The 114,072-nt window shown below is 64.6% G+C and carries 105 protein-coding genes (2 of these 105 cut by a window edge); 62 read left to right on the forward strand and 43 right to left on the reverse strand.

Annotated features, from left to right (window positions below):
• Nucleotides 1-447 carry the final stretch of a gamma-glutamyltransferase family protein gene (locus tag JQ586_RS05120; RefSeq protein WP_212393397.1) on the forward strand. The gene continues 1,146 nt to the left of window position 1, outside the view, so the window shows 447 of its 1,593 coding nt (coding positions 1,147-1,593); its start codon lies off the left edge, out of view; its stop codon occupies nt 445-447.
• 58 nt (nt 448-505) lie between these two features.
• On the opposite strand, the gene JQ586_RS05125 is transcribed toward JQ586_RS05120, so the two are convergent.
• The 3 genes from JQ586_RS05125 to JQ586_RS05135 all read right to left on the reverse strand — a co-directional run bounded on the left by JQ586_RS05125 (nt 506) and on the right by JQ586_RS05135 (nt 3,592).
• Complete coding sequence (locus JQ586_RS05125; RefSeq protein ID WP_212393398.1) at nt 506-1,240, reverse strand: TetR/AcrR family transcriptional regulator; 735 nt, start codon at nt 1,238-1,240, stop codon at nt 506-508.
• 134 nt (nt 1,241-1,374) lie between these two features.
• The gene (locus JQ586_RS05130) at nt 1,375-2,586 is read right to left on the reverse strand and encodes an amidohydrolase family protein (RefSeq protein ID WP_212393399.1); all 1,212 of its coding nucleotides are present in this window, start codon (nt 2,584-2,586) and stop codon (nt 1,375-1,377) included.
• A gap of 19 nt (nt 2,587-2,605) precedes the next feature.
• Nucleotides 2,606-3,592, reverse strand: a complete 987-nt coding sequence (locus JQ586_RS05135; RefSeq protein WP_249147281.1) for a polysaccharide deacetylase family protein — start codon at nt 3,590-3,592, stop codon at nt 2,606-2,608.
• Nucleotides 3,593-3,811: 219 nt separating this feature from the next.
• On the opposite strand from JQ586_RS05135, the gene JQ586_RS05140 reads away from it, so the two are divergent.
• The 15 genes from JQ586_RS05140 to JQ586_RS05210 all read left to right on the forward strand — a co-directional run bounded on the left by JQ586_RS05140 (nt 3,812) and on the right by JQ586_RS05210 (nt 22,071).
• Nucleotides 3,812-4,936, forward strand: a complete 1,125-nt coding sequence (locus tag JQ586_RS05140; RefSeq protein ID WP_212393591.1) for an ABC transporter substrate-binding protein — start codon at nt 3,812-3,814, stop codon at nt 4,934-4,936.
• Nucleotides 4,937-4,975: 39 nt separating this feature from the next.
• Nucleotides 4,976-5,851 carry a branched-chain amino acid ABC transporter permease gene (locus tag JQ586_RS05145; protein ID WP_212393400.1) on the forward strand — a complete coding sequence of 292 codons (876 nt, stop codon included), beginning with the start codon at nt 4,976-4,978 and terminating at the stop codon, nt 5,849-5,851.
• Nucleotides 5,848-8,379, forward strand: coding sequence for a branched-chain amino acid ABC transporter ATP-binding protein/permease (locus tag JQ586_RS05150; RefSeq protein ID WP_212393401.1), 2,532 nt, complete (start codon nt 5,848-5,850; stop codon nt 8,377-8,379). Before JQ586_RS05145 ends, JQ586_RS05150 begins: the two co-directional genes overlap by 4 nt.
• Nucleotides 8,380-8,400: 21 nt before the next feature.
• Nucleotides 8,401-9,342, forward strand: a complete 942-nt coding sequence (locus JQ586_RS05155; protein ID WP_212393402.1) for a DUF2877 domain-containing protein — start codon at nt 8,401-8,403, stop codon at nt 9,340-9,342.
• 183 nt (nt 9,343-9,525) lie between these two features.
• Entirely contained in the window at nt 9,526-9,714 is a 189-nt protein-coding gene (locus tag JQ586_RS05160; protein ID WP_212393403.1) for a hypothetical protein, read from the forward strand.
• 10 nt (nt 9,715-9,724) lie between these two features.
• Entirely contained in the window at nt 9,725-10,975 is a 1,251-nt protein-coding gene (locus JQ586_RS05165; protein ID WP_212393404.1) for a DUF1116 domain-containing protein, read from the forward strand.
• Nucleotides 10,972-12,483 (forward strand): acyl-CoA synthetase FdrA, encoded by a 1,512-nt coding sequence (gene fdrA / locus JQ586_RS05170; RefSeq protein ID WP_212393405.1) that lies wholly within the window; start codon nt 10,972-10,974, stop codon nt 12,481-12,483. The genes JQ586_RS05165 and fdrA (JQ586_RS05170) overlap by 4 nt, the downstream gene beginning before the upstream one ends.
• 37 nt (nt 12,484-12,520) lie before the next feature.
• Nucleotides 12,521-13,447, forward strand: coding sequence for a carbamate kinase (arcC, locus tag JQ586_RS05175; protein ID WP_312016928.1), 927 nt, complete (start codon nt 12,521-12,523; stop codon nt 13,445-13,447).
• 39 nt (nt 13,448-13,486) lie between these two features.
• On the forward strand, nt 13,487-15,055 hold the full coding sequence (gene fdrA / locus JQ586_RS05180) for an acyl-CoA synthetase FdrA (RefSeq protein WP_212393407.1): 1,569 nt from the start codon (nt 13,487-13,489) through the stop codon (nt 15,053-15,055).
• A 19-nt stretch (nt 15,056-15,074) separates the two neighbouring features.
• Complete coding sequence (locus tag JQ586_RS05185; protein WP_212393408.1) at nt 15,075-16,523, forward strand: DUF1116 domain-containing protein; 1,449 nt, start codon at nt 15,075-15,077, stop codon at nt 16,521-16,523.
• 114 nt (nt 16,524-16,637) lie between these two features.
• The gene (locus JQ586_RS05190; protein ID WP_212393409.1) at nt 16,638-17,627 is read left to right on the forward strand and encodes a BMP family protein; all 990 of its coding nucleotides are present in this window, start codon (nt 16,638-16,640) and stop codon (nt 17,625-17,627) included.
• A gap of 2 nt (nt 17,628-17,629) precedes the next feature.
• Nucleotides 17,630-19,186, forward strand: coding sequence for an ABC transporter ATP-binding protein (locus JQ586_RS05195; protein WP_312016929.1), 1,557 nt, complete (start codon nt 17,630-17,632; stop codon nt 19,184-19,186).
• 13 nt (nt 19,187-19,199) lie between these two features.
• Nucleotides 19,200-20,288 carry an ABC transporter permease gene (locus tag JQ586_RS05200; protein ID WP_212393411.1) on the forward strand — a complete coding sequence of 363 codons (1,089 nt, stop codon included), beginning with the start codon at nt 19,200-19,202 and terminating at the stop codon, nt 20,286-20,288.
• Nucleotides 20,285-21,208, forward strand: coding sequence for an ABC transporter permease (locus JQ586_RS05205; protein ID WP_212393412.1), 924 nt, complete (start codon nt 20,285-20,287; stop codon nt 21,206-21,208). The genes JQ586_RS05200 and JQ586_RS05205 overlap by 4 nt, the downstream gene beginning before the upstream one ends.
• A gap of 41 nt (nt 21,209-21,249) precedes the next feature.
• Nucleotides 21,250-22,071: a cysteine hydrolase family protein gene (locus tag JQ586_RS05210; RefSeq protein WP_249147282.1), complete on the forward strand. Its 822-nt coding sequence runs from the start codon at nt 21,250-21,252 to the stop codon at nt 22,069-22,071.
• A 276-nt stretch (nt 22,072-22,347) separates the two neighbouring features.
• On the opposite strand, the gene JQ586_RS05215 is transcribed toward JQ586_RS05210, so the two are convergent.
• The 6 genes from JQ586_RS05215 to JQ586_RS05240 form a co-directional block, all read right to left on the reverse strand.
• Nucleotides 22,348-23,682 carry an MFS transporter gene (locus JQ586_RS05215; protein ID WP_212393413.1) on the reverse strand — a complete coding sequence of 445 codons (1,335 nt, stop codon included), beginning with the start codon at nt 23,680-23,682 and terminating at the stop codon, nt 22,348-22,350.
• An 88-nt stretch (nt 23,683-23,770) separates the two neighbouring features.
• Entirely contained in the window at nt 23,771-25,714 is a 1,944-nt protein-coding gene (locus JQ586_RS05220) for an aconitate hydratase (protein ID WP_212393414.1), read from the reverse strand.
• Between the two features lie 307 nt (nt 25,715-26,021).
• Complete coding sequence (locus JQ586_RS05225; protein WP_212393415.1) at nt 26,022-27,248, reverse strand: ABC transporter substrate-binding protein; 1,227 nt, start codon at nt 27,246-27,248, stop codon at nt 26,022-26,024.
• Between the two features lie 133 nt (nt 27,249-27,381).
• Nucleotides 27,382-28,032: a TlpA family protein disulfide reductase gene (locus JQ586_RS05230; RefSeq protein WP_249147285.1), complete on the reverse strand. Its 651-nt coding sequence runs from the start codon at nt 28,030-28,032 to the stop codon at nt 27,382-27,384.
• Complete coding sequence (locus JQ586_RS05235) at nt 28,019-28,486, reverse strand: hypothetical protein (RefSeq protein WP_409410961.1); 468 nt, start codon at nt 28,484-28,486, stop codon at nt 28,019-28,021. Before JQ586_RS05235 ends, JQ586_RS05230 begins: the two co-directional genes overlap by 14 nt.
• Before the next feature lie 36 nt (nt 28,487-28,522).
• The gene (locus JQ586_RS05240; protein WP_249147286.1) at nt 28,523-28,948 is read right to left on the reverse strand and encodes a DoxX family protein; all 426 of its coding nucleotides are present in this window, start codon (nt 28,946-28,948) and stop codon (nt 28,523-28,525) included.
• Nucleotides 28,949-29,048: 100 nt separating this feature from the next.
• Here JQ586_RS05240 and JQ586_RS05245 point away from each other — a divergent pair, with 100 nt between their 5' ends.
• Nucleotides 29,049-29,936: a LysR family transcriptional regulator gene (locus JQ586_RS05245; RefSeq protein WP_212393418.1), complete on the forward strand. Its 888-nt coding sequence runs from the start codon at nt 29,049-29,051 to the stop codon at nt 29,934-29,936.
• 30 nt (nt 29,937-29,966) lie between these two features.
• Here the strand turns inward: JQ586_RS05245 and JQ586_RS05250 are convergent, their stop codons facing one another.
• Entirely contained in the window at nt 29,967-31,496 is a 1,530-nt protein-coding gene (locus tag JQ586_RS05250) for an aldehyde dehydrogenase family protein (RefSeq protein WP_249147342.1), read from the reverse strand.
• A gap of 198 nt (nt 31,497-31,694) precedes the next feature.
• On the opposite strand from JQ586_RS05250, the gene JQ586_RS05255 reads away from it, so the two are divergent.
• The 3 genes from JQ586_RS05255 to JQ586_RS05265 all read left to right on the forward strand — a co-directional run bounded on the left by JQ586_RS05255 (nt 31,695) and on the right by JQ586_RS05265 (nt 34,371).
• A complete protein-coding gene (locus tag JQ586_RS05255; protein ID WP_212393419.1) occupies nt 31,695-32,135 on the forward strand; it encodes an Lrp/AsnC family transcriptional regulator in 441 nt (146 codons plus the stop codon).
• Between the two features lie 184 nt (nt 32,136-32,319).
• The gene (locus JQ586_RS05260; protein ID WP_212393420.1) at nt 32,320-33,450 is read left to right on the forward strand and encodes a saccharopine dehydrogenase family protein; all 1,131 of its coding nucleotides are present in this window, start codon (nt 32,320-32,322) and stop codon (nt 33,448-33,450) included.
• A 63-nt stretch (nt 33,451-33,513) separates the two neighbouring features.
• On the forward strand, nt 33,514-34,371 hold the full coding sequence (locus tag JQ586_RS05265) for a transporter substrate-binding domain-containing protein (RefSeq protein ID WP_212393421.1): 858 nt from the start codon (nt 33,514-33,516) through the stop codon (nt 34,369-34,371).
• A gap of 16 nt (nt 34,372-34,387) precedes the next feature.
• Here the strand turns inward: JQ586_RS05265 and JQ586_RS05270 are convergent, their stop codons facing one another.
• The 5 genes from JQ586_RS05270 to JQ586_RS05290 all read right to left on the reverse strand — a co-directional run bounded on the left by JQ586_RS05270 (nt 34,388) and on the right by JQ586_RS05290 (nt 39,614).
• Nucleotides 34,388-35,563: a PepSY domain-containing protein gene (locus JQ586_RS05270; protein ID WP_212393595.1), complete on the reverse strand. Its 1,176-nt coding sequence runs from the start codon at nt 35,561-35,563 to the stop codon at nt 34,388-34,390.
• A 307-nt stretch (nt 35,564-35,870) separates the two neighbouring features.
• Entirely contained in the window at nt 35,871-36,104 is a 234-nt protein-coding gene (locus JQ586_RS05275) for a hypothetical protein (protein WP_212393422.1), read from the reverse strand.
• A gap of 204 nt (nt 36,105-36,308) precedes the next feature.
• Nucleotides 36,309-37,226, reverse strand: coding sequence for an acyl-CoA thioesterase domain-containing protein (locus JQ586_RS05280; RefSeq protein WP_212393423.1), 918 nt, complete (start codon nt 37,224-37,226; stop codon nt 36,309-36,311).
• A complete protein-coding gene (locus tag JQ586_RS05285) occupies nt 37,223-38,338 on the reverse strand; it encodes a hypothetical protein (protein ID WP_212393424.1) in 1,116 nt (371 codons plus the stop codon). Before JQ586_RS05285 ends, JQ586_RS05280 begins: the two co-directional genes overlap by 4 nt.
• Nucleotides 38,339-38,390: 52 nt before the next feature.
• Entirely contained in the window at nt 38,391-39,614 is a 1,224-nt protein-coding gene (locus JQ586_RS05290) for an ABC transporter substrate-binding protein (RefSeq protein ID WP_212393425.1), read from the reverse strand.
• A 198-nt stretch (nt 39,615-39,812) separates the two neighbouring features.
• On the opposite strand from JQ586_RS05290, the gene JQ586_RS05295 reads away from it, so the two are divergent.
• The 11 genes from JQ586_RS05295 (at nt 39,813) to hisC (ending at nt 50,232) form a co-directional block, all read left to right on the forward strand.
• Nucleotides 39,813-41,366: a long-chain fatty acid--CoA ligase gene (locus tag JQ586_RS05295; RefSeq protein WP_212393426.1), complete on the forward strand. Its 1,554-nt coding sequence runs from the start codon at nt 39,813-39,815 to the stop codon at nt 41,364-41,366.
• Nucleotides 41,366-42,436 (forward strand): phosphotransferase family protein, encoded by a 1,071-nt coding sequence (locus JQ586_RS05300; RefSeq protein WP_212393427.1) that lies wholly within the window; start codon nt 41,366-41,368, stop codon nt 42,434-42,436. The genes JQ586_RS05295 and JQ586_RS05300 overlap by 1 nt, the downstream gene beginning before the upstream one ends.
• A complete protein-coding gene (locus JQ586_RS05305) occupies nt 42,433-42,942 on the forward strand; it encodes a hypothetical protein (RefSeq protein ID WP_212393428.1) in 510 nt (169 codons plus the stop codon). The genes JQ586_RS05300 and JQ586_RS05305 overlap by 4 nt, the downstream gene beginning before the upstream one ends.
• 169 nt (nt 42,943-43,111) lie before the next feature.
• Complete coding sequence (locus tag JQ586_RS05310) at nt 43,112-44,371, forward strand: Rieske 2Fe-2S domain-containing protein (protein WP_212393429.1); 1,260 nt, start codon at nt 43,112-43,114, stop codon at nt 44,369-44,371.
• Nucleotides 44,371-44,865, forward strand: a complete 495-nt coding sequence (locus JQ586_RS05315) for an aromatic-ring-hydroxylating dioxygenase subunit beta (protein WP_212393430.1) — start codon at nt 44,371-44,373, stop codon at nt 44,863-44,865. The genes JQ586_RS05310 and JQ586_RS05315 overlap by 1 nt, the downstream gene beginning before the upstream one ends.
• A 12-nt stretch (nt 44,866-44,877) precedes the next feature.
• Complete coding sequence (locus JQ586_RS05320; protein WP_212393431.1) at nt 44,878-45,672, forward strand: enoyl-CoA hydratase/isomerase family protein; 795 nt, start codon at nt 44,878-44,880, stop codon at nt 45,670-45,672.
• 3 nt (nt 45,673-45,675) lie between these two features.
• A complete protein-coding gene (locus tag JQ586_RS05325) occupies nt 45,676-46,428 on the forward strand; it encodes an SDR family NAD(P)-dependent oxidoreductase (RefSeq protein ID WP_212393432.1) in 753 nt (250 codons plus the stop codon).
• Between the two features lies 1 nt (nt 46,429).
• A complete protein-coding gene (locus tag JQ586_RS05330; protein WP_212393433.1) occupies nt 46,430-47,365 on the forward strand; it encodes an alpha/beta hydrolase in 936 nt (311 codons plus the stop codon).
• Nucleotides 47,362-48,555 (forward strand): acyl-CoA dehydrogenase family protein, encoded by a 1,194-nt coding sequence (locus JQ586_RS05335; RefSeq protein ID WP_212393434.1) that lies wholly within the window; start codon nt 47,362-47,364, stop codon nt 48,553-48,555. Before JQ586_RS05330 ends, JQ586_RS05335 begins: the two co-directional genes overlap by 4 nt.
• 182 nt (nt 48,556-48,737) lie before the next feature.
• Nucleotides 48,738-49,100 (forward strand): GNAT family N-acetyltransferase, encoded by a 363-nt coding sequence (locus JQ586_RS05340; RefSeq protein ID WP_212393435.1) that lies wholly within the window; start codon nt 48,738-48,740, stop codon nt 49,098-49,100.
• A 79-nt stretch (nt 49,101-49,179) separates the two neighbouring features.
• On the forward strand, nt 49,180-50,232 hold the full coding sequence (gene hisC, locus JQ586_RS05345; protein ID WP_212393436.1) for a histidinol-phosphate transaminase: 1,053 nt from the start codon (nt 49,180-49,182) through the stop codon (nt 50,230-50,232).
• Here the strand turns inward: hisC and JQ586_RS05350 are convergent, their stop codons facing one another.
• Genes JQ586_RS05350 through JQ586_RS05385 form a run of 8 tightly spaced genes read right to left on the reverse strand, consistent with a single transcriptional unit; the run spans nt 50,233 to nt 59,026 of the window.
• The gene (locus JQ586_RS05350) at nt 50,233-50,982 is read right to left on the reverse strand and encodes an NAD(P)H-dependent oxidoreductase (protein ID WP_212393437.1); all 750 of its coding nucleotides are present in this window, start codon (nt 50,980-50,982) and stop codon (nt 50,233-50,235) included.
• A 7-nt stretch (nt 50,983-50,989) separates the two neighbouring features.
• Nucleotides 50,990-52,162: an ABC transporter substrate-binding protein gene (locus JQ586_RS05355; protein ID WP_212393438.1), complete on the reverse strand. Its 1,173-nt coding sequence runs from the start codon at nt 52,160-52,162 to the stop codon at nt 50,990-50,992.
• A gap of 30 nt (nt 52,163-52,192) precedes the next feature.
• Nucleotides 52,193-53,239: a branched-chain amino acid ABC transporter permease gene (locus JQ586_RS05360; protein ID WP_212393439.1), complete on the reverse strand. Its 1,047-nt coding sequence runs from the start codon at nt 53,237-53,239 to the stop codon at nt 52,193-52,195.
• Nucleotides 53,239-54,111, reverse strand: a complete 873-nt coding sequence (locus JQ586_RS05365; protein ID WP_212393440.1) for a branched-chain amino acid ABC transporter permease — start codon at nt 54,109-54,111, stop codon at nt 53,239-53,241. The genes JQ586_RS05360 and JQ586_RS05365 overlap by 1 nt, the downstream gene beginning before the upstream one ends.
• 1 nt (nt 54,112) lies before the next feature.
• Nucleotides 54,113-56,047 (reverse strand): long-chain fatty acid--CoA ligase, encoded by a 1,935-nt coding sequence (locus tag JQ586_RS05370; RefSeq protein ID WP_212393441.1) that lies wholly within the window; start codon nt 56,045-56,047, stop codon nt 54,113-54,115.
• Nucleotides 56,047-56,853: an ABC transporter ATP-binding protein gene (locus tag JQ586_RS05375; protein ID WP_212393442.1), complete on the reverse strand. Its 807-nt coding sequence runs from the start codon at nt 56,851-56,853 to the stop codon at nt 56,047-56,049. The genes JQ586_RS05370 and JQ586_RS05375 overlap by 1 nt, the downstream gene beginning before the upstream one ends.
• Complete coding sequence (locus tag JQ586_RS05380) at nt 56,850-57,707, reverse strand: ABC transporter ATP-binding protein (RefSeq protein WP_212393443.1); 858 nt, start codon at nt 57,705-57,707, stop codon at nt 56,850-56,852. Before JQ586_RS05380 ends, JQ586_RS05375 begins: the two co-directional genes overlap by 4 nt.
• A 5-nt stretch (nt 57,708-57,712) precedes the next feature.
• A complete protein-coding gene (locus JQ586_RS05385; protein ID WP_312016931.1) occupies nt 57,713-59,026 on the reverse strand; it encodes an FAD-dependent oxidoreductase in 1,314 nt (437 codons plus the stop codon).
• 240 nt (nt 59,027-59,266) lie between these two features.
• Here JQ586_RS05385 and JQ586_RS05390 point away from each other — a divergent pair, with 240 nt between their 5' ends.
• The 5 genes from JQ586_RS05390 to JQ586_RS05410 all read left to right on the forward strand — a co-directional run bounded on the left by JQ586_RS05390 (nt 59,267) and on the right by JQ586_RS05410 (nt 64,660).
• Nucleotides 59,267-59,902, forward strand: coding sequence for a TetR/AcrR family transcriptional regulator (locus JQ586_RS05390; protein WP_212393444.1), 636 nt, complete (start codon nt 59,267-59,269; stop codon nt 59,900-59,902).
• A 154-nt stretch (nt 59,903-60,056) separates the two neighbouring features.
• Nucleotides 60,057-60,545 (forward strand): YkgB family protein, encoded by a 489-nt coding sequence (locus JQ586_RS05395; RefSeq protein WP_212393445.1) that lies wholly within the window; start codon nt 60,057-60,059, stop codon nt 60,543-60,545.
• Nucleotides 60,546-60,701: 156 nt separating this feature from the next.
• Entirely contained in the window at nt 60,702-62,924 is a 2,223-nt protein-coding gene (locus tag JQ586_RS05400) for a fused MFS/spermidine synthase (protein WP_212393446.1), read from the forward strand.
• A gap of 159 nt (nt 62,925-63,083) precedes the next feature.
• Nucleotides 63,084-64,214 carry a serine hydrolase gene (locus tag JQ586_RS05405; protein WP_249147287.1) on the forward strand — a complete coding sequence of 377 codons (1,131 nt, stop codon included), beginning with the start codon at nt 63,084-63,086 and terminating at the stop codon, nt 64,212-64,214.
• Nucleotides 64,215-64,342: 128 nt separating this feature from the next.
• On the forward strand, nt 64,343-64,660 hold the full coding sequence (locus tag JQ586_RS05410) for a hypothetical protein (protein WP_212393447.1): 318 nt from the start codon (nt 64,343-64,345) through the stop codon (nt 64,658-64,660).
• Between the two features lie 5 nt (nt 64,661-64,665).
• Here the strand turns inward: JQ586_RS05410 and glgA are convergent, their stop codons facing one another.
• Together glgA and glgC are read right to left on the reverse strand one after the other, a co-directional pair.
• Entirely contained in the window at nt 64,666-66,129 is a 1,464-nt protein-coding gene (gene glgA, locus JQ586_RS05415; RefSeq protein ID WP_212393448.1) for a glycogen synthase GlgA, read from the reverse strand.
• Nucleotides 66,126-67,388: a glucose-1-phosphate adenylyltransferase gene (glgC, locus tag JQ586_RS05420; RefSeq protein WP_212393449.1), complete on the reverse strand. Its 1,263-nt coding sequence runs from the start codon at nt 67,386-67,388 to the stop codon at nt 66,126-66,128. The genes glgA and glgC overlap by 4 nt, the downstream gene beginning before the upstream one ends.
• A 265-nt stretch (nt 67,389-67,653) precedes the next feature.
• Between glgC and JQ586_RS05425 the strand changes: the two genes are divergently transcribed.
• Nucleotides 67,654-68,886, forward strand: a complete 1,233-nt coding sequence (locus tag JQ586_RS05425; RefSeq protein WP_212393450.1) for a rhodanese-like domain-containing protein — start codon at nt 67,654-67,656, stop codon at nt 68,884-68,886.
• Nucleotides 68,887-68,986: 100 nt separating this feature from the next.
• Here the strand turns inward: JQ586_RS05425 and JQ586_RS05430 are convergent, their stop codons facing one another.
• The 6 genes from JQ586_RS05430 to JQ586_RS05455 form a co-directional block, all read right to left on the reverse strand.
• The gene (locus JQ586_RS05430; protein ID WP_212393451.1) at nt 68,987-69,994 is read right to left on the reverse strand and encodes a hypothetical protein; all 1,008 of its coding nucleotides are present in this window, start codon (nt 69,992-69,994) and stop codon (nt 68,987-68,989) included.
• A 272-nt stretch (nt 69,995-70,266) separates the two neighbouring features.
• Nucleotides 70,267-70,920: a TadE/TadG family type IV pilus assembly protein gene (locus JQ586_RS05435; protein ID WP_212393452.1), complete on the reverse strand. Its 654-nt coding sequence runs from the start codon at nt 70,918-70,920 to the stop codon at nt 70,267-70,269.
• Nucleotides 70,921-70,930: 10 nt separating this feature from the next.
• A complete protein-coding gene (locus JQ586_RS05440) occupies nt 70,931-71,485 on the reverse strand; it encodes a TadE/TadG family type IV pilus assembly protein (protein ID WP_212393453.1) in 555 nt (184 codons plus the stop codon).
• 10 nt (nt 71,486-71,495) lie between these two features.
• The gene (locus JQ586_RS05445; protein ID WP_212393454.1) at nt 71,496-72,899 is read right to left on the reverse strand and encodes a pilus assembly protein TadG-related protein; all 1,404 of its coding nucleotides are present in this window, start codon (nt 72,897-72,899) and stop codon (nt 71,496-71,498) included.
• Between the two features lie 311 nt (nt 72,900-73,210).
• The gene (locus tag JQ586_RS05450; RefSeq protein WP_409410962.1) at nt 73,211-74,476 is read right to left on the reverse strand and encodes a serine hydrolase domain-containing protein; all 1,266 of its coding nucleotides are present in this window, start codon (nt 74,474-74,476) and stop codon (nt 73,211-73,213) included.
• 137 nt (nt 74,477-74,613) lie between these two features.
• Complete coding sequence (locus JQ586_RS05455) at nt 74,614-75,951, reverse strand: PLP-dependent aminotransferase family protein (protein ID WP_249147288.1); 1,338 nt, start codon at nt 75,949-75,951, stop codon at nt 74,614-74,616.
• Between the two features lie 120 nt (nt 75,952-76,071).
• Here JQ586_RS05455 and JQ586_RS05460 point away from each other — a divergent pair, with 120 nt between their 5' ends.
• Nucleotides 76,072-76,497 carry a DUF983 domain-containing protein gene (locus JQ586_RS05460; protein WP_212393456.1) on the forward strand — a complete coding sequence of 142 codons (426 nt, stop codon included), beginning with the start codon at nt 76,072-76,074 and terminating at the stop codon, nt 76,495-76,497.
• A 103-nt stretch (nt 76,498-76,600) separates the two neighbouring features.
• Here JQ586_RS05460 and JQ586_RS05465 read toward each other — a convergent pair whose 3' ends face one another.
• Nucleotides 76,601-77,800, reverse strand: a complete 1,200-nt coding sequence (locus tag JQ586_RS05465) for a multidrug effflux MFS transporter (RefSeq protein ID WP_249147347.1) — start codon at nt 77,798-77,800, stop codon at nt 76,601-76,603.
• 301 nt (nt 77,801-78,101) lie between these two features.
• Here JQ586_RS05465 and JQ586_RS05470 point away from each other — a divergent pair, with 301 nt between their 5' ends.
• Nucleotides 78,102-79,436 carry an MFS transporter gene (locus JQ586_RS05470; RefSeq protein ID WP_212393458.1) on the forward strand — a complete coding sequence of 445 codons (1,335 nt, stop codon included), beginning with the start codon at nt 78,102-78,104 and terminating at the stop codon, nt 79,434-79,436.
• A 218-nt stretch (nt 79,437-79,654) separates the two neighbouring features.
• Here JQ586_RS05470 and JQ586_RS05475 read toward each other — a convergent pair whose 3' ends face one another.
• The 3 genes from JQ586_RS05475 to JQ586_RS05485 are packed head-to-tail and all read right to left on the reverse strand — an operon-like array spanning nt 79,655 to nt 82,985.
• Nucleotides 79,655-80,890, reverse strand: a complete 1,236-nt coding sequence (locus tag JQ586_RS05475) for an ABC transporter permease (protein WP_212393459.1) — start codon at nt 80,888-80,890, stop codon at nt 79,655-79,657.
• Nucleotides 80,887-81,618 (reverse strand): ABC transporter ATP-binding protein, encoded by a 732-nt coding sequence (locus JQ586_RS05480; protein WP_212393460.1) that lies wholly within the window; start codon nt 81,616-81,618, stop codon nt 80,887-80,889. The genes JQ586_RS05475 and JQ586_RS05480 overlap by 4 nt, the downstream gene beginning before the upstream one ends.
• A 14-nt stretch (nt 81,619-81,632) precedes the next feature.
• Nucleotides 81,633-82,985, reverse strand: a complete 1,353-nt coding sequence (locus JQ586_RS05485; RefSeq protein WP_212393461.1) for an efflux RND transporter periplasmic adaptor subunit — start codon at nt 82,983-82,985, stop codon at nt 81,633-81,635.
• 974 nt (nt 82,986-83,959) lie between these two features.
• Here JQ586_RS05485 and JQ586_RS05490 point away from each other — a divergent pair.
• Nucleotides 83,960-85,231 (forward strand): tetratricopeptide repeat protein, encoded by a 1,272-nt coding sequence (locus tag JQ586_RS05490; RefSeq protein ID WP_212393462.1) that lies wholly within the window; start codon nt 83,960-83,962, stop codon nt 85,229-85,231.
• 28 nt (nt 85,232-85,259) lie between these two features.
• On the opposite strand, the gene JQ586_RS05495 is transcribed toward JQ586_RS05490, so the two are convergent.
• The 4 genes from JQ586_RS05495 to JQ586_RS05510 form a co-directional block, all read right to left on the reverse strand.
• A complete protein-coding gene (locus tag JQ586_RS05495; RefSeq protein WP_212393463.1) occupies nt 85,260-85,895 on the reverse strand; it encodes an aspartate/glutamate racemase family protein in 636 nt (211 codons plus the stop codon).
• 66 nt (nt 85,896-85,961) lie between these two features.
• Nucleotides 85,962-86,972 carry an amino acid ABC transporter substrate-binding protein gene (locus JQ586_RS05500; RefSeq protein ID WP_212393464.1) on the reverse strand — a complete coding sequence of 337 codons (1,011 nt, stop codon included), beginning with the start codon at nt 86,970-86,972 and terminating at the stop codon, nt 85,962-85,964.
• 15 nt (nt 86,973-86,987) lie between these two features.
• On the reverse strand, nt 86,988-88,337 hold the full coding sequence (locus tag JQ586_RS05505) for an aspartate aminotransferase family protein (RefSeq protein ID WP_212393465.1): 1,350 nt from the start codon (nt 88,335-88,337) through the stop codon (nt 86,988-86,990).
• A 5-nt stretch (nt 88,338-88,342) separates the two neighbouring features.
• Nucleotides 88,343-89,218, reverse strand: a complete 876-nt coding sequence (locus JQ586_RS05510) for a MurR/RpiR family transcriptional regulator (RefSeq protein WP_212393466.1) — start codon at nt 89,216-89,218, stop codon at nt 88,343-88,345.
• Between the two features lie 81 nt (nt 89,219-89,299).
• Here JQ586_RS05510 and JQ586_RS05515 point away from each other — a divergent pair, with 81 nt between their 5' ends.
• From JQ586_RS05515 to hemC, 13 genes are all read left to right on the forward strand, one after another.
• Nucleotides 89,300-90,487 (forward strand): ABC transporter permease subunit, encoded by a 1,188-nt coding sequence (locus JQ586_RS05515; RefSeq protein ID WP_212393467.1) that lies wholly within the window; start codon nt 89,300-89,302, stop codon nt 90,485-90,487.
• Nucleotide 90,488: 1 nt separating this feature from the next.
• Nucleotides 90,489-91,610, forward strand: coding sequence for an amino acid ABC transporter permease (locus JQ586_RS05520; RefSeq protein WP_212393468.1), 1,122 nt, complete (start codon nt 90,489-90,491; stop codon nt 91,608-91,610).
• A 128-nt stretch (nt 91,611-91,738) separates the two neighbouring features.
• Nucleotides 91,739-92,533 carry a FadR/GntR family transcriptional regulator gene (locus JQ586_RS05525; protein WP_212393469.1) on the forward strand — a complete coding sequence of 265 codons (795 nt, stop codon included), beginning with the start codon at nt 91,739-91,741 and terminating at the stop codon, nt 92,531-92,533.
• Nucleotides 92,534-92,558: 25 nt separating this feature from the next.
• The gene (locus JQ586_RS05530; protein ID WP_212393470.1) at nt 92,559-93,977 is read left to right on the forward strand and encodes an amidase family protein; all 1,419 of its coding nucleotides are present in this window, start codon (nt 92,559-92,561) and stop codon (nt 93,975-93,977) included.
• A 51-nt stretch (nt 93,978-94,028) separates the two neighbouring features.
• Nucleotides 94,029-95,462, forward strand: a complete 1,434-nt coding sequence (locus JQ586_RS05535; protein ID WP_212393471.1) for an amidase family protein — start codon at nt 94,029-94,031, stop codon at nt 95,460-95,462.
• Between the two features lie 740 nt (nt 95,463-96,202).
• Complete coding sequence (locus tag JQ586_RS05540; protein WP_212393472.1) at nt 96,203-96,952, forward strand: hypothetical protein; 750 nt, start codon at nt 96,203-96,205, stop codon at nt 96,950-96,952.
• A 106-nt stretch (nt 96,953-97,058) separates the two neighbouring features.
• Entirely contained in the window at nt 97,059-98,651 is a 1,593-nt protein-coding gene (locus tag JQ586_RS05545; RefSeq protein ID WP_212393473.1) for a flavin monoamine oxidase family protein, read from the forward strand.
• Entirely contained in the window at nt 98,648-99,058 is a 411-nt protein-coding gene (locus JQ586_RS05550; protein WP_249147289.1) for a cytochrome c, read from the forward strand. The genes JQ586_RS05545 and JQ586_RS05550 overlap by 4 nt, the downstream gene beginning before the upstream one ends.
• Before the next feature lie 21 nt (nt 99,059-99,079).
• Nucleotides 99,080-99,571 (forward strand): Rid family hydrolase, encoded by a 492-nt coding sequence (locus JQ586_RS05555; RefSeq protein ID WP_212393474.1) that lies wholly within the window; start codon nt 99,080-99,082, stop codon nt 99,569-99,571.
• Between the two features lie 144 nt (nt 99,572-99,715).
• Nucleotides 99,716-101,098: a M20/M25/M40 family metallo-hydrolase gene (locus tag JQ586_RS05560; RefSeq protein ID WP_249147290.1), complete on the forward strand. Its 1,383-nt coding sequence runs from the start codon at nt 99,716-99,718 to the stop codon at nt 101,096-101,098.
• Nucleotides 101,098-101,910, forward strand: coding sequence for an aspartate dehydrogenase (locus tag JQ586_RS05565; RefSeq protein WP_409334477.1), 813 nt, complete (start codon nt 101,098-101,100; stop codon nt 101,908-101,910). The genes JQ586_RS05560 and JQ586_RS05565 overlap by 1 nt, the downstream gene beginning before the upstream one ends.
• 4 nt (nt 101,911-101,914) lie before the next feature.
• Nucleotides 101,915-102,535: a bifunctional nicotinamidase/pyrazinamidase gene (gene pncA / locus JQ586_RS05570; RefSeq protein ID WP_212393477.1), complete on the forward strand. Its 621-nt coding sequence runs from the start codon at nt 101,915-101,917 to the stop codon at nt 102,533-102,535.
• A gap of 87 nt (nt 102,536-102,622) precedes the next feature.
• The gene (hemC, locus tag JQ586_RS05575) at nt 102,623-103,609 is read left to right on the forward strand and encodes a hydroxymethylbilane synthase (protein WP_212393478.1); all 987 of its coding nucleotides are present in this window, start codon (nt 102,623-102,625) and stop codon (nt 103,607-103,609) included.
• Nucleotides 103,610-103,612: 3 nt separating this feature from the next.
• On the opposite strand, the gene JQ586_RS05580 is transcribed toward hemC, so the two are convergent.
• From JQ586_RS05580 to JQ586_RS05590, 3 genes are read right to left on the reverse strand one after another with little or no spacing between them, the layout of a single operon-like run.
• A complete protein-coding gene (locus JQ586_RS05580; protein ID WP_212393479.1) occupies nt 103,613-104,302 on the reverse strand; it encodes a DUF1045 domain-containing protein in 690 nt (229 codons plus the stop codon).
• A gap of 21 nt (nt 104,303-104,323) precedes the next feature.
• A complete protein-coding gene (locus JQ586_RS05585) occupies nt 104,324-105,496 on the reverse strand; it encodes an alpha-D-ribose 1-methylphosphonate 5-triphosphate diphosphatase (RefSeq protein ID WP_212393480.1) in 1,173 nt (390 codons plus the stop codon).
• A complete protein-coding gene (locus JQ586_RS05590) occupies nt 105,493-106,152 on the reverse strand; it encodes a chloramphenicol acetyltransferase (RefSeq protein ID WP_212393481.1) in 660 nt (219 codons plus the stop codon). Before JQ586_RS05590 ends, JQ586_RS05585 begins: the two co-directional genes overlap by 4 nt.
• A 191-nt stretch (nt 106,153-106,343) precedes the next feature.
• Between JQ586_RS05590 and phnC the strand changes: the two genes are divergently transcribed.
• The 4 genes from phnC (at nt 106,344) to phnE (JQ586_RS05610) (ending at nt 109,977) form a co-directional block, all read left to right on the forward strand.
• A complete protein-coding gene (phnC, locus tag JQ586_RS05595; protein WP_212393482.1) occupies nt 106,344-107,159 on the forward strand; it encodes a phosphonate ABC transporter ATP-binding protein in 816 nt (271 codons plus the stop codon).
• Between the two features lie 77 nt (nt 107,160-107,236).
• Nucleotides 107,237-108,166 carry a phosphonate ABC transporter substrate-binding protein gene (gene phnD / locus JQ586_RS05600; RefSeq protein WP_212393483.1) on the forward strand — a complete coding sequence of 310 codons (930 nt, stop codon included), beginning with the start codon at nt 107,237-107,239 and terminating at the stop codon, nt 108,164-108,166.
• Nucleotides 108,167-108,247: 81 nt separating this feature from the next.
• A complete protein-coding gene (phnE, locus tag JQ586_RS05605; RefSeq protein ID WP_212393484.1) occupies nt 108,248-109,132 on the forward strand; it encodes a phosphonate ABC transporter, permease protein PhnE in 885 nt (294 codons plus the stop codon).
• Nucleotides 109,129-109,977: a phosphonate ABC transporter, permease protein PhnE gene (gene phnE / locus JQ586_RS05610; protein WP_212393485.1), complete on the forward strand. Its 849-nt coding sequence runs from the start codon at nt 109,129-109,131 to the stop codon at nt 109,975-109,977. The genes phnE (JQ586_RS05605) and phnE (JQ586_RS05610) overlap by 4 nt, the downstream gene beginning before the upstream one ends.
• Nucleotides 109,978-110,018: 41 nt before the next feature.
• On the opposite strand, the gene phnF is transcribed toward phnE (JQ586_RS05610), so the two are convergent.
• A complete protein-coding gene (gene phnF, locus JQ586_RS05615; RefSeq protein WP_212393486.1) occupies nt 110,019-110,744 on the reverse strand; it encodes a phosphonate metabolism transcriptional regulator PhnF in 726 nt (241 codons plus the stop codon).
• A gap of 105 nt (nt 110,745-110,849) precedes the next feature.
• Between phnF and phnG the strand changes: the two genes are divergently transcribed.
• The 5 genes in view from phnG to phnK are tightly spaced (at most 4 nt apart) and all read left to right on the forward strand, a layout consistent with a single transcriptional unit that may run on beyond the window.
• Nucleotides 110,850-111,311: a phosphonate C-P lyase system protein PhnG gene (gene phnG, locus JQ586_RS05620; protein ID WP_212393487.1), complete on the forward strand. Its 462-nt coding sequence runs from the start codon at nt 110,850-110,852 to the stop codon at nt 111,309-111,311.
• A 4-nt stretch (nt 111,312-111,315) separates the two neighbouring features.
• Entirely contained in the window at nt 111,316-111,924 is a 609-nt protein-coding gene (phnH, locus tag JQ586_RS05625; protein ID WP_212393488.1) for a phosphonate C-P lyase system protein PhnH, read from the forward strand.
• Between the two features lie 3 nt (nt 111,925-111,927).
• Nucleotides 111,928-113,031 (forward strand): carbon-phosphorus lyase complex subunit PhnI, encoded by a 1,104-nt coding sequence (locus JQ586_RS05630; protein WP_212393489.1) that lies wholly within the window; start codon nt 111,928-111,930, stop codon nt 113,029-113,031.
• Nucleotides 113,028-113,912 (forward strand): alpha-D-ribose 1-methylphosphonate 5-phosphate C-P-lyase PhnJ, encoded by an 885-nt coding sequence (locus JQ586_RS05635; RefSeq protein ID WP_212393490.1) that lies wholly within the window; start codon nt 113,028-113,030, stop codon nt 113,910-113,912. The genes JQ586_RS05630 and JQ586_RS05635 overlap by 4 nt, the downstream gene beginning before the upstream one ends.
• A protein-coding gene (gene phnK, locus JQ586_RS05640) for a phosphonate C-P lyase system protein PhnK (protein WP_212393491.1) crosses the window boundary here: on the forward strand, nt 113,905-114,072 show its start. It continues 630 nt past the right edge of the window; the window shows 168 of its 798 coding nt (coding positions 1-168); its start codon is at nt 113,905-113,907; the stop codon falls past the right edge of the window. The genes JQ586_RS05635 and phnK overlap by 8 nt, the downstream gene beginning before the upstream one ends.

Here is a 114,072-nt window from a genome sequence, read left to right on the forward strand (position 1 = left end):
CGCGGAACGAGCTTTAGCCTTGGTGAGGCTGACACCAACAGGTTGGATCCGGGACGACTGCCGTTCCACACGATCCAGCCGGCGATGGCCGAACTCGGCGACGGGCGGCTGATGTCCTTTGGTACGATGGGCGGGGAGGGCCAGCCGCAAACCCAGGCTGCCGTCTTCACGCGTTACGCGCTGTATGGTCAGCAGTTGCAATCTGCGATCACGGCGCCGCGCTGGCTGCTGGGGCGCACCTGGGGCGAGGAAAACAACAACCTGAAGATCGAATCTCGTTTCGAGAAGAGCACGATCGACAGGTTGCGTGCGCGTGGCCATGATATCCAGGTGGCGGGTCCGTTCGAGGAGTTCATGGGACATGCAGGCGCGATCGTCTGGCACCCGGACGGCCTGCTGGAGGGGGCCAGCGATCCGCGCAGTGACGGCGCTGTCGCAGCGCGCTGAGCGGGGACAGGCCGTACGACCTGCAGGATGCTTGTCTGCAGGATACTTCCGTCGGCGGTTACCGAGCCGGTTTGCCTCTGCCGATTGCTCTCGATCCTGCGGCCCAGTGCTTCCGCTCTCCCTTGAGAGTGGTCAACCAGGTCAGGATCATATCTTGCGCATGCTCGTGGCGCAGTGCGAGCCAATCCGAATCGCCCAGGTCCTTGTCGAACATCGCGGAGAGCGTGTAGCGGTTGGAAACGTGGAAATAGCTCATGGCGGTGATCGAGACGTAGAGCTGAATTGGATCGACATCTCCGCGAAACAGACCTGCCGCCACGCCGCGACGAAGAACGTTCTCGATACTCGCGACGAGAGGCAACGTAAGCTCAGCGATCTTGCGTGACTTGCGCATGTTGCGCCCGCGCTGAAGGTTCTCGTTGTTGATCAGGGCGATATAGTTCTGGTGGTCGCCGAAGAACGTGAACGTGAAATTTATCAGCTCGCTCATCGCCGCGATCGGCTCCAGGTCATCCAGCTTGAGCTGCTGTTCGGCCGCGCGGATTTCCGAATAGACGTCCTCGAGGACCGCGACATAGAGTGCATTCTTGTCGCCGAAATATGCGTAGAGAAGGCGCATATTGGCCTTTGCTCGCTGCGCGATTGCCTCGACGCGGGCTCCGCCGAGGCCCTTGTGGCAGAACTCGAACGTCGCCGCTCGCAGGATCGCTTCCTTCGTGAGCGTGGAGTCTCTCGGGCGCCTTCCGCGAGCGGAGCTGCGGGACGGGGTGGTCTGTGCGGTTGTCTCGGTCACGGCGTCAACATTGCTTGGGCTTCAAATGTCCTGGCGGGGTCCAACCGGCGGAGCCGATCCTGGGCAAAGCAGCTTGGATTGAGATCGATATTGCGGGTGCTCGTCAAGGGGGATGCTGTTCAGCGTCTCCGGTTTCAGCTGGCGACCGCCATCGGCGTGCTCGCATTCGCGACCAGACGCCCCTTCTTGTAGACGTCGCGCGGCTTGGGGCGGGCGACCACGGCCTCCTGGACATTCACGGCATCGAGGACGACGAAATCTGCCGTGCCGCCGGCCCTAACGCCGTACTCCGCCAAGCCCAGCGCGCGTGCGGCGTTGGCCGTCACCATGTCAAAGGCCGCGGCCAATTGCTCATCGGTATTGAACCCGGATCGATAGCCGATCAGCATGGCGCGTTCGAGCAGGTCGCCGTCGCCGTAAGGCCACCACGAATCACGGATGTTGTCGTTGCCGGAGAAGACGTTGACGCCTGCGTCGCGCAGCAGCAACACCGGCGGAAACGGTCGTGCTCCCGGCGCGTTGGTGAGGATGGCAACGCCCGCCTCGGCAAGCCGGTGCGCGGTGCGCTGAACCTCGTCGCGCGTCACTTCGCCGAGTGCATAGGCGTGGCTGATCGCGACCTTGCCACCGAGGCCCGATGCCTTGGTCCGTCGCGCGATTTCCTCGATCTCCGAGATGCCCTGCTGGCCGCCATCATGCAGATGAATGTCGATCCCGACACCGTGCCGTTCGGCGATGCCGAACACGACGTCGAGATGACCGGTGACGTCACCATCATGACCCGCGGGGTCCAGTCCACCGACCAGGTCGGCGCCGGCACGAACGGCCTCATCGAGCAACTCGGCCGTTCCGGGCGATGTCAGAATGCCGCTTTGAGGAAACGCAACGATTTGGATTGAAACCCTGTTCCGGTGCGCTTCCCGTGCTGCCATGATCGGTTCAAAATGTCGCAGGCCGACCTCGGCATCCACGTCCACATGGCTGCGCATGTGTGTCGTGCCCTGCGAGACACAGAGATCGATCAGGGCCGCGGCCCGCACCTCGATGGGCTTGGCGCCGGCAAGGGCTTCCTTCTCGAACTTGACGCGTTCGCGCACGTTGAAGCCCCTGGTGCAGGGTCGATGCGGCTTCCAGTCGTCGCCAATAAAACACTTGTCCAGATGAATGTGGCCTTCGACCATGCCTGGCAACACCAGTCGCCCGCCGAGGTCGCGGGTTTCGCCGATTGCGCCGTAGCTTTCGGGGCTTGACGCGATCGCGACGATTCTTCCGTCGCGGACGGCGATTTCGACGATGCGTCCGTCAGCCAGTCGCGCGTTCCGAAGAAGTGTGTCGATTGGGGTCATTAGCGTGCCTCCGGTTCAATCATGCCGGTACAATGCCATCGGGTAAGGTACGTGAAAATGCCGAGATGCCGCCGGCAGTCGTAATCCAGATGTCGTCGCGCCTTGCGACGATCGCCTGCAGCGCGCGTCGCAGCGGCCGCAGCCGGTGCGGCTGCCCGACCAGATAGGGATGCAGCGCAATGCCCATAACGAGCGACTGTCCTGCTGACTGCTCCAGCATCTCATCGAATGTATCAGTGATCATCGTCGCGAACTGTTCGCCGTTGTCCTTCCGGCCGACGATCGAAGGGATGTCGTTCAGTTCCTGCGGATATGGGATCGACAGGATACGTCCACCATTGCGCGTCGTGAACCATACCGGCTGATCGTCCATGCACCAGTCGAGCAGGTATTGATAGCCGGCTTCGGCAAGGAGGTCCGGTGTAACCGGCGACTGGGAAATCCAGGGCCCCAGCCAACCGAGTGGTCGACGTCCCTCGGACCGCGCAATGATGTCCGTGGCCTCCTCGATCAATCGCCGTTCTTCCTCGGGCGCCAGCACGCCCTGACGCTCCGAGTTGGTCCGCCCATGGCCGACGATCTCGTCGCCGCGCGCGCGAAAGGCGTCCATGACTTCGGGACAGTAGTGGTAGATCGCGCTGTTCGCGAGCACGGAGACCGGTAGATCCAAATCGCCGAAGAGCCTGAGCAATCGCCAAACACCGACGCGGTTGCCGTAGTCGCGCCAGGCGTAGTTGAGGACATCCGGATGCGGGCCACCCGGGCACAGCTCCGCGCCCAAGCCCTCGCCGAACGCAAAGTGCTCCAGGTTGAGGCCGATGTAGACGGCCAGGCGCTTGCCGCCCGGCCAGAGGAAGTGCGGGCGGCGCGTGATTGCACTGTAGCGGTAGCGGTCGTGTGCGACGAGATCGAGCGTCGGACGCAATGCCGCGGTGCGAGTTGCATCGCCCGCAACGCCGCGCGAAGGGGGGGCCCGATCCCGCTGGGCCTCGTTCTCCCGTTGCATTGCAATCTCCGTTCGGGCGCAATCGCCGCTTGACATTCGCTGAATTGTGAAGAAAGTTTTTACTTCAGTCAAGGTCGCGTAGATGCGGCTTCGAATAAAGGGCGGCTGGAAGCAGCCGTTGGGAGCGGGAGGAGTGCAGAAATGAACGCTTGTATTACCTTTGCCGGCCTGCGCCGTGGCATCCTGTCGCACGGCGCACTCGCCGTTCTGTTTGGCTCGATGTCGCTGATCGGGGGCGCAAAGGCCGCCGAGCCGATCAAGATCGGGCTCGTCACGGCTCTATCGGGGCAGTCTGCGCGCGCCGGCGAAGCGCTTACGCGCGGTGCCACGATCGCAATCGAGGACATCAACGCCAAAGGCGGTGTGCTCGGCCGGCCGCTCGAACTCGTCCGCCGCGACGATGAAAGCAATCCGGCGAAAGGCCTGATTGCCGCACGCGAACTCATTCAACGCGAGAAGGTGACGGTGCTGCTCGGCGGTCTCGACACGCCGGTCGAGCTTGCGATCGTGCCATTCGTCAACAACGTCAAGGTGCCGTTCGTCGTGCCATGGGCAGCTGGCACCAAGATCACGCAGAACGGCGCTCCGTCCAACTACGTGTTTCGCGTCTCGGCGATGGACGACGAGGTCGACAAGGCGATCGTGGCCTTCGCGAGCAAAACATACGGAGCGAAGAAACCCGGTCTTATTCTCGTCAACAACCCGTGGGGCGAATCGAACGAGCATGGTCTGGGCGCTGCCATGAAGGCCGCCGGGATCGAGCCTGCGGGGGTCGAGAAGTTCGAGCCCAACGACGTCGACGTGGTGGCTCAACTGTCGCGGCTGAAGCAGGCAGGCGCCGATGTTCTGTTTCTCGTCGGCAACGTCGGTCCCGCATCGCAGGTGGTGAAGTCATTGGACCGCATGGGATGGACGCCACCAATCGTGTCTCATTGGGGACCGGCCGGTGGCCGCTTCACCGAGCTCGCCGGGCCGAATGCGAAGAACGTCATTTTCGTCCAGACCTACAGCTTCTTCGGTGACCTCTCGCCTGTCGGCAAGCGCGTGATGACTGAGCTTCAGGCCAAGTATCCGGACATCAAGGGCCCTGCAGATGTGACCCCGGCAGTGGGGTTCGCCAACGCCTATGACAGCGTCATGATGGTCGCCGGCGCGATCCAGAAGGCGGGCAGTACCGATCCCAGCGCCGTTCGCGACGGTTTCTATGCCATCGACCGCGTCGAAGGCCTGATCAAGACCTACGAAAAACCATTTGCCCAGACCCAGCACGACGCGTTGACCGCGCAAGACTACATCTGGGCCCGGTTCGAGGACAATCACATCCTGCCCTTCAGCAAGAACTGACGGGTCAATTGCCCAACAAACAGATCGGGATGGCCTGCGATGTCGTTTTTTTCGGCGATCATAACCGGAATGGCATTGGGGAGCATGTATGGCCTGCTCGCGCTCGGCTTTCATGTGACCTACGCGGTATCCGGCACCGTGAACTTCTCGCAGGGCAGCTCGATGACGCTCGGCGCCGTTGCCGGCTACTTCTTCCTCGTCGTGTGGGGTTGGCCTGGCGCGATCGGCATTCCCGCGGTCTTGCTGGTCTGCGCAGTTTACGGCGCTCTCATTGAGCGTTTCGCGGTTCGTCCGTTCGTACAACGTGGCTCGGACAATTGGCTGATGGCGACGGTTGCCGTGGGTGTCGTCGTCGACAACCTCATGCTGTTCGTCTTCGGAAAGGAGCCCCGCAGCTTTCCGTCCGTCCTTGCTGCAAAGCCGATCCAGATCGTCGAGGGAGCGGGGGTTTATCCCTTGCAGATCCTGATTCCAGCTGTCGGGGTGCTACTCGCGCTGGCGCTGCACCTGATCACGCGCCGGACGCGCCATGGCGTCGCGATGCTTGCGGTCGTGCAGAACCCCGGTGCCGCACGACTCATGGGCATCAATGTCGATGGTGCCATCGCTGCGAGTTACGCGGTATCGGCAATGCTGGCAGGGGTGGCCGCGCTCCTCATCGCTCCCCTTTTCAACGTCTCGTCCGAGATGGGCACGCTGTTCGGCATCAAGGCGTTCGCTGCGGCGATCATCGGCGGGCTGGCCAGCTCCTGGGGCGTCATGCTGGCAGGGCTGTGCCTTGGCCTGATCGAGGTGTTTGCGACGAATTATCTGGGCTCTGTCTACACCCAGATCATCACTTTCGCGTCCGTCATTCTGATCCTCGTCGTTGCGCCACACGGGCTACTGGGCCGAGCCGGAGTCAAGAAGGTATGACCGCACGCGCTTCCCTTCCTGTCGCTGTTGCGATACTCGCGGCCGTTCTGGGTTACGTCGCGATCGCCGACAGCTACGGGGTCTTTCTGGTCGCGACGATTTCGTTGACCGCGATCGCCTGTATCGGACTGAACGTGCTGCTCGGGCTCGCGGGCCAGATATCGCTCGGACACATCGGATTTATGGCCATCGGGGCGTACACGACCGTGCTTCTGATGGAGAAGGCGGGCTGGCCTTATCTTGCGGCCACCGGAGGGGCCATCGTGCTGGTCGGTATCATAGGCGGTTTGCTTGCCATGCCTGCCCTCCGCGTGCGGGGGCCGTACCTGGCGATGGTGACGATTGCTTTCGGTTTCATCGTTGAACATGTCACGATCGAGTGGCGTGACCTCACCGGCGGCGGCAACGGTCTGGTGTTGAGCGCGCCGCCCTCGATCTTCGGATACGCGCTGTCGGAGCGTTCGCTGGCGGTTGCCGGCGCCGGGTTGACCCTTGCCGGCCTTTTTATGTTCGATCGACTGAAGCGGAGCGGCTGGGGTTATGCGATGCGCGCCGCCCGCGATGCGGAAGTCGCCGCGCGCTCTATCGGCATCGATCTGGTACACATTCGTGCCGTAGCCTTCGTGATCTCGGCGGCAGCGATGGCATTGGCCGGCGCGCTGTTCGCGCCGTTGCAAGGCTATATCAGCCCGAGTTCGTTTCCGTTTCTGCAATCGGTGCTGCTGCTGTTCGGTGTGATGGTCGGCGGCGCCGGTTCGACGCTCGGTCCCGTGATCGGAGCCGCGCTCGTCGTGCTGCTGCCGGAACTGTTGTCTGATCTCGAGGAATATCGTCTCCTGGCATTTGGAGTGCTGCTCTTCGTCGTATTGCGCGTCGCGCCGTCCGGTATCGTCGGACTGATGGAGCAACTTGCGGCAAAATTCCTGCCGGCGCGGCATCCGCCGGCGGGTTCCGAGGTGGCGGCGGCGAGCGTCGCCACGGCCGGCCTTGAGACAAGGAATCCGGCTGCGCTGGACGTGACGGATCTTTCGGTTTCGTTCGGCGGTGTCCGTGCGGTTCAAAGCGTCTCGTTCACGGCGCGGCCCGGCGCCGTCACCAGCATCATCGGTCCCAATGGCGCCGGGAAAACCAGTGCGCTGAACCTGCTCTGCGGCTTCTATCGACCGAAATCGGGAACGGTGACGCTTGGCGATCAAGACGTGACGGGCATGACGTCGCATTTGCTTGCGCGGACCGGTGTGGCGCGAACATTCCAGACGACGCAACTGTTCGGTTCGCTCTCGATCCTCGAAAACATCCTTCTGGCCGAGAGAGCCGGACGGCTCGGCGGCATCGTGTCCGCACTGCGCAACGCGGCGACGGAAGACTTCGCGCGTTTCCTGATGCGCTTTGTCGGCGTCGATGGCGATCCGGCTCGACCGGCAGGCTCACTGTCACATGGCGAGAAGAGGCTGGTCGAAATTGCGCGTGCGCTGGCATTGCGGCCGCGGGTCCTGCTGCTCGACGAGCCCGCGGCGGGCCTCTCGAAGGGCGACAAGCAGCGCTTGACCGCGCTTCTGCGTCGCATCGCCGATGCCGGGATCAGCGTCATCATCGTCGAGCATGACATGCCGATGATCATGTCGCTCAGCGATCTCGTCGTTGTGCTCGATGCCGGCAAACGAATAGCGATCGGCGATGCGGCTGAAATCCGCAACGATCCGCTTGTCCGCAAGGCCTATCTCGGCGATTCCTCGGCTGGTGAACGAAACAAGGCGCCGCGACCTGCAAGGACCGGCGGCAGCGCGCTGGAAATCAGGGCGCTCGAATCGTCCTATGGCCTGTCGCGCGCCTTGAGCGGGATTGATCTCTCTGTCGCGTCCGGCGAGGCGGTCGCGGTGCTCGGCGCGAACGGTGCCGGGAAGACCACGTTGATGCGGTCGATCGCCGGCCTCGAACCGCCGCGGTCGACCGGTGAAGTCTGGCTCGCGGACATGCGTATCGACAGGATGCCGGCGCACGTGCGCGCGCGATCCGGCGTCGTGCTGGTGCCGGAAGGACGTCAGGTGTTTCCGGAGCTGACGGTGAAGCAAAATCTCCAGCTCGGCGCCTACGCGCGCAAGGGCTTCGATCTCGACGCCGAAATCGAGTCGATGTTCGTACGCTTCCCCCGATTGAAGGAACGAATCGGCCAGCGTGCAGGGCTTCTGTCCGGCGGGGAGCAGCAGATGCTGGCGGTCGCACGCGGCCTTCTCACCGGGCCGAAGGTATTCATGCTTGACGAGCCCTCGCTGGGCTTGGCGCCGCTGGTTGTCGATGAACTGTTCGCATCGATTGAACGGTTACGCAGTGAAGGGATGACCATCATCGTGGTCGATCAGATGGCGGGACATGCTCTCGCTCTGGCCGACCGGGCCTACCTACTGGAGACTGGCGCGATCCTGAAGAGCGGCCCTGCGGGCATTATCGCTGAAGATCCTCTGCTCGAGGCGGCGTATCTCGGGGGAGAAGCTGAAGCCGGACCGCATCTCGCGGCCCAGGTCTCCTGAAACGAAGCCCGGAGGAGGCGAATGGTCGTCGCAGGGCAGGGTGCCGACGGCATAGCGGCGGGCTTATCTGGCTCGCAAGACAATGGACGTGTCAACGTCGCGGCAGCGACCAGCATCGCCGTGGAGGTCGGGCTGCTCGCGGTGAAGGCGCTCCGTGCCCCTGCCGCGGGCCGGGTCGTCGCCGTGTTCGAACGCTCCTTCTACGCTGTTGTCGATGAGAACTGGATCTGTGTCGGACATACCGACATCGGCTCTGGGCCATTCAATCTGTTGGGCAACTTTCGGTGGTCGCAGCTTGCTGTCGGCGCCCCGGTTCGCTTTGCGGATCCGCTTCTGTGGGTTGCGGGGGAGCCGCTCGCGACGTTGGTCTCCACTCCGGTTTGGGCGCCGGGCGCGGCGCCGCGCTGGTCCCGCAACAGCCTGCGACGCGGTCTTCGCGCCGTCGATGAAATGTGGAAGGGCGATCTGACGGCGGGAGGCCTCGCAGTTTTGGGGGCAGCGCACCGGTCGAGCGAGCTGTCGGCTCTCGCTCGGGCGGCGGTACCGGGCTTCATTGCCCTGGAGCACGTTATCACGGGCGTGGCGGACGATGTCGATCATGAGACTGGCCTTGGGAGCTTGATCGGCCTCGGGCCGGGGCTCACTCCGTCCGGTGATGACCTGATCGGCGGCGCGCTCATCGCATTGGCTGCGCTCGGTCTTGCACAACGTCGTGATCTGCTGTGGCGCCACTGCAGCGCGTTGCTCCGCGATACCAACGATATCAGCCGAATCCACCTGCAAGCGGCGGCGCTCGGATACGGCGCGGCCGCATTGCACGCTGCCCTTCATGCGACGATGAGCGGTGATGTCGTGCGGCTTCATCAGACGATCAACGGGCTGACCGCGATCGGTCACACGTCTGGCCTTGATGCGTTCGCGGGATGCCTGATGGTCTTGCGGCACGTCATTCGAACGCCGTGATGCGCGGCGCCTGGCTGGAATTTCGAGTTCTCCCAGACTGCTCCGAACGATGTTCGGAGCGTTTTTTTATCATCGCTCTCCGCGTTGAACGACTCGCACAAATCGTGGAATTTCGCGCTTGACGAAGTAAGTGTTTTCTTATTTATTGGACGCAACGATAATCAACTGGTTAGGGCAGGAGACATGACGGATCAGAATGGACCGCAGTATCAGCGATTGCTGGCGGGCAAGGTCGAAGTCGTGAATGTCGGGCTGGAGGGGTTCGTGAAGGATCTCCACGACTGCGGCATCGGCGTCGTCCACGTTGACTGGAAGCCGTCGGCGGGCGGGGATCCCCAGATGGCCGCCCTGCTCGCAAAGCTTGGTGTGTGAGGGCGCGCCGATGAAGCTGATCGAAGACGCAAACCAACAGGCGCTGGCCCGCATCCTCGAGGGAGAGCCGAGGCTGATCGACATAGTTCCCGCCAGCCAGCTGATGAAGGGCTTGCGGGATCGGATGATCCTGCATGCGGGTCCGCCGATCACCTGGGAGAGAATGTGCGGGCCGATGCGCGGTGCCGTGGCCGGCGCGATCGTTTTCGAGGGCTGGGCGCAGGATCTCCGGTCTGCCACGGAGCTCGCGGCTAGCGGAGGAATCGAATTTCACCCGAACCATCACTTCGGTGCCGTCGGCCCGATGACCGGCATGACGACGAAGTCGATGCCGTTGTTCGTGGTCGAGAACGCTCGCTTTTCCAATCGGGCCTACTGCGCGATCAACGAGGGGTTGGGCAAGGTCATGCGCTTCGGCGGCAACGACGCGAGCGTGCTGAAGCGCCTCGCCTGGTTGCGCGATGTGTTCGGGCCGGTTCTGGGCAAGGCCATCCGCGCATCCGGCGGTGTCGACCTGAAATCGATTATCGCGCGCGGATTGTCGATGGGCGACGAGATGCACCAGCGCAATCTCGCCTGCTCGAGCATCTTCCTTCGCGAAATCGCGCCCTGGATGGCGCGGACCTCGGTCGACAATGCGACCCTTGCCGAATGTCTGGCGTTCATCGGGCAGAATGATCAGTTCTTCCTGAACATCGCCATGGCCATGGGCAAGGTGATGACTGATCCCGCCAACGGCATTCGCGGTTCGACGATCGTCACGACGATGTGCCGCAACGGGACCGATTTCGGCATCCGTGTAAGTGGATTGGGCGAGCGGTGGTTTACGGCTCCGGTCGAGATGCCGGAGGGGCTTTATTTCGCCGGATATTCCGAGAAGGACGCCAATCCCGACATGGGCGATTCCGCGATCGTCGAGACGATCGGCCTGGGCGGATTCGCGATGGCGGCGGCGCCGGCGGTCGCCGGTTTCATCGGCGCCGGTGCGCCGTCGGAAGCGGGCAACTTCACCCGCTCGATGGGCGAAATCACCGTCGCGCAGAACCCGGAGTGGAGCATTGCCGCGATGGACTTCGCGGGCGTGCCCACCGGCATCGACATCCGCCTGGTCGTTGATTCCGGAATCGTGCCCGTCATCAACACGGGGATCGCGCATCGCGAGCCCGGCATCGGTCAGGTCGGGGCAGGCGTGGTGAAGGCGCCGTTGGCCTGCTTCCAGCAAGCGGTGCGCGCCGTCGCGAGCGATTTGGGGGTGTCATGAAGGTCGTTGTGCTGAATGAAATCCGCAAGGGGTTCTACCTGGATTCGGTTGCCCTGATGCGGCTGTCCCGCGAGGTGGCAGCATGTCCCGGTGTGATCGAGGCCGCGCTGATGATGGGGACACCATCGAATGCGGCGATCATGCGTAATGCGGGCCTGCTGAATGAGGGGGCCGCCGTAAAGGGCAATGATCTCGTGATCGCAGTGAAGGCAGACACCGAACCTGCCGCGCGCGATGCGCTCGACGGCGCGATCAAATCACTCGAGAAACCCAAGAGCCAGGGAGAGGCGTCGGCCGCCTGGCGGCCGCACTCCATCTCCGCGGCAGTCAAGGTCCGGCCGGAGATCAATCTCGCATTGATCTCCGTGCCCGGCGATTTCGCAGCGGCCGAAGCCAGAAAGGCGCTCAATCGCGGCCTGCATGTTCTGATGTTCAGCGACAACGTCTCCCTCGAGGACGAGCTGTCGCTCAAGCTGCAGGCACGAGATGCCGGCCTGTTGATGATGGGGCCCGATTGCGGCACGGCCGTCATCGGCGGAGCGCCGCTGGCGTTCGCCAACAGGCTGCGGCGCGGCAAGATCGGGATAATCGGTGCGTCGGGTACCGGAACGCAGGAAGTCTCGTGCCTGGTTTCGGAAGCCGGCGAAGGCATCTCTCATGCAATAGGGGTGGGCGGGCGCGATCTGAAGAAGGATATCGGCGGCATCACGACATTGATGGCGATCGATGCATTCGATTCCGATCCGGAAACTGACCATGTCGTGCTGATTTCGAAGCCCCCGCATCCCGATGTCGCCACGACGGTCCTGAAGCGGATCGGGCAGAGCCGAAAGTCTTTCACCGTGTGCTTCATCGGAGCTTCCGACATGACCGTTCCGGCGAATGCGCGCTTTTCGCCGACGCTCAAGGGGGCCGCTGAACTGGCCCTCGGTGGCAAGCCGATCGGGGCGGAGTTCGATCCTGGTGCAGTCGCCTCACGCGTTGCGCGACGGCCTGCCGGCGGCGGGATCGAAGGCTTGTTTGCCGGCGGGACGCTGTGTGCCGAAGCCCAGGTCATTCTGACGGCCGCAGGCCGCGAGGTGACGTCGAATGCCGCAATCCCGGGTGTCAAGACGCTGTGCGCCGGGCGGGACCCGGGCCGAGACCGGCTGATCGATCTCGGCGATGACGAATACACGCGTGGCCGACCACACCCGATGATCGATCCGTCGGTACGAGATGACGCATTGCGTGCGGCACTCAGGAATCCCGCTCTCTCGGTCATCCTGCTCGATCTGGTGCTTGGCTACGGCGCGCATGCTGATCCGGCCGAGCATTTGACGCGGCTCGTCGCCGACCGTGGGCAGGATGCGCCGGTGCTGATCGCATCGGTCGTCGGTACCGAGCAGGATCCGCAGGTGCGTTCAGCGCAGGTCAGAAAACTCGAACTGGCCGGAATCGTCGTCGCGCCGTCCAACGCTCAGGCGTGCGAACTCGCAGTTGCCATCGCCAATACGGCCGGGAGGTAGGAAAATGCGTACACTCAACGATGTGCCGCGTCGCCTTGTGGTCGCGATCGGCGGCAATGCCGTTCATCCCGAAGACATAAGGGGTACTTCCCAGGAGCAAAAGTCGGTTGCGCAGATGACAGCAGAGGCGTTGTTGCCGCTTGCCCAACTCGACAACGAACTGGTCATCACGCACGGCAACGGTCCCGTCGTCGGCAAGATCATGATGCGCCAGTTGCTGACCATGAGCCGCATTCCGCCGATGGACATGGACATCTGCGTCGCGCACAGCCAGGGCGGCATCGGATATCTCCTGATGCAGGCGATCGAGAACGCCCTGCGCGAACAGGGCAACCAGAGGCACGTGGCGAGCCTGCTGACCCAGGTCGAGGTCGACAAGGACGACCCTGCCTTCAAGAACCCGACGAAGTTCGTCGGGCCGTTCTTCAAGGAGGATGAGGCCAGGAAGATCAGCGCCGAACTCAACTGGGCGATGCGCGAGGATTCGGGCAGGGGCTGGCGTCACGTCGTTCCGTCCCCGAAGCCGAAGCATGTCTGCGATATTTCGCTGGTCGACGCGTTGGTCAAGCGCGGAACGATTGTCATCGCCGGTGGCGGAGGCGGCGTTCCCGTCGTTCGTGATGAAAAGGGCGTGCGCACGGGCGTTCCGGCAGTCATCGACAAGGACCTGACGTCCGCCCATATTGCGAACGTCCTCGGCATCGAGGAACTGCTGATCCTTACCGCCGTGCCGCGCGTTGCAGTCAATTTTGGCAAGCCGAACCGGAAAGACCTGGACCAGGTCAGCCTCGAGGAAATCAAAGCCTATCATCGTGAGGGACACTTTCCCCCGGGAAGCATGGGTCCCAAGGTCGATGCTGCGATCCGCTTTCTGGAGGGAGGTGGAAAGCGCGCGATCATCAGCCACCTCGATTGCGCGATGGCTGCGCTGCGGGGGGAGACAGGAACGCACGTCGTTCATTAGCCGGCGACCGGCCTGACAGAACAGGGACACGACAAGAAAATGGCCATCCAACCCAGTGTGAAGGCGAACCTATACAAGGACTCCGTCTCGTTGATGCGAATCTCGCAGATCGCGATCGCACGGAGCGGCGTTCAGCGCGTCACGTTGTTGATGGGGACACGCAGCAACAAGGAATTCCTGCAACAGGCCGGGCTGATGAGCCCTGTACTCGAAAACGCGAAGCCGGGCGACATCATGATCGTCGTGCAGGACGATACCTCGGAAAAGCGCGAAGCCGCGGAACGGGAAATTCATTCGCTGATCGCCGGCGATGAGCCGAAGGCCGGCGCGACCGAATCTGCGATGGACGCGCCGCCACGATCGATCGCCGGCGGCATTGCGATCGCCGGTCATGCCGACCTGGCATTGATTTCGGTGCCGGGTCCCTACGCCGCGGCGGAAGCTCTGAAGGCCCTGCGCCGGGGCCTCAACGTGCTGCTGTTCAGCGACAATGTGACGATCGAGCAGGAGCAGGCCATCAAGCGCGTTGCCGCGCAGAAGGGGCTGCTGGTCATGGGTCCCGACTGCGGCACTGCGATCATCAACGGCGTTCCGCTTGGATTTGCCAACGTCGTTCGGCGCGGCGTTATCGGCCTGGTCGGAGCATCGGGAACGGGGCTCCAGGAGGTGATGTGCCAGATCCATCGCCACGGGCTGGGCGTATCGCAGGCGATCGGTACCGGCAGCCACGACGTTTCAAGCCGGGTCGGCGGCACGACGATGTTGCAGGGGCTGGCTCTGCTGGCTGCAGACGAACAGACCAAGGTCATTGCCATCGTTTCCAAGCCGCCAGCGCCCGATGTCCAGCAACGTGTGATCGAGCAGGCGAGCATGATCGGCAAGCCGGTCGTGCTCTGCTTCCTGGGCGGCGAGGTCGTAGCCTCTACAGGCAATGTCCACCGTGCGTCGTCGCTCGAGGAGACTGCGAAGCAGGCCGTCTCCCTTGCGGGAGCGCAGCAGCCCGGAAGCGACGAAAAGGCGGTCGAGGAACTGGTCAGCAGGGTGTGTCGGTCGCTCGCGCCTTCGCAGCGCTATCTCCGCGGTCTCTATTCCGGTGGAACGTTCTGTTCGGAGGCGCAAATCATCTGGCTGGAGGCCGGGGTTCGCGCGCGGTCGAACGCCCCCCTCGCCGACGCCGACCGGCTGGCCGATCCGGAAGACAGCTACGGACATACGGCGATTGACCTGGGCAGCGACGAGTTCACCGTCGGGCGGCCGCACCCGATGATCGACTATGGCGTGCGGGTCGACCGGCTCCTGAAGGAAGCAAACGATCCGACTGTTGCCTGCGTGGTGCTGGACGTCGTGCTTGGCTACGGCAGTCACGCAAATCCCGCGGAGATCCTGGCTCCGGCCATTCGACAGGCCAAGGCCACAGCGAAAGCAAAGGGACGGGAGCTTCCCGTCATCTGCTTCGTGTGCGGCACGGCCGAGGATCCGCAGTCCTTTGAAACCCAGAAGACCATGTTGGCGGCTGCCGGAGCCGAACTGGTCGGTAGCAGCACCGCCGCTGCCCGTTCGGCGCAGGCCATCGCGAGCCGCATGGCGGCGTCACAGGCCGTCGCATGAAGCAAGGTGGAGAATGACGATGAATGCAGCACCCTCCGCTCTGCGGGACCGCAAGACGTCCATCATCAGTCTCGGCGCCTCCGGTCTCGATCGGGGTGTCGAGAGCAGCGGAGCGCCGCTGACGCGGCTGCACTGGCAGCCGGTCGGAGACGGAAGCCCGGAAGTCGCCTGGAATCTGGCGCAGCTGATCGGCGATGCCGACGATGCCGACTGCCTCGGATCGCGCATCGACCGCGCCAATGCGCAGGCACTGGAACGCATCCTCGCCGCCCAGCCGACCTGGGTCGATGTCGCTGCGCACGCCTCCGAGATCTGGCCCGACATGGGCCGCACCCTGCTGCATGCCGGCCCGCCGATCGACTGGAAGGACATGTGCGGTCCGATGAAGGGCGCTGTCGTCGGCGCAGTCCTCTACGAGAAATGGGCGGCGTCCCCCGCGGAGGCGGAGCAACTTGTCGCCGGCGGCGGCATTCGCTTTGCGCCGTGCCACGAATTCGGCGCAGTCGGGCCGATGACCGGGATCATCTCGCCATCCATGCCGCTCTTCGTGGTGATGAACAGCGCTGCGGGCAACCGCGCGTATGCGCCGATGATGGAGTCGGGCGGTGCCAGGACGTTGCGGTTCGGCGCGTTCGCTCCCGAGGTGATCGAAGGCCTGAAGCTGATCGAGAATGTGCTGGCGCCATGCCTGAAAGCGGCGATCGCAGGCATCGACGGCGGATTGCCCTTGAAGCCGCTGATATCGCAATCGCTGCACATGGGTGACGACGTTCACAACCGCAACACGGCGGCGACCCTGCTGCTGTATCGCGCCGTCACGGAATCACTTCTGAAGTCGCCCGTCCCTCGCGACATCGTTCAGGAGACGCTCCGGACGATCGGGGCAGACGACATGTTCTTCCTGAGCCTGTCCATGGCGGCGTGCAAGGCGATCATGGACGCCGCGCATGGCGTGCCATTCAGCAGCATCGTCACCGCGATGGCGCGTAACGGCGTCAATGTCGGCATCAGGGTGAGCGGGCTGGAGGGACAATGGTACGTTGGTCCAGCCGACGTTCCCGTCGGCCTGTTCCTGCCGGGGTTCAGCGAGGCCGATGCCAATCCCGATATCGGCGACAGCGCGATTACCGAGACGGCCGGGCTGGGCGCGTTTGCGATGGCGGCTGCTCCCGCGATGGTCCAGTTCGTCGGCGGGACGCCGCAGGATGCGCTGCGCTATTCGCGTGAGATGGCACACATCGCGATCGGCCGCAATCCGGGCTTCACGCTGCCGATGCTCGATTTCATAGGCGCGCCGGTCGGCATCGACATCCGCAAGGTCGTGGATGAGGGCAGGCGTCCAGTCATCAACACCGCAACAGCCCACAAAGAGCCCGGGATGGGAATCATCGGCGCGGGGGTCGTGCAGGCTCCGATGAAGTGCTTTGTCGATGCCGTCGCTGCGCTTGCGACGATCGCGGTGAGCTGACGCCGCCGCTGCTCCGAGAATAGCGGCAAACGCAGACCGACCGTTGCGCCGCCGCCGCATGGAATGCCGCGAAAAAAAGCGCGGAAACGCCGGAAAGAAACAGGAGGAAACAACATGAACGGTACTCGTCGTACATTTCTGCAAGCCGGCCTGCTTTCGATGGCCTGGATTGGTTCATCAGTCCGGTTCGCGCTTGCCGAGGAAGCGCAAAAGCCGCTCCGCATCGGTATCCTCATTCCGGGATCGCGGGCCGACCACGGATGGATGGAGTCGGCCTACAACGGCATGAAGGCGGCCGAGCAGCGCCACGGCGACAGGGTTGCGATCACCTCCATCGAGAACGTCAAGTTCGCCGATATGGAGCAGGCCCTCGTCACGCTCGCTTCGAAGAACGACGTGGTCATCGGTGCCGCTGGGCAGACCCAGGCCTCGGTGCTGAAGGTTGCCAAGCGGTTCCCGAAGGTGAAATTCGCCATCGTCGGCCCGACGGGACAGCCGACGAACAACGTCGCGCAATACGACGTGCTGCAAGCCCAGATCGGCTTCATCGCCGGGGCGGTCGCCGCGATGATGTCGAAGAACGGCGCGGTAAGCTATGTCGGCGGTCTCGAGATTCCGGCCATCGTCAACACCGGGACGGAATTCGCGAATGGCGCCAAATACGTCAAACCGGATACCAAGTGCTTCGTGACCTATACCGGCGACTTTGACGACGTCGCCAAGGCGAAGGAAGCAACGCTCGCGGCCATCGCTCAAGGAGCGGACATTCACTACAACATCCTCAATCTCGGCGTGCGGGGGATGGAGCAGGCGGCGCGCGAGAAGGGCACCAGGATGATCGGGAGCTATTCCAATTATTGCTCCGACAACAATCCGCTTTACATCGCCTACACCGTCAGCGGCATCGGCTTCATGGTCGAATACGCCATCGACCAGGCGGTCGCCGGGACGTGGCACCCCGAATACAAGCAGTTCGGTCTCGCGATGGGGCCGCGTTCGGCCGACATCGAGATATGCACGGGAGCGACGCCGGAGGTCCTCGCGAAGATCAAGGAACTGAAGGACGACCTGCTATCGAACAAGATCAAGGTCAAGGTTGGTTGATCGTGGCTATTCTTGAACTGTCTGGTTTGACCAAGCGGTTCGGCGCCTTCACCGCGCTCGATAATATTTCGCTAGGTATCGAGCGCGGCGAGGTGCATTGCCTGCTTGGCGAAAATGGCGCTGGAAAATCCACTCTCTGTAACCTCATCTTCGGGGTGCACCGTCCCGATGCCGGCACGATGGTGCTGAGCGGCGAACAGTTCCAGCCTCGTGGCCCTGCCGAAGCGCTCCAGCGCGGCATCGTGATGGTGCACCAGCATTTCAGCCTGGTGCCCAACATGAGCGTCGCCGAGAATCTGATGCTTGGCCGGGCCAGCGCGGTGCTGAAGCCACAAGACATCATCGTGCGAATGGGGCAGCTCGCCGCAGAGTACGGGCTCGAAATCGATCCGGATGCGCTGATCGAGGACCTCTCGGTCGGAGAGCGCCAAAGAGTTGAGATCATCAAGTGCCTGCTTGGCGATCCGCGGCTGCTCGTGCTCGACGAGCCGACCGCGGTCCTGCAGCCGGATGAGATCGATGCGCTGCTGGCGATCTGCCGCCAGGTCGCTCTTCGCGGCAAGTCCGTGATCCTGGTGACCCACAAGCTTGGTGAAATCGGCCGGGTCGCGGATCGCACGACGGTGCTGCGGCAGGGGCGGATCATCGAAACCGTGACGATGGAGGGAGCGGATATGCGCGCCCTGGTGCGCTCCATGGTCGGCCGGGATGTCCAGTCGGCGGGCTCGGTGCTCGCGGCCGCCGTCGATATCGAGGGCAAGGTTCCGGCAAAGTCCGCAATGGACGCGGTTGATCCGACGTCTTCGGGCGAAGCCGTGCTGCAGATCTCCGACCTCGTCTATCGCGACGCGCATGGCTTGGCCAGGCTTGACGGCCTGAACCTGACGGTTGGGTCCGGCGAGATCGTCGGCATCGCGGGCGTCGAGGGCAACGGCCAGACCGAGCTGGGCTTGATCCTTGCCGGTCTTGCCTCGCCGAGCACGGGTGCGATCGTCGTCGGCGGCACGCCGGTCACCGATTGCACGCCACAGCAGATCACGGATGCGGGCGTCGGCATCGTTCCGGAAGACCGCCACGCGGTGGCCTGCATCAAGGAACTATCGGTCGCCGAGAATCTGTTTCTCGGCGCGATCGGAAAATTCAGCCGCTTCGGTCTGCTCGACAAGTCGGCGCGTCGCAAGGCAGCCGAAGCGATGATGCGCGAGTTCGACGTCCGCGCGAGCAGCCCGGACGTGTCGATGGCAAGCCTCTCGGGCGGTAACCAGCAGAAGGCCGTGCTGGCACGCGAACTCTCGCTCGATCCGCTGGTGTTTCTGCTCGCGGCCCAGCCGACCCGAGGGCTCGACGTCGGCGCGATCGAGGCGGTCTACAACCGTATTCGCGCCGCGCGCGACCGTGGCCTCGGGGTTCTTCTGATCTCCAGCGAACTGGAGGAGTTGATGGCGGTGTCGGATCGGATCGCGGTGATCTACCGCGGAAAGCTGGTTGGCGAGCTGTCGGCCGGGTCGTTCAGTCGAGAGGCGATCGGGGCAATGATGTCGGGGCATGCGCATGTCTAGATTGGCCGCAGTCATGAAGATTCCAAAGTTCGCCGAGGTCGCGCGAGGCGCCAGATTTGACGTCAGGCCGCTGCAGGTAATGGTCCCGGTGATATCGACCGTCATCGCGCTCGGAATCGGCGTACTGATCATCGCGTCAACCGGAGCGTCGGTCCTTGGAGCGATCGATGCCTTCTGGGACGGCATGGCGGGAAGCGATTTCAACATCGGCGCCTCGCTCAATCGAGCCATCAGCCTCGCGCTGGTCGGTCTCGGCTTCATCTTTGCCGGCCGCGCCAATTTGACCAACGTGGGGGGCGAGGGGCAGATCGCGATGGGCGGCATGTTCGCAACCGCTGCCGCCCTGCACGGCGCCGGTGACCTGCCGCTCGGACTGGCGTTCGTCGTGCCGCTGGTCGTTGGAACCGCCGCCGGAGCGCTGTGGGGCGGGCTGGCGGGTTTTCTCAAGGCTGCGCGCGGCACGAACGAGGTCATCAGCACGTTGCTGTTGAGCTTCATCGCCCTGCCGCTGGTGTACTGGTCCGTCGAGTCGTTTCACCTGCTGCGCAAGCCCATCAGCGACCTGTCGTCGCTGCCGGAATCTCCTGAGATTCCTGATACCACCAAGCTGCCATTGCTGTTTCCGGACAACGGATCTCCGCTCCACATCGGTCTGCTGATTGCGGCGGTCGCGGTCGTTGCCGTGTGGCTGGTGCTCAAGCATAGCCCGCTCGGCGTGCGGCTGCGCGCCGTCGGTCTGAACGCGACGGCCTCGAGGCGCGCCGGGATGCGCACCAGCCTCCACGTGGTCCTCGCCATGACGGTGTCAGGGGGCTTTGGCGGCCTGGCCGGCGCGATCATGATTCTCGGCCAGCAATTCTACCTGACCAGCGACTTCTCGTCCGGTTACGGGTTCGATGGTCTGGTTGTCGGCCTGCTCTCGCGCGGCTCGGCGGCCGGTGTCGTGATCGGAGCGCTGCTGTTCGGGTTCCTGCGCTCCGGCTCGATCAACATGGAGATATCGGCGAATGTCCCGTCGGCGGTCGTGCTGATCTGCCAGGGCCTCATCGTCATCATCATTGCGGGCTCCACCATCCTCACCAACCGAAAGGCGAGCCGATGATTGACGAACAGATGGCTGTGTTCATTGGTTCGGGGCTGCGCCTTGCGGTGCCGATCATCTTCGCCGCGACCGGCGAGATGTTGAGCGAACGCGCCGGCGTGCTCAATCTTAGCCTCGACGGCATGATGCTGATGTCGGCCTTTGCCGCTGCATTGACATCGTGGGCAACCGGATCGCCACTTGCCGGCGTCGCCGCCGGCGTGGTGGTGGCAACGGCGGTTGCCGCGGTCCAGGCCGTGCTGAGTGTTACGTTGCGGGCAAATCAACTTGTCGTGGGTATCGGATTCAATATCCTGGCGCTGGGAACGACCACATTCCTCTACCGCGAAATCTTCGGGCCGCTGTCGCGCGATCCAATTCCCGGCCTTGCGCAGCTCAATCTGCCATGGCTGGCAAGTATCCCCGTTATTGGACCTGCACTGTCGAGCCAGACCGGCCTGGCCTATGTCAGCATCCTGATGGTGATCGTGACGTGGCTGCTTCTCAAGTACACGTCGTTCGGATTGGCGGTCCGGGCAGTCGGCGAGGATCCGCGCGCTGCAGACAAGGCGGGAATCAGCGTGGCCAGGACGCGCTATCTCGGTGTGCTTTACGCCGGAGCGCTGGCCGGCCTCGGCGGGGCGTTCATGTCGGTTGCTGACAGCAATACGTTCACGGAGAACATGACCAAGGGTGCGGGCTATCTCGCAATCACCGCAGTCATCTTCGGCGGCTGGAATCCCTGGTACACGTTGGCCGCGTGCCTGTTGTTCGGCTTTGCGACGGCGTTGCAATTCCTGGTGCCTGCGCTGCAGCTGGATGTGCCCGTCGCGCTGCTGCTGTTGTTGCCGTACCTGCTGGCGTTGATCGCGATCGCGGGCTTCGTCGGAAAGGGCAGGCAGCCGGGGGCGCTGACGATCCCGTTCGAGCGCGGCGGCTGACACAGATAAATCCAAAACATCTGCAAAGGGAGGAAGGTCCGATGACGAGTTCCACTTTGGCAAAGGCCGCCGGATCCACGGCGCCCAGCACCGCCAATCCTCTTGGCTCCGCTTCGGGCTACAAATGGTTCGTCGACGACAACAACGTCAACATGGCGGTGGCGCCGCCACCGCCGCTCGCGGTCACGATCAACGCGCAGCCGCAAACGGTGACGCTGGATCTGCATCGCACCGTTCTCATCGTCGTCGATATGCAGAACGACTTTTGCGCCAAGGATGGATGGGTCGACCATCTCGGCGTCGATTACTCGCCGGATCGGGCTCCGATCGAGCCGCTGCAGAGACTTCTGCCGGTGCTGCGGGCTGCGGGCGTGCACGTCATCTGGCTGAATTGGGGCAACAGGCCGGATCTGAAGAACATGCCACCCAATCAGTTGCATTTGTACAAGCCCAAGGGCGTAGGGATCGGACTTGGCGAGCCCTTGCCCGGCAGCGGCGCGCGGGTGTTGCAGAAGGACAGCTGGGCGGCGGCCGTCGTTGACGAGTTGAAGCAGGAGCCGGAAGACATTCACGTCGACAAATACCGGATCAGCGGCTTCTGGGATACGCCGCTGGACAGCATCCTGCGCAATCTCGGGACGAGGACGATCCTGTTTGCCGGCGTCAACACCGATCAATGCGTGCTGCACTCGCTAACGGATGCCAATTTCCTCGGTTACGGTTGCGTTCTGGTTGAGGATTGCTGTGCAACGACATCGCCGGACTTCTGCGTCGAAGCAACTCTTTTCAACGTCAGGAAGTGTTTTGGCTTCGTGACGCATTCGTCGCAGGTCATGGAGGCGCTTCGGCAACCTTCGAGATAACCCCGATGGCATGTGAAACCATTCCGGAAGAAGCGAGGGCCTCGACGCGGGGCTGATCGCGTCGAGGCCCCCCATCCTGATGGTGGCAGAACCGACCCCAGCACCCTTGGAGGAGGCTGCGGGCCCGGTGCTGGGGTCATTGCCTGTGCGGGGTCGAGACCGAGACAGACAGCCAATCATGCCCCGATCCCTGATATGCGCATTTGCCTATGTGAATCGACCTCGAGAGGCCCGGAGGATGCCCGGTTCGGGCACCAGGCATCGCCCGTCCAATGTCTAGCGACTTGCAATTTCCGGTCTATCGCGCAAAGGACCTTCCAGACTGCTGCTTTTGGTCTCGGCGGTGCCCAGAACCGCCAGGATTGCAAGGGCGGCATATACCATGACGATCACGCCGATATAGAGATACGCCTGGTGAATGCCGTATGATTTCAGGATCAAGCCCGCGAGGATCGGGATCAGGCCGCCGCCATAGACTTGAGATATCTGGTATCCGGCACTGGCCCCGGATGCACGATAGCGGGTCGGGAAGTTCTCGGTGTAGAAGGCGGGTAGCGCGCCGTAGCCAAATCCGAAGACAAAGCCGAATCCGATGATGTCTGCAATCGTTGCCGGGAGCAATCTGCCGGTGCCGACCAGGTGGAAATATGGAATGGCAAAGACAAACAGCACGGCCGCCGCGACGATCAGGATCGCGCGTCGATTAATCCTATCCGCAAGCAGCGAGCCTATGATCATGAAGATCAGCATGAATGCTGCGGCGATCAACCCGATGATTTCGGGAGTTGAGCCGGAGAAGCCCACCGCCTTCATGTAGCTTGTGCCGAAAACGAAATACAGGAAGAACGCTCCGCCGAACATGGCATTCACCAGCGACGTGCGCAGGATGGTGAGCGGCATGTCGCGCCAGACCTGAGCGGCCGGATGTTCCAGCACGCTGTCCCGGGATCTGTGCTGCTCGAACACGAAACTGTCCTCGGTGCGGGTACGTATCACAATCCCGACAATGGCCACCACGAAACCGATGACGAAGAGAACGCGCCAGCCCCAGGCCACGAAGGCATCGGCCGACATGACCGATTTCATCAGGATGACCGAGCCAAAGCCGAGCAATAGTCCGATCGGTATGGCAAAACCCACCCAGGCGCTCCAGAAGGCGCGATGGCCGGAGCGTGCGGCTTGCTCTATGACCCAGGTTGAAGCCGTGCCGAACTCGGCGCCGAAACTGATCCCCTGCGCCAGTCGAAACAGGATCAGCAGCACCGGCGCCAAGATCCCGATCCGGTCGTAGCTCGGCGTGAGGCCGATCAGCAGCGTGCTGACGCCCATCAAGACAAGTGCGCTGACGAGCGCGTCCTTGCGGCCGCTTCGGTCGGCCAGATGACCAAAGATATAGGCGCCGATCGGACGAATGATGATGCCGATTCCATAGACGCTGATGGCGGCTGCGGCGGCCGCCAAGCCCGGAAGCTTGAAGAACAGGTCGCCCCAGACGGTGGCGGCGATCACGCCGGTGATGAGGAAATCATACTGCTCGATCACCGATCCGATGATGCTCGCAACGGCGACCTTGTAGATCTGGCGGTTCGTTGGACCTGCGGTTTCGTTCACCTGTTTGGTCCTCCACCTCTGGAATGCGTCCAACGTGCCTGTGTGAGGCAAGTTCCAAAGCCATCCCGGTCGAGACCGATAGCTGCCATCATGCGGCCGCGATCGATGTCTTGCGCCAGTTGATCAGGCCTCCGGCGAGGATGACCTCCAATTCCCGCGGCGTGAGATCGTGCCGTGCGGCAATCCGGCTGCGGCAATGGAACACGATGTTGTCGTCCTTCCGCAGGCTTCGACGCAAAGCGCTCGTCTTCAGTACGTCACCTTGTTGCAGTCGCTCGTAGTCGGACGGTTGGCTGAAGACCAGCGGCAAAACCCCGTAGTTGATCAGGTTCTGCCGGTGGATGCGAGCAAAGCCCCTAGCCAGGACCAGCCGGAGGCCAAGGTTGCGTGGGGCGAGCGCCGCATGCTCGCGCGATGAGCCCTGGCCATAATTGTCGCCGGCGACGACAGCGTGGCCCGTCGTTCGTCGAACTGCACGCGCGCGCTCCAGATAGCTGGGATCAATGCGCTCGAACGAGAAATCATCGATCTTCTGGATGTTCGACCGGTACGGAAGGACTCTGGCGCCTGCGGGCAGGATTTCATCGGTCGAGATGTCATCGCCCATCTTCAACAGGACGGGCAGGGCGACTTCCTCGGGCAGTGCGTCAAACTGTGGAAGAGAGTGGATGTTCGGGCTCTTGATCAGTTCCACGCGGCGGCCCGGCTCAATCGACGGGGGCGGTTCAAGCAATGGGGACGTGATCGTCCCTCGGGCCTTCGGCGCGAGCTTCGGATATGGAATGGTGACAGAGCGAGGGTCGGTGATCCGGCCTGCGAGCGCCGACGCTGCCGCGGTTTCGGGAGAGCACAGGAAAACGGAGTCCTCGCGGGAGCCCGATCGGCCCGGAAAATTGCGTGGCGTGGTCCGAAGCGAGTTCCGGCCCATGGCCGGCGCTTGCCCCATTCCGATGCAGCCGTTGCAGCCGGCCTGATGAATACGAGCTCCGCTGGAAACGAGAGCCTGGAGATGGCCGTCTGCGATCAGGATATCGAGAAGGTCGCGCGATGTCGGGTTGACATCGAATGACACGTGTGACGGAAGCGCCCTTCCGCGAACGATTTCGGCGGCGATTGCAAAATCACGCCAGCCGGGATTGGCAGACGATCCGATGTAGGATTGATGAATCTCCAGCCCCTCGATATCGCTGACTTTCACCACATTGCCGGGGCTCGACGGTTTCGCGATCAGCGGCTCGAGGCGCGACAGGTCGATGCTGTCGTCCTCTTCGTAGTGGCAACCGGGATCCGCCTTGAGCTCCCGCCAATCGGAGGCACGGCCTTCGAACTCCATGAATCGGCGGGTCTCATCATCAGACGGGAAGACGGATGTGGTCGCGCCGAGCTCGGCGCCCATGTTCGCGATAACGTGGCGATCCATCGCCGAGAGCGAGTTCAATCCGGGGCCGGAATATTCGATGATCCTGCCGACACCTCCTGCGACGCCGTGCCGGCGCAGCATCTCCAGAATGACGTCCTTGGCACTCACCCAATCCGGCAGCTTGCCGGTCAGGTGAACGCCGAACACCTTCGGCATCGCGAGGTGAAACGGCTCTCCGCTCATGGCAAGAGCAACATCCAGTCCACCCGCGCCGATCGCCAGCATTCCCAGAGAGCCCGCCGCCGGCGTATGACTATCCGATCCGAGCAGCGATGTGCCGGGCCTGCCAAAGCGCTGCATGTGAATCACGTGACTGATACCGTTGCCCGGCCGCGAATACCAAACGCCGAAGCGCCGGCATGCGCTCTCCAGGAAGGCGTGATCCTCCGCGTTGAGATTGTCGATCTGCAGGATGTTATGATCGACATATTGGGCGCTCAGCTCGGTTCGAACCCGATCGAGCTGCATCGCCTCGAGGGCCAGCATCACAAGTGTGCCCGTGGCATCCTGGGTAAGCGTCTGGTCGACCCGGATTGCGATCGGGGAACCGGTCCGCATCGTCCCGTCAACGAGATGGGCCAGGATCAGTTTCTGGGCAACATTGTGGGGCATGTCCGAACCTCGATGCGGGCTTCATGGGAGCGTGGCTAAAATTCGCCAAGGCCGCATAAAGGCCGCGTGCGATGCGGGCTCATTCCGGATCGCCCGCTGATGCTATCGCGACCTGGCGCGATATCGATCGGGGCGACAATCGCGGCGCCTGATCGACAACGCTTGCCTCGAGAGGCTCGTTCCTGCCTGGAAAGGCTACTTAAGTTCAATGGATGGCCGCGCGTCGGCGATGAGGTCAATCGAGCTGGAGCGGCGTCAAGGGTTCACCTCTCCGCGGTAGGGAGAGGTGAACCGAAACCTCACCGCTTCAGTGCGCCTTCGCGATGTAAGGGCAACCGCCTTCGTCGAGCGGACGGAACGCCTGGTCGCCCGGCACCGTCGCGAGATACTCGTAGAGATCCCATTTGCTCTTGGACTCTTCCGGCTTCTTGATGCGCATCAGGTACATGTCGTGGACCATGCGGCCATCCTCGCGCACGACGCCGTTCTGCGCGAAGAAATCATTCACGGGCGTCTTGCGCATCTGCGCGATCACGGCTTCCGAATCCGTCGAATTGGTCGCAGCGACCGCCTTGAAATAGTGCCGCAGCGCCGAGTTCACGCCGGCCTGGTAGGCCGTCGGCATCGCGCCATGCCGCTTGAAGAACTCCTGCGCGAACGCGCGCGTCTCGGGCGTACGATCCCAGTAGAAGGAATCGGTGAACAGAAGATCATGCGCATGCGCGAGCCCGAGCGCCGGTACGTCGGTGAGCGTCACCTGCAACGCGACGAGCTGCATGCCTGCGCGGATATTGAACTCGTCGGCCTGCGACACGGCATTGCGGAAGTCCGAGCCGGCATTGGCGAGGGCGAGGATTTTGGCGCCGGATGACTGCGCCTGCAGCAGAAAGGAGGAGAAATCGGCGGTGTCGAAGGGATGGCGCACCGCGCCCAGCACCTTGCCGCCGGCTGTTGTCACCGCCTTGCTCGCGTCGCGCTCGAGCGCCTGGCCGAAGGCATAGTCCGCCGTGAGGAAGAACCAGGGCGTGCCGCCCCGCGCCACCACGGCCTTCGCGGTCGCGTTCGAGGAGGCATAGGTGTCGTAGGTCCATTGCACGCTGGTCGGCGAGCATTGCTTCCCGGTGAGGTCGGACGAGCCGGAGCCCGAGATCAGGAACAGCTTCTTGCGTTCGCGCGTCACGGTCTGGATCGCGAGCGCCACGGCGGAGTTGACGCCTTCGGCGATCACGTCGACGCCCTTGGTATCGATCCAGTTGCGCACGATTCCGGTCGCCACGTCGGGCTTGTTCTGGTGATCGGCGGAAATGATCTCGATCTTGCGTCCGGCGACCGTGCCGCCGATTTCCTCCGCCGCCATTTGCGCCGCGATGACCGAACCGGGGCCGTTGCCGTCGGCATATTGCCCGCTCATGTCGGTGATGATGCCGACCCTGAGCACGCCGTCCTCGGCCCGTGCAGCCGTCGCGGCAAACGAGAGATGTGCGGCAACAAGCGCCACCAGGAAATGGACTGACGAATTCTTTGTCTTGGACATTTCGTTCCCAAAGGTTTCGGATTTTTCAGATGTCACCTGAAGGAAACGCGCAGCACCGACAACCCCTTCGCAGAGCATGGCGCTCTGCAAATCCGTGCGAGAAATTCCGGGAGAAAGAATGATTGCGAACGACTCAGCTCGATGACGAAGGCAGGCCTTGCGAGGCTTGTTCGCGATAGAATTGCAGCAGGCGCGCGCCCTCGGGCGAGAGCCAATCGGCCGCGCCGGTGATGTAGCCCTCGATCTGCATGCTCGGGCCGACCAGATAGGTGATTGGCATGCCGACGAGCTTGAAGAGCGCGTCGGACGAGCCCTTCGGGGGAACGGCCGCGCCGTAGGTGTCGACGTAGCAGCTGAGATCCGGAACGTTCACGCTGCCGAGAAAGCTGCGGATTGCCCTGATGTCGCGTGTGTCCGTGCAGATCGCGCAGGCGTCGAGCGCGTCGCGGCGCTGCCGGCCGAGGCTCGCGATCGTCGGCAGATCCAGCCGGCAGGCGGCGCACCAGGTGGCCCACAAGTTGATGAGCGTGATCCGTCCCGGCTTCGGTGCCAGCAGCACGTCCTTGCCGCGCAAATCCTGCAGCCGCAACGACGGCATCGTCGTGCGTGGCCTGACCACGGTGAACTGGCTGCGTCCGGTCTCGAACACCGGCGGCCAGTCCCGTTCGCCTGCGCGCGTCGGGGGCGCACCGAGAGTGGCGAGCGTGAGCGCGGGCGCCGCCATCAGAAACGATCGCCGGGACAGCGTTCGGCCGGCGGCCTTGCTCCCGTCATGCATGGACATAGGCCCAGCCCCTGAGCTGCAAATCGACCACGCGCCCGATGCCGAACGGCACCAGCGCAGCGCCGTCGATCAATGGAATGACGATGCGCTCGTTGGCCTCGGCGATCGCCTTCGAGGAGGCGCACGCGCTGTAGGTCAGGTTCGGCAGCGACTGCCGCAGCGCCGCCAGCGGCTCGGCGAGCGCGGTCTTGTCGGCGCGAAACAACTCGATGCCCTTGCCGTTCGCCACGACCTCGATCTGCAATCGCTTGCCCAACTCGGCGAAATGCCTGGCCAGATTGGCCGAGTAGCTGATCGCGTGCCCCATCACGGTGGGCTCGTTGCTCGCGATCAGGATCACGACGCCTTGGATGAGGCGATCCTCCTTCGCCGCCGCTGCGGGAGATGTCGCCGCGGTGAGGAGGGATGCACCGGCGAGCAGGTCCCTGCGGGACCAGGTTGATGGAGAGGAGATCATGCCGATCGCTACCGCCGTCCGGCTACGCCAAACTCAGAACGGGCGCGGAGCGATTGGCAGGATGCGGCCGCGTCCCCACAGCACGAACAGCGCGAGCGCCAGCAGGACCAGGTTGAGCGGGGTGACGGGCGCCTCCCCGCGGGAGACGTGGAAGGCGATCGCGAACACCTGCAACACCGAGCAGCCGAGCGCGGCCAGCACCGTAAGGTTCGGCAGGATCCGGGTCAGCGCCGGCAGCAGGATTCCGATTCCGCCGGCGAGATCGATCAGGCCGATGATACGGACGAATGCTTCGGAATGCTCGCCGGTCCATGGCATCATTGCCGCGAGCTGCGGTATTGGCGTCAGCGTCTTCACGAGGCCGGCCGCGACGAAGGTGAAGAAGAGCAGGCCCTGGGCAACCCAGAGGCCGATCCGAAGGGCGCGTCCGGACGGGGCGGTTTCGATTGATGTCGACATGGCGATCTCCAATGTTGAGGTTGCCGCCATCTGATAGTTTCTATCCAATTGATCATTATGTAGGATAGGATGAGTTCATTTCTCCTATGTTGATGATCCGATGGATACGCTGACCAGCATGAGGGTGTTTTGCCTGGTCGCGGAGCTGAAGAGCTTTGTGGCCGCGGCGGATCGCCTGAACATTTCTCCCGCCATGGCGAGCAAGCACGTGATGCAGCTCGAGAAGCGGCTCGGCACGCGGCTCCTGAACCGCACCAGCCGGCGCGTCAGCCTCAGCGAGAGCGGCGCGATCTATTTCGAGCAGACCCGCCCGATGCTGGAGTCGCTCGACGAGGTCGAGACCGCGGTCAGCAAGGCGACGGTCGTGCCGCGCGGCATGCTGCGGCTGACTGCGCCGGTGTGGATGGCCAATCCGGGATTCGCGGGTATCCTGGCTGATTACCAGGTCCGCTATCCGGACGTGCGGCTGGATGTCGATCTCAGCGGACGAATGGTCAATCTGGTCGAGGAAGGTTTTGACCTCGCCTTGCGCGCGACCGGTGCACCCGATCCGGCGCTGATCGCGCGGCCGATCGCCAGGGTCGCGTTCCGCATGGTGGCTTCGCCTGCCTATCTCGATCGCGTCGGGCGCCCGACACAGCCGACGGACCTGTCCGGGCAGGCGCTGTTGCACTACGCATTGTATTCGCCGGGCGAGAGCATCTCCTTCCAGGGCGAAGGCGGCACGCAGACCGTCAAGTTCAATCCGGTCCTGCGCAGCGGCAACGAAACGCTGCTGCATCTGGCCGCGCTGAGGGGCATGGGCCTCGCTTTCCTGCCTCAATGGCTTGTTGCCGACGACCTCGCGGCCGGCCGGCTCGTGCACATCCTGCCCGAGCAGGTGATCTTCGAGGGACGGTTGTTTGCGGTCTACCCGAGCCGAAAATATCTCTCCGCGAAGGTGCGGACCTTCATCGACTTCATCGCCGCCGACAAGCGGCTGAGATGACGGGGCCGTAGCAGTATCGGCGCGACGCCGCTATCCGCCCTCGGGCAGGTCGAACTTGATGCCCTGGGCGAGCGGCAAAGTGCGGCCGAAATTGACCGTGTTGGTTGCGCGCCGCATGTAGGCCTTCCATGCATCCGAGCCGGATTCGCGGCCGCCGCCGGTCTCCTTCTCGCCGCCGAATGCTCCGCCGATCTCGGCGCCCGACGGTCCGATATTGACGTTGGCGATACCGCAGTCCGAGCCGCGTGCCGACAAGAAGCCCTCTGCTTCCCGCAGGTCATTGGTGAAGATCGCGGACGAGAGGCCTTGCGGGACGGCATTGTGCAGATCGAGCGCCGCATCGAAGTCGTCATACTTGATGACATAGAGGATCGGCGCAAACGTCTCGTGCGCCACCGGGCCGCACTGTCCGGGCATCTCGACCAGCGCCGGCCGGACGTAATAGGCCTCGGCGGCGTTCTCTAAAGCGATGCGGTCGCCGCCGATCACCTTGCCGCCGGCGGCCCGTGCGTCCGCCAGGGCGGTCTGCATCGACGCATAGGCCGCGCCGTCGATCAGCGGCCCGACCAGATTGCCGTCCTTGAGCGGATTGCCGACCGGAACGCTCTGGTACGCACGCTTGAGGCGCGGCAGCAGCGTCGCGTAGATGCTCTCATGGACGAACAGGCGGCGCAGCGTCGTGCAGCGCTGCCCGGCGGTACCCATCGCGGCGAAGGCGACGGCGCGCAGCGTCAAGTCGAGGTCCGCGGTCGGCGTGACAATGGCCGCGTTGTTGCCGCCGAGTTCGAGGATGGCGCGGGCGAAGCGTCTTGCGAGTCGCGGCCCAACGGCGCGCCCCATTGCGGTCGATCCGGTCGCCGACACCAGCGGGACTTTGGGGTGGTCGACGAGAATCTCGCCGATCTCCCGGTCGCCGAGCAGAATCGCGGACAACCCGGCCGGCGCTGCGCCGCCGTCCTGGACGAAGCGGGTCACTGCACGCTCGAACAGCCCCTGTACCGCCAGTGCGGTGAGTGGCGTCTTCTCGGACGGCTTCCAGACCAGGCTGTTGCCACACACCAGGGCCAGCGCGGCGTTCCAGCACCAGACCGCGACGGGAAAGTTGAAGGCCGAGATGATGCCGGTCACGCCGAGCGGATGCCAGGTCTCCATCATCCGGTGCTCGCCGCGCTCCGTGGCGATGGTCAGGCCGTACAGTTGACGGGACAGGCCGACGGCGAAGTCGCAGATGTCGATCATCTCCTGGACCTCGCCGAGGCCCTCCGCCGCGATCTTGCCGACCTCGATCGAGACGAGCCGGCCGAGCGCCGGTTTGTTGGCGCGCAATTCCTCACCGAGCAGCCGGACGAGCTCGCCGCGCTTCGGGGCTGGAACGAGACGCCATTCGAGGAAGGCCGCGTGAGCCCGGTCGATCGTCGCCTGCGCTTCTGCGGCGCCGACATTGTCGATATGGGCGATGATCTCGCCCGTGATCGGCGATCGCGTGGCGGTCGTACCGCCGGTGTAGCTGATCCGCTCGACGCCAAGCTGTGCGAGCAGCGCGTCGGTCTCGGCTGCCAGGGATTTGCTGACGGGTGCTTGCTTGCTGGACGCGACGGTCACGAGTAGGCCCTCTTGGCTGATGGATCCTGATGTCAGCTCAGTAGCGCCGCTTTCGGTCGAGGGACAGGCCCGTCCACGCGGTCAACACTGGACTTTTTTGACGAAACGTCAATAATTTCCCATCATTTTGTACCTTAATGGCGATTTGGAGGGGAAATGGCGCGGCCGGTTGATGCCAGGAAGGACCAGGCTCTGATCAACATCCTGACCGCCAACGCGCGTACGTCCGTATCCGAGATTGCCAAGGTGCTTGGCGTGTCCCGCGCCACGGCGCAGGGGCGAATAGCAAGACTGGAGCGGGACGGTACGATCGCCGGCTACACGACCGTGTTGGGCAAGGAAGACCACGGCACGACCATTTCGGCGATCATCCTGATCGAGCTCGAGGTCAAGCAGCAAGGAGGCGTCATCGCAGCGCTGCGCAAGAGGACCGAAGTCGTCAATTGCTACACCCTGAGCGGTCCGTTCGATCTCTTTGTGAGGCTGAGCTGCGCCACGTCGGCCCATCTCGACGAGGTCATTGACTGGATCGCCGAGATGGACGGCGTCAGGCGCACCACCTCGTCCATTCTGCTCGCCAGGAAGTTCGAAAGGTAGACGCGGGCGGCCGGCGCGGCTGGTCACGAAATCCGGTTTGCCTTCGAGTCGCAGTGTTTCACTGCGGAATGTCACAATATTATTCCTATAGCCGGCGCTTTGGATATTTATGCCGCGACTATGCGCCGCGACTATCGAGAAAGGAGCGATGGGCCTCCTGGCTGCTTCACGAGAGGTTCTTGCAATGGCCGGCTTGCAGAAAAACATCGCTGTACTCGGCGCGGGCCAGATCGGCGCAGTCATCGCCGGGATGCTGGCGGCGCAGGGCCACCGGGTCACGTTGGCGGATGCGTCTCGAGCGAGACTTGCCTCGAATGCCGGACCGGCGATCCCGACCAGGGTGGTGGACGCCGCGGACCATGACGCGCTGCGCGTCTTCCTCGCCGGGCAGGACATCGTCGTCAGTGCCTGTCCGTATTTCCTCAACAACGGTATCGCAAGGGTCGCGGTCGAAACCGGCACGCATTACTTCGACCTCACCGAGGACGTTGCGACGACGGCCTATATCAGGGAGATAGCCGCAAGCGCCGAGGTCGCGCTGGTCCCGCAATGCGGCCTTGCGCCCGGCTTCATCTGCGTGCTTGGTGCCGACATGGCGGCCCGCTTCGAGACCGTGAAGACCATCAAGATGCGAGTCGGCGCGCTGCCGCTCTACCCGACCAATGCGCTCCGCTACAACGTAACCTGGTCCGTCGACGGCCTGATCAACGAATACTGCAATCCGTGCGAAATCATCCTTGATGGCAGGCCGGTCCTGGTACCGCCGCTCGAGGGGGTCGACAGTGTCATGATCGACGGCGTGGCCTACGAGGCCTTCAATACCTCGGGTGGTCTCGGCACTCTCACCGAGACGCTGGCCGGCAAGGTACGGGACATGAGCTACAAGACTCTGCGCTATCCCGGTCATGCCGAAATCATGAAGCTGCTCCTGCAGGGCCTCGAGCTTGCCGGTGACCGCGATACGATGCGCCGAATCCTCGATCGTGCCGCACCGTTCACGCGCAGGGATGTCGTGGTGATCTTCGTGACCGGTGTCGGCGAGCGCAACGGCCGCACCGAAGAAGACAGCATCGTGCTTCGCTATGACGGAAGGCCGGAACTCGGGGCGATCCAGCTCACGACAGCGGCGGGCTGCGTCGCGATGGTCGAGCTTTTCCTGCTGGGCAAGCTGCCGGACAGGGGATTCGTGCGGCAGGAGGACGCGAGCCTGTCCAACTTCCTCTCGACGCGTGCAGGCAGCCGTCTGGTCAAGGAAGCCCGTAGTTCCGAGACGAGCGATCTTGTAGGGTTGGCAAGCAAGCGGGCCGCCGCCTAGCGCCGCTTCGGAGAGCCGGGATCAGGTCTGATCCCGGCACAGCCATTTCAATTTGGGGGGACTATGGTTACTCGTCGTCAAATCGGATCGCTGGTCGGGCTCGGCGCCGCAGCCGCAATCATTGCCGATTCGGCCGGATCGCAGGCCGTCGCGGACAACGCACCGGCACCCGGCGAAAGCACATTCGCGCAGATCCGACGGACGAAAAAGCTGCGCATCGCGGGGATCGTCGGGACCGAGCCCTATTATCACAAGGATCTCGCCACCGGGCAGTGGTCCGGCTTTTGCGTCAGCATGGCAACCGACCTCGCCAAGGCGCTCGAGGCGGAGGTCGAGATCATCGAATCGACCTGGGGCAACTCGGTGCTCGATCTCCAGGCCAACAAGATCGATATCATGTTCGGTCTCAGTCCGACGCCGTCACGCGCGTTGGTCGTCGAATTCACGCGGCCGATCATGAACAACACCTTCACGATCATCGCCAAGCCGGACTTTGCCGCAAGGTCGTGGGAGGATCTCAACAAGCCCGAGATGCGCGTTGCGGTGGACATCGGCTCGACCCACGATCTGTTCGCGCGACGAACCATCCCCAAGGCGACGCTGGTCGCCCTCAGGACTCCCGACGATGCCGTGCTGTCCTTGCAGTCCGGGCGGGCGGATTGCCTGATACAGGTCGCGATGTTGTCCCTCGTCACGGTCAAGAAGAACCCGCGGCTCGGCAAGGTCTCCATCCCGACGCCGGTCTCATCTCAGCCGACCTGCTGTGGCGTTCGCGTCGACCTCGATTCCCGCTTCCGGACCTATGTCGACAACTGGCTGGAATACAATCGCTCGCTCGGCGCGTTGCGCGAATGGATCATCTCCAGCCTGTCGCTGGTTGGTATTCAGGAGCAGGACATTCCGCCGGGGCTCCAGTTCTAGGCGCGCGCGGCGTGCTTCACTCACCCGGGACCAGGTGCCCGACCGGCGGAGCCGCCACGCGGCGATGCCGGCGGCGCGACAAATGGAGCAAGAGGCCGGTTGCCGCGAACAGCGGCATCAGCGCGGCTGCCAGCATGAAGGCGAGCTTGCCCGGCCATCCGAGGATGGCACCGCGGTGGATATCGAGCACGCTGGCGAGGATGCGCTCACCGAACGTCCTGTCGTAATAGAGATCCGCGGATATCAGGCGGCCGGTTGCGGCATCGATGCGGAATTCGTCGCGCGCGGTGTCGAGCGAACCGCCGCGCGGCCAGGAGCGGACACGCACCACCGTGCCTGCGCCGGCCGGCAGCGTCAGGAGTGCCCGTGCGTAACGGTCGCCCTGTTCGCGCAGGAAGGTGGCCCAGACGCGATCGAAGCCGAGCGGTTTGGCGGCGTCAGCGATATCGGTCCTTGCGCCTGCGACGCCGCGCGGCGCTTTCGGCTGCATCGGTGCGGCCGATGGCGAGGGGCGCGCCAGCAGCCATTTCGCGCCGTCCTTGTACCATTCGAACGAATAAGTCAGGCCGGTCAGCGTTATCACCAGATAGACCGGCAGCACCCAGGTGCCGATCACGGCATGCAGCGATCGGTGCAGTCCGCGGCCGCGCAGCGAAAGATTCGGCTTCAGCCACACCTTCACACTGGTGGCGCGGTGTGGCCAGCGCAGCACCATGCCTGACATGAGCATCAGGATCAGGCAGATCGCGGCGGTCCCGGTGATGGTGCGGCCGTAGCCATTGCCGTCGCCCGGCAGCAGCAGCCAGCGATGCAGCTTGCGGACAGTGGCGAAGAAATCCTCGCCGCGCGGCGAGCCGAGCACGTGCCCGTTATAGGGATCCGCATAGACCGATGACGGCTGCGCGCCGCCCTCGCTGCGGGTAAAGCGGATGCGCACAGCTGCAGTCGGATCGGCCGGCATCGTCACCGCTGACACCTTGCCGAAGTCGCCGGCCGCCTCGACCCGCGCGACCAGCTCGTCCGGCGAGAGCCGCTGCGCCGCGCTGGCGTCGACATGCGTCAGGTCGCGGTTGAGGCTGGCCTGGATCTCGTCCTCAAAACTCATCGTCGCGCCGGTGAGGCCCACCACGGCCCACAGCAGCGCCAGCGCCAGGCCGGCGATGGAATGGACCTGCAACAGCGCACAGATCAGAAGATGGGGCCGACCCTTGTCGGCTGGATTTCGATGGTCTCCGGCAGGCCGGCCATCAGTGTAGGCAGTCACTTCTCGATTCCAGGTCAATGCATTTCGTTCGCGATCGCGCCTCTAGCAGCCGCGGATGACGAAAAGAACCGCCTCGGAATTGAATCCCTCTAAGCAGTAGCGCAGTCATGCGTCACAGTGCGCGTATCCATCTGCGCGACGCATGCGTAGAATTCGTCGGCACGCCCCGTGAAAAGGCACTAGCGCCGACGTGTCAAACGAGAACAATTCCAGGCGCGTCGGCGACCGACGCGTGTCAATTGGCCGCGAGGATGACCGTCCGCGAGCCGATCGTTCCCGCGCTCACCCCCTCGCGCGCCATCGTTTCGATCGCCGTCCAGTTCTCGCGAAAGATCTTCGCGGCCTCGTTGGCACTGTCCGCCTGGATCGTCAGACTGCACGCGCGTCTCGTGCCATTGCTGGCAAACTGGAAGTAGAAAATAAATCCAGACGATTCCGCGCTCCGTGCGCCCGACGGTCCCTGCTGCATGAAGCCATTTCCCCAAATCAATTGCCTGCGACCCACCGCGGGCAGGATTGAACCGGGATGCGGCACAGTCGTGATTCAAGATGGGCAATGTGACCGATCGTGCATTTTGTCGTGAAGTGTTGCCGGGATTCAACACTCGACGGAACCTTGAGAACGCGGACGCGCGAAAGTGAGCGTCTGATCACCCCTGCTTGGCGGAGCATCTTATGTCGCTTCGCCGTCTGGATGCACCATCAGGGTTTCCTGGATCGCCGTGGCGAGCATCGCTCCGTCACGATCATGGATACGCGCGATCGACAGGCCTCGGCCGCCATCGGCGCAGGGGCTTTCGGATTCCACGTGCATCCATGCATCCGGGGAGAATGCGCGGTGAAACCAGATGCAATGGTTGAGGCTCGACAGATAGAGCGGCTCGCGGGACTGCAGAGCACGGAGATGGTTGCCGACGCTGGAGAAGTTGAGCCACCAGTCCGAGAGATAGGCGAAAACGGCGGCCTGCGCGTGGGAGTGCGCAGCGAGCGGCTGCCGGCTTTTCAGCCAGAATCGCAGCCGCGGTTGCGCGGTCGCAGCCGACAGCTGGCGCTCGACCTCCGGGATTCGAAAGTCCATGCAGGGCTTGATGTGCCGGGAGTAGGGACCGAGCGGCCGTAGCTGTGCCATCAGTGCCTCGGGGATCATGGTCAGATCCGGCAGGCGATCGGGATCCTCCGACGGTGCGAACGGTGCCGCGTGTCGCGGTCCCGGTTGCGGCGCGCAAAAGGTGGCCTGCGCACTCAGGATCGTGCGTCCGTCATCCTGGGTGCCAATGACGTGGCGCGAAGAGAACCGCTTGCCGTCCTGGAGCGCCTGGACGTCGAAGGTGATGCGCTGGTCGGGATCAGCACCGCGCAGGAACAGCAGCTGCAGCATCGCCGCCGGCCGAGCCTCGGGGGCGCTGAGCGTTGCCGCCATCATGGCCTGCCCGAGGATCTGGCCGCCGTAGGACCGTCCGTTGAGATTGGCGTCACCGAAGCGGCTGCGATAGCGAAGCCGCGCGACCGGCTCGAGCGACACCAGCGCGGCGACATCCGCGCCGTCCCACGGATCGCAGGCCGTCACGTCCGCCGCCATGACGTCGGTCACAGGGCCGGGAATTTCTGCGGCCCCGGATACAGCGGATAGCCGGCGGCCACGCCATATTCGCTGATGCCAAAGCCGGTCTCGCTGCCGCTCTCGAGCCGGACCACATGGTCCGACAGCGTGCGCGCGATCCTGCGCGTCGCCGCATCATCGAGGTTCCAGACGTCGTGCGCGGCATCGCTCTCGCCGCGATCGTCGCCGTGGGTCCAGCCCTGCAACCCGCCATACATTCCGGCCTTGAGATAGAACCGCGTCGGCAAACCATGCATCCTGACGTGACGCGGGTCGCCGCGATCGAAGCCGAATGTGTAGTCGGCCACCGCAATGGTCTGGCCGAGCGGATCATCGGCCCATTCGATCTTGTGCTCGACCGAGGTCACCTCGCGGTGTGAAACCGATCCGTCGGCTTCACGGCGGAATTCAATTCCGGAGAGGTAGTGAGCTTTTCCGGGCGCGCGCTCCTTGAGGAAAACCGACAGCGCCGACCGCTCGAACTGGAACATCGACCAGGTCCAGAGGAAACTGCGGTGGGTCGCCACCGGCGGCCGCGCCTCGTCTGTGCGCATTTCGGAACGCAGGCCCCAGGAACGGTCGCGCTGCCCCCACCACGTCTCGGGCGTGACCTCGTAGCGCCGCCCGTCGACAGCGATCCATCCGCGCCAGCGGCCGAACTGCGCGACGCGCGCGAGGTCCTCCTCGACGACGCCGTTGCGCTCGCGATAGTTCTGCTTCTCCTGAGCCGCCGGAAAGCTCGCCTTGAACTCGAGCTGGAAGCTGATCCCCGACGGATTATCGGCCAGCGACAGCCGGTGCAAGCTCATCCCCTCGATGATCTCGATCCTGAGGCTGCCAACGGCGGTCTCCAGTGGCCGTGTGCCGAGCCGGCGCGAGGCGCGGAAATTGTGCTGGCGGCGGCCGACGGTCACGCCGGCAAATCCGTCCATGACGTTGCGGTTGGGATAATAGCCGAGCCCGATATCGATCAAGAGCTCGGTTCCGTCGATCGGGTGCGCAGTATACCAGTAGCGCTCGGTGAAGCGGATGTCGCCACCGCCTGCTTCGGCAAAGGTCCGCGGCGTCTGATGGCCGATCAAATCGTCCTGGGCTGTCAGCATTGTTCTTGTCCTTTTGTCGAGCCGCCTCGGTCAGTGCGCTGTGTTTTTTGGGTCAGTCCTTGGCGGGCCCGGCGCCCACGATGTCGCCGAACAACACCCAGGTCTTGCCGTCGAACCGCGCAAAGCGGCGTTCGGTAATCGCCGCGTAGTCCTGTGGCGTGGTCTGGATGGTGATGCCGGGAAGCAGCATCGGCAGCGCGATGCCGCTCAGATTGGTGGCCTGCTTCAGCACGTTTTCCCGCGTGAGGTCGTCGCCGCAGCGTTGCAGGATGATCGCGCCGAGCTGCGCGGTGGTGTAGCCGGTCACTGCGATCACGTCGTTCGGGTCCATGCCCGGCAGATACTTCGCGACGAAAGCGAGATAGTCGGTCATGCCCTTGTCATTCGCCCATTCGGGATCGTTCGGCGTCTTGTAGGACGTCGTGGTCAGGATGCCGGTGGAGGCCTCGAGCCCGGCCGGCACCAGCACGCCGGCGATCGAATTCGCCGTCGAGCCGAGGAAGATCAGCGGCTTCCATCCGAGCTCGTGGATCTTGCGGATCGCCATCGAGGCGAACTTGTTCTGCGCCGCGATCAGCACGGTGTCGGCGCCCGATGCCTTCAGGTTGACGATCTGCGAGTCGATCGTGGGCTCGGTCGACTGGTATGTCGCCTCCTTGACGATCATCGCGTCGGCCTTGGCGCCCAACCCTTCCTTCAGGCCGAGCACGAAATCCTTGCCGATATCGTCGGCTTGCAGCAGCACGCCGATTTTCGCGTCGGGCTTCTCGCGCAAGACGTAGCGAGCGATGATCCGGGATTCGTTGACGTAAGTCGGCGAGTAGGGCGTCGTCCAGGGGAACTGCTTGGGGTCGTTCCAGCGCGTGCCGCCGCTCTGTACCAGAAGCTGCGGCACACCATTGGTGTTGAGATATTTCTGGATCGCCGCGTTGGTCGGTGTGCCGAACGGCGCCATGATCGCGAGAACCTTGTCGTTCTCGACCAGCGCGCGTGTCACCTCCACCGTCTTCGGCGGGCTGTAGGCGTCGTCACGGGTGAGGAGATTGATGTGGCGGCCGTTGATGCCGCCCTTCTCGTTCAGCATCGCGAAATAGGCCAGCATGGTCTTCGGGAAGCTCGCATAGATCGAGGCCGGGCCGCTGTAAGGCGCGTTGGCGCCCAGCGTGATCTCGGTATCCGTCACACCCGGACCGTAGGCTTTCTCGGCGCGTGCCGCGCCAAGGCCAGTCGCGAGCGCGAACGCCCACACCGCAAATGTCACAATCGGCTTTCGCATCGTGCCTCCCAATGGCCCTCTTCGCGGGGCTCGCTGATCCGGCGATGGCGCCTCCAGAGGCTTTACCCCTCGCAACGGCTGTGTAATAATAGACCGTCCGTTCGGATTATCAACTGATTTCTCCGGATCGAGATCAAACGGCCGCGGCGAGACGGAAAATCCGCGTGCATCGGCCGCCGTAAGTGTCGAGGAGGAAACATGAAGCTGACGCAGGCTCTCATTTCGGCGGTGCAACTGCGCAGGAATTCGCCGGGCACGATCCACGCGGGGCGGTCGAGGACCTGGGCCGAGATTGGCCGGCGCGTGGCGCGCGCCGCCGGCGGGCTGCGCCGGCTTGGTGTGGAGGCCGGCGATCGCGTCGCCATCCTTGCCCACAACAGCGATCTCTATATCGAGGCGCTCTACGCGATCGCCTGGGCTGGCGCAGTCGCGGTGCCGCTCAACACCCGCTGGGCGGTCGCGGAAAACGCCTATGCGATCGACGACTCCACGCCGAAGCTGCTGTTGGCCGACAGGACCTTCGCCGACGTCGCAGCCGGACTGAAGACTGCGAAATCGCTCTCCGCGATCGTTTACCTGGACGAAGGGGCGGTGCCGGACGGTATGCAGAGCTACGACGCGCTGATGGAGCACGGGCCGATCGAGGATGCCTCCGGTGCCTACAATGATCTGGCCGGCATCTTCTACACCGGCGGTACCACGGGATTCCCCAAGGGCGTGATGCTGTCGCACGCCAACATCGTCTATGAATCACTGGTCTGGATCTACGCCCTGCGCTTCAGGGAGGACACGCGCTATCTGCATTCGGCCGGGATGTTCCATCTGGCAGGGACCTCGCCGATGATTGCGCTGACCCTGGTCGGCGGCACCCATGTGACCATACCGAAGTTCGAGCCCGAACTGGCGATGAAGACGATTGCCGAGCACAGGGTGGATTACTGCCTGTTCGTGCCGACCATGCTCAACATGATGCTCAATCACCCGTCGTTCGGGAGCTTTGATCTCAGCAGCGTCAAGGATTGCGAATATGGTGCGTCGCCGATGCCCGACGCGCTGCTGGTCAAGCTGATGAAGGTGCTGCCGGGCTGGCGCTTCCACCAGGGTTACGGCATGACCGAGAGCGCGGCGCTGGCAACGATCCTGCCGTGGGAATATCACGCGCTGGAAGGACCGCTGGCGGGAAAGCGCAAATCGGCGGGGCGTGCGGCTCCGGGTGTCGAGGTCCGCGTCGTCGATGCCGCCGGCAGCGAAGTGCCGCGCGGCACGGTCGGCGAGATCGCGATCCGCGGCGCCGGCGTTATGCTGGGGTATTGGCGCAAGCCCGAGGAGACCGCGCGCGTGCTGCGCAACGGATGGCTGCACACCGGCGACGGGGCGTGGATGGATGAGGACGGCTTCGTCTATATCGTCGACCGCCTGAAGGACATGATCGTGTCCGGCGGCGAGAACGTCTATTCGGGTGAGGTCGAAAACGCTATCTTCCAGCACGAGCATGTCAGGGAATGCGCGGTCATCGCTGTTCCCGATCCGCAATGGGGAGAGGCGGTCCACGCGATCGTCGTGCCGAAGGATGGCGCGACGCTTGATGCGGAAACGATCATTGCGCACTGCCGCAACCTTATCGCCGGCTACAAATGCCCGCGGTCAGTCGATATCCGCCTCGAGCCGCTACCGCTGACCGGCTCGGGCAAGATCATGAAGTCGGCGCTGCGCGAGGAGAAGTGGCGCGGCTATGCGAGGTCGGTCAACTGATGCAGGACGCCACAACCCGAACCGACGGCTCGCCGGCCCCTGGGCCCGTGCGCGGTCCCGATACCGTGGACGACGATACGGTGCGCGCCGCGCTCGGCCGATATCTCACGCGGACATCCGGACACCGGACCGAGATAACTCATTTCTCGCGCAAGTCGTCGGGCTTCTCCTGGATCACGTTCGGCTTCGAGGCCCGCTCGGCATCCGGCGCTGATCGCATGCTGATCCTGCGCGTCGGCCCGCCGAATGGACTGTTCGCGCCCTATTCGGTGCAGCCCCAGGTCCATGCGCTGCAGTCGCTGGCCGGGACTGGTGTGCCGGTTCCTGCCCTGGTCGCGTTCGAACAGGGCGGCGCGGAGATCGGTCATCCTTTCTTCATCTGCGAGCACATCGAAGGCGCCGTTCCCGCGCCCTGGGCCGCGAGCATGCTTGCCGACGGCCACAAGCGCGCGATCGCCCTGCAGTTCCTGAGCATCCTGGGCAAGCTGCATCGGATCGACGCGCGCGCGACGCCGTTGGCGACGCGACCGGACAAAAGCGACGAACGCGCCGAGGTCGGCGCTGTCGCAGCCTGGCGAGCCTCGCTGGCGCGTCCGACCGCGCGCTACTATCCGCTGCTCGATTGGGGCGGCAAATGGCTGCAGGACAATTGCCCGTTGCCGCCGCGCCGCACGATCGTGCATGGCGACTACCGGATCGGAAACTTCATCGAACGCGACGGCACGATAGTCGCGATCCTCGATTGGGAGCTCACCCATGTCGGCGACCCCCATGAGGATCTGGCTTGGGCGCTCATGCCGACCTTCAACGCCAGGAGCCGAAAGCTCTATGGCGTGATCGAGCGCGCCGAAGTGATCGATCTCTATCAGCGCGCGTCGGGGATCACGGTCTCGGCGCGGAGCCTCGCATTCTATGAGGCGTTTGCCTTGTATCAGGCCGCGGCGATCCAGATGTGCGCAGTGCGCGCTTTCGAGGTCGATCGATTCAACGATATGCGGATGGCAGTCATGGCGAGCCAGATGCCGTCGATCATACGCGCTTTCGAACGCGCGCTGGAGGCCGCCGCATGAGCACGTCTTACGAACGGCAGATCGACGGCATCATCGAAGCGTTGCAGGCCCATGTCCTGCCGAACAACGCAGATGACTTCATCCGAGGCCAGGTGTTCTCGGTGATCTTCGCACTGAATGGGCTGAAGCTCGCCGCGGACTGGAAGGCCGGACCGCTGCTGCAGCAGGTGCGGGTCCAGGACGATGCATTCGCTGCGGTCAGACGACTGGCGGACGGGATGGCTCATCCGGAGATTCCCGCGGCGCCGCGTATCGAGGGTGACATCGTCGATGCCGCTCACATCGAGGGCTTGCGGGACGATGGCGATCGGCTGCTCGGGCAGTTGCTGTTGTGGGCGACAGGCGAGGGCGTCCGCGCGGATAATCCGCTTGCGGCGAGCGAGATCGAGCGGCTGCTGCGGGGCTCGATCTGCGACCAGCTCAAGGTGGAGCTCGCAACGACGCCGAAGTCGATGCTGCAGCAGATCGCCGGCGGCGACGGCGACAAGGCAGCAACTCCGGGCTGAGATTCGCCTCGCGGGGGATCCTCGCAGACCTTACGCTTGCGATCAGCCGGCTTGGTTGAAGATGCTTGCCGGTCTATCGCGAACGTGCTATTTACCGAACGGTTGTCCGGATTATTATAAAATGACTCGAAGCGACGTCGATGGAATGGCCAGCGAGGGAGGCGGAGCGATGAACATGATGACCGGTGTCTCGCCATGGGAGCGCCTGATCCGGCCTGACCGGGTACACGGCTCGCTCTACACCGATCCCGCCATCTTCGAGGCGGAGCTCGCGAACATCTGGTACCGCACCTGGGTCTATGTCGGGCACGAGAGCGAGGTGCCCAACGCCAACGACTATGTCGTCAAGTCGATCGGCCCGCAGTCCATCATCATGACGCGCGACGAGCAGGGCAAGGTCAACCTCCTGCTCAACCGCTGCTCGCATCGCGGCAACCAGGTCTGCTCCTATGAGCGCGGCAATGCGCGCTCCTTCACCTGTCCGTTCCACTCCTGGACCTTCGCCAATGACGGCCGCCTTGTCGGTTATGCCTTCCCCGACGGCTATGAGGGGCAGGACAAGTCCCAGCTCGCGCTCGGCCGCGTGACGCGCGTCGCCACCTATCGCGGCTTCGTGTTTGGCTCGTTCGCCGCCGACGGGCCGACGCTCGAGGAGCATCTCGGCGGCGCCGCCGAGACCATCGACCGACTGGTGCGCACCTCGCCCGAGGGCGAGGTCGAGATCACCGCGGGCTTCCTCAAGCATCGCGTCAAGGCAAACTGGAAATTCATCCTGGAGAACGAGTGCGACGGCTATCACCCGGCCTTCGTGCACACCTCGATCTTTGGCGTCGCCGACAGCATGATCGGCAAGCTCTATGGCGGTGCCTCGACCGCGCTGACCCGCTGTTATGGCAACGGCCATACCGAGATCGACCTGCGGCCGGAGTTCCGCAAGCGCGGCGCACCCTTGAGCTGGTTCGGCACCAGCGAGGAACGGCTGCCGGACTATGCGGCGCGGATGAAGGCGGCTTACGGCGACACAGCGGCGCGCGAGATCATGATCGACGGCACGCCGCATGTGATGATCTTCCCGAACCTGTTCATCGCCGAGATCCAGATGTTCGTGATCCAGCCGCTCGGCGTCGACGACAGCGTGCAGCACGTCACCGCCCTGCAGTTCAAGGGCGCGCCCGATCTGAACCGCCGGCTGCGCCAGCAGACGATGGGCTCGGTCGGTCCGGCCGGCTTCCTGCTCGCGGATGATTCCGAGATGTACGAGCGCTGCCATCGCGGCGTGCTGGCCCGCAATCCGGAATGGATATTCCTTGGCCGCGGCGAGAAGCGCGAGCGGCGGGACGAACTCGGATACACGGTTGGCCACGTCACCGACGAGGTGCCGTCGCGCGGCATCTGGACCCACTATCGCAAGCTGATGGAGCCGGCCTGATGCTGTCGCCCGAGAGCAGCGCTGCGCTGATGAGCACGGTCACCGCCTTCCTCTATCGCGAAGCGCGGCTGCAGGACGAGCATCAGTACGAGGCCTGGGAGAGGCTCTGGACCGACGACGGCGTCTACTGGGTGCCTGCAAACGGCGCCGATATCGATCCCGAGCGGCAGATGTCGATCATCTACGACAACCGCTCGCGGATCGCGCTGCGCGTCCGCCAGCTGATGACCGGCAAGCACTTCACCCAGACGCCGCAGTCGAACCTGCGCCGCCTCGTCTCCAACATCGAGTTGATGGACGAGCAGCCGGGTGGCGACATCGCGGTCGCCAGCAACAGCCTGATTTTCGAGTCGAGCCTGCGCGACGATACGCTTTGGGCGGCGCGCAACGAATACCGCCTGCGCCGTGTCGATGGCGAGTTGCGGATGGCCTACAAGAAGGTCGTCCTCGTCAACAACGACAAGGCGATCTACACGATGTCATTCCTGGTCTAGGGAGCGATCACCATGATCGACAAGGGCCCCGTTCTGCTCGACATCACCGACGGCATCGCGCGGCTGCGGCTGAACCGGCCCGATGCGGCGAACGGCATGAGCGTCGAACTCTTGAGCGCGCTGTGCGACGCCATCATGGCCTGCCACGGGCGGTCGGACCTGCGCGTGGTTCTGCTGAGCGGCGAGGGAACCAATTTCTGCGCCGGCGGCGATGTCAGGGCCTTTGCATCCAAAGGCGACAAGCTGCCGGACTATATCAGGCAGGCGACCGCGTATCTTCAGAACGCGGTGACGGGCCTGTTGCGGCTCGAGGCGCCCGTGATCGCCTCGGTGCAGGGTTTCGCGGCAGGTGGCGGCGGCTTCGGCCTCGTCTGTGCGTCCGACATCGTCATCGCGGCGGAGTCCGCAAAATTCCTCGCCGGCGCGACGCGGGTGGCGATGGCGCCGGATGCCGGCGTCTCGGTCACGCTGTCGCGGCTGGTCGGCCTGCGGCGGGCGATGTCGATCCTCCTGACCAATCCCGTGATATCGGCTGCGGAGGCGCTGCAAATCGGCATCGTCACCAGGGTCGTGCCTGATGCCGAGCTCGTCGACGCATCGCTGAACCTGGCGCGGGAGCTTGCGGCCGGTGCGCCGAAGGCGCTGGCCGCGACCAAGCGGCTGGTGTGGGCCGGCACCGGCACCAGCATCGAGCAGTGCCTGTCGGAGGAGGCGCGCACGGTCGCAGAACTCTCCGGCATGGCCGACGCCCGCGAAGGGCTTGCCGCGGTCATCGAGCGGCGCAAGCCGAACTTCAGGGGACGCTGAGACATGGCCGGTGCCCTGCCATTCGGGCGTCTCGACGGCCGCCGCGCGTTCGTCTCCGGCGGCGCGCGCGGCATTGGCGCCGCGATCGCGCGCGGCTTTGCTGGCGCAGGCGCGAGGGTCGTGCTTGCCGATCTCGACGTCGCGGCGGCGTCGGCGCTTGCGCATGAGATTAACGCCGTCGCTGCGGGCCTCGACGTCAGCGACGTGACGGCGGTGCAGGCGGTGATGACCCGGGATGGTCCGTTCGACATCGTGGTCAACAACGCCGGGATCGATCAGCATGCCTTCTTCACCGACACGACGTCGGAGGATTGGGCGCGGCTGATCGCGGTCAATCTGACCTCGGTGCTTGCCTGCACCCAGGCGGCGCTGCCGGCGATGCAGGCAGCCCGTTTCGGGCGCGTCATCAACATCACATCGGAAGCGGCGCGGCTCGGTTCCAGGGGTGGCGCGGTCTACTCAGCGGCCAAGGGCGGCGTAATCGCCTTTACAAAAAGCATCGCGCGCGAGAACGCGCGTTACTGCATCACGGCGAACGCAATTGCGCCCGGGCCGATCCGGACGCCGATGCTCGAGCAGGCCGTCGCCGCCGGCGGCGACAGGATCTTGCAGGCGATGACGGGCGCGACACTGCTGGGCCGGCTCGGCGAACCGGAGGAGATTGCCGCCGCCGCGCTGTTCCTGGCGTCCGATCAGGCGGCCTATATCACTGGCGAGACGCTCGGCGTCTCCGGCGGCATGGGGATCGGCGGCTGAGATGGGCAACCCAGCCGACGATATCGCCGCGATGCCGGTCGAGCGCGCCATCGAGCGCCTGCGTGCGATCTATCGCGGCTGGACACGCGATACGACGGTGGCGCAGATGCGCAGAGATTGGGACGCGGCCTTTGCCGGCTGCTTGGCGCCGGTATCGTGCCGCCATGTCTCGGCCGGCGGCGTCGATGGCGAGTGGATCGAGCCGGCGGACACGCCGCGCGACAAGGCCATCCTCTATTTCCATGGCGGCGGCTTTCGGATTGGCTCGGTCGAATCGCATCGAGACCTGATCGCCAGGATCGCCGTGGCGTCAGGTTGCCGCGTGCTCGCGATCAATTACCGACTGGCGCCCGAGCATCGCTTCCCGGCGGCGCTGGATGACGCACTGACCGCCTATCGGCACTTGCGTGATCAGGGCCTGCGGCCGGCCGACATTGCATTTGCGGGCGACTCCGCCGGCGGCAATCTCGTGCTGGGCACCATGCTGGCTGCGCGCGACCGCGGCGTGCCGTTGCCGGCAGCGGGCGCACTGATGTCGCCCTGGACCGATCTGGCTGCGACCGGCGCAAGCTATGAGACCAGGGCCGCAGCCGACCCGGTCCACCAGCGCGGGATGATCCTGGCGCTTGCGAAGACCTATCTCGGCAGGGATGGCGACCCGCGCGACCCGCTGGCCTCGCCGCTCTATGCCGATCTCGACGGCCTGCCGCCGCTGTTGGTGCAGGCGGGCGACCGCGAAACCGTGCGCGACGATGCGACCGGCCTCGCGGCAAAGGCGAAGGCCGCCGGCGTCGAGGTCGAGCTGCAGATATGGAACGGCATGATCCACGTGTTCCAGATGTTCCCGCAGATTCCGCAAGCTGCGGAAGCTCTCGCGTCACTGGCGGATTTCCTGCGCAAGCATCTTCACATCGGTCATCGGAAGGCGTCACAATGAACGTCATGACATCGGACCCGCGCCAGCTCGTTGAAGCCGAATTCCAGTTCTCGGAGCAGCCAGGCTTGCCCGAGGAGCTGCGCATGCTGCGCGAGCAGGTTCGCCGCTTCGTCGAGAAGGAAGTGGTGCCGCACGCGGAAGCCTGGGAGCGCGAGGGCAAGATCCCGCGCGAGATCTTTCGCCGCATGGGCGCGCTGGGTTTCCTTGGCATGCGCCACGAGGCCGAATATGGCGGCACCGAGATGGGCCCGCTGGCCTCGATGGTGTTCGCCGAAGAACTCGGCCGCTCGAGCTTCGGCGGCTTCACCTCGTCGACCCTGGTGCACTCCGACATGTCGGCGGTGCACATCACGCTGCGCGGCACGCCGGAGCAGAAGCGCAAATACCTGCCGGCGATCATCCGCGGCGAGACGATCTGCTCGATCGCGGTGACCGAGCCGGATGCGGGCTCCGATGTCGCCGGCCTGAAGACACGCGCGGTCCGCGACGGCGACAGCTGGGTGATCAACGGCGCAAAAATGTTCATCACCAACGCCGTCTATGGTGACATCCTGATTGTCGCGGCTCGGACCGATCCGCATGCCAAGGGAAGCCGCGGCATCTCGCTGTTCATCGTCGAGCGCAGGACGCCGGGCGTTACGGCGACCAAGCTCGACAAGCATGGGTGGCTCTGCTCGGACACCGCCGAAATCGCCTTCCAGGACGTTCGGGTGCCGCTGGAGAACCTGCTCGGCGAGGAGAACAAGGGTTTTTATGGCATCATGGAGACCTTCCAGAACGAGCGCATCGTGATCGGCGGCATCTGTGCCGGCGAATCTGCCAAGGCGATCGAACTGACGACGAATTACGTGAAGACGCGGCAGGCGTTCGGCGGTCCACTCTGGAACCAGCAGGCGGTGCGGCTGAAACTCGCCCAGCTTGCGGCGAAGGCAGCCGCGGCGCGGCAGCTGGCCTATCATGCCGCCGAGCTTGCGCAAGCCGGGCAGGAATGCCTGCGCGAGGTTTCGATGGTCAAGGCGCTGTCACCGGAGGTGCTGCACGACGTCGTGCATGGCTGCCTGCAACTGCATGGCGGCTCGGGCTTCATGCGCGGCACGCCGATCGAGCGCATGGTGCGCGATGCCCGTGTGCTGACCATCGGCGGCGGCGCCACCGAGGTGATGCTGGAAGAGGTCGCCAAGCGGATGTGAGACGCTGGCTCGGACTTGCAATCCGCCCTTTGCCGGCTATCTGAGCCTGGCAAGGGCAGGAGACGGCAATGGCATGCAGTCGAGTGAGGCCGGCACGCGTTGACGAGGCCGACGAGCTTACGCAAATCGCGGTACGGGCGACGACGCGCGATGGATACGACGACGGAGCGATCTCCCGGTTCATGCCGGCGCTCAAGGTCAACCTTGCCTTGATCGCGGCCGGATTGGTCTTTGTCGCCGAGGACGAACTGGGCGCTGCACGAGGTTACATGGCCTTGAGACCGACCGGGATGGGCGGCCTCATTCTCCTCGAGGGCATTTTCGTCGATCCAGCCTGTGCGCGAAGCGGCTTTGGCACACGGTTGTTCGCGACCGCCATTGAGCATTCGAGACGGATGGCGGGAAGTGTCATCATGATCTTTTCGAACCCGCACGCAGTGGATTTCTACAGCCGCCTCGGTGCCACCAAGATCGGCATGACGCCGTTCGTATTTTCTCCCGACGTCCAGCTCTCCATGTTCGCGTTCACGATCCCTGCTCCCTGAACGGGCCGGCGCGAGAGCGGGCTTTCGCAGGCCCCCTGCTTGCCTTAGTGTGATCTGATCTTCCCCTGGATCAGAGATCATGAGTCGCTTCTGGAGCCCGGTCGTCCATACGCTTTCGCCCTACGTGCCGGGTGAGCAGCCCAAGCAGGGCGGCGTCATCAAGCTCAATACCAACGAGAACCCCTATGGGCCGTCGCCGCGTGCGCTGGCGGCAATCACGGCGGCGACCGAGCGGCTGCGGCTGTACCCGGATCCGCACGCCACCCGTCTGCGCGAGGCGATCGCGGCGCGCTACGATGTCGCGCCCGAGGAGGTCTTCGTCGGCAACGGCTCGGACGAGGTGCTGGCCCACACATTCCAGGCCCTCCTGAAGCATGATGCGCCGCTGCTGTTTCCCGACATCACCTACAGCTTCTACCCGGTCTATAGCGGCCTCTATGGCGTCAATTACCAGACGGTGCCGCTCGATCCGGAGATGCGGGTGCAGATCGCCGACTATCGGCGGCCATGCAGCGCGATCCTGCTGCCCAATCCGAACGCGCCGACCGGCATCGCGCTTCCCCGCACGGCGATCGAGGCGCTGCTGGCCGAGCATCCCGATCAGCTCGTTGTGCTCGACGAGGCCTATGTCGATTTCGGCGCCGAGACTGCGGTGCCGCTGGTGAAACGGCACGACAATCTGCTGGTGGTCCAGACGTTCTCCAAGGCGCGGTCCCTGGCGGGGCTGAGGGTCGGGTTTGCCATCGGGCAGCGGCCGCTGATCGATGCGCTGGAGCGGGTGAAGGACAGCTTCAACTCCTATCCGCTCGACAGCCTCGCCATCGCCGGCGCGGTCGCCGCGATCGAGGACGACGCCTGGTTTCAGGAGACGCGCCGCCGCATCATGGCGACCCGCGAGACGCTGGTCCGCGATCTCACCACGCTCGGCTTCGAGGTCCTGCCGTCCGCCGCGAATTTCGTCTTCGCACGCCATCCGGGCCGCGGCGGCGCACATCTTGCCGGCGGGCTTCGCGAGCGGGGCGTGCTGGTACGGCATTTCAGCAAGCCGCGGATCGCGGATTTCCTGCGCATCACCATCGGCACCGACGAGGAGTGTGGCCGACTGATCGCGCTGCTTCGCGAGCTGGTCTGATTACGCCGGGCTCATCGGCCGGCCTTGACCGACGGTTTTCGCCGTCACGCCCGGCTTGAGCCGCCAGTCTGCGCCGAAATCCGCGAGCGGGTGGAAGAACAGCGGCTTGGTGGTCTCGATGCGGCGTATCCGCTCGGCGTAGTCGTCGAGATAGCGCTGCCGTGTTGCTTCGTCGACGAAGTTGACCGACCAGGACACGAAGGGCGGCAGCACCTTGCAGCCGGCATAGGCGAGCATGCCGTTCTGGATCGGCCACAGGATCACGTCCAGCGCTCCGACCAGACCGTCGGGCGCGCACATGCCGGGATAGGCCGCAGTCGAGGTGACGACCATGGCGTGGCGCCCATCGAGGCCGCCGGTGTCGTAGCGGCGCCCGCTGCCATAGATGGCGCCATTGACGAAGACGCGATCGATCCAGCCCTTCATGATGGCGGGAACGGAGAACCACCATAACGGAAACTGGAGGATCAGGAGATCGCACCAGAGCAGCTTCTCGATCTCGGCGACAATGTCGGAGCTGAGCGAGCGGCGCTGGAAGTTGTGCTTCTGCTCGCGATCATATTGCAGCCGGTCGGGAAACCGGCGCTCGGCGAAATCGTCCGCGGTCGCGACCGGATTGAAGCGCATCGCGTAGAGATCGGAGATCCTGACCGCGTGCCCGTGCGCGGTCAGCTCTGCGACAGACCGCGCCAGGAGGGCGCTGTTGAACGACTGTGCTTCCTGGTGAGCATAGACGATCAGGACCTTCATGACGCCCTCAATTCACCGGCTTGAAGCTCAAGGTCGCCGTATCGGCCTGCATGATCTGGAGCTTCTGGTTCGAGAAGCGCACGCCGGGGCCGAAGCTGATCGGCGCCATCACGCCGGTCGCGACATCCTTGGTCTTCTCCAGCTCCGCGATGGTGCAGGCCCAGCTCGGCTCCTTGCCGCAGCGCTCGATCGCCGCGATCAGCACCTTCGCCGCGGCATAGCCGGTCATGGTGTAGCGGTTGATGCCCTTGAACTCGGCCTCCGACACCAATGGCTTTGCCTTGTCGAGGAACGCCTTGCCAGCGGCGCCGGCGAACGGTTCGACATAGTCGACCGCATAGATGCCGTCGCCCGCCGGGCCCATCAGCTTGAGCACCGGCTCGATGCGGCCGGGCCAGAAGATGCCGGTCACCGGCTTGACGCCGAGTTTTTCCAGCTCCTTCATCATCGCGATGTTCTCGGCGATGATGCCGCCGGCCAGAAATACCTCGGCGCCGGATTCCTTGAGCTGCAGCATGTCGGACGAGAAGTCCTGCTGGCCCTTCTTGTAATTGCCGCTGTAGACGACGTTCAGCTTCTTCGCTTTCACGACAGAGTCGAAGCCGTCGCGCACGGTGACGCCGTAATCGTCGTCCTGGGTGATGAGGCCCCATTTCTTGCCGGGATTCTTGTCGGCCAGATAGTTGACGAGGTGGATGATGCCCTCCTCGTAGGACTGCCCGATCACGAACACGTTCTTGCGCGGCGGCTCCCACAGGAACTTGACCGGCGCGACGTCGATCACGGTCGGGATGCCGGCCTTCTCCAGCACGGGCATGACCGCGATCGACTGGCCGGAGCCTGATATGCCGAGCATGGCAAAGACCTTGTCGACATCGATCACCTTCTTGACACCCTGTATGGTGCGCGCGGTGACGTAGCCGTCGTCTTCCAGCACATATTTGATCTTGCGGCCGTTGATGCCGCCGGCGGCGTTGGCTTCGGCGATGGCGATCTTGTGACCGATCGAGGCGGCGACGCCGAGCAGCGCGGGCGGTCCGGTCAGCGGCTCGACATCGCCAATCAGGATCTCGGTGTCGGTGATGCCGGGGTCGGCGGCGCGCGCCGGACGGGCGGCAAGACAGGCCGCAAGGCAGGCGGTCGAAAGCAGCAGCGCCGCGAACGCCGGATGTCTGATCATCGTATCCTCCTCATGATGTGCTTGTTCCTGTCAGTAGCGCAGCGGCCAGTGCACCCAGGTCCGCCTGATGTCGTGCCACGCGCCGACCAGGCCGCGCGGCTGGAAGCGCAGGAACAGGATGATGACGAGGCCGTAGAGCATGCTCTTGAGTTCCTGTGCACCGGTGGTGAAGAGAGCGTCCATCTGCGCGCTGAACAGTCCGAGGATGATCCGCGTCGCCTCGGGCAGCAGCCCGATCAGGATGGTGCCGAGCACGGCGCCGAGCGCCGAGCCGAGCCCGCCGACGATCAGGATCGCCAGCGCCTCGATCGAAAGCAGGAACGGGAACCCCTCGACGCTGACGAAGGACAGATAGAGGCCGTACAACGCGCCGGCGATGCCGGTGATGAAGGCCGACGTGACGAAGGCGAGCAGCTTGTAGGCGTGCAGGTTGATGCCCATCACGCGGGCGGCGGTGTCGTTGTCCCTGATCGCCACAAAGGCGCGGCCGACGCGGCTGCGGCGGATATTGAGGGTGGCGAACAGCGTCAGCGTTGCGATTGCCAGACAGAGATAGGTGAACGCGGCGTCGCCGTCGAAGCTGACGCCGAACATCTGTGGCCGCTGCACGGAGATGCCGCGCGCGCCGTTGGTGAGCCAGCGCATCTCCAGGATCGCGGTGTTGATGATGAAGGAGAAGGCCAGCGTGGTGATGGCAAGATAGAGGCCCTTGAGCCGCAGCGACGGCGCGCCGACGACCAGGCTGGCAGCCGCCGGCACCACGCCGGCGCCGAGCAGGCCGATCAGCGGATGCATCTGGTATTTGGCGACCAGGACCGCATAGGCGTAGGCGCCCGTGACGAGGAAGCCGACATGGCCGAGCGAGATCAGTCCGGTGTAGCCGGTCAGGATGTTGAGGCCGAGCGCGCCGGTCGCCGTGATCAGGATGACGGTCAGGAGCGACAGCGCGTAGGAGTTCAGCACATGCGGTGCCGCGATCAGCGCCAGCACCAGCACCGCCGACCACAGCCAGACCGGTGGAGAATCGACCAGCGCGACGAGTTCGCCATAGGTCTGCTTGTAATCGCCGGTGCGCATCAGACCCTCTCGATGTCGCGTTCGCCGAAGATGCCGAACGGGCGGACCATCAGGACCACGATGATCATCGCGAAGCCCGCGACCTCCTTCGTGCCGGAGCCGATATAGCCGCCGGCGAGGTTCTCGGTGATGCCGATCAGGAGCCCGCCGAGGCCGGAGCCGAGCACGGCATCGAGGCCGCCGAGGATCGTGGCCGGAAACGCCTTCAGACCGAGCTGGAACATTGCCGGCGACAGGTCGTAGGACAGCGCGAAGAACACCCCGCCGATGCCTGAAATCACCGAGGAGGCGGCCCACGCCAGCGCATGGACCTTCTTGGCGCTGATGCCCATCAGGAGCGCGGTGCGGTCGTCGGCCGCCACCGCGCGCATCGCGACGCCAATCTTGCTGTAGCGGAAGAACGCCCAGATCGCCGCGAGCAGCAGAAGCAGCGTCACGATGACCGCGATCTGGCCGGTGCGCACGCCGATGCCGCCGAGATGCGCAATGCCGCGGCCCATGCCGACATCGAGGCCGTGCGGATAGGCGTCCCAGATGAAGTTGATCGCCGAGCGCAGGATCACCGCGAGCCCGATCGTCACCATCACGGTGGCGAACACGGGTTCGCCCAGCATCGGCCGCATCACGACGCGCTCGATGACGAGGCCGAGCACGACAGCAGCGAGGATCGCGCCGATCGCGACCACGAACACGTTGCCGCTGACGGTCGTCGAGATCGTCCAGGCGACATAGGCCGTGATCATGGTCATTTCGCCCTGCGCGAAATTGACCAGGCCCGTCGACTTGTAGATCACGGCGAAGCCCATCGCGATCAGGCCGTAGATCGCGCCGATCGCAAGGCCGGAGATCAGGAGTTGCAGCAGATACTGCATGTCAGCCCTCCGCCGGGTAGATGATGGCGAGCTCGCGCGCGAACTTCTTCTCGATCATGGCGCGTCGCACCTTCTGCGTGGCCGTCAATTCGCCGTCGTCGTGGTCGAGCTCCTTCTCGAGGATCGCGAAACGCCTGATGTTCTCGACCCGGGCGAACCGCTTGTTGGTGTCGTTGACGATACGCTCGACCAGCTCACGAACCTCGGGAAGCTGCGACAATGACTTGTAGTTGGTGTAGGCCAGCGCGCGGTCGCGGGCCCAGCGGCCGACATTGTCGTAGTCGACCTGGACGATGGCGCCGAGATACTTCCTGGCCTCCCCGACCACGATGGCTTCCTTGATGAATTCGGAGTCCTTCAGCGCGTTCTCGATCTCGGACGGCGCGATGTTCTTGCCGCCGGCGGTGATGATGATCGCCTTCTTGCGGTCGACCACGGCGATCTCGCCATTGTCCAGCACCTCCACGATGTCGCCGGTTCGCAGCCATCCGTCAGGCTCGAGCGAGGCGGTCGAGGCCTTCTCGTCGAGGAAGTAGCCCTTGAAGATTCCGGGATTGCGCAGCAGGATCTCGCCGTCGGCGTCGCACTTCCACTCGGTCTGCGGCAGCGGCACGCCGCAGCCGCCGAGCCGGTGATGGCTCCCGGTCTGGATGAAGGCGACGCCGCCGCTTTCGGTGAGGCCGTAGCCCTGCGACACGGGCCGGCCGATGATGTCGAAGAAGCGCAGCGTTTCCGGCGAGATCGACGCGCCCGCGCACAGCCGGTGGCGGCTGCGGGCGAAGCCGAGATGGCGCTGCAGATTGCGGAACATCAGGAGATAGAGCAGGGCGTAGGCGGCATGATCGAGCAGCCCGTCTCTGCCGACCTGCCGGCGGTCGGACAGCGTGCGGCCCCAGGCGAGGCAGGCTCGTGTGAAGCGCTGCCGCAGCCTGCCGCTTTCGCCGAGCCGGAACAGAAAGCCCTGTTGCAGCTTCTCGTAGATGCGGGGCACGCCGACGAAGAAGGTCGGCGCGATCTCGCGGATGTTGATCGCTACCGTGTCGATCGATTCGGCAAAGGAGACGGTGCCGCCGAGCACGAGATGCGTCACGGTGCCGTAGCAGCGTTCGGCGACGTGACACAGCGGCAGATAGCTCACCGCCTCGAAGGGCGTGTCGGTGATGCCTACGGTTTTCGCATATGTGTAGGCCGCGTAGACCAGGTTGCGGTGGGTCAGCATCGCGCCCTTCGGCGGGCCCGTCGTGCCTGACGTGTAGACGAGGATGCATACGTCGTCGGGTGCGCCCTGCGAGATCAGGCGGTCCAGCGTGGCGTTGGCCTCGGGCTTCTCCTGCGCATACGACCCGCCGCGCGCGCAGAGCGCCTCGAACGACATCAGCTCGGACCGGCGGTAGTGGCGCAGGCCCTTCATGTCGATGCAGACGATGGCGTCCAGGTCGGGCAGACCGCCATTGCCCGCCATCGCCTCCAGCACCTTGTCGGTCTGCTCCTGGTCGCCGGTGACGACGATGCGGGCACCGGAATGCCTGACGATGTATTGCAGCTCGACCCAGGGATTGGTGGGATAGATGCCGACCGCGACGGCGCCGATCATCTGGACGCCGAGATCGGCATAGAACCATTCCGGCGTGTTCTCGCCGGCAATCGCAACGCGATCGCCGGGCTTGATGCCGAGCGACAGCAGGCCGAGCGCGACGGCGCGTGCCGTCTCGTAGTAATGCCGCCAGGAACAGGGATTCCAGATGCCGTAATCCTTGTCACGCAGCGCCAGCGCCTCGCCGTGCATCGCGGCGCGCTGCCGCAGCAATTGCGGGATGGTGATGGCGGCGTCCTGCAGCGCCGAGCGGAACGAAGCGCTATCGGTCGGCGCCACGCTGCGCGCGGCGTTCGCCTGCAGCGGCGGGTGGGCGGTGCGCAGGCTGTCCAGCGTCGACATCAGGCGTCTGCCCCGGTCGTTGTCCGGGCGGTTGTCGCGGCGCGATTGCCGCCGAGATAGGCCTCGGCGACAGCGGGATCGCGCCGGATATCGTCGGGCGTGCCCTCGGCGATCTTGCGGCCGAAATTGAGCACATGGACGCGGTCGGAGATGTCCATCACGATGCGCATCTCGTGCTCGATCATCAGGACGGTGATGCCGAGTTCGTCGCGGATGTCGAGCACGAAGCGCGCGATGTCCTCGGTCTCCTCCTGGTTCATCCCGGAAACCATCTCGTCGAGCAGCAGCAGTTTAGGCTCGCAGGCGAGCGCCCGGGCGAGCTCGACGCGCTTCTGCTGGCCGTAGGACAGCGTGCCGACGACGGCGTCCCGGATGTGCTCGATCTCGAGGAATTCGATGATGTGCTCGACCCGCTGCCGCGCCGAGATTTCCTCGCGGCGGGTGCGGCCGAACCACAGCACGGCATCGAGCACGGTCGAGCGCAGATGGGTGTGGCGGCCGGTCAGGATGTTCTCGACCACGGTGCCGTGCTTGAACAGGGCCAGGTTCTGGAAGGTGCGACCGATGCCGGCGGCGGCGAACCGCCACGGCGGGATGGTGGCGAGATCGATGCCGTCGAAGCCGATGCTGCCGCTGCTGGGCCGCAGCACGCCCGAGATCATGTTGAACAGCGTGGTCTTGCCGGCGCCGTTCGGGCCGATCACGCTGCAGATCTCGCCCGGCGCGACTTGCAGGCTGACGTCGGCGACGGCCTGCAGGCCGCCGAAGCGCTTTGACAGGTTCTCGATCGCGAGCAGCGCGGTCACGACAGCCACCGCTTGCGGCGCTTGTAGTGCTTGACGTCGCGCAGGCTCTTGCGGCCCGACGCGGAGATGCCGAGGTAGAATTCCTGGACATCCTCGTTGGCGACGAGCTTTTTCGACGGACCGTCGAGCACGACGCGGCCGGTCTCGAGGATGTAGCCGTAGTCGGCGATGTCGAGCGCGCGCTGGGCATTCTGCTCGACCAGCAGCACCGTCATCTTCAATTCGTCGCGCAGGCGGACGATCACCTCGTAGATGCGGTCGATGATCAGCGGCGCGAGGCCGAGCGACGGCTCGTCAAGCGCGAGCAAGGCGGGATCGGTCATCAGCGCGCGACCGATCGCGAGCATCTGCTGCTCGCCGCCGGACATGTAGCCGGCGATCTGGTCGCGTCGCTCGTGGAGCCGCGGAAACAGCGCGAACACCCTGTCGCGGCGCTCGCGTGCCTCGGCATTGGTCCTGGTGTAGCCGCCCATTTGCAGGTTTTCGTCGATGGTCAGCGCCGCGAACACGCGGCGGCCCTCCGGCACCTGCACGATGCCGCGGCGGACCAGCTCGTCGGGACCGAGATGATGCACGTCCTCGCCACGGAATCGGACGCTGCCGTTCTCGATCACGCCCTCTTCGGTGTAGAGGATGCCCGACATCGCCTTCAGCAGCGTCGACTTGCCGGCGCCGTTGGAGCCGAGCAGGGCGACGATGCCGCCGTCGGGCACCGCGATCGAGACGTCGCGGATCGCCTCGATCGCATTGTCGTAGAGGATGCGGATGTTGCGGAATTCGAGCAGACAATCCCGTTCGGGAACGGCCTGCGGCGTGGCCGCCGCATGCGTCGATGTCGGCAGCGTCGTCGGCACCGCGCTCAGACCCGGCCGGCCTGCGGCACGCGAGGGCGCGCCGCGAGGATCGCATCGGTGACGATCTTCGCGGTCTCGGCGCAGGCCTGCGTGCCGCCATTGCCATACTGCTTCACCGCATCGCCGACGCACCACAGGCCCGCGATGCCGGTCTCCCGCGGCAGGTCGTAGCCGGCGCAGCTGCGTTGCGCCGGCCAGTCATCGCGCATCACCCGGATCGAGAGGATCCTGGCCTGATCGAAATTGGCGAACTGGTCGCGGAGATCGGCAAGCGCGAGTTCGACCTCGGTATCCTCGTCGAAATCGCCGAGCGCGGGGACGGGCACGGCGTAGGCGACATAGAGATGCCAGCCCGATGGCGCCAGTTCCGGGCAGGTCGCGGAGAGATTCGCCATGTTGCAGAGCCGGCGCGTCTTGCCGAAGGTGACGATGCCTGGATGGCCGATCAGCGGCTCGCGGCTCGCGATATTGATGACGATGTTGGCGGCCGGGCGAAGCACGTCCTTCACTTTTGCGATGTAATCCGCGGGGAAGGCGGCTTCACCTGCGAGCGCGACGGTGGCTTTCGGCCCGGCATTGCTGATCACGAGACCGGTGTCGATCCGCAGCTGTTTCCCGTCCCTTGCGACGGTGACGCCTTCGACGCGGCCATCAGTGGTGTGGATCGCCGTCGCCGGCGTTCCGAGCCAGATGTCACCGTTGCGCCGGATTGCCGAGCCGAGGCTGTTCCAGACGCCGATCGTGCCTTGCGGACAGAAGCCGAACTTCTTGAAGGCGCCCTTGCTGGTGAAATAGGTGAGGAACGCGCGCGCCGGCAGCTCGGCGGCGTTGCAGGCGAAGATCGCGGCGCAAAGATTGCGGAAGATCGCGTGCACGGTGGCGTTGCCGGTGTAGCCCTTCAGCCAGTCCTCGGTCGATTGCCGCCCGTCGGGCAGATTCCCGGAGCGGGCGTCGGCGAATTTCTCCAGGATCCGCGATGCCTGTTTCGTCAGCTGGCCGAGCAGCAGCGACCAGCCGCCGCGGCCGACGTCGATCAGCTTGCCGTCGATGAAGAACGAGCTCGCAGGCTCCGGTGCGCGGATGTCGAGCGGTGCGCCGACGGTGTGGAAGGTTTCCTCGAACACGCCGCCGAACTCGATCGCGATCGCGCCGATATTGACCTTGAAGCCGTCGATCTCCTCGGTCGAGGCGCGGCCGCCGAGCCGATCCTTGTCGTCGACGACCAGCGTGTGCAGGCCACCATGGGCAAGGCGCGCGGCGGCACACAGCCCGCCTGCGCCGGCTCCGATCACGACAGCATCGACCTTCAGAGCTTCCACGAACAGCCTCCCTCGTTGCCGCCGGTTGGCCCCGGCGTGCGCGCGATCTGCTTGCTTGACGGCGGGCACGATAATATAATCCGACCGGTCGTTCAAATTATTTTTTGACGCAGAGGGCCGCCGCGGAGCAGGAGCGAGTTCTGGTGGATGGCGTGCAGACGAGGGCAGTCGCAGGCGCGGCGGTAGTATAGAGAGACAGGGTCGCCCGGTGGCGGCGCCCGGTTTGGAAGAGAGACGGCGATGGCGCGGACGCGCTCGGAGAACTACGACGACATTGCGCGGGGCATCCTCGCCACCGCCTGCGGATTGTTCGCCCGGCAAGGCTATATGCGCGCGTCGATCGCGGACCTTGCCGATGCCTGCAAGCTGTCACGCGGCGCGCTGTATCACTATTTCGACTCCAAGGAAGCGATCCTGTTCGCGATTCTCGATGCGCATATCCGCGAGATGATCGCGGATGTCGAGGCCGCGATGGCCGGCAAGGCGAGCACGCTGGAGCAGTTTCGTGCCGCGATCCAGGCCGTCGTCGAGCTCAACGCGCGCTCCAGCGATGAGCAGCGTGTGATCCTGAACGACCTGTCATTCCTCGGCGAGGCCGAGCAGGACGCCATCAAGGCGCTGGAACGCCAATTGGTGGACATGATCTCTGACCTGCTGATCCGGCTCGACAAGGAAGGCAAGATCGTCAAGCGTACCAAGAAGATCTACAGCATGATGCTGTTCGGCATCCTGAATTTCAGCCACACCTGGTACGACCCGAAGGGCGGGATCGATCCCAGGGAATTCGCCGACATGGTGGTGGACCTGTTCCTGTACGGCTTCACCATGCCGCTGCCTGCGAAGGATGCGGCCAAGCCTCAGCGCCAGCGCGCCTGAGCTGCACCCACGCTCGTCACCTCGTCTGCACATCATCGTGAAGGCTGCGATCGCCTCCCGTGCGTAACGCGGCGCGGCGCCTTGCGTATGAGCTGTCATGTGCGCCGCCGCACGCGGTGGCCGGGATCAAACGCAGCATGGAACAAACCTCCACATGAACCAGTCTTTCAACGTCGCCGAAATCGGTGATGGGTCCTATCGTCTGCTTGCGCTTCTGCGCTGGGTGATGGTCGTCATCTTCGTCTCGTTCGGCATGCAGAAGTTTACGCCGCAGTCTGCGCAGGGCATCGTCCAATTCATCAGCAACAGCCCGTTCGTCTCGTGGCTGTCAGTGTTCGGCGTGAGGGGAGAGGCCTATGTCCTCGGGGTGGTCGAGCTTTGTATCGCTGCGCTGCTCGCGGCCGGTGCGTTCAGCCCGATCCTGTCGGCGATCGGCTCGTTGATGGGGGTCGTTACCTTCGCGATCACATGGTCGTTCTTCTTCACGACGCCGGGTGTCGTGAGGTGGAGCCTGTCGACGGATCCGATGGCCTGGAATCTGACCGGCGAATTCATCTTCAAGGACATCGTCCTGCTCTGCGTCTGCGTGGTGCTGTTCATGGCATCGTTACCGCGCTCGGTGGTTCCGTTGCGCATTGAATAGATTGCCGTATCCTGATACCTCGTCCGCTCGGCTATCTGGACCCATCGATTGCGGAACCCGCGGGCAGGCGTCGGTCACTCGAATCCAATTCGCGGCCGCAACCGTTGATTGACGATTTATTGCTAATCAAACACCTCCCTCGGCTGGGAGTTGAACGTGACCGCCCTTGAAATGTCGGCGACCGGTTCAGCGTCATTGGCGCTGCGGCATCGGATCCTGCCTGTCCTGTTCTTCTTCTCCGGAGTTCCCGCGCTCATCTATCAGCTGACCTGGCAGCGGAGCCTGTTTCGCATCTTTGGCGTCAACACGGAATCCGTGACCATCGTCGTGACAGCCTTCATGCTCGGGCTCGGTCTCGGCAGCCTCGCCGGTGGATGGATCACGCGGCGAGGAGCCGTGCGGCCGCTGCTGCTGCTCGGCGTGATCGAGATGCTGACCGCAATCTTCGGGCTCGCGTCGCTTGCGATCTTCGAGCAGGTCGGTGACCTCGCGCTGGACTGGCCGCTGCCGGCGATCGCCGCGGTCAATCTGCTGCTGGTCCTGATCCCGACGCTGCTGATGGGAGCGACGCTGCCGATCCTGGTCTCGCACCTGGTGCGGACGTCGGGCCAGGTCGCCCGTTCGGTCGGGCTGCTCTACTACGTCAACACACTGGGTGCGTCCGCGGCCTGCCTGCTCTCCGCCTTCGTCATCTTTCCCTATTTCGGGATGCAGGCCGCGGTGCGCATCGCCGCCGCGATCAATATCGCGGTCGCACTTGGTGCATTCATGGCCTGGTATCGTCGCCTGGAAGCGGACGAGACCCGCGTTTCGCCGGCCCGCGTGCGCACGGCGCAACCGATCCTGTCGATTCCGCTCGTGATGCTGCTCGCTGCCATCGGCGGGTTTGTCTCGCTGTCCTCCGAGATATTCCTGTTTCGCGTTGCGTCGTTTGCTTCCGGATCGAGCTCGATGGCATTCGCCGTCGTGTTGTGCGGCTTTCTGGCGGGCATCGCCGGAGGCGCATACAATGCGAGCCGCCTTTGCGCGACGCTGTCTCCCGCAGACGCGATCCACGAGGCGGCCAAGGGCCTGATCTGGGCCAATGTGTTCGGCGCTGCCTTCCTTCCGCTCGTCACCCAGGGCGCCGGGACGGGGTTCGGCCTGATCCTGATCATGCTGGCCGGCATCTACCTGATCGGGCGGCAATGGGGCGCGCTGCTGCCTTTCCTGTCGCATTTCGGCGTCGCCGCGGATGGCCGCGCCGGCATGCAGACTGCGCTGCTCTACAGCGCGAACATCGCCGGATGTGCCACAGGCGCCGTCCTCACCGGCTTTGTGCTGGCCAATCATCTCGATTCGCAGCAGATGAGCATGCTGTTGCTCGCGATCGGAACGATGTGTTCCCTTATCCTGATTTACAGGTCCAGCACCGTGGCTGGTGCGCGGGGGAAGGCGGTCGCGATCGCCGTTGCGGTTTTCGGCGCCGGAACGGTCATCGCGCCGCCCCTTTCCCGGAACCTGTTCGAGAACCTTCAGGCTCATGCGAGATCCGACCACCCGTTCGCGCGCGTGGTCGAGAACCGCAGCGGCGTCATCACGGTCGATACCGACGGCACCGTGTTCGGCAACGGCATGTATGACGGGCGCTTCAACACCAGCCTGAAATCCGATCGCAACGGCATCATACGCCCGTTTGCGCTCAGCCTGTTTCATCCCGCGCCGCGCGAGGTGCTGATGATCGGGCTGGCAACGGGCTCCTGGGCGCAAGTCATCGCCAACAACCCGTTTGTCGAACGGCTCACCATCGTCGAAATCAATCCGGGTTACACCCGGCTGATCGCGGAGCAGCCCGAGGTGCAATCGGTGCTGCACAATCCGAAGGTCACGATCATCGAGGACGACGGACGGCGCTGGTTGAACCGGCATCCCGGACGCACGTTCGATGCGGTCGTTTCCAACACGACGTGGAATTTCCGCGCCAACACGACGAACCTGCTTTCGACCGAGTTTCTCCAGCTTGTCGGCCGGCACCTCAATCCTGGCGGCATCATGTTCTACAACGCGACCTTTTCGCGACGGGTCGAGAAGACCGGCTGCACCGCGTTTCCCTACGGCGCGCGATTCACGAACCACGTGGTCGCGTCGAACGCCCCGATCGACTGGAACTATGAACGGTGGCGGAAGGTCCTGGAAAGCTACACGATCGACGGCAAGCCCGAGTTCAATTTGACCGACCGCGCCGATCGCGAATTTCTCGACGCGCTGATGCAGGAATATCGCCTCGATGGCAGCATGATCGAGCAGTGTCCCACCCTGCTGTCGCGAACCACGGACAAGGCCCTCGTCACCGACGACAATATGGGGACCGAGTGGCGCTACTATCTGAACCTTGAGTAGCAGTGTCCGGACGGGGTCTCCGGAGAGCGCCGCGGGATCTGCAGCGCGCGCAATCGTGAATTCGAGCATGCGGTCCATACGGTAAGGTCAGGCAGTCGCTGCGGCTCGACCGTTACATCGAGCCGGCCTCAAGGCTCCTGCATCCGGATGATAGCTTCCATGAGACTGTGGTTCCCGGCCTCGATCGCAGCGCTGTTGTTGGCCTTATCCATCACCCCGACGCCGCACGCGCGCGCGGAGTCCGACATGCAGGCCAGGATCAGCGACATCGTGACGCGCGAGCTGGCGCCGACCGCGACAGCGGCCGAGCCGGGCGGCCTTGCCGCGGCCGTCTATGCCGGCGGCGAGCTGACATTCTTCGACTACGGCTTCGCCGACGGCGCCACGAAGCGCCCCGTGACGCCGGACACGCTGTTCAGTCTCGCTTCGCTGCGGAAGCTGTTCGAGGCGACGCTGGTGGCGCTCGGCACCGAGCGCGGCGAGTTGCGGCTAGATGATCCCGTCAGCAAATACCTGCCCGAACTGCACGGCGATTATGTCAGTCGCGTCACCATCGGCGAGCTCGTCACGCACACGTCGGGGCTGCTGCTGCCGACCGATCATCCGCCCTGGCCGAACGAAACGTTCAGCCGCGATCAGCTCATCGCGATGCTCAATGCATGGACCCCGCAGGCGGGAGAAGCGCCGGGCAAGCAGCGCATCTACACCCACGCCGGCTATGTTCTGCTGCAGCTCGTCCTGGAGCGGCGCTATGGCATCCCGATCAGCGCACTGATCGAAAGCCGCATCCTCAGACCGCTCGGCATGAACTCGACATTCATTCCGGAACGCGGCGAGGACAATCGTTCGGTGGCGCAGCCCGCGATCATGCAGCGGATGGTGCAAGGCTATTCCTATCAGGGCATGCCGATCGGCCCGCCGGGCAACCAGCAGAGCTATTATGATTTCCCGGGCACGGGCCAGATGTTCTCCTCCACCCACGATCTCGGCACGTTCATCCGTGCCTGTCTTGACGGCGCGGTGATCGATCCCGAGCTGCGCACGGCGCTGGAGATGACCGAACGCGAGCAATTTCGCGTCGACGAGACGTTCGGGCAGGCGATGGCGTGGGAGCATGTCCGTCTCGACAACGTCACCGTCATCGACAAGCCAGGCGGCCTCAACAACGCCTCGGCCTATGTTGGCCTCGTGCCCTCGCACAGGCTCGGTATCGTGTTGCTCGCCAATCGCGGCGAGTATCCGCACGAGATCGCGCGCTACAGGATCCTGCCCGCGCTTGCGCGGCTTTGACGTGGGTCCATGCCGAGTCGATGCAGCGGCGGTCTGAACGCCTGACAGGGATGCGAAAATAGCGATGGCGCGGCGCTGTCGTCGGCTATACAAGCCGGTAGCTTCTTCTCCATTTCGAAGAGGCTGACATGACCGAACTCGTGACGTCCGATTTGCATGCGTGGCTCGCGCGACAGCACCACGGGCTGCGGACCTTCAGGACTTTCCAGCAGAAACTCGAGACCTTGAGCAGCGACGACCCCGGGCAACGGGCCGTGTGCCGGCTGCTGAGCGGTCTCGTCGGCAGCTACATCGAGGCTTTCGACGAGGAGCCACTGCCGGTCGCGGTCGCCGATCGCGCCTATGGCCGGCTGCTCGATCTCGTCGCGAGCCTCGATCTGCGGGGCAATGCCGAGCGGCGCCTCGCCGACATCAACCGCGTCGCGACCTGCGATCTCCTGCACTGATCGCGCTACTGCGCCGCCTGCCGCGCCGCGATCAGGTCGCGATAGAGCGCGGCATACTGGCCGGCACGATTGTTCCAGGACACGTCGGTCGTCATGCCGGCATGCTGCAGCCGGCGCCAGGTCACGTCGTCGTTGAACAACAGGTTCGCCTTGCGCAGCGCATGGGCAAGCGCCTCTGCGGTCACAGGCGCGAACTTGACGCCGGTCGCGGCCCCGCCTTCCATGGCTACCTCGTCGACATCGAGCACAGTGTCCGCAAGGCCGCCGACGTCGGAGACAACAGGCACCGCGCCATAGCGCAGCGCGCAGAGCTGGGTGAGGCCGCAGGGCTCGAAGCGCGACGGCACCGCGAGCGCATCGGCGCCCGCCTGGATCAGATGCGCCAGTGCCTCGTCATAGCCGATCACGACACCGATCCGGCCCGGATGGGCCTGCACCAGCGCGGAATAGCGATCCTGCAGGTCGCGATCGCCGCTGCCGAGCAGGGCGAGCTGCATGCCTTCGCTCAGCAGCGTCGGAATGGTCTCGAGCATGAGATCGAGGCCCTTCTGCCAGGACAGCCGGCTGACGACGCCGAGCAGCAGCGCCTCTCCGGACGGCTCGAGCCCGAAGCGCCGTTGCAACGCCGCCTTGTTGGCCGCGCGCGTCGCGAGGTGAGACGCGCCGTAGCGCGCGGCGATATGCGGATCGGTCTCCGGATTCCACACCGACAGGTCGATGCCGTTGAGGATCCCGCGGAGTACGCCGGCGCGCTCACGCAACAGGCCGCCGAGCCCCATGCCGCCATCGTCGCCCTGGATCTCGCGCGCATAGGTCGGGGACACCGTCGTGATGCGGTCGGCGAATTGCAGGCCGGCCTTGAGCAGGCTGATCGTGCCGTAATACTCGACGCCGCGGATCGCGTAGGCATCCTGCGGCAGACCGAACGTCGCGAGCATGTCAGGCGAGAACTGCCCCTGATAGGCGAGGTTGTGCACGGTCATCACGGTGCCGGGTCGCGGCTGGCGGCCGTAATGCAGATAGGCCGGCACCAGCCCGGCCTGCCAGTCATGCGCATGCACGACGTGGGGCACGAAGGATGGAAGCGTACCCTGGCCGATCTCGGCCGCCATTCGCGACAGTGCCGCAAAGCGGACGCCGTTGTCGGGCCAGTCGCGGCCGTCGGGCCCGACATAGGGATTACCGGGGCGCGCGAACAGATGCGGCGCGTCGAGCGCGAACAGATCGAGGCCGTCATGCGTGCCGCCGAGCACGCGGATCGGGCCGCCGTAGAATTCAGGCCACTGCAGCAGCGTCTCCGCCGCGGGCAGCGCCTTGAGCACGTCGGGATAGCCGGGCACCAGCGTGCGCGTCGCGACGCCGTGCTCCTTCAGCGCCGCCGGCAGCGCACCGGCCACGTCGGCGAGGCCGCCGGTCTTGACGATCGGGTAGATTTCCGAGGCGACCGCGAGGACGCGGATTGGCGTCATGTGCCGAGCCTGTCGATCATCGGCTGCGTGATCAGCGAAATGCCCTGCTCCGTCCTGCGGAAGCGTTGGCCGTCGAGCTCGGGATCCTCGCCGACCACCAGGCCTTCCGGAATCCTGACGCCGCGGTCGATCACGACGTTCTTCAGCCGCGCACCGCGGCCGACATCGACATAGGGCATGATCACCGCGTTCTCGACATAGGCGTATGAATTGACATGCACGCCGGTGAACAGCAGAGAGCGGCGCAGCGCCGCGCCCGAGATGATGCAGGCGCCCGACACCAGCGAGGTGACTGCGTGTCCGCGCCTTCCGTCCTCGTCATGGACGAATTTGGCCGGCGGCGTGATCTCGGCATAGGTCCAGATCGGCCAGGCGCGGTCGTAGAGGTCGAGCTCCGGCACGACGTCGGTGAGGTCGATGTTGGCGCCCCAATATGCGTCGACCGTGCCGGCATCGCGCCAATAGGCGCGGGGATCGTCGCCGGAGCGGACGCAGGAATCGTTGAACTGATGCGCGATCGCGCGGCCGTGCTTCACGATATGGGGGATGATGTCCTTGCCGAAATCGTGGGCCGAGTTCGGATCGGCGGCATCGCGGCGCAGTTCGTCGAACAGGAATTCCGAATTGAAGACGTAGATGCCCATGCTGGCGAGCGACTTGTCGGGCTTGCCCGGCATCGGCGGCGGATCGGCGGGCTTCTCCAGGAAGGACTGGATCAGGCCCTTCTCGTCGATATGCATGATGCCGAAGCCGCTGGATTCCGAGCGCGGCATCTCGAGGCAGCCGACGGTGACATCGGCGCCGCTCTCGACATGCTGCTTCAGCATGATCTCGTAGTCCATCTTGTAGACGTGGTCGCCGGCGAGCACCAGGATGTACTTGGTGCCGTGAGCTTCGATGATGTCGATGTTCTGATAGACCGCGTCTGCCGTGCCGACATACCACATCGTCTCGGAGACGCGCTGGCTCGCAGGCAGGATGTCGAAGCTCTCGTTTCGTTCCGGGCGGAAGAAGTTCCAGCCCATCTGCAGATGCCGGATCAGGCTGTGCGCCTTGTATTGCGTCGCCACCGCGATGCGGCGGATGCCGGAATTGACGGCGTTGGATAGGGCGAAGTCGATGATGCGGGATTTGCCGCCAAAATAGACAGCCGGTTTGGCGCGCTTGTCGGTCAGCTCCATCAGCCTGCTGCCGCGCCCGCCGGCCAGAACGAAGGCGAGGGCATGGCGCGACAGCGGCTCGTTTCCAACGGTTCTCATGGTCATCCTCCCGGGCTTCTGGTTCGGCCCCACCACCTTCTCTTGTCCGGAAGGTCTGATCGGGCGCCAATGGGGCCGATCGGAACGTAGCAAGCGGGCCCGGATGAGCAAAGCGGCATCCGCGCGTTTCGTTCCTTGACTCTTAAAGATGTGGAGACTTGCAGGCCATGCAGGGGACCGCTGCGCGCATCATGCGGACCATTGACGGGGCGTCATTTCGGCATACAGGAAAGCGATCGTCGCATTCCGCCCAGGCCCACATGTCATGACCGCTACCACCGTCTCGCCCCAGGATGTCCGCTCGGCGCTGATGCTGCGCCAGGAGATCGCCCTGCTCGATATCAGGCATGAGGCGCAGTTCGCCACCGGCCATCCGTTGTTTGCCGCCAACATGGCGGGGGAGCGGATCGCGCTCGAGGCTGAGTTGCGCCTGCCGCGCAAGGACGTGCCGGTCGTGCTCTATGATGACGGCGAGGGGCTGGTCTCCGCCGCGAAGGGGCAGTTCGAGGCGCTCGGCTACAGCAATGTTCGGGCGCTTGCCGACGGCCTGCAGGGCTGGCGGCTGGCCGGCTACGAAATATTCGCGGACGTCAATTCCTATGCCAAGGCCTTTGGCGAACTGGTCGAGTCGCGCAGGCATACGCCGTCGCTGAGCGCCGACGAGGTCGCCTCCCTGATCGAGGAGAACGCCAACATCGCCATCCTCGATGTCCGCCGTTTCGACGAATATGCCACCATGAACATTCCGGGCTCGGTCAGCGTGCCCGGCGCCGAGCTGGTGCTGCGTGCCGGCCGCGCGGCACCCGATCCCGACACCACTGTTATCGTCAACTGCGCCGGCCGTACCCGTTCGATCATCGGGACGCAGTCCCTGATCAATGCCGGCCTGCCCAACAAGGTCCGGGCGTTGCGCAACGGGACGATCGGTTGGACGCTTGCCCGGCACAGTCTCGAGCACGGCGCCGGCAGGCGCGGCGAATCCGGGCCGTTCGAGGGTGCCGGCGACAAGGCGCGCGACGTCGCCTATCGTGCCGGCGTCAGGCATATCGGCCTGCGCGACCTCGCCATGCTGGAGGCGGCGACGCATCGCACGCTTTATCGCTTCGACGTGCGCGAGGCCGACGAATACGCGGCCGGTCACCTTGCCGGTTTCCACCACTACGCCGGCGGCCAGCTCGTCCAGGAGATCGACATGGCGGCCCCGGTGCGCGGCGCGCGCATCGTGCTGACCGATAACAGGAGCATCCGCGCCGACATGACCGCGTCCTGGCTCGCGCAGATGGGCTGGGAAGCCTACGTGCTCGAGGGTGGCTATGACGGCACGCTCGACATCGGCCCGCCGCTCGTGCTGCCGAAGCCGGATCCGGCGCAGCGTTACCGGCGCCCCTATGAGGGCACCGACGCCGCCGAGCAGGCGATGCAGGCCTATCTCGAGTGGGAGTACGGCCTCGTCGAGCAGCTTCGCCGCGACGGGACGCACGGGTTTTACGTGATCTAGCAGATGTCGGCTTGGGCTGAGTGGCAGCAGCATCGCAATGACATTCCCTCTCCCGCTTGCGGGCCCGCAGGCGGGAGAGGTGCACTGAGTCGGCCGGCCACTACTTCGGCAGTGCCACCGGCGTCAGCTTGAACGGGCCGGGGTCCTTCCCCTTGTTGTCGCCGATGATGTAGGACAGCTTGCCTTCGGCAACCCAGCCGGCGTTGCCGATCCGCGTCACGGACACCGGCCCGTCAAATCCGTCCCTGATGGTGTCGATCTCGGCCTGGTCGTCCCTGACCGTGACCTTGTCGAGCTTGCCATTGCCCTCGATCATGAGAAAGCCATTGCCGAACGCGCGCAGTGCGTCGGCATGATCGAGCGGCCGCGACGGTTTCAGTTCGGTCACCGCGCCCGCCTTGCCGTCCTTGACCGCGACCCGGAACAGTTTTGCGGGAATGAAGGTCGTGACATAGAGATTGCCGTCGGCGCCGATCGCAATGCCGTCGAGCCCGACACCGTCCTTGGCCGGCGCGAGCTGCGGATCGGTGGCAAAGGTCGCGAGATCGGTGGCACCGGGCTTGAGGCTATGGACGATCGGTGCGCCGGAATCGCTGACATAGGCGGTGCCGTCGCCGCCGACCACGATATCGTTGCAGAATGACCTGGGATCACCAAGCGCGAAGCTGCCCTTGGGCGTGCCGCTCTTGAGATCGAAGGTCTTCAGCCAGGCGCCCTTGACGTCGCCCGGACCTGCGACGCCGAGGCCGCTGATGTCGTTGGAGCAGACATAGAGCGTGCCGCTTCTCTCGTCGGCGAGCACGCCGAGCGTCGAGCGGCTGCCACCGGCGCCCGGCTTGACCAGCTGCTCGGGAGTGCCGCCGGACGGGATTCTCGTAACGCCGCCGAGGTTGAAGCTGCCGACATAGAGCGCGCCGTCGGATGTCGAGGTCACGCTTTCCGGAAAGCTCTTGTCGGGAACGCCGACAGGGGCCGTCTCGGCGCGTGCCGCGCCCGATGTGCCTGATATGAGGATGATGGCCGCCGCGCCAAGCGCAGATGCGCGACGGATCTTGAGCAGTTCACCCTTTGCGCGCGGACATCCCGCGTCGTCTGTTTGTTTTTTCATGATCGCGTTTCCTGATGGGGCCTGGTCCAACCAGGCAGGACTGTCGAGGCGATCGTCGCCGGTCGGCGGCTAGTCAGGTCTTGCAGGGTTCCCGACCGGATTGTTCACCCGCCTGCCTTGTCGTCAACGATATATACGATAGTATATAACGTGAGGAAAGCGACGATGGCGGGAGGTGTAGGCATGGAGCGGGATCTTGCCGCGCGGCATCGGTGCGCGTGCTGCGACCGCGTCGTGATGAGAGCGATGCCCGTCGGGGATTCGACTGCGCGCTAGCAGATCTTCTGCTGCAGGTGCTGGATGCAAGTACACGTCGTCGCGGCCGTGTACTTGACGTCATAGTATGGAAAGCTCGCGTTGGCAGGGCTGTTCGTCGAACAGCGCGGGAACAGATAGTAGCTGTCCTGAAGCGTGATGGTCCCTTTGACCGCGAAGCCGAGATTAGGTGTATAGGCGTAGGAGACTTCGCCCAGAATGAGCGAAGTATTATAGTTTGCCGCTCCGCTGTACGAAGCGGGCAAGGCCATCACCTGACCAACCGGCCGCCCCGTTGAAACGGTCGATCCATTGTACGATTCGCTCCATTGTACGGTGGTTTTGCCGCTACTGTCCGTGGACACTCCGGACACCGTGACCGTGATGAGCGAGCCGCTGCCGCCGGTCGTGGCATAGGGAGCCATGATTGCCGTCGAAGCCGCCAGGATGCTCTGCACCTGGGCCGCGCTGACCTGCGTGTTCTGCGAAATCATGTCGGCGACGGAGTGTGCCGTTTCGGTGACCTTGACGTTGATCGCCATGCCGTTGCCGAGTTCGACGCCGCCGATGTAGAGCAGCAGCATGAACGGCAGAAGCAGAGCGAACTCCACCGCTGCGATGGCCTTGGCGTCGATCCATAGTTCGCGCACGCGAGATGACAGGCTGGTCATTGGCAAACCTTCAGGACGACGGCTCATTCTGGAACGCGGCAGTCGACATGATCATGCGGCTGCCGTTGGGTTGATTTGACAGGCTGAAGGCGAGCGGCCCTCCGACGACCGGCCACAGATACATCACCCGGACGATGACGATATTGCCCGCGGTGCCGGGATTGAATTGCCAGGTATTCGTGACCTGCCCCTGGGCGTTGTAGGTCAACGTGGGCGCGGTTGTATTGGTCGACGACCATGACGCGGCAACCTGCACGTCGACCATCAAGCCACTGCAGTTGAAGAGGATCTTTGTCTGGTTGCAAACGACCTGTTGAAAGGCGCTCTGCGTCATTTGCGCATTCTGCACTTGCCCGGTCATGATTTGACGGCCGGCTTGCTGCACCACCTGTTCCAGCACGCCTTGCGCAAAAAACACCACAAACGTCTGAATCAGCGCGACGACGAGCGCTAGAAACGGTGCGGCGACCATCGCGAACTCGACCGCGGTAGCGCCACGTCGATCCGTGATGAAGGCAGCGCGACGATTGCGGCGCACTGTACGTGATGTATTCACTTCGTGCATGGCGCTGTTCTTACTGCGTGAGGCTGGCGGTGCTTGAAGCGACCTTGATGAACAGGTTCGTCAGCGCCGTCGAAATGTCGCCGCCGGTTGTGACGTCCGAAAAGAAGCCGGGCGAAGCACACGCCTGGAGATTCTGCGCGATTTTGCCGGTTGCGGAGGTCGGGCCGTCGTAGGGGTTGACCCAGCTCATGTACCAGCTGTCCGTAATATTTTGACTTGGGCCGAGATTGATAAGTTGCAGATACTCCGTGTAGAGGATCGCAATCTTGATTCCCCGGTTCTTGATGGTCGTGCACATCGTCGTGTCGAGCGGCTGCTGGCATCTGCTGTTGGAGGCAAAGCTCGCGTTGGGGCAGCTCGAGACGATCTTGTCTTCGACGCCGTCGGTGACAAGGAACACAACCTCCTGCGGCGTATCTCCCGTCGTATTGCTGCCAAGGCCCGGGGTCGGCATGATGTTGTTCAGGCTGGTGAGCGCGCCGGCGATGTTCGTGCCATAGTCGGTGTTGCAGGACGACGAAGTGACGCAGTTCTGGTAGAGGACCGGCATCAGCGCAATGTTGGAAACCTGGGTTCCGGCGCTCGTCGGGGTGGTCAGCGTCGCGAGCGTGTTCAAGCCCGTGTCGAACGTATAAAGCGCCGCTTTATAGGTCGTGTTGTTCAGGGACGACATGCACTGCATGACGCCACCCGACACGCCGGTCTGCGGGCAGTTCGACCATGAATTGAGCAGCTGGTTGACGGCATTCACCACGAGATCGATCCGCAAGGTGACACTGTTGTTGCGTGCGATCGTAAGGTTGTCCTTGGTCCCGCCGTCGTGACTGATATTGGTTTCATGACAGGCGAAGCCGCAATTCTGCGATGATCCGGCTGACTGTTTTGCGGGGGCGGTGGCCACGATGAGATTGTTGATGTCGGTCAGGGTCGCTCCGATCCCCATCGACGGCGAGTCGTCCATCAGCAGATAGAAGTTCATGTTGGGCGCGCTCGATGCCTTTGCCGTCGACGAGCCGCTGATCGGCCAGGCCGCGCTGCCAAGGAAGGCCGGAAAGTTGTTGTTGGACTTGGTCTGATACGAAACCGTGACCGTGCGTGAGAGTCCGGAATCGGTGATGGTGATCGTCGGCGTCGGGATCGATGACAGGCCGGAAAGGTTGTTTGCGGTCGATTGGAAGACGGACAGCGCAGCCGCCTGGGCAACGGCATCGGTTTGCTGCAGCATTGCGGGCCTGACGGCCGCGATAGCGGCTGCGTCGGTGGCGGCGTCCAGCTGGGTCTGTTTGCGCAAGGCCTGCGTGTAGTCCATTGCCAGGCCCAGCGCATAGATCGTCGGCACCATCGTGAGGGCAAAGATCACGGCGACGTTCGCCCTGCGATCTCTTGCGAAACGACGAAAACAAACGCGCGGCATGACCTGTCCCTCAGTTGCCGGTCGTCCCGGCAGCGGCAATTCCGGTTTCCATAGGCAAGGACGGGAGAATGCGATCGAGGAGCCTTCCGCCTACGCTCGGCAGAATGGAACTTGCGGGATGGCCTCTAAAAAAATGCTTACCCGGATACTGCAAACCCGGGCGACGGGAACTCGGTCGCCGTGAGATCGAGACGGCATCCCTAATCAAGTCTAAACGCTGAGCGGGAAAAAATTGCACTTTCGGGATCGACCACTTCTGCTTGCGGCCCGAGGGCGACAGCTAGGGTAGGTCGGCTTCCGCGTCGCAGACTCTAGTCGGCCGCGAATGCGTCGTAGACCAGCTTCCGGAACGCCGGGGTAATACGCTGGCGTTCGTTCTGGGTCTGCTCCAGCATGATGTAGATCATGTCGAGCTTCCGATCGACACCGAAATAGGTGCCGCTGCCGCTGTCCCATTTCAGCTCGCCGATCGAGCCGGGCGGAGGCGGCTTGGCTATGCCGGGATCGGTGCGCACCGCGATGCCATAGCCGTAACCAAACCCGTCACCGGGAAAGTACCAGTAGTCGCGGCCGACGCCGGAGCCTGGTCCGATATGGTCCGTCGTCATGTCCTTGAAGGCGGCCGGACTGAGATAACGCTTGCCGTCGAGTTCGCCGCCGTCGAGCAGCATCTGGGCGAAACGGGCATAGTCGAGGATGGTCGAGAGCAGCCCTCCGCCACCGGATTCCCACTCGGGGTGCGCACGCCGGTCGCGCTCGCCGTCGATCAGGATGGTGTCCGACGGCAGCGGCTCGGCCAGCCGCGTCCGTTCGGTCTCCGGATCGAGCACGTATTCGGTGTCCTTCAGTCGCATCGGATCGAAGATCTGCTCCTTCTCGAATTGATAGAGCGTCTTGCCCGAGATGATCTCGATCACCCGTCCCAGCACGTCGGTGGAATGACCGTAGCGCCACATGGTGCCAGGCTGCCGCGACAGCGGCAGCCTGGCCAGCCGCGCGACAAAGTCCTTGTTGTCGAACTTGCCGTCGAACAGATGCCCTTCACGGTACAGCTTCTGGATCCAATCGGCGCCGATATATTCGTAGGTGATCCCCGAGGTGTGCCGCATCAGGTCTTCGATGTTGACCGGGCGGACCGGCGGCACCAGTTCCAGCTTGCTCAGGTCGTTTCCGCCATCCGGCTCGATGCCGACCTTCACGTCGGCGAAAGCCGGAATGTATTTCGACAGCGGGTCCTGTGGCGACAGCCTGCCTTCGTCGACCAGCATCATCGCGGCGACGTTGGTGACCGGCTTCGTCATCGAGTGCAGCGCGAAGATCGTGTCCGGCTTCATCGGCGCCCTGGTGGTGACGTCGCGATAGCCGAAGGTCTTCAGATAGACCGGCTTGCCGTGCTGCTGGATCAGGATCGCCGCGCCGGGTATCCGCCCGCTGTCGACCTCGTCGTTGAAGAACGCGGTGATGCGCTCGAGCTTTTCGGGCCGCGGGGGCGGGACGTCGTTGGCGCGCGCCGCGCTGGTCGGGTTTGCGGCGAGCGCGACCGCCATGCCGATCGCAAGCCATCCGCGCCTGACAATCGACGCGGCTTCGCGAGCCGGGTGAAATCTGCGTGGCATGGACGGGGGCCCCGATGGTAAGCGCGCCGAACTCTAGCGCGGCCATCAGGTGCGACATAGCATTTTCGTGTCATCGTCTTTGCGACGGATATTCAAGTTCAGACGATTTGCGTGGCGCCAACCGGCGTGCGGACCGCCCGCGACAGCACTTGCAGCGCCTGGCTCAGTTCGGCGCGATTGCGTGCGGCGCCGAGCGACACGCGTAGCCCGCGCGGCGCGGCGTCGCCTACCGAGAAGGCGTCTTCGCCGACCACGGCCAGCCCGTTGCGCATCAGATGCGACAGCAGGTCGGTGCCGTCGAAATGCTTCGGCAGCGGCATCCAGATATGATGGCTGGCCGGCCGCGCCGCATAGCTCACGCCCTTCAGGAAGCGGGTGGCGAGTTGCTGGCGGGCTGCCGCCTCGTTGCGGATGGCGCGGATGATCTCGCCGGCGATGCCGGAGCGCAGCCATTGCGTGACCAGTGCCACCATCAGCGACGGCGGCATCTGCATAGTGGCCTGCAGGCCGGCGCGCATGCGCTGCTCGGCGGCCGGATCGGGCGCCAGCAGATAGGCGACGCGGAGCGCCGGCGCGATGCATTTGGCGATGCTCGCCGCGAGCCAGGTATGCTCGGGGATCAGGGTCGCGATCGGCGCCACCTGCGGCTCGAGCGGGCCGTAGACATCGTCCTCTATCAGGATGCAGCCGCGCTTCCTGATGATGTCGGCGATCGCCTTGCGTCGGGCCGCGCTCATCGTCGCCGTGGTCGGGTTCTGCTGCGTCGGCACCAGATAAACCGCCTTCGGCCTGTGCTTGCGGCAAGCCTCGTCGAGCGCGTCGGGGCGTGCGCCTTCCGCATCCATCGCGACGCCGACGAGGCGAACATCGAGCCGCGCCGCAGCGGCCTTCACCCCCGGAAAGGTCAAGGCTTCCGTCAGCACGACATCGCCGGGCGAGGTCAGTGCGAGCAGGGCGTTGAAGATGATCGCCTGCGACCCCGGATAGATCACGATGCGGTCGGCGGACGCCTGCGGCACGCGCGGTTGCAGCCATGAGGCCGCGACCTCGCGCTCCTCGCTGGTGCCGCCCGGGCGCGCATAGCCGAGATAGGCGGAAAAGCCGGCGTCGGCGCGGATCGTCGCCAGCCCCTGCGCGATGCGCAGGTCGAGATTGGCTTCGACCGGCTGCGGCGGCAGGTTCATCGACAGGTCGATGTTGACGGGCGCGGGCAGGTCGGAAGCGGCGCGCGCGGTCGTCTCCGAGACGAACGTGCCCTGGCCGACGCGCGCGTCGAGCAGACCACGCCGGCGCGCTTCACCGTAAGCGCGTGTCACCGTGGTGAGGTCGATGTCGAGCGCCGTGGCCAGCGCGCGGTGGGTCGGCAACCGCTGCCCGCGCACCAGCGCCCCGCTGGCGATATCAGCGGCCAGCGCATCCACGATGCGCAGGAACATCGGGCCCTGCCACTCCGAAACTGTAGGGATCCAATCCATGCAATCCAGCGGTTTGTCTTTGATTGTAGGTCTCTTGATCCATATTGTATGGATCAACGGATCAGGTCAAGGATGACGGCCATGACAAACACGGTTTCCCTGCCAAAAGCGCTGTGGCGCGGCTTTACGATGAAGTGCCCGAATTGCGGACGCGGCCATCTGTTTGGCCACTTCCTGAAAGTCGCTGATCATTGCGAGGTGTGCGGCGAGGATTTCACCCCGCAGCGCGCCGACGATTTTCCGGCCTATCTCGTCATCGTGGTGGTTGGCCACATCGTGGTGCCGTCGCTGCTCTGGATGGAGATGACCTACGCACCGCCGGCCTGGCTGCAACTGGCGATCTGGCTGCCGTTCACGCTGTTCAGCGCACTCGGATTGCTGCAACCGACCAAGGGCGCAATCGTCGGGCTGCAGTGGCAGCTCGGCATGGAGGGATTTGCGACGTCGCGGCGGAAAATGGTTCCGTTGCGGGCACGGAGCGGCGTGGGACGGCCGCGGGAAGCCTGAGGTCGTCTCAGATTCGGCCCGGATGGAGCGAAGCGCATCCGGGAAGACTTTACCCGCAGGACGAATCCCGGATTTCGCTTCGCTCGATCCGGGCTACAGGCCGTCAAATCGGGTGATGGTGCGGCCGGAACATGCGGCCTTTCTCCGTCACCAGCACCACCGCCAGCGCGGCCAGCGTGCAGAGGAAGAAGCCGGTCGCGAACGGCAACAGCGTGCCGTCATAGTCCTGGCCGATCGTGGTGCCGATGCCGATCCCGAGCAGGGTGGTGATCGTGCCATAGAGCGAGGAGGCGGTGCCGGCGATCCTGCCCTGCGGCTCCATGGCAAGCGCGGTGAAATTCGCCATCATCAGGCCGAAGGCGAACATCATCAGCGCCGCCAGCGCCATGAACAGCGCTAACGAGAGGGTTTGCGTCTTCACCGCGACGAGCAGTACCGCGGCGACCACGGCAAAGCCGGTCAGCGCCGCGTGCGAGATCACGCGCATGCCGATGCGGCCGACGATGCGCGAGTTGAGGAAGCCGGCGATCGCGACGCCGACGGCGGCGGCCGCGAAGGCGGCCGGGAAGTAGTGTCCGAGCTTGAAGATCTCGGTGAAGATCTGCTGCGAGGAGAACACGAATGCGAACAGAGAGCCCTGCACGCCGCCGGCGGCGAGCGCGTAGCCGAGCGTCTGGCGGTTGGTGACGGTCTGGCGGAACGCCGAGAGCACCTCCGGGATCGCCAGCGACTTGCGCAACTCGTCCGGCAGCGTCTCCGGCATGCGCAGCGCGCTCCAGGCCAGCGCGATCACGCCATAGACCATGAGCACCACGAAGATGCCGCGCCAATGCGTCAGCAGCATCACCGCCTGGCCGAATGACGGCGCGATCACGGGGACCGCGATGAACACCATCATCGCCAGCGACATCACGCTCGCCATGCGCCTGCCGGCGTAGCAGTCGCGCACGATCGAGGTCGCGATCACGCGGGTCGCGGCGGTGCCGAGGCCTTGCAGCGCGCGGGCCAGCAGCAGCGTCTCGAAGGAGGGCGCCATGATCGCGAGCAGGCCGGCGATTGTGTAGACGGTCATGCCGCCGAGCAGCACCGGGCGGCGGCCGAAGCGGTCCGACAGCGGGCCCATGATGAACTGGCCGACCCCGAAGCCGACCAGGAAGATCGACAGCACCATCTGCGGACGGTTGGCGTCGGCGATCGCAAAGGCGGAACGGATGTTCGGCAGCGCCGGCAGCATCATGTCCATCGCCAGCGGGTTCAGCGCCATGATGGATGCGATAACGACGACGAATTCGGGAAAGCCCATCGGGCGGTGGCCTGAAGAGACCCAGGCATCGGCATTGATGTCGGACACGTAGCAACCTCTTGGGAAGTCTTGAATAGTAATGGTCTTGTTGCGCTGCACAATCGGCGTTTTGGGATGGGTGCCCATCGGTGGCGGGTGAGGTAGCCTGGTCGGGAACCGCCGTATTGTCGACGGATACCGTTGCATGTGCAACTATTTTGCTCGCGCCGCGCGCGGAGTTCTGCTATCCGGGCCGCCAGAACCGGGCAGGGCGCGGCAGATGAGGCGCCCCTCGGACAAGAACCGGTATCGGGGAGGCCACATGTCCATCGAACTGTCCGCGCGCACGCGCGGCGCTGAACTGACGGATGAGGGGCGCAAGGTCCTCACCGCAACGCTCGTCGGCACCACCATCGAGTGGTACGACTTCTTCGTCTACGCGCAGGCCGCGGGCCTGGTGTTCGGCACGCTGTACTTCGCGCCGATGAACAAGAACGATCCGCTGCTGGCGCAAATCGCGGCGTTTGCCACGCTCGGCCTGTCGTTCCTGTTCCGCCCGCTCGGCGCGATCATTTTCGGCCATCTCGGCGACCGCTTCGGACGCAAGAACATGCTGGTCGTGACGCTCCTGCTGATGGGCGCCGCGACCGCGCTGGTCGGGCTGCTGCCGACCTATGCGCAGATCGGCGCCTGGGCGCCGGCGCTCCTTATCCTGCTCCGCATCCTGCAAGGCTTCTCGGCCGGGGGCGAGTGGGGTGGCGCGGCGCTGATGGCGGTGGAATCGGCCCCTCGCGACCGGCGCAGCTTCTTCGGCTCGTTCCCGCAGATCGGTACGCCGCTCGGCATGATCCTGGCGACCGGCGTGCTCTGGGTGCTCACGTCAACGCTCGGCAAGCAGGCGATGATGGAGTGGGGCTGGCGCATCCCGTTCCTGCTGTCGATCGTGCTGATCGTGGTGGGCATCGTGATCCGCCGTACCGTCGAGGAATCACCGGTGTTCCAGGCGATGCAGCGGCGACACCGGGAATCCTCGGCGCCGCTGAAGGAGCTGATGCACAATCATGCCAAGGAAATCCTGCGCACGGCGCTGATCTTCATGGCCAACAATGCGGCCGGCTACATCCTGATCGCCTTCATCATCAGCTATGGCGCCAACACGCTGAAGATGCCGTCCGACCAGCTGCTGCTGATCGGCACGCTCGCCGCCGTGAGCTGGTTCGTCTTCACGCTGGCAGGCGGCATCCTCGGCGACAGGATCGGGCGCGTGCGCTGCTTCCAGATCGGCTATGGGCTGATGGTGCTGTGGGCGGTGCCGATGTGGTTCCTGATCGACAGCAGGAATCTGCTGCTGTTCTTCGTCAGTGCGGTCGGCCTCACCGTCGCGCTCGGGCTGTCCTACGGTCCGCAGGCGGCGCTCTATGCCGAGCTGTTCCCGGCCAAGGTGCGCTATTCCGGCGTCTCGATCGGCTACGCGCTCGGCGCCATCTTCGGCGGGGCCTTCGCGCCCATGATCGCGCAATGGATCATCGGCACCTACGGCCAATCCTGGCGTGTCGGCGTCTACATCGCGGTGCTGTCGCTGATCTCGCTGATCACGGTGTCGACGATCCGGGATCCGCAAGGCGTGGATCTGAACCTCAACGACAGCGGCGGGTGAGGGCAGGTTGCGGGGCGGATCAGCCGCAAGGCGCGATCCGCCTTTCGCTCGATGGATTAAGCGGAAGCCTGTCATCGGGCTGCGCTTCGCGCGGGGCCGGTCCACCCTGGGCGGTTGCGTCGGTTGAACCACCTGGATCCGGGCGTGGAAGCTTGTGAGGGCGGAGCGGACGTCCCGTGCACCGCGTGGGCAATCAACTGATGCGTGAGGGCTTCTGCCTATTCGAAGTGTAGTGCTACAATCGGATCAAGCCGCGCTGCCCGATGGGCCGGATAGAGGCCAAACGAAATTCCGATGACCCCGGCAAACCCACAAGCCAGAATGATTGCCCAGGGGCTGATCAGGACTGGCCAGCCAGCTTTCCATGCGATTGCGACTGCCGCGGCGGCTCCCAAGAAAGCGCCTGCAAGTCCTCCGACCAACGCCAGGATCGCGGCTTCGATGAGGAATTGCGATCGTATATCGCGCCGCCTGGCTCCGACGGCCATGCGCAAGCCGATTTCGCGGGTTCGTTCGGTTACCGAAACCAGCATGATGTTCATGATGCTAATGCCGCCAACGAGCAGCGAGACTGCAGCCACCGCAATCAGCAGACTGGCGAGCAGCCGCACTGCGGCCCCGCGTGCAAACAGGACATCCGCTGGATTCTCGATCCTGAAATCGCTGGGCGCATCCCCGCGAATGCGGTGCCGCTGTCGAAGTAGCGCTTCAACCTCGCGCTCGATATCTGACATTGCAGTCGTGTCCGAAACCTTGACCGAGATGAAATCCAATGCCTCGCGGGTCGTGCCGCGTACGGCTCCCAGCACGCGGCTTTTCGCAGCCGACAGCGGGATGAACACGACATCGTCCTGGCTGCGGCCGGCTGCGCCCAACCCTTTCCTGTCCAGCACGCCAATCACGGTAAAGGGGACGTTGCCGATCCGAAGCGTCTCCCCGACTCCCGAACCCCCATTGAAGAGCTCCTCGACGATAACCGCCCCCACGATGGCAACCTTCGCTCCGGATGCGATCTCATCGCTCGTAAAGATCCGGCCACTGGCGACTTGCCATTCGCGAGCGACCAGATAGTCGGCATTTATTCCGGCCACCACCGTCACCCAGTTTTTGTTTGCGGCCACCAGCGGGAGCGAACGCGACAACAGCGGAGCCGCGACCTGCACACCCGCGAGTTCGCGGCGGATAGAAGCGGCGTCCTCTACCGTCAGCGTCGGCTGCGTTCCCGATTCAAGCCTCGCCCCACCTGAATCTCTCGCTCCAGGCATGACGAGCAGGAGGTTAGCTCCGAGCGTGCGGATCTTCTCGGAAACTTCCGCTTGTGCGCCGGCTCCGACCGAGACCATGCAGATGACAGCTCCGACGCCGACGACGATCCCAAGCACGGTCAAGGCGCTCCGCAGTTTGTTGGCGCGAAGCGCCCGAACAGCGATCCGCAAGCTCTCCAGAGGACTCATGGGAAGGAATCCATGGCGATGGGGGCTGGAAGCAAATTGTTGCCTGGTGCCGCGGCGTCTTTGATGATGCGTCCGTCGTGCAAGGTGATCTGTCGCCGCGCACGATCGGCGACCTCGGTGGCGTGCGTCACCACGATGATGGTGTGCCCATCGTGATGAAGAGTCTCGAACAGCGACAATATCTCGTTGCCGGTGACGCTATCCAGTGATCCGGTCGGCTCGTCGGCGAGAATGAGAGCTGGATCGTTCACCGTCGCACGGGCGATGACAACCCGCTGCTGCTCTCCTCCCGAGAGTTGACTTGGCCAATGATGACTGCGGTCGGCGAGGCCCACGCGGTCAAGCGCTTCCTTGGCCGTGCGACGTCGTTTGGAGGGAGGAACGCCGGCGTAAACAAGGGGAAGTTCGACATTTTCCAGCGCGGTTGCCCGCGGCAGAAGGGCCGGCTGCTGGAATATGAATCCGATGTCGCGGCTCCTGACGGCCGTGCGTCCGTCCTCGCTCAGCTTTGCAACTTCTCGACCGCCGAGCGCGTATCTGCCGGAATCGGGCCGATCCAATAGACCCAAGAGGTTCATCAAGCTCGACTTTCCCGAACCCGACCGCCCCCGAATTGCGACAAACTCGCCGTGCTCGATTGTGAGCGACACGTTCGATACCGCGCGAACGATCGTCCCTCCGGAGGGATAGCTTTTTGAAATTCCGACGGTTCGAACCAGGGGCTGCATCCTGGAATCCCATCTCAAAATCCAAGGCGCAGGCCGAAATAGCCCCTTTGCTTTTGCGAGTTCGCGATCCCTATGATCACTTGCTGGTCCTCCGCGAGCGCACCCTCCAGCACTTCGGTGCTGTTGTCGTCGCTCACACCCAGTCTCACTGCGACCGGCTTCGGTCGCCCACTGTCGTCGACCAGCCATGCCGTCGCAGCGGCCTCGGAGGAGGCGGTCTGGTTCGTGCTCCGGTGACCCGTCGAAGGACCGGCATCGTTCGGCCGGAAGCGCAGCGCCTGGTTGGGAATCTTGAGGATCCCGCGAGTCTCACTCACTACAATCCGAAGCTGGGCAGTCATTCCCGGCAGCAGCAAAAGGTCCGGATTTGGTGCGGAAACGATTGTCGTATAGGTGACGACGTTTTGCACGACCTCGGGAGACTTGCGGATCTGGAGAATCTGCCCGTTGAAGGTCCGATCAGGATAGGCGTCCACCGTGAACTGGACCGTCTGGCCCACCTTCAATTGCCCGACATCGGCCTCGTCGATCTTGCCATGGACTTCCATCTCACGCAGATCGTTCGCAATCTTGAACAAGGTCTTGGCTTCGAGACTGACGGCGACCGTTTGTCCCGGATTGACATCCCGCTTGATGATGATTCCGTCGATCGGCGCACGGAGCACGGTACGATCGAGATCAACTTCGGCCTGATCGACGGCCGCCTGCCTCTGCTCGACAACGGCTTGTGCATTCTCGAGATTGGCCTCGGCCATATTCCTTTCCGCCTCTGCGATCGCAATGGCCTCGGCTTTCATCTGGATTTGCTCGCGAGAGGCGTTCAGGTCGGCAGCTCCCGCATCGCGCAGAGAGCGCGCCTGGCTCAAGTCTCGCTCGGTACCGCTTCCGGTGCTTGCCAATGCGAGCTTTCGCCGGAATTCCCTCTCTGCTTCTTCTTGCCTGGCCTTGTTCGCAGTCGATTGATCTTCCGCCAGTTTTTCGGCGGTCTGCGCATTCGTCACGGCGACCTTTGCTCGTTCCAGCGCCGCCTTTTCGACTTGAGCGGTGGCTCTCGCCACTCTCAGGGCGGCTCTTGCTTCCTTGACGCGGGCGGCAAAGATCTCCTGATCGATTTGCGCGATCGGCTGCCCAGCCCTTACGCCATCGTTGAAACTAACGAACACCTCTGCGATTTGCCCCGACAATTGCGAGCTGACATCAACGTTTACCACCGCCTCAACGGTGCCGCTGGCCTTTACCAAAGTCGAGATGCTGCCCCGTTCAACCGGGGCCGTGAGGAAGGTCGGGACCGGGCTATCTTGACCATGGGTATAGCCCAGCCCGACCATCAAGGCGCACAACAGAAATGCCACGCCGACGAAACGCATGTGGCTATCATCCTGTTTCAACGCATTGCCGGCTTGCCCGGGGCATCAGCGCTTCGGGCACAGCAGGTAAATCAGCCCCCCGTTCTCCAAGTCTAGGGCGCTTGGTGCGAGCAAGCGACGTCATATTGGGAAACGGCGGCCGTCGAGTTTGCGTGCGCCGTCGATGCCGTGCCCGGATTTCCCGCATAGACGTTGCCTGCTTGTCCGGCTGGATTGAACGGTGACCCCGGCGCCGCGATGGCATTCCCCGGAGTGTCGATACCCGCACCACTGTTGGTACAGCTAAAGCCGTGATTGGAGCCATGCTGTCCAGTTGTGGGATTTTGAGCAGGCTTGGCGGGAGGACCCGCGCCCAACACTGCGCCGGCTGACGGAAGCAGCAGGCACGCGCTGATCGCGAGAGAAACTAACACGTGCTTCATCTCTGCACTCCTTTCTGTACTCCTTCAAAGACGAATTTGCGCGTTGCAGTTACTCGTTGAATTGCGGAGCGCGAGCATCGGCCGATGCTCCACGCGCGCGCATTGACCATCCTCTTGCTGGCAAGGGTTTGGTCGCCGCGAATATAGAACACCGAACAATGCAGAATGTCCCAGTCTATCCCTTTTTTTTAGCCGCTCTCACAAGCCACGACAGCGAAGCTGACTCTGTCAGAAACTAACTTCGAAGTAATTTTCGACTTGGCGTCGAACATTGCTCTGCGCGGTGAGTGTGTTCTGAATTCGCGCAGATCAAGCCCTGCACTCGCAAGCCATCAGGACAACAGTCGCGCGTATCCGCATACAGGCCTGACCGACCCCGAGCATCGCCTTCAGCTTCGTGACCGCGCTGTCGGACGTTCTGCACCCCGCCTGGCATTTTCCGGCTTTTGCCCCCTCTCGGACGTCGGTTGCCGATGGCGGATTGTCCGTCATTGGGGCTAAACTCCCCGCGTCGGAACGTGTCGCGCCGGAGCTCCTGTCGGAGAGGAACAGATGGCAGCGCGTGGCTTTCGTGGACTGCTCGTTTGCACGGGTCTGCTGGTGGTGACGCCGGCGCTGTCAGCCACGTCGGCCGACCGGGACGCGTGCGCCGCCAGCGCCGGCAAGCCCGACCTCGGGGGCGCGGCTTGCGGCCGTATCATCGACGATGCAGGCGAGGCGGTGGCAGCGCGCGTCGAGGCCCTCAAGAACCGCGGTCGTGGCTTCTTCGACATCAAGGATTTCGATCGCGCGATTGCCGATTACAGCGAGGCCGTCAGGCTCAGCCCGGACGACGCCTGGGCCCTTGCGCATCGCTGCGAGGCTTACGAGGGCAAGGAAGACCACGACGCGGCCAAAGCCGATTGCACCGCGGCGATCAGGATCGATCCGAAGAATGGCTGGGCCTACAACAACCGCGGCGTCGCCTATTACGGTCTGCATGACTATGACGCGGCGCTGGCAGACCATGCCGAAGCGATCAGGATCGATTCCAGGGACGCGTGGGCCCATACCCGTCATGGCATGGCGTTGATGGAGAAGGGCGAATTCGATCAGGCGATCGCCGATCTCACCGAGGCGGTCACGATCGATCCGAAATACGCCTTTGGTTTTGGCCAGCGAGGCCAGGCGCTGTTCAGGAAGAGGTTGATCACGAAAAAGGGCGGATGGGAGCCCGCGATCGCGGATTACAGCGAGGCGATCAAGCTCGACCCAAATCTGGTCTGGCTCTACAGCTCGCGTGGCGTCGCCTACAGCAATAATCGCCAGTACGATCTAGCCATTCCGGACTGCAGCGAGGTCATCAGGCGTGAACCCGGCAATTCCAGCGGGTACAATTGTCTCGGTGTCGCTTACGAAGGCTTGAAGGATTATGGCCGCGCGATCGCCGGCTACGATCAGTCGATCGGCATCAATCCAAGGAACGGCGTGACGTACTGGAATCGTGGCAATGCCTACTGGATCCTGGCTTTCAAGGACCCGGGCAAGCTCAATGACGCGATCCGCGACTATGATCGGGCAATCGCGATCAACCCGAAGGATTTCAACTCCTTCAACTCCCGCGGCAAGGCCTACGCCGCAAAGGGCGACCGCAATCATGCGATTGCAGATTACACGCAAGCCATCCAGTTGAATCCGTCCTATGTCGAGGCCTACGACAACCGCGGCCTCACCTCAGAGGCGCTGGGCCGCCGCGCCGAGGCGATTGCCGATTTCCGCACCGCGCAATCGATCGACAAGGACGACCCGGTCAGCAAGCAACAACTCCGTCTATTCGGCTTCTGACCGCCCCGCCGCGAGCCGGTTCACGCTGTTAACCGACCCCGAGCATCGCCTTCAATTTCGCAACCGCGCTGTCGGGCGTCGTCAGCACCGGTCGGCCGGTGGCTTCGGCGACGCGCTCGGCCGCCGGCGCCATGCTGTACTGGGCGAGCGCGATCAGATCGCAGTCGCGCAGGTCTTTCGACGCCTCGACCACGAGCCGATCGTGCCCGGCGCGATCGCCGCGGTCGAGCGCGGCCAGCGCGCCCTCGGCGAGCTTTGGCACCAGTTGCACCGACGAAGGAAACTCCGGCGGCATCGAGACCAGCGTCGGCGGGAAGGTCGAGAGCAGGCCGATCCTTTTTCCCTGGGCGACGGCCTGCTCGATCATCGCCTCGTTCGGCTTCAGCACCGGCATCGGCGCGTGCTCGCGCGCGACCGCCTCGATGCAGGGGCCGAACGCCGAGCAGGTGAACAGGATGCCGTCGGCACCGGTCGAGGCCGCATAGCGGCCCATGGCGAGGAAGCGCTCGGTCATCCGCTCGGTGAGCTTGCCGTCGCGCGCGAGATCGGCGGAGAGCGAGTCGTCGAGCAGGTTCATCAGCTGCGCCTGCGGCCACAGCCGCGCGAAGGACGCCTCGATCGGCACGATCGAGTGTTTCAACGCGTGGATGAGAGTGATGCGCATGGAAAGCCTCGCCGCGTCTTCTCCCTCTCCCTGCTCTTGGCGGGGAGAGGGTTGGGGTGAGCATCCTTACTTGAACGGGATCGCGTACATCAGGCCGCCCTTGGTCCAGGAGGCGTTGAGGCCGCGATCGAGCTTCAGCGGGCTTGCCTTGCCGACATTGCGCTCGAAGATCTCGCCGTAATTGCCGCCGGCCTTGATCGCGCCGACCAGCCAGGTGTTGGCGAGGCCGAGCCGCGAGCCGAGATCGCCCGATGCGCCGAGCAGGCGCTGGATCGCGGGCACCTGCGACTTCGCCATCTCCTCGACATTGGCCTGGGTGACGCCGAGCTCTTCGGCCTCGATCAGGCCGTAGTGCAGCCAGGTGATGATGTCGCTCCACACCTCGTCGCCATTGCGGGTGAACGGGCCGAGCGGCTCCTTGCTGATGGTCTGCGGCAGCACGACGTAATCGTCGGGCTTCGGCGCCGCGGTGGCGACCGCGCCGGCGAGCGCCGAGGCGTCCTGGGTCATCGCATCGCAGCGACCGCCGAAGAAGGCCTGGTACATGGTGTCGGGGCGGTCGAACACCAGCGGCTTCCAGTCGATGCCGTTGGCACGGCCATAGTCGCCGAGCGTCACCTCGTGCGTGGTGCCCTGGGCGACGCAGACGGTGGCGCCGTTGAGGCTCTTGACGTCCTTCACGCCGGTATCCTTCTTCACCACGAAACCCTGGCCGTCGTAGAAATTGATCGGGCCCTGGCGCAGCCCGAGCGTGGTGCCGCGCAGGTAGGTTTGCGTCGAGTTGCGGTAGAGGACGTCGATCTCGCCGGATTGCAGCGCCGTGAAGCGGTTTTGCGCGGTCAGGGCGACGTAGCGCACCTTGCCGGGATCACCGAGCACGCCGGCCGCGAGCGCCCGGCAATAGTCGACGTCGAGGCCCTTGAAATTGCCCTGCGAGTCCGGGGCCGAGAAGCCGGCAAAGCCGGTCGAGACGCCGCACACCAGCGTGCCGCGCTGCTTGACGGTGTCGAGCGTCGCTGCGCTGGCTCCGGTGATGCCTGCGGCGAGAACGGTCGCCGTGATGATACCCTTGTACATTCGTACTCCTCCTACTCAGTGACCAACATCTTTCAACGCGCTGTCTACCGCAGCGCCGAGTCTTTCGACGATCATGTCGATGTCGCCGGAAGTCGCGATATAGGGCGGCGCGAGCAGCACGTGGTCGCCGCTCTGGCCGTCGGCGGTGCCGCCCGATGGATAGCAGCCGAGACCGCCGGCGAACGCCGCCGCCTTGATCCGCGCGTGCAGCTTCAGCTTGGGATCGAACGATTGCCGCGTGGCGCGGTCGGCGACCAGCTCGATGCCCCAGAACAGGCCGCGGCCCCTGATGTCGCCGACATGGCGGTGGTTGCCGAAGCGCTCGATCAGCCGCTGCTCGAGCTGCCTGCCACGCGCCTTGACCTGGTCGAGCAGCTTCTCCTCGCTGATCGTCTTCTGCACCTCGAGCGCCGCGGCGCAGGCGAGCGGATGTGCCAGGTAGGTATGGCCGTGCTGGAATGCCCCGGAACCGTTGCGGACGGTGTCGACGATGGTGCCGCTGGCGAGCATCGCGCCGATCGGCTGGTAGCCGCCGCCGAGCCCCTTGGCGATCGCCTGGATGTCGGGCGCAATGCCTTCCTGCTCCCAGGCGTGCAGCGTGCCGGTGCGACCCATGCCGCACATCACCTCGTCGAGGATCAGCAGCGCGCCGTGGCGATTGCAGATCTCGCGCACGGCCTTGAAGTAGCCTTCCGGTGCCGGCACGCAGCCGGCGGTGGCGCCGACCACCGGCTCGGCGATGAAGGCCGCGACCGTGTCGGGGCCGAGCCGCTGGAATTCGGCTTCCAGCTCGCCGGCAAGGCGCGCCACGAATGCGGCCTCCGATTCATCGTCATGCTTCTCGTGATAGGCGAAGGCCGGCGTGACATGGCTGAACGACGGTGACAGCAGCGGTGCGTAGGGCTCGCGGCGCCAGGCGTTGCCGCCGGCCGACAGCGCGCCCAGCGTGTTGCCGTGATAGCTCTGGCGTCGGGCGATGAAGCGCGCGCGCTTCGGCTCGCCGCGCTCGATGAAATACTGCCGCGCCAGCTTGATCGAGGCCTCGATCGCCTCCGATCCGCCGCTGACGAAATAGGCATAGGCCAGTCCGCCGGGCTCGTGGCCGACCAGCCGTTCCGCCAGCTCTTCCGCAGGCTCCGACGAGAAGAAGCCGGTATGCGCATAGGCGAGGGTGGATGCCTGCCTGGCGATCGCAGCCAGCACGCGCGGATGCTGGTGGCCGAGGCAGGAGACCGCGGCGCCGCCGGACGAATCCAGGATGCGGCGGCCGTCTTCCGCGATCAGCCAGACACCTTCGCCGCCGATTGCCTTCGGCGGGGTCTCGCGCAGGCTGCGATGCATCACGCGGCTGTTTTGGGCGGCCATGACTCTCATCCTTTCTCGACGAAATATTGCGACATCTCGGCAAGCCGGTCTTCGGTTTCTTCCAGCCTGCGCTTGGCGGCTGCGCCGCCCAGCGTGAAGGTCACGGCGGCGAGCGACTGGGCGATCGCGATCGCGCCCGTGAGGCTCGGGAAGAAGCCGGGCGAGGTCGCGGCTTCGAACAGCAGAAGGTGATCGGCGCCCTCGGCCATCGGCGCGCTGATCGAATCGGCGATCGCGATCAGTGTCGCGCCGGCCGCGTGCGCGGCGCGCGCGGTCTCGACGCTGATCGTGGTGTAGGGGACGAAGCCGATCACGACCACGGCGTCATCGGCGCGGAAGGCGCCGTGATCGAGATCAACGGGGCCGGAGCCGCCGACCAGCTGCACGGCGGCGGGCCGGAACAGGCGGAGCTGGTAGGTCAGGAGCTCGGCGACGCTGCGGCAGCTGCGAAAGCCGGTGATCCAGATCCGCCCGGCGCTGTGCAGGGCGCGCGCGGCGTCGGCGATCGCATTCGACGAGATCCGCGCGAGGCCCGCGGCCTCCGCCTCGAGCTTCTCGTTGACCAGCGTGACATCGGCGTTCGGCCCGGCGCGGCGCCCCTTGGCGCGGCCGGAGAAAGGCGAGGCCTGCGGCGGCCGGCGCGCCTCGGTGAGTGCGGCACGCAGCTCGTCCCAGCCGGAATAGCCGATCGCCTTGGCGAGGCGGGTGAAGGAAGCGGGATCGGCGCCGGCGACCGATGCGAGCTCGCGCATCGAGCGGGTGGTGGCGTCGTAATCATTGGCTGCGACAAATCGGCCGACCTCCTGCAACCGCATGGGCAGCGACGGCAGAGCGCTGCACAATTCGGTGAGGGGCGATGGTTTCGCCTGAGCCTGGGCCATGAAACATATGTTGCATGAAACGTGTTTTGGTGCAACATATGAAGTGCGCAGACGATCGCTTCCCACCCGGATCCTCGTGCCGTGACGACATCGACGCCGAAACGCCCTCCCGCCCGTCCCTGGCGGCTGTCGCTTGATGATCCGCGGGTGGCCGGCCTGTTCTGGCAGGTCGTGGTCGTCGGCATCGCGGTCGCGATCGTCGCCTTCCTGTGGTCGAACGCGGTGCACAATCTGTCGGTGCGCCGGATCTCGACCGGCTTCGCCTTCCTCGGCCGCGAAGCCGGCATGCCGATCGCCGACAGCTGGATCGACTATTCGCCCAAGAACACCTATCTGCGGGCCTTCATCGTCGGCATCGTCAACACGCTGCGCGTCGCGGTCATCGGCATCGTGCTGGCGACGGTGGTCGGCACGCTGGTCGGCATCGCGCGGCTGTCGACCAACTGGCTGCTGTCGCGGCTTGCCGCCGTCTATGTCGAGGTGCTGCGGGACCTGCCGCTCCTGCTGCAATTGCTGTTCTGGTACGTGTTGATGCAGGGACTGCCGGCGGCGCGGCAGGCATGGAAACCGGTCGAGGGCGTGTTCCTGTCCAATCGCGGACTGATCCTGCCGTCGATTCCGCTCAGCGCGCCGAATTGGTGGACGATCCTGGCGCTGATCGCGGGCCTGATCGTGCTGCAGCTGGTCAGGCGGCGCCTGATCGCGCAGCAGATGCTGGACGGCCGGGCGCGGCCGGCCTGGCCCTATGCGCTCGGCCTCGTGGTCGCGCTGCCGGCGCTGGTCTCGTACCTCGCAGGCGCAAGCTGGAGCATCACGCTGCCCGAGCTGCGCGGTTTCAACTTCGTCGGCGGCTTGACCCTGGCGCCGGAATATTTCGCGCTGCTGATCGCGCTCGTCACCTACACCTCGGCCTTCATCGCCGAGATCGTGCGCAGCGGCATCCAGGCGGTGCCGCGCGGGCAGTGGGATGCCGCCAAGGCACTGGGGCTGAAGAGGAGCTTCGCGCTCCAGCACATCGTGCTGCCGCAGGCGCTTCGCGTCATCATCCCGCCGATGACGAGCCAGTATCTGAACCTGACGAAAAACTCCTCGCTCGCGGTCGCCGTCGGCTACCAGGACATCGTCTCGATCGCCAACACCACGCTGAACCAGACCGGGCAGGCGATCGAGTCGATCGCGCTGATCATGATGGTGTTCCTGACCATCAGCCTCGGCATCAGCTTCTTCATGAACTGGTACAATGCGCGGATCGCGCTGGTGGAGCGCTGACATGAGCTCGGTCGCGCACCTTCCGCAGGATCCGCTGCCGATCGGCAGGCCGCGCGTGCAGCGGACGCTCGGCGGCGCGATCGTGGCCTGGCTGCGCGCCAACCTGTTCCCCTCGATCCCGTCGGGCATCGTGACGCTGTTGCTGCTGTTCCTGCTCGGCAAGGCCTGTTTCAGCCTCTGGCAATGGGGCATCGCGAATGCGGTCTGGAGTGTCCCCGGCAGCGACACCGGCGCCTGTCGCTCGGTGCGCGGGCTGGGCGCCTGCTGGGCGGTGGTCCCCGAAAAATATCGCTTCATCCTGTTCGGCACCTATCCGTTCGACGAGCAGTGGCGGCCGGCGCTGGCGGTTCTGATCTTCATCGCGCTGTTCATCGTCTCGAGCCGGCGCAGCTTCTGGCGCAAGGAGCTGTTCCTGGTCTGGGCCGCCGCGCTGATCGCGATCGGCGTTCTGATGTGGGGCGGCCTGTTCGGCATGTCCTTTGTCTCGCAGGATCGCTGGGGCGGCCTGCCGGTGACACTGATCCTCGCGACCTTCGGGCTCGCCTTCGGCTTTCCGCTCGGGGTTCTCGTCGCGCTGGGCCGCCGTTCGAAACTGCCGGCGATCCGCTCGCTCTGCGTGCTCTACGTCGAACTGATCCGCGGTGTGCCGCTGATCAGCCTCCTGTTCATGTCGAGCGTGATGTTCCCGCTGTTCATGCCCGACGGCGTCAACATCGACAAACTGCTGCGCGCGCAGATCGCCTTCATCCTCTATGCCGGCGCCTATCTTGCCGAAGTGGTGCGCGGCGGCCTGCAGGCGGTGCCGCGCGGGCAGTATGAAGCCGGCGATGCGCTCGGGCTGTCCTACTGGCAGAAACACGCGCTGATCGTGCTGCCGCAGGCGATCCGCCACGTCATCCCGCCGCTGGTCAACACCTTCCTCGCCTTCTTCAAGGACACCAGCCTGGTCCTGATCATCGGCATCTTCGACCTCTTGACGACCGCCAAGACCGCGATCGTCGATCCGGCCTGGCAATCCTTCAGCGTCGAGGTCTATCTGTTCGTCGGCGTGATCTACTTCGTCTTCAGCTTCGCGATGTCGCGCTACAGCCGCAGCCTCGAGGCGCAGCGCACGCCGACCTGAGCGAGCCGGCTCCGTCACTCTCTCCGCAAATGCATGGGCCCCCGGGCGCGTCGGCGCCCGCCCATGGGCGCGCGTATTCCCCCGACAGGGTCTTGCAAAGCCATCCTGAATCTATTTATGATGATAAAATGAATAAACCGGATATCCGAACCCTCGATCCGTCACGACGTGCGTCCATCAAGCGCAAGCGCTCCGATGCCGTCGCCGACCTGATCCGCAGCCATATCTTCCAGGCGGGGCTGAAGCCCGACGACCGGTTGCCGCAGGAGCCCGAGCTGATCGAGATGTTCGGCTGCAGCCGCTCGACCATCCGCGAGGCGCTCAAATCGCTGGAGGTGCAGGGGTTGGTGCAGAACACCACCGGTCCGGGGGGCGGAGCGCGCGTCGCGCCGGTGTCGATCAACCGGATCGTCGGCCTGCTCAGCAACTATTTCTATTTCCAGTCGGTCAGCGCCGCGCAGATCTACCAGATCCGCCGCCTGATCGAGCCGGAGCTCGCCTCCAGCGTGGTCGGCCACCTCACGGCTCTGCATTTCGAGGCACTGGAGCAGGCGATCGCCGTGCAGGAGCATCACCCCGGCGGCGACGCCGACTGGGAGCATCATCGCCACGCCGAGATCGATTTCCACGACATCCTGATCGATGCCTGCCCCAACCCGCTGCTCGGCCTTGTCTGCCGCTTCGTCAACGAGGCGATCCGTCATCTGATCGGCAGATCGGGGGTGCAGGAATTCGCTGCGAGCTTCACCTGCGAGAACGTCGACTTCCACAAGCGCCTGATGAGTGCGTTCCGCTCCGGCAATGCCGCGCGCGCCCGGCGCGTGATGCTGGATCACGTGCTCAGCGCCGAAGCGATCGTCGTTCCCGCCGCCGACCGCGGCATCGATCAGCCGGTTTTCCGTGAGCCGTTGCGGCTCGACTAAGGCGTATCACCCGTTGGAGGAAGCAATGGTCACACGGCGCGACGATGAACTGTGGAGCTGGTCGGCCGTCGAGCTGGCGCGCGCGATCGCGGCCCGCGCGATCTCGAGCCGGCAGGCCGTCAAGTCGAGCCTCGATCGCATCGCAAAGGTGAATCCGGCATTGAACGCCGTGGTCGAGGTGCTCGCCGATGAGGCGCTGGCGGCGGCTGATGCGGCGGATGCCGCGGTGAAGTCGGGGGCAGAGCTCGGGCCGCTGCACGGTGTCCCCGTCACGACCAAGGTCAATGTCGACCAGCGCGGCTGCGCCACCACCAATGGCGTCGTGGCCTTCCGCGACGTCATTGCGACCGAGGACAGCCCGGTGGTCGCGAACTTTCGCAAGGCGGGCGCGGTCATTGTCGGCCGCACCAACACGCCGGCCTTCTCGCACCGCTGGTTCACCAACAACGACCTGCACGGCGCGACCTACAATCCGTGGGGCAAGCGGCTGACGCCGGGCGGCTCGAGCGGCGGCGCAGCGTCGTCGGTGGCCGCCGGCATCGGCGCCATCGCGCACGGCAATGATTTCGGCGGCTCGATCCGTTATCCCGCCTATGCCTGCGGTGTCGCCGGCCTGCGTCCCACCCCCGGGCGCATTCCCTCGTTCAACCCGTCGGCAACATCTGATCGTCCGATCACCGCGCAGATGATGTCCGTGCAGGGGCCGCTCGCGCGCTCCGTCGCCGACCTGCGGCTCGGTCTCGCCGCGATGGCGCAGCCGGACATGCGCGACGGAACTTGGATGCCGGTGTCCTTGCAGGGCACCGCGCTGAAACGGCCGATCGGGGTTGCGATCGCGCCTCGGCCGTTCGGCGACGAGGCGCCCGAGGTGAGCGCGGCAATCCATACCGCCGGGCGCTGGCTCGCGGAGGCCGGCTTTGCGGTGGAGGAGACGCTGCCGCCGCGCCTCGCCGAGGCTGCCGATCTCTGGCATCGCCTCGTCATCAACGAAGAGCGGCGCACGCTCGCTCCCGCGATCCGCAAGTTCGGCGACGCGAAGAGCCGCTACAATCTGGATTGCCATGTTGCCTATGCGCCAGAGCTCGACGGTGATCAGGTGCTCGCCTGCTTCGAGCAGCGGTTGGCAATCGTGCGCGCCTGGCAGCTGTTCCAGGAGCGGTATCCCATCCTCATCCTTCCGGTGTCGGCACAACTGCCGTTCCGTTACGATCAGGACCAGGAGGACGATACGGTGGTGCGTGCGCTGCTCGACGCCCAGCGGCCGCTGCTCGCCGTCCCCGCGCTCGGCTTCCCGTCGGTCGTGGTGCCGACCGGAATCGCCGGTGACACGCCGGTCGGCGTGCAGGTGGTCGCCGGACGTTTCCGCGAGGATGTATGTCTCGCGGCCGCCGAGGTGATCGAGGCGCGCGCATCGACGCTGACGCCGATCGATCCGCGGGACTGAACGGCACGGCGGGCAAGTCTGAAGAAACATCAAGAGAAGGAGAGGGAGCACATGACGAATTCACCCATCTGGCAGTGGTCCGCCGTGGAGACGGCCAATGCGATCAGGAATGGCGAGGTGGCCTCGGAGCAGGTCGTGCGCGCCCATCTCGACCGCATGCAAGAGGCCAACCCCGCGCTCAACGCCGTCGTCGTCGACCTCGGCGAGGCCGCATTGAAAGCCGCGAAGGCCGCGGACGAGGCGCTGGCGAAGAGCAAGCGCGGGGGCAATGACGTCGGCGGGCTGCATGGCGTGCCGGTCACGATCAAGATCAATATCGACGTCGAGGGCCAGGCCAACTCCAACGGCGTCGTGGCGTTCAAGGACAATATCGCGCCGGGTGACTCTCCGGTGACTGCCAATCTCAGGAAGGCCGGCGCGGTCATCATTGGCCTGACCAATACGCCCGAATTCTCGTTGCGCGGCTTCACCGACAATCCGTTGCACGGCTTGACCCGCAATCCCTGGAATCCGGCGATCACGTGCGGCGGATCGTCGGGCGGCGCGGGGGCTTCCATCGCCGCCGGCATCGGCACCATCGCGCATGGCAATGACATCGGGGGCTCGCTGCGCTGGCCGGCGCATTGCAACGGCATCGCCACCATCAAGCCGACCCAGGGCCGCATCCCGGCCTTCAATCCGAGCGCGACCGCGGAGCGGCCGCTGATGGCGCAGTTCATGTCGTCGCAAGGGCCCCTGGCGCGCCGGGTCGCCGACGTCCGCCTCGGCCTCGAGGTGATGGCGCAACGCGATCCGCGCGATCCCTGGTGGGTGCCGGCGCCGCTCAAGGGACCGAAGCGCGAGGGCGCGATCAAGGTCGCGCTGGCAAGGATCCCCGAAGACATGGCGACCGATCGCGGTGTGATCGCACTCCAGCGCAGGGCCGCCGATCATCTGGCCGACGCCGGCTATGCGGTCAGCGAGGTCGAGGTCCCCGATCTCAACAAGGTCTGGCAGCTCTGGTGCGACCTGATCATGACCGAAACCCGAATCCTGCAGCAGGACCAGATGCTGGCGGCGGCCAGCGCGGACTTCAAGAAGACGTTCCATGGCTTCATGGCGCTCGCGAACCCGCTCGACCAGGCCGGCTACATGAAGGCGATCGCCGAGCGGTCACGCCACATCAGGAACTGGATGCTGTTCCTCGAGGAATACCCGCTGGTGCTGGCGCCGACCACCGTGCGCCAGACGCCGGAGGTCAACGCGGATCTCGGCGGCGATCAGCGCGTCAAGGAGATCTTCTGGAACGATCTTCGCTTCATCTCGTCGATCAACGTGCTCGGCCTGCCGTCCGCGGTGGTGCCGGTCGGCCTGCATGAGGGATTGCCGGTCGGCGTCCAGATCATCGGCTCGCGCTATCGCGAGGACATGTGCCTCGATGCCGCCGAGGCCATCGAGGGCAAAGTGGGTGTCTTGTCGAAGCAATTGTGGGCGCGCTCGCGGTAATGACGCCTGTGAGTTGAGCAGGTCTCTCAGGCACCCTCCCCCTTGTGGGGGAGGGTGGGGAGGGAACCTCTCAGCGTTCGTCCGTCACGCGCAATCACTGATTTGCCCGACGGCGCAAGCCCTCGCGGCAAAAATATTTCGGTTTATCGTAACGCCAAATCAGTGTATAGAGTTTCCCGTCTCACCCGCTCGAGGGGCGCTTCGCGGTCGTCACGAACGTTGTGGTGGGATGCGGTGGACGCCGATGTCGCGATTGACGGTCGCGGCGGATAGCGGACGGCGAAATCGTGCAGGCCTGACGCCCTAGTGGCAGGTGTCTCCCGCGAGATGCGAAAGCGTCTTCGCGAGACGGTGACAAGCAAGCCCAGTCTCACCGGGGGGAGCACGTATAAGCCGTAAACCATCGCGCAGGGAAAGCCGGATTGCTCCGGTTACACCTGTGGTCCTACCCCGGTGCTTTTTTGTTGCACCGGGCCCATGGGTGCGATCGGCACCCGGCTTTCCCTGCGCCCTCTGCAAGATGAGAGGGCGAAACGAAGCAAAGCTCGGACAATTCATGTCGCGAGAATGCGGGTGTATGACTCGTGAGCTCGCGCCACATCCTCGCTGTCGTCCCGGTGCGCAATTTCGCACTAGGCCGGGACGACACTGAAGTCTGGGCGAGCACCATGCCGTTTGACATCGTCGCGACGAACGCATCCACTGGAAGTCGCGTCACCGTCCACGTCAAAAGAGGCGACATGACCCACACCGTCGAAGCCCCCGACAGCGGCTATCGCTTCATGCCGGGTGTCAGCCAGTATTCCTGCGGCATCGCCGCGCTATCGGGCTTTGCCATCGAACGGGTCAGGTTCAGCGAGCCGGTGCCGTTGACGGCGGGCTTTGCGCGGATCGCTGAAATCATCAAGGCTGCGGGGCGGCCGCTCACCGCGTTCGGCGCCTGCGAATTGCGTTCGCCGGCACCGTTCACCGAGGACGGCTTCAAGGCGTTCAACGCGACCTACATCAAGACCTTGATCGAATGGGGCGTGATGCGCGACGGCGTCAATCCGGTGGCGCGCAGCAATGTGTGTCCAAGGATCAATCCGCCTGCGGAACCGAGCTTCCACGCCTTCTCCTACACCGTGCCGGCGACCGAAGCGCCCGACAGTTTTGTGGTGGCTGGCAGCGGGGAATCGGTCGAGGGCAAGGCAAACTATCGCGACCACGTCGTTGCGCCCGGCGACACCGGCCCGGGCGGCATGCTTGCCAAGGCAAAATTCGTGCTGGACGAGATGGAGCGGCGGATGCGCGCGTTCGGAGGCGCGTGGGCGGACACCACCGCAGTGCAACTTTACACGGTATATGACGTCTATCCCGTCCTCGAACGCGAACTCGGCCGGCGCGGCGTGCTGCACAACGGCCTGACTTGGCATTTCGACCGGCCGCCGGTAATCGGGCTCGACTACGAGATGGATTGCCGGCGCGTGCATCGCGAGCGTGTCGTCTGATGCATCAAAAGCGCGTGTGGGTAGGCGGAATGGCGAGCCCATTCTTGACACCGCGCGCGTCTGTCGTTTCCTTTCTCGAACGATCAATGCGGCTGGGTGAACGCAGGTGCAGGACGGATCTGTGATCAAGCGGCGCGACCTGCTCACGCTGATCGGTACCATCGCCGGAAGCTCGGCGATGTATCATGCGATGACGAGCCTCGGCTTCGCCTCGGAATCCGCCTACAAGGGCCCGCTCAGGCTCGCGGGCGACCCGAAAGGTGCCTCCGTGCTGATCCTCGGCGCAGGGCTCGCGGGCATGACCGCGGCGCTCGAGCTCCGCAAGGCCGGCTACAAGGTCCAGATCCTCGAGTTCAACAGCCGTGCCGGCGGCCGCAACTGGACGATCCGCGGCGGCGACAGCTTCGTCGAACTCGGCGGCCACAGGCAGAAGTGCGAGTTCGAAGAGGGACTCTACATCAATCCCGGCCCGTGGCGGATTCCCTATCATCATCGCGCGCTGCTCGACTATTGCCGGCGCCTCAACGTTGCGCTGGAACCCTTCATCCAGCTCAACCACAACGCCTATCTGCACACGACGCGGGCATTCCACGGCAGGCCGCAGCGCGTCCGCAGCATCAAGGCGGATTTCCAGGGGCAGGTCTCGGAGCTGCTCGCCAAGGTCACGCAACAGGGCAAGCTCGACGAAGCCGTTACGAAGGAGGATCAGGAGATCCTGTTGCAGGCGCTGCGCGCCTGGGGCGCGCTCGATCGCGACTACAAATACAATGCCAATCTCGGCTCCGCCGAGTTCCGCGGTTATAGCCGCGATCCCGGCGGCGGGTTGACCGCAGATCCGCTGCCGAGCGATCCGATCGCGCTGCCGGAGATCCTGCGCTCGCGGCTGTGGCTCGCTCTGCAGTCCTTTGCGCGCTACAATTTCCAGACCACGATGTTCCAGCCGGTCGGCGGCATGGACATGATCGGCAAGGCGTTCGCCCGCGAGGTCGGCGATCTCATCCGCTATAATGCCAAGGTGACGCAGATCCAGCAGAACGGCTCCGGCGTCACCGTGAGCTATGTCGATGCGGTCAATCCGTCCGCCGTGCAGCAGGCCACCGCCGACTGGTGCGTCTGCACCATTCCGCTCTCGATCCTGAGCCAGTTGCCGATCGATGTCGGCGCGCCGATGAAGAATGCGATCGAGGCCGTGCCCTATGCCGCCTCGGTGAAGATCGGGTTGCAGTTCAAGCGCCGCTTCTGGGAAGAGGACGAGGCGATCTATGGCGGGATCAGCTTCACCGACCTGCCGATCCGGCAGATCGCCTATCCGAATTACGGTTTCAATCGCAGCGGCCGCGGCATCCTGCTCGGCGCCTACCTTTTCGAGGGTGCCAATGCCTACGAGTTCACCGCGATGACGCCGGCCGAGCGGGTCGCGAGCGCCGTCGAGTTCGGCTCCCTGATCCATCCGCAATATAAAGACGAGTTCGAGACCGGCGTCGCGGTGGCCTGGCATCGGGTGCCGTTCACGCTCGGCTGCAGCGGCGAATGGAGCGACGCCGGCCGCGCGCAGCATTACCGCAATCTCTGCCAGATCGACGGCCGCATCGTGCTCGCAGGCGAGCATGCGTCCGACCTGCCGGCGTGGCAGGAGGGCGCGATCCTGTCCTCGCTCGATGCGATCGGACGGCTGCATGAACGCGTGGTGAAGACATGATGATGCGCCTGATGGCCTCGTTGATCGCTGTGCTGACCCTGCTGTCGGCGACCGCGGCGATCGGGCAGGACAGTGCCGCCGGCCGGCGCACGTTCAGCGACGGCTACCGCTTCGTCGAGATGACCGGCGAGGAGCTGTTCGCCAATGTCTGCCAGGGCTGTCACATGCCGGATGCGATGGGAGCCTCCGGCGCCGGGACCTATCCGTCGCTCGCCGCCAACAAGAATCTCGAATCCGGCGCCTACCCGATCTTCCTGGTCGTCAACGGCCGCCGCGGCATGCCGGCATTCGGCGACATGATGACCGATGGCCAGGTCGCCGCCGTCGTGAACTACCTGCGCACGCATTTCGGCAACGACTTCCAGGATGCGGTGACGGCAAAGGACGTTCAGGATGCGCGTCGCTAGAGCATGATCCACGGGGGAAGCATGAAATTCGTAAACCTTGTACTGGCAGCGACGCTCTCGATCGCGGCGACTGCTGCAAGCGCTGACGTGGTCCGCCATCCGATCCCGAATTCCACGTTCCCGATCGCGCAGTCCGTGACGGTCACCGGCAACACGACGACCGTCTATGTCAGCGGCCAGGTGCCGCCGGTCGTCAACAAGGATGCCGATGCGGCGAGCCCGCAGGCCTATGGCGACACCAGGACCCAGACCGTCGGTGTGCTCAACCGCATCAAGGGGATACTGGAGGGTCAGGGGCTCGGCATGGGCGACGTGATCAAGATGCAGGTGTTCCTGGTGCACAGCGCATCCGCGCCGATGGACTTCAAGGCCTTCATGGAGGGCTACACCCAGTTCTTCGGCGGCGGCCAGCCGAACCTGCCGGCGCGTTCCGTGGTCGGTGTCGCCGCGCTCGCCAATCCCGGCTTCCTGGTCGAGATCGAGGTAATCGCGGCCAGGGACAATGCGAAATAGACGGGCTTGCGCGCGGAAATCGAAGGGCTCGTCGTCTTGCCAAATCTCGCAGCGCCTGTCTGTATCGGGCGAAAGAGGCGGTGGGATCCCGGGAGTGCAAGAGAGATGTCAGACAAGGCTCGAAAGGCGCTTCGATCGCTGCTCATGACTGCCGCTGTTGCCCCGGTCCTGCTGGCGAGAGGTGTCGCGGCGGAGGGATTGACCGAGCAGCAGCAATTCGCGCGCGGCATCTATCAGGAACTGGTCGAGATCAATACCACGACCGCGACCGGCGACACCCAGAAGGCGGCCGAGGCGATGGGGGCGCGGCTGCGCGCGGCCGGTTTCCCTGAAGACGACGTCCACGTGTTCTCGCCGGCACCGCACAAGGGCAATCTGGTGGCCCGGTTGCACGGCTCCGGCGCGCGCAAGCCGATCCTGCTGGTCGCGCATCTCGACGTCGTGCCCGCCAACCGCGAGGACTGGTCGCTCGATCCGTTCAAGCTGACCGAGCAGGACGGCTATTTCTACGGCCGTGGCTCCAGCGACGACAAATACATGGCCGCGACCTTCATCAACAATCTGATCCGCTACAAGAAAGAAGGTTACCGGCCCGACCGCGACATCATCGTGGCATTGGAGACCGACGAGGAAATCCTCGATGCCAACGGTCTCGGCATGCAGTGGCTGATCAAGAACCACCGCGACCTGATCGATGCAGAGTTCGCGCTGAACGAGGGCGGCGGTGTCGGCCTGAAGAACGGCAAGGCGATCCGCAACAGCGTGCAGACCAGCGAAAAGGTCTCGGTCGGCTATCAGCTCACCGTGAAGGACAGCGGCGGCCACTCTTCGCTGCCGCGCAAGGACAACGCGATCTATCGCCTCGCCGAGGGGCTCGTTCGGCTCTCCAAATACAGTTTCCCGGTGAATCTCAACGAGACCACCCGGACCTATTTCGCGAAAACCGCCGAGGTCGACACCAAGCGGGCCGACGACATCCGCGCCATCCTGGCGCCGCAGCCCGATCCCGCCGCGGCGGCGCGGTTGTCGGAAAGCCCCGGATACAACGCACAGCTTCGCACCACCTGCGTCGCCACCATGCTCGAAGGCGGTCACGCCCTCAACGCGCTGCCGCAGCTTGCGACTGCGAAGGTCAATTGCCGCATCCTGCCTGGCGAGCCGGTCGACGGCGTGCAGGCGACGCTCGAGCGTGTGCTCGACGACAGGCAGATCGAGGTGAAGCCGACCGGCCATGCGGTGCTGAGCCCGCCATCGCCGCTCAACGAGGAGGTCATGGGGTCGATCGAGAAGCTGTCGAAGGAGTTCTGGCCGGATGCCGCGATCGTGCCGGTCATGAGCACGGGGGCCACGGACGGCAGCTATCTGCGCAACGCGGGGATTCCGACCTACGGTCACTCCGGCCTTGGCGCCGATGTCGACGACAACAGGAATCACGGCAAGGACGAGCGCGTGCTGGTGAAGTCCTTCTATGAGGGCCAGGAATACCTCTATCGCCTGGTCAAGATGCTGGCCGGTGGGAAGGCATGATGGACAAGACAAGGACCCGTGTCGCGGTTGCCGGCCTGGGTGCGATCGGCGCTGATGTCGTCAGGGCGCTCGATCAGGGCATCGAGGGCTTGAGCCTGATTGCGGTGTCCGCGAGCAGCCCGGACAAGCATCGCGGCTGGGTCGCGGGTCTCAAATCTGCGCCAAAGATCGTGCCGATCGACGAACTCGCCGAGGTCGCCGACATCGTGGTCGAATGCGCGCCGAGCAAGGTAGTCCGCTCGATCGTCGCGCCCGTGGTCGAGCGCGGCAAGACTGCGATCGTGCTCAGCGTCGGCGCGCTGTTGCAGAACGAGGACCTCGTCGATCTCGCCAGGGCACATGGCGGCCAGATCATCGTGCCGACCGGCGCGCTGATCGGGCTCGATGCCGTGACCGCAGCGGCGGTCGGCACCATCCATTCGGCAAGGCTCGTGACACGCAAGCCGGTCGCGGGGCTGGTCGGCGCGCCGCATCTGGTCGAGAACGACATCCGGATCGAAGGCATCACCGAGCCGCTGCGCATCTTCGAAGGCAGCGCGCGCGAGGCGGCAAGGGGATTTCCGGCCAATCTCAACGTCGCGGTGGCGCTGTCGCTCGCCGGCATCGGCCCCGATCGCACCCGGGTGGAGATCTGGGCCGATCCGACGGTGACGCGCAACACCCATCGGATCGAGGTCGATTCCGATTCCGCGCGGTTCTCGATGATGATCGAGAACATTCCGTCGGAGAACCCGAAGACCGGCCGCATCACCGCGCTGTCAGTCATCGCCTGCCTGCGCAAGCTGCGCGCCTCGCTGCGGATCGGGACCTGAGGCGATGAAGGTCGGGCCCGACGATCTCCTGCTCATCATCGACGTGCAGAACGATTTCTGCCCGGGCGGAGCGCTGGCGGTCGCCGACGGCGATGGCGTGGTGCCGATCATCAACCGGCTCGCCGGGCGCTTCGATCACGTCGCGCTGACCCAGGACTGGCACCCGGCGGGCCACAGCTCGTTTGCGTCGTCGCATCCGGGGGCGGCGCCGTTCTCGATGGTCACGATGCCCTACGGCCAGCAGACGCTGTGGCCGGATCACTGCATCCAGGGCACGCCGGGCGCCGCGTTCCATCCGGGGCTTGCAACCGACAGGGCCGAACTCGTCATCCGCAAGGGCTTTCGTGCGGCGATCGATTCCTACTCGGCGTTCTTCGAGAACGACCGGACAACCCCGACAGGGCTTGCCGGATATTTGCGCGAGCGCGGCCTCAAACGCGTCGTGATGGCGGGGCTCGCGACCGATTACTGCGTTCAGTATTCGGCGCTGGATGCGCTGCGGCTCGGCTTCGAGACGATCGTGGTGCTGTCGGGCTGCCGCGCCATTGATCTGGCGGGCTCGCTTGTGGCTGCCACCAAGGCGATGGCGGAGGCAGGTGTCGAATTGGTGGAGGGCATCGTTTGAGTGCTGTCGAATGTGGGCAAAACCATTGTTTTGACAGGTCTTTTGTTCTAATCCCCGGCTGTTGACGTTCAATTGCGCGGAGATTTCGTGTCGGGACAGGCTTTACGGATTGGCACGCGCAAGAGCGCGATGGCGCTGGCGCAGACCGACGAGGTCGCGCGGCTGCTGCGTGCGTCGGCGCCGGAGCTTGCCGTCGAGGTCGTCAAGTTCGAGACGCGCGGCGACCAGGACCAGACCAGCAAGCTGCTCCGTCACGGCGGCAAGGGCGGCGCTTTCGTTGCCGAGATCCGCGAGGCGATGCGATCAGGCACGCTGCAGGCCGCCATGCATTCGCTGAAGGACGTGCCGGGCAATGAGGAGACGCCAGGCCTCGTGCTCGCGGCGCTGCTGGCGCGGGATGCGGCGAACGACTCGCTCGTGCTGCGGCCGGGCCTCTCGCTGGAGACCTTCCGCACATCGCGCGGCAAGGGCTTCATGATCGGCACCAATGCGGTGCGCCGTGCAGCCTATCTGCGCCGGCTGTTTCCGGAAGCCGTCGTGATCCATTACCGCGGCGCTGCCGACACGAGGATCGCAAAGCTCGATCGCGGCGACAGGCAGCGGCTGCCCGGTGGCGGCGAGGTCGGGCCGGCCGACGCGCTGGTGATGGCGCGCTCCGGGCTCGAGCGGATCGGCATGACCGCGCGTATCGCGCATGATTTCTCGGTCGACGAGATGCTGCCCGCCGTCGGCCAGGGCATCGTCGCGGTCGAATGCGTCGAGATCGACTGGGCGACGCGCGCGCGGCTCGCGGCAATCGACAACGCAGCGTCGCGGCTCAGCGCGGAAGCCGAGCGCGAGGTCCTGTGGGTGCTCAACGGCCATTGCAATTCGCCGATCGCTGGCCACGCGACGCTGGCAGGGAGCGAGATGACCTTGCGCGCCTCGGTGCTCGACGAAGCCGGCGACCGCTTCATCGAGGTGTCGCGCCGCGGTACGGCGGATCGTCCCCGCGAGCTAGGCCGCGCCGTCGGAATGGAGCTGCTGGAGAAGGGCGCCGGCGAGATCATCGCCCGCACAAGGCCGGAGGAATAGAGGTCAGGCGCGCAGCCGCCAGCTGCCGATGATGCGGAAGCGCGAAGCGGCGTCGTCCTGCTTGAACAGTGCAATGCGATCGATCGCGATGGTCTTGAGCTCGAGCGCCGCGAATCGTTCGCGCAGCCATGCGATGACCGTGCCGCGCCGCTCGTCGCCGAGCCGTCCCGTGAGCGTCATGTGGAAACGGAATTCCTCCATGACGTAGGGATAGCCCCAGCGATCGAGATACTCGCGTTGCCGCTCGCTGAGCCCAGCCGGATTGCGCCGCGCGCGATCGTCGGGCGAGAGCGGCGGACGGAAGCAGTCGAACTCCCTGACGCAGTCGGCGGCGAGTTGCCGGAGCGCGTCCGAGCCTCGGGCCGGAATGACCGCGATGAAGCCGCTGATGGCGTCCACGACCGGCTCGATCACCGGGATCGGCCGCGCGCGGCCGGCGAAGGCGGCGCAGGCGTCGGTGAGGTCCGCTTCGCGGGTGCCGTCGGCGAGCGCGATCGGCGCCTTCAGCGTGGCGTGAAAGCCGTATTTGCGCGGATCCTGCGTCAGCTCGCGCCAGTCCGGCGCGACGCCGTCGGGAAATTGCAGATCGCGGCCGTCGGCGGCATCGTAGCCGAGCATGGTCGAGCCGAAGCGGTGCAGCGCGCTGTCCGGCGGCGGCGCGTAGTAGATCGCATAACGCGGATGATTTGCCATGATCGTCAGAATAGAGCCGCGTTACGCCGTCGCAACCGTCTTGCGCGGCGCGGGCGAATGGACGAGGCGGCTGGCATCGGTCAGATGCACCAGCCGTCCGGCGGCGATGACGGCAACGACGCGCGGCCGCAGCGGCACCTTGTCATCGATGATGATGATGTCGGCGCGGCGGCCGGTGGCGAGCACGCCGCGATCCTCGAGGCCAGCGGCGCGGGCCGGCGCCGCCGAGATCAGGTCCCACGCTCTGGCGAGCGGCAGGATGCCGTCGGCGGCGAGGCGGAAGGCCGCGAGCAGCTGCGCCGGATAGTAGTAGTCCGAGGCGAGCACCGAGCAGAGTCCCTTGGCGATCATGTCGGAGGCTCTGGTCCAGCCGGTATGGCTGCCGCCACGCACCACGTTGGGGGCGCCGAACACGATGAAGTCGCCGGCCGCGACCGCATCGCGCGCAGTCTCCTCGTTGACCGGGAATTCGGCGATAACCGCGCCGAGTGCGCGAAACTCCCGACGCATCGTCGGGCTGTTGTCGTCATGCGAGAGCATGCGGATGTTGGCCGCACGCGCGGCAGCCGCCAGACGCGCGATCGAGGCCGGGACATCGGGGCGGCGCGCAACCACCTTGTCGAGCAGCTGATTGAAGGCTTCCGCCGAGAGGCCGGCGCGATCGGCCAATTGGCCTCGCTTGGTCGGCTTGACGTTGCTATGGTCGTTGAACGCGAACAGATCGATGCGGCCTTCGGTGAGCCATTGCGTGATCTCGACTTCGGCCTCGAGATTGTGGGTCTCGTGGCGCAGATGGAAGCGTGTGTCGGCGGCGAGCTGCGGCCGCATCGCCTCGATCGTATCGAGCAGCTTCCGCGCGTTGTCGGCGCTGCGCAAGCCGGGCTCCCATGACCAGGTGGTGCCGTGGAATACGGTCGTGATGCCGTTGGCGATCGCCTGGCGGTCGCTGTCGACCAGCGCTACGTCGATCGGGAAGTCGACGCCGGGGCGCGGCATCATCTGCCGCTCGAACGCGTCGCCATGCAGGTCGACGATGCCCGGCAGCACCAGCAGTCCGCTCGCATTGACATGGAGCGCGGCGCGGCCCTGCTCGGCGTCGAGCGCGCCGATGTCACGGCCCGACGTGCGCAGCGACGTTTCGGTGAACTCGCCGTCGACCAGCGATCGTCCGCTCTCGATGAAAATGTCGGTCACGATGCGGCACTCCGCTGTTTGTCATGCGATCGGGCCGAAACCCCGGCCTCGTATCTGTCGAGAAAGTCTTCCACCGAAAGCCTGCGGAAATCGGGCAAGGCGCGGCGAAGCGTCTCATGATCCCAATCCCACCACGCCAGCGCGGTGAGGCGTTCGGCGACGGCTTCCGAGAAGCGCCGCTTGATCGGCTTCGCCGGATTGCCCCCTACGATAGTATAGGCCGGCACGTCCCTGGTCACGATCGCGCCGGCCGCGATGACCGATCCGGTGCCGATGTTGCGGCCCGGCAGGACCACCGCGCCATGACCGACCCAGACGTCATGGCCGATATGCACGCGGTGCGCACGTCGCCAGTCGAAGAACTCGGTGTCGTCGCGCTCGCCGGGAAAATAGGCACTGGCGCGGTAGGTGAAATGCGCCTGCGTTGCGCGGTGCATCGGATGATTCCCGGGATTGATCCGCGTCATCGCCGCGATCGAGCAGAATTTTCCGATTTGCGTGTAGGTGATCTGGCTGTCGTTCACGACGTAGGAATAGTCATCCATGCTGACTTCGAGCAGTATGGTGCGGGCGCCAACTTCGGTGTAGGCGCCGAGCTTGCTCTCGCGCACCGACGCAGTGGGGTCGATGGTGGGTACGACCGCGAGCGCCTTCATTATTGTCTCCCGATTCATCGTGGCTTCAAACGGAGTGCGCCCCTCATCCGAGCGCTTGATGACAGCATCATGACGTTGCGATGACGGCAAGGGTCGGGTGTGGACGATTGCCGCACCGCACCGGCGTCGTCACATAACTGTAAAACACCGGGGATAGCGATGGCCCAAGCGTGACGCGGTTGGAGCATTGCATGCTGGTGGTGGAAGGTTTGACGTGCCGCTTTGGCACAAAAGCCGCGGTCGACAACGCGTCCTTTTCGATCGCGCCCGGCAGCTTCGTCGGCGTGATCGGCCGCTCAGGCGCCGGCAAGTCGACCCTGCTCCGGATGATCAACCGTCTCGCCGATCCGACCTCCGGCCGTATCCTGTTCGAGGGCACCGACGTCACCGCGCTGCACGGCAAGGCGCTGCGGCAGTGGCGGGCACGCTCGGCGATGATCTTCCAGCAATTCAACCTGGTCGGCCGGCTCGATGTGCTGACCAACGTGCTGATGGGCCGGCTCGCCGGGATCCCGTCGTGGCGCTCGCTTGCACAGATGTGGCCGGAGCAGGACAGGGCGCTGGCGATGTCCGCACTCGAGCAGTTCGACATCGCGCAGCTCGCCGCGCAGCGCGCCGATCAGCTCTCCGGCGGCCAGCAGCAGCGCGTCGCGATCGCCCGCGCGCTGGTGCAGGAGCCTGATATCATCCTCGCCGACGAGCCGATCGCCTCGCTCGATCCGCGCAACACCAAGATCGTGATGGATGCGCTGCTGCGCATCAACAAGCATTTCGGCATCACGGTGCTCTGCAATCTGCACTCGCTCGATCTGGCACGGACCTATTGCGACCGCCTGATCGGCATGGCCGCGGGCCGCGTCGTGTTCGACGGCGCGCCTGCGACGCTGACTGACCATGTCGCCCGCGAGCTCTACGACCTCGAGGCCAATGACGTCATCGGCGCGGCGCCGTTGCCGGTGCCCGACGGCGCAACCGCTCCGGCGCTCCGCACCGCAGCCGCGGCCTGAGCGTTGGACATTTCCGTTTCCAGGCGGCCGGGCATTTCGTCCGGTCCAACAGGCGTAACCACGCAAGAGGGGTAATCATGATCACTCGTCGCATCGTTCTGGCTGGCGCTGCCGCGCTGGCGTTTGCCGGCTCCGCTTCGGCCGAAGACTGGAAGACCAAGTATCCGGAGATCACCTTCGCCGTGATCCCGGCCGAGAATGGCTCCGGCGTGACCGAGCGCTACGGGCCGTTCGTGGACTATCTGTCGAAGGAACTCGGCATCAAGGTGACCCTGCGCGTCGCGAACGACTACGCCGCCGTGATCGAAGGCCAGCGCGCCGGCAACATCCACATCGGCTATTACGGTCCGGCGTCGTTTGCCCGCGCCCGCCTCACCGGCGTCAAGACCGACGCCTTCGTGATCGACGTCAATGCCGACGGCTCGAAAGGCTATTATTCGGTGTTCTACGTGCTCGCCAAGAGCCCGTACCAGAAGATCGAGGACCTCAAGGGCAAGAACCTCGGCCTGGTCGACCCGAACTCGACCTCCGGCAACAACATGCCGCGCTTCAAGCTGAACGCGATGGGCATCGATCCGGACGCCTATTTCTCCAAGGTGATCTTCACCGGCAGCCACGAGAACGCCGTCCTGGCGCTGGCGCAGGGCACCGTCGACGTCGCCGCCAACTGGTGGAACGCCGACGACGATTCGAACCTCACCCGCATGCTCAACAAGAACATGGTGAAGTCGAGCGACGGTACGCCGCTCAAGAAAGAAGACTTCCGCATCATCGTGAAGTCCGACCTCATCATCAACTCGCCCTATGCCTATCTCGAGAGCCTTCCGGACGACATGAAGGCGGCGATCAAGCAGGCCTTCCTCGATGCCGCCAAGAAGGATCCGGAGGCGTTCAAGAAGCTCTCCGACGGCAAGAACCTGCCATGGCAGCCGATCACCAACGCCGACTACGACAAGACCATCGAGTTGATCAAGTTCGTCGACAATCTGCGCAAGAAGGCGTCCTGATCGATCGACGTCATCGAATTGGGCCGGGTTCGTTAACCCGGCCCTTTTCCGTTCAACCCCGAGGCAGACTGGTTCGCACCGATGGCGACCGCAGTATCCATCCTTCCGGCCCAGCAACTGGCCGTTCTCAACGAGGCCTACCGCCAGGCGGTCGCGCGCAAGCGGCTGAAGGCGATGCTGGCGGCCGCGGCTTTCTGCGCGGTGCTCCTCGTCGCAGCAGTCGGCGCGGAAGTGAACCTGCACACGCTGTTCAGCTATTTCGGCAATTTCGTCGGTTATTTCGACCGCATCCTCACGCTCGATTCAGGCGCGCGGGTCTGGACCAGCCCGGCTGAATGGTTCTGGGGATGGAAGAAGTGGCTTCGCATGCTCGGCGAGACGCTGCTGATCAGCTATGTCGGCACGCTGATCGGCGCAGTGCTCGCCTTCGCGCTGAATTTCCTCGCGGCGCAGAACACCTCGCCGTCGGCCTGGCTGCGCTTTACGGTCCGCCGCCTGCTGGAATTCGCCCGCACGGTGCCCGGCATCGTGTTCGCACTGATCTTCGTGATCGCTTTTGGCCTCGGGCCGATGGCCGGCGTGCTGGCGATCGCGATCCATTCCACCGGGGCACTCGGCAAGCTGTTCGCCGAGATCGTCGAGAATGCCGACATGAAGCCGGTCGAAGGCATCCGCTCCACCGGCGCGAGCTGGCTGTCCTGCATGCGCTTTGCCGTGCTGCCGCAGGTTCTGACCGGCTATGCGAGCTATGCGCTGCTGCGCTTCGAGATCAACGTCCGGGAAGCTTCCGTGATGGGTTTTGTCGGCGCCGGCGGCATCGGCCAGGAGTTCGTGGTCGCGATCCGCAAGTTCTACTATTCCGACGTCAGTGCCATCCTCGTCACCATCATCGTCACGGTCTTCATCATCGACATCTCGACGGGCTGGCTGCGCGCCCGGCTGTTCGGCAAGGAGACGCGCCGATGAGCCAGCTGCCGAAGCCCGACACCGTGCAGCTGCGCGCGAAATATCCTGACGTGTTCGAGCGGCCGGCCTCGGCGCGGCTGGCGACGCCGGCGATGATCGTCGCCTTGCTTGCGATCTTCGTGCTCGGGCTGGTCGATCTCGACTTCTCACCGTCCAAGCTGATCTCGGGCGTCAGCCAGCTCGGCTGGATCACCATGATGATGATCCCGCCGAATCCCGGTTCGTCGTTCCCGCTCTACATGCAGGCGCTCGGCGAGACGCTGTCGATCGCGCTGCTCGGCACCACGCTGGCCGCCGTGCTGGCGCTGCCGGTCAGCCTGCTGGCGGCGCGCAACATCATCCCGTCCAATCTGATCCGCTTTCCGGTCCGCCGTTTCCTGGATTCGATCCGCGGCGTCGATACGCTGATCTGGGCACTGGTCTGGATCAACGTCGTCGGCCTCGGTCCGTTCGCCGGCGTGCTGGCGATCATGGTCTCCGACTTCGGCGCGTTCGGAAAGCTGTTCTCCGAAGCGATCGAGGCGGCCGACCGCAAGCAGGTCGAGGGCATCCGCGCCTCCGGCGGCAACGCGCTGCACGAAATCCGCTTCGGCCTGCTGCCGCAGGTGCTGCCCGTGATCGCGGGGCAGGTGCTCTACTTCATCGAGTCAAACACGCGCTCGGCCACCATCATCGGCATCGTCGGCGCCGGCGGCATCGGCCTGCAACTCGCCGAGCAGATCCGCGTGCTGGAATGGCAGAAGGTGTCGTTCCTGATCCTGATGATCCTGATCGCGGTCGCGGCGATCGATTTCATCTCGGGCAAGCTGCGGTTTGCGATCATCGGCCAGCGGGCGGTGGCCTGAGAGGCACCTCTCCCCGCAGGAGCGGAGCGAGGGAGATGAGCTCAGGTGTTCTCCACCAGGAACTCCACCCGCTCCGCGGCAAAGCGCGAGCGCTTGGTCACCAGCGGCTTGTCCGCGATGTCGACGTCGGTGGCGTCGACGACGAGCACCGGGCGACCGAGCGCGAGATCGAGCCGCGCCGCGTCGGTGGCGTCCGCAATCGCCGCGGTGATCCGGGTCGAGGAGCGGCGGTAATCCTTGATGTCGTAGTGCGCCAGCAGCTTGGTCATCGAGCGGACAGCGGCGAACACGCTGCCGGCGTCGGGAAAACGTTCGGCCGACAACCACGTTGTGGAGACGCAGATCGGCGTGCGGTCCGCGAGCCTGACGGACTCGATCCGGATCAGCGGCGCGCCGGTCTTCAGCCCAAGCTCGCGCGCGATCTCGCGGGTGGCAACATCCTCGCCGGCATCGATAAACTGGCCGCGCGGCTCATGCCCGCCGGCCCCGACGATCTCCGAGAAACGTGTGCGTGAGCGCAACGGATAGGCAAGGCGCTGCGCCTCGACATAGGTGCCGCTGCCGCGTTCGGCGCGCACCAGGCCGCGCTCGGCCAGCGCGGCAAGCGCGCGTCGCACGGTGTGGCGGTTGACGCGATAGGTCTCCGCGATCTCGACCTCGCCGGGCAGCTTCTCGCCGGCAGCGAAACGGCCGTCGGCAATGCCGCGTTCGATGCCGTCGGCCACCTGCCGCCACAGGGCGACGCCGGAACTCTCCTGCATGCTCATGGCGCCGTGATACCCAGAAATCGTCGATTTGTCACGAAACGGTCATTGGCGTTCGCTAGGAAGTTGTCTATTATCATAGACAACTTGATTCAGGCAAGGTGGCTGATGGGCTTGACCGGGCAGAACAGCAAAGAGGCGCAGCGCAAGGCCGCCATGGCGGTGCTGGCGCATGCGAGCGGGGCCGAGATTGCCGGCCGTCTCGCTGATATCGAATTGCCTGCGCACGAGACTCTGCGTGAACCGGAAAACGGCCTCGTGATGCTGCGCGGGCGGATCGGCGGCGACGGCGCGCCGTTCAATCTCGGCGAGGCGACGGTGTCGCGCGCGGCGGTGCGGCTTGCGAGCGGCGAGGTCGGCTTCGGCTACACGCTCGGTCGGGACGCGCAGAAGGCCAGGATGATCGCGCTGTGCGATGCCATGGTGCAGTCGGCGGAATTCTCCGGCGAGGTGGAGGCGAAGGTGATCGCACCGCTGCGCGAGCACCTCAGCGCCGAACGGAATCGAAAGGGCCGAGAGACGGCGGCGACGCGGGTCGATTTCTACACGATGGTGCGTGGCGAGGGGTGATGCGATGACGACGTTTGCGGAACTGCCTCCCGGATTTGCCGACAAGGTGCTGTCGGCGCAGTCGACCTTCCGCTCCGTGATGGACGCCATGGCGCGTCCGGGCAGCGTCCAGCGCGTTGCGGCGAACGCGGGCGTGCCCGCCGGCATGATGCGCGGCTCGGCCGCGATCGCGCTGACGCTGTTCGACCATGACACGCCGATCTGGCTAGATGCCGCGATGTCCGCGACATCGGACGTCGCCCGATGGCTCAAGTTCCACACCAGCGCGCCTGTCGTTGCGGATTCCTCGATATCAAGCTTCGCTCTGATCGGCGACGCCGCGAGCCTGCCGGCGCTCGATCGCTTCGCGTTCGGCAGCAATGAATATCCGGATCGTTCGACCACGCTGGTCCTGCAGGTCGACAGCCTGACGCAGGGGCCCGGCTTCGAGCTCAAGGGCCCGGGCATCGACGGCACAGCGCTGCTGCAGGCGATGATCCGGCCGCTCGATCTGTTCGAGCGGCTCAGCATCAACGAGACCCTGTTCCCGCGCGGCATCGACGTCGTGCTGGTCCATGATGACGCCATTGTGGCGATCCCCCGCACCACGCGGCTGGTCGCAAGCGGAGTGTAAGCGATGTATGTAGCCGTCAAGGGAGGCGAACGTGCCATCGAGAACGCCCACCGCCTGCTCGCGCATGAGCGGCGCGGCGACCGCGATGTACCGGAGGTGACGCTGTCGCAGATCTCCGAACAGCTGTCGCTCGGCGTCGACCGCGTGATGACCGAAGGCTCGCTCTACGACCGCGAGCTCGCGGCGCTCGCGATCAAGCAGGCGCGCGGCGACATGATCGAGGCGATCTTCCTGGTGCGCGCCTTCCGTGCCACGCTGCCGCGTTTTGGCTCGAGCGAACCGGTCAATACCGGCGAGATGCTGGTCCGGCGCCGTATCTCCTCGACCTTCAAGGACATTCCGGGCGGTCAGATCCTCGGGCCGACTTTCGATTACACCCATCGCCTGCTCGACCCGCAGCTTGCCGAAGGTTTCGTGCCCGACGAGCCGGCGACGGCGCAAGCGCCTGATGTGCCTGCACCGCGCGTCACCGACATCCTCGGCCGCGACGGCCTGATCGAACCGTCGCCGCGGGCAGAGCCGGATGCGCCGATCGGCGACCTCACCCGCGAGCCGCTGAGCTTTCCGGCCGACCGCGACCTTCGCCTGCAAAACCTGGCGCGTGGCGACGAGGGCTTCCTGCTCGCGCTCGGCTACTCGACGCAGCGCGGCTACGGCCGCAACCATCCATTCGCCGGCGAGATCCGCTTCGGTGATGTCGAGGTCGAGTTCGTCGCCGAGGATGCCGGCTTCGCGGTGCCGCTCGGTTCGATCGAACTGACCGAGTGCCAGATGGTCAACCAGTTCAAGGGCTCGGCGACCGAAGCGCCGTGCTTCACCCGCGGCTATGGGCTCGCCTTCGGCCAGAGCGAGCGCAAGACCATGTCGATGGCGCTGGTCGATCGCGCCCTGCGTGCGCGCGAGCTCGACGAGGAGGTGAAGTCGCCGGCGCAGGACGAGGAGTTCGTGATGTCGCACTCCGACAACGTTCAGGCAACCGGCTTCGTCGAGCATCTGAAGCTGCCGCATTATGTCGACTTCCAGTCCGAGCTCGGCCTGCTGCGCAAGCTGCGGCAGGAGTTCGCCGAGTCGAACCAGGCTGCCGAAATGCAGGAGGCCGCGGAATGAACGCGCCGGCTTACAACTTCGCCTATCTCGACGAGCAGACCAAGCGGATGATCCGCCGCGCGATCCTGAAGGCGATCGCGATCCCCGGCTACCAGGTGCCGTTCGCCAGCCGCGAGATGCCGATGCCCTATGGCTGGGGCACCGGCGGCGTGCAGGTGACGGCCGCAATCCTCGGTCCCGACGACGTGCTGAAGGTGATCGATCAGGGCTCGGACGACACCACCAATGCGATCTCGATCCGCAAGTTCTTCGGCAAGACAGCCGGCGTCGCGACCACGACCTCGACCACGGACGCGACCGTGATCCAGACCCGGCACCGCATTCCCGAGGCCGAGCTGCATGCGGGGCAGGTGCTGGTCTACCAGGTGCCGATCCCCGAGCCGCTGCGTTTCCTCGAGCCGCGCGAGACCGAGACGCGGCGCATGCACGCGCTCGCCGAATACGGGCTGATGCATGTCAAGCTCTATGAGGACATTGCGCGCTTCGGGCATATCGCGACCGCCTACGCCTATCCGGTGAGGGTGAACGCGCGCTATGTGATGGATCCGTCGCCGACGCCGAAATTCGACAATCCGAAAATGGACAATTGCGCGGCCCTGCAGCTGTTCGGCGCCGGCCGGGAGAAGCGCATCTATGCGATCCCGCCCTACACCACGGTGGTCTCCCTGGATTTCGAGGATCATCCCTTCACGCGCTACCGCTTCGATGCGCCCTGTGCGCTGTGCGGCGCCGACAATTCCTATCTCGACGAGATCGTCACCGACGACAAGGGTGGACGGATGTTCGTCTGCTCCGACACCGATTTCTGCGAGCAGCGCCAGGCCGCGGGCCATCACGGCACCGAGAGCGCGGCGCCGCACAAGGAGAAGGCGCATGTCTGAGCCGTCATCCCTCGACAACGACCAGCCGCTCCTGGTCGCCGAAGGGCTTGCCAAAAACTACGGCCAGCTTGCGGCCTGCCGCGACATTTCGTTTGCACTCTATCCGGGCGAGGTGCTGGCGATCGTCGGTGAATCCGGCTCGGGCAAATCGACGCTGTTG

It is taken from the genome of Bradyrhizobium jicamae, from assembly GCF_018130215.1.
Taxonomy (GTDB): Bacteria; Pseudomonadota; Alphaproteobacteria; order Rhizobiales; family Xanthobacteraceae; genus Bradyrhizobium; species Bradyrhizobium jicamae_A.

Coding starts and splice junctions, on each gene's coding strand:
- JQ586_RS05130 (WP_212393399.1), bottom strand. CDS start 2,586: ATGACCCCAATCGACACACTTCTTCGGAACGCGCGACTGGCTGACGGA.
- JQ586_RS05135 (WP_249147281.1), bottom strand. CDS start 3,592: ATGCAACGGGAGAACGAGGCCCAGCGGGATCGGGCCCCCCCTTCGCGC.
- JQ586_RS05140 (WP_212393591.1), top strand. CDS start 3,812: ATGTCGCTGATCGGGGGCGCAAAGGCCGCCGAGCCGATCAAGATCGGG.
- JQ586_RS05145 (WP_212393400.1), top strand. CDS start 4,976: ATGTCGTTTTTTTCGGCGATCATAACCGGAATGGCATTGGGGAGCATG.
- JQ586_RS05150 (WP_212393401.1), top strand. CDS start 5,848: ATGACCGCACGCGCTTCCCTTCCTGTCGCTGTTGCGATACTCGCGGCC.
- JQ586_RS05155 (WP_212393402.1), top strand. CDS start 8,401: ATGGTCGTCGCAGGGCAGGGTGCCGACGGCATAGCGGCGGGCTTATCT.
- JQ586_RS05160 (WP_212393403.1), top strand. CDS start 9,526: ATGACGGATCAGAATGGACCGCAGTATCAGCGATTGCTGGCGGGCAAG.
- JQ586_RS05165 (WP_212393404.1), top strand. CDS start 9,725: ATGAAGCTGATCGAAGACGCAAACCAACAGGCGCTGGCCCGCATCCTC.
- fdrA (WP_212393405.1), top strand. CDS start 10,972: ATGAAGGTCGTTGTGCTGAATGAAATCCGCAAGGGGTTCTACCTGGAT.
- fdrA (WP_212393407.1), top strand. CDS start 13,487: ATGGCCATCCAACCCAGTGTGAAGGCGAACCTATACAAGGACTCCGTC.
- JQ586_RS05185 (WP_212393408.1), top strand. CDS start 15,075: ATGAATGCAGCACCCTCCGCTCTGCGGGACCGCAAGACGTCCATCATC.
- JQ586_RS05190 (WP_212393409.1), top strand. CDS start 16,638: ATGAACGGTACTCGTCGTACATTTCTGCAAGCCGGCCTGCTTTCGATG.
- JQ586_RS05200 (WP_212393411.1), top strand. CDS start 19,200: ATGAAGATTCCAAAGTTCGCCGAGGTCGCGCGAGGCGCCAGATTTGAC.
- JQ586_RS05205 (WP_212393412.1), top strand. CDS start 20,285: ATGATTGACGAACAGATGGCTGTGTTCATTGGTTCGGGGCTGCGCCTT.
- JQ586_RS05210 (WP_249147282.1), top strand. CDS start 21,250: ATGACGAGTTCCACTTTGGCAAAGGCCGCCGGATCCACGGCGCCCAGC.
- JQ586_RS05220 (WP_212393414.1), bottom strand. CDS start 25,714: ATGCCCCACAATGTTGCCCAGAAACTGATCCTGGCCCATCTCGTTGAC.
- JQ586_RS05225 (WP_212393415.1), bottom strand. CDS start 27,248: ATGTCCAAGACAAAGAATTCGTCAGTCCATTTCCTGGTGGCGCTTGTT.
- JQ586_RS05230 (WP_249147285.1), bottom strand. CDS start 28,032: ATGTCCATGCATGACGGGAGCAAGGCCGCCGGCCGAACGCTGTCCCGG.
- JQ586_RS05240 (WP_249147286.1), bottom strand. CDS start 28,948: ATGTCGACATCAATCGAAACCGCCCCGTCCGGACGCGCCCTTCGGATC.
- JQ586_RS05245 (WP_212393418.1), top strand. CDS start 29,049: ATGGATACGCTGACCAGCATGAGGGTGTTTTGCCTGGTCGCGGAGCTG.
- JQ586_RS05255 (WP_212393419.1), top strand. CDS start 31,695: ATGGCGCGGCCGGTTGATGCCAGGAAGGACCAGGCTCTGATCAACATC.
- JQ586_RS05260 (WP_212393420.1), top strand. CDS start 32,320: ATGGCCGGCTTGCAGAAAAACATCGCTGTACTCGGCGCGGGCCAGATC.
- JQ586_RS05265 (WP_212393421.1), top strand. CDS start 33,514: ATGGTTACTCGTCGTCAAATCGGATCGCTGGTCGGGCTCGGCGCCGCA.
- JQ586_RS05275 (WP_212393422.1), bottom strand. CDS start 36,104: ATGCAGCAGGGACCGTCGGGCGCACGGAGCGCGGAATCGTCTGGATTT.
- JQ586_RS05285 (WP_212393424.1), bottom strand. CDS start 38,338: ATGCTGACAGCCCAGGACGATTTGATCGGCCATCAGACGCCGCGGACC.
- JQ586_RS05290 (WP_212393425.1), bottom strand. CDS start 39,614: ATGCGAAAGCCGATTGTGACATTTGCGGTGTGGGCGTTCGCGCTCGCG.
- JQ586_RS05295 (WP_212393426.1), top strand. CDS start 39,813: ATGAAGCTGACGCAGGCTCTCATTTCGGCGGTGCAACTGCGCAGGAAT.
- JQ586_RS05300 (WP_212393427.1), top strand. CDS start 41,366: ATGCAGGACGCCACAACCCGAACCGACGGCTCGCCGGCCCCTGGGCCC.
- JQ586_RS05305 (WP_212393428.1), top strand. CDS start 42,433: ATGAGCACGTCTTACGAACGGCAGATCGACGGCATCATCGAAGCGTTG.
- JQ586_RS05310 (WP_212393429.1), top strand. CDS start 43,112: ATGAACATGATGACCGGTGTCTCGCCATGGGAGCGCCTGATCCGGCCT.
- JQ586_RS05315 (WP_212393430.1), top strand. CDS start 44,371: ATGCTGTCGCCCGAGAGCAGCGCTGCGCTGATGAGCACGGTCACCGCC.
- JQ586_RS05320 (WP_212393431.1), top strand. CDS start 44,878: ATGATCGACAAGGGCCCCGTTCTGCTCGACATCACCGACGGCATCGCG.
- JQ586_RS05325 (WP_212393432.1), top strand. CDS start 45,676: ATGGCCGGTGCCCTGCCATTCGGGCGTCTCGACGGCCGCCGCGCGTTC.
- JQ586_RS05330 (WP_212393433.1), top strand. CDS start 46,430: ATGGGCAACCCAGCCGACGATATCGCCGCGATGCCGGTCGAGCGCGCC.
- JQ586_RS05335 (WP_212393434.1), top strand. CDS start 47,362: ATGAACGTCATGACATCGGACCCGCGCCAGCTCGTTGAAGCCGAATTC.
- JQ586_RS05340 (WP_212393435.1), top strand. CDS start 48,738: ATGCCGGCGCTCAAGGTCAACCTTGCCTTGATCGCGGCCGGATTGGTC.
- hisC (WP_212393436.1), top strand. CDS start 49,180: ATGAGTCGCTTCTGGAGCCCGGTCGTCCATACGCTTTCGCCCTACGTG.
- JQ586_RS05350 (WP_212393437.1), bottom strand. CDS start 50,982: ATGAAGGTCCTGATCGTCTATGCTCACCAGGAAGCACAGTCGTTCAAC.
- JQ586_RS05355 (WP_212393438.1), bottom strand. CDS start 52,162: ATGATCAGACATCCGGCGTTCGCGGCGCTGCTGCTTTCGACCGCCTGC.
- JQ586_RS05360 (WP_212393439.1), bottom strand. CDS start 53,239: ATGCGCACCGGCGATTACAAGCAGACCTATGGCGAACTCGTCGCGCTG.
- JQ586_RS05365 (WP_212393440.1), bottom strand. CDS start 54,111: ATGCAGTATCTGCTGCAACTCCTGATCTCCGGCCTTGCGATCGGCGCG.
- JQ586_RS05370 (WP_212393441.1), bottom strand. CDS start 56,047: ATGTCGACGCTGGACAGCCTGCGCACCGCCCACCCGCCGCTGCAGGCG.
- JQ586_RS05390 (WP_212393444.1), top strand. CDS start 59,267: ATGGCGCGGACGCGCTCGGAGAACTACGACGACATTGCGCGGGGCATC.
- JQ586_RS05395 (WP_212393445.1), top strand. CDS start 60,057: ATGAACCAGTCTTTCAACGTCGCCGAAATCGGTGATGGGTCCTATCGT.
- JQ586_RS05405 (WP_249147287.1), top strand. CDS start 63,084: ATGAGACTGTGGTTCCCGGCCTCGATCGCAGCGCTGTTGTTGGCCTTA.
- JQ586_RS05410 (WP_212393447.1), top strand. CDS start 64,343: ATGACCGAACTCGTGACGTCCGATTTGCATGCGTGGCTCGCGCGACAG.
- glgA (WP_212393448.1), bottom strand. CDS start 66,129: ATGACGCCAATCCGCGTCCTCGCGGTCGCCTCGGAAATCTACCCGATC.
- glgC (WP_212393449.1), bottom strand. CDS start 67,388: ATGAGAACCGTTGGAAACGAGCCGCTGTCGCGCCATGCCCTCGCCTTC.
- JQ586_RS05425 (WP_212393450.1), top strand. CDS start 67,654: ATGACCGCTACCACCGTCTCGCCCCAGGATGTCCGCTCGGCGCTGATG.
- JQ586_RS05430 (WP_212393451.1), bottom strand. CDS start 69,994: ATGAAAAAACAAACAGACGACGCGGGATGTCCGCGCGCAAAGGGTGAA.
- JQ586_RS05435 (WP_212393452.1), bottom strand. CDS start 70,920: ATGACCAGCCTGTCATCTCGCGTGCGCGAACTATGGATCGACGCCAAG.
- JQ586_RS05440 (WP_212393453.1), bottom strand. CDS start 71,485: ATGCACGAAGTGAATACATCACGTACAGTGCGCCGCAATCGTCGCGCT.
- JQ586_RS05445 (WP_212393454.1), bottom strand. CDS start 72,899: ATGCCGCGCGTTTGTTTTCGTCGTTTCGCAAGAGATCGCAGGGCGAAC.
- JQ586_RS05455 (WP_249147288.1), bottom strand. CDS start 75,951: ATGTTCCTGCGCATCGTGGATGCGCTGGCCGCTGATATCGCCAGCGGG.
- JQ586_RS05460 (WP_212393456.1), top strand. CDS start 76,072: ATGACAAACACGGTTTCCCTGCCAAAAGCGCTGTGGCGCGGCTTTACG.
- JQ586_RS05465 (WP_249147347.1), bottom strand. CDS start 77,800: ATGGGCTTTCCCGAATTCGTCGTCGTTATCGCATCCATCATGGCGCTG.
- JQ586_RS05470 (WP_212393458.1), top strand. CDS start 78,102: ATGTCCATCGAACTGTCCGCGCGCACGCGCGGCGCTGAACTGACGGAT.
- JQ586_RS05475 (WP_212393459.1), bottom strand. CDS start 80,890: ATGAGTCCTCTGGAGAGCTTGCGGATCGCTGTTCGGGCGCTTCGCGCC.
- JQ586_RS05480 (WP_212393460.1), bottom strand. CDS start 81,618: ATGCAGCCCCTGGTTCGAACCGTCGGAATTTCAAAAAGCTATCCCTCC.
- JQ586_RS05485 (WP_212393461.1), bottom strand. CDS start 82,985: ATGCGTTTCGTCGGCGTGGCATTTCTGTTGTGCGCCTTGATGGTCGGG.
- JQ586_RS05490 (WP_212393462.1), top strand. CDS start 83,960: ATGGCAGCGCGTGGCTTTCGTGGACTGCTCGTTTGCACGGGTCTGCTG.
- JQ586_RS05495 (WP_212393463.1), bottom strand. CDS start 85,895: ATGCGCATCACTCTCATCCACGCGTTGAAACACTCGATCGTGCCGATC.
- JQ586_RS05500 (WP_212393464.1), bottom strand. CDS start 86,972: ATGTACAAGGGTATCATCACGGCGACCGTTCTCGCCGCAGGCATCACC.
- JQ586_RS05505 (WP_212393465.1), bottom strand. CDS start 88,337: ATGGCCGCCCAAAACAGCCGCGTGATGCATCGCAGCCTGCGCGAGACC.
- JQ586_RS05510 (WP_212393466.1), bottom strand. CDS start 89,218: ATGGCCCAGGCTCAGGCGAAACCATCGCCCCTCACCGAATTGTGCAGC.
- JQ586_RS05520 (WP_212393468.1), top strand. CDS start 90,489: ATGAGCTCGGTCGCGCACCTTCCGCAGGATCCGCTGCCGATCGGCAGG.
- JQ586_RS05525 (WP_212393469.1), top strand. CDS start 91,739: ATGAATAAACCGGATATCCGAACCCTCGATCCGTCACGACGTGCGTCC.
- JQ586_RS05530 (WP_212393470.1), top strand. CDS start 92,559: ATGGTCACACGGCGCGACGATGAACTGTGGAGCTGGTCGGCCGTCGAG.
- JQ586_RS05535 (WP_212393471.1), top strand. CDS start 94,029: ATGACGAATTCACCCATCTGGCAGTGGTCCGCCGTGGAGACGGCCAAT.
- JQ586_RS05540 (WP_212393472.1), top strand. CDS start 96,203: ATGACCCACACCGTCGAAGCCCCCGACAGCGGCTATCGCTTCATGCCG.
- JQ586_RS05550 (WP_249147289.1), top strand. CDS start 98,648: ATGATGATGCGCCTGATGGCCTCGTTGATCGCTGTGCTGACCCTGCTG.
- JQ586_RS05555 (WP_212393474.1), top strand. CDS start 99,080: ATGAAATTCGTAAACCTTGTACTGGCAGCGACGCTCTCGATCGCGGCG.
- JQ586_RS05560 (WP_249147290.1), top strand. CDS start 99,716: ATGACTGCCGCTGTTGCCCCGGTCCTGCTGGCGAGAGGTGTCGCGGCG.
- JQ586_RS05565 (WP_409334477.1), top strand. CDS start 101,098: ATGGACAAGACAAGGACCCGTGTCGCGGTTGCCGGCCTGGGTGCGATC.
- pncA (WP_212393477.1), top strand. CDS start 101,915: ATGAAGGTCGGGCCCGACGATCTCCTGCTCATCATCGACGTGCAGAAC.
- JQ586_RS05580 (WP_212393479.1), bottom strand. CDS start 104,302: ATGGCAAATCATCCGCGTTATGCGATCTACTACGCGCCGCCGCCGGAC.
- JQ586_RS05590 (WP_212393481.1), bottom strand. CDS start 106,152: ATGAAGGCGCTCGCGGTCGTACCCACCATCGACCCCACTGCGTCGGTG.
- phnC (WP_212393482.1), top strand. CDS start 106,344: ATGCTGGTGGTGGAAGGTTTGACGTGCCGCTTTGGCACAAAAGCCGCG.
- phnD (WP_212393483.1), top strand. CDS start 107,237: ATGATCACTCGTCGCATCGTTCTGGCTGGCGCTGCCGCGCTGGCGTTT.
- phnE (WP_212393484.1), top strand. CDS start 108,248: ATGGCGACCGCAGTATCCATCCTTCCGGCCCAGCAACTGGCCGTTCTC.
- phnE (WP_212393485.1), top strand. CDS start 109,129: ATGAGCCAGCTGCCGAAGCCCGACACCGTGCAGCTGCGCGCGAAATAT.
- phnF (WP_212393486.1), bottom strand. CDS start 110,744: ATGAGCATGCAGGAGAGTTCCGGCGTCGCCCTGTGGCGGCAGGTGGCC.
- phnG (WP_212393487.1), top strand. CDS start 110,850: ATGGGCTTGACCGGGCAGAACAGCAAAGAGGCGCAGCGCAAGGCCGCC.
- phnH (WP_212393488.1), top strand. CDS start 111,316: ATGACGACGTTTGCGGAACTGCCTCCCGGATTTGCCGACAAGGTGCTG.
- JQ586_RS05630 (WP_212393489.1), top strand. CDS start 111,928: ATGTATGTAGCCGTCAAGGGAGGCGAACGTGCCATCGAGAACGCCCAC.
- JQ586_RS05635 (WP_212393490.1), top strand. CDS start 113,028: ATGAACGCGCCGGCTTACAACTTCGCCTATCTCGACGAGCAGACCAAG.